Source organism: Ensifer sp. Root142 (assembly GCF_001426785.1).
GTDB classification, from domain to species: domain Bacteria; phylum Pseudomonadota; class Alphaproteobacteria; order Rhizobiales; family Rhizobiaceae; genus Ensifer; species Ensifer canadensis.
This window is the reverse complement of the sequence record NZ_LMFK01000001.1, coordinates 737,956-853,298: the sequence shown is the minus strand read 5'-3', so window position 1 is coordinate 853,298 and position 115,343 is coordinate 737,956. Positions and strand designations below refer to the sequence as shown.

The 115,343-nt window shown below is 61.7% G+C and carries 97 protein-coding genes and 1 pseudogene (1 of these 98 running past the window's edge); 36 read left to right on the top strand and 62 right to left on the bottom strand.

All coding sequences use genetic code 11. From position 1 onward, the window contains the following. Positions 1-225: the final stretch of a 3-hydroxyacyl-CoA dehydrogenase gene (locus tag ASD52_RS04025; protein WP_057223002.1), read on the top strand. The gene continues 543 nt to the left of window position 1, outside the view; the window shows 225 of its 768 coding nt (coding positions 544-768); the start codon falls outside the window, past its left edge; the stop codon is at positions 223-225. Between the two features lie 147 nt (positions 226-372). On the opposite strand, the gene ASD52_RS04020 is transcribed toward ASD52_RS04025, so the two are convergent. Next, positions 373-1,071, bottom strand: a complete 699-nt coding sequence (locus ASD52_RS04020) for a metalloregulator ArsR/SmtB family transcription factor (RefSeq protein ID WP_057223001.1) — start codon at positions 1,069-1,071, stop codon at positions 373-375. A 105-nt stretch (positions 1,072-1,176) separates the two neighbouring features. Between ASD52_RS04020 and ASD52_RS04015 the strand changes: the two genes are divergently transcribed. The 6 genes from ASD52_RS04015 to ASD52_RS03995 all read left to right on the top strand — a co-directional run bounded on the left by ASD52_RS04015 (position 1,177) and on the right by ASD52_RS03995 (position 5,715). Next, a complete protein-coding gene (locus ASD52_RS04015; RefSeq protein ID WP_057223000.1) occupies positions 1,177-1,785 on the top strand; it encodes a superoxide dismutase in 609 nt (202 codons plus the stop codon). A 61-nt stretch (positions 1,786-1,846) separates the two neighbouring features. Then, entirely contained in the window at positions 1,847-2,437 is a 591-nt protein-coding gene (locus ASD52_RS04010) for a flavin reductase family protein (protein ID WP_063991800.1), read from the top strand. A 33-nt stretch (positions 2,438-2,470) separates the two neighbouring features. Continuing rightward, the gene (locus tag ASD52_RS04005; RefSeq protein ID WP_057222999.1) at positions 2,471-2,806 is read left to right on the top strand and encodes a tetratricopeptide repeat protein; all 336 of its coding nucleotides are present in this window, start codon (positions 2,471-2,473) and stop codon (positions 2,804-2,806) included. 420 nt (positions 2,807-3,226) lie between these two features. Continuing rightward, positions 3,227-3,553, top strand: a complete 327-nt coding sequence (locus tag ASD52_RS36800) for a hypothetical protein (protein ID WP_082571707.1) — start codon at positions 3,227-3,229, stop codon at positions 3,551-3,553. A gap of 123 nt (positions 3,554-3,676) precedes the next feature. After that, a complete protein-coding gene (locus ASD52_RS04000; RefSeq protein WP_057222997.1) occupies positions 3,677-4,597 on the top strand; it encodes an NAD(P)-dependent oxidoreductase in 921 nt (306 codons plus the stop codon). After that, positions 4,555-5,715 carry a class I SAM-dependent methyltransferase gene (locus ASD52_RS03995; RefSeq protein WP_162254146.1) on the top strand — a complete coding sequence of 387 codons (1,161 nt, stop codon included), beginning with the start codon at positions 4,555-4,557 and terminating at the stop codon, positions 5,713-5,715. The genes ASD52_RS04000 and ASD52_RS03995 overlap by 43 nt, the downstream gene beginning before the upstream one ends. Positions 5,716-6,112: 397 nt before the next feature. On the opposite strand, the gene ASD52_RS03990 is transcribed toward ASD52_RS03995, so the two are convergent. The 5 genes from ASD52_RS03990 to pcaD all read right to left on the bottom strand — a co-directional run bounded on the left by ASD52_RS03990 (position 6,113) and on the right by pcaD (position 9,872). Continuing rightward, positions 6,113-7,168: a 3-carboxy-cis,cis-muconate cycloisomerase gene (locus tag ASD52_RS03990; protein WP_057222994.1), complete on the bottom strand. Its 1,056-nt coding sequence runs from the start codon at positions 7,166-7,168 to the stop codon at positions 6,113-6,115. 117 nt (positions 7,169-7,285) lie between these two features. After that, the gene (pcaG, locus tag ASD52_RS03985; RefSeq protein ID WP_057222989.1) at positions 7,286-7,900 is read right to left on the bottom strand and encodes a protocatechuate 3,4-dioxygenase subunit alpha; all 615 of its coding nucleotides are present in this window, start codon (positions 7,898-7,900) and stop codon (positions 7,286-7,288) included. Further along, positions 7,900-8,649, bottom strand: coding sequence for a protocatechuate 3,4-dioxygenase subunit beta (pcaH, locus tag ASD52_RS03980; protein ID WP_057222987.1), 750 nt, complete (start codon positions 8,647-8,649; stop codon positions 7,900-7,902). The genes pcaG and pcaH overlap by 1 nt, the downstream gene beginning before the upstream one ends. A gap of 13 nt (positions 8,650-8,662) precedes the next feature. Then, positions 8,663-9,067: a 4-carboxymuconolactone decarboxylase gene (gene pcaC, locus ASD52_RS03975; protein WP_025429133.1), complete on the bottom strand. Its 405-nt coding sequence runs from the start codon at positions 9,065-9,067 to the stop codon at positions 8,663-8,665. Continuing rightward, a complete protein-coding gene (gene pcaD / locus ASD52_RS03970) occupies positions 9,060-9,872 on the bottom strand; it encodes a 3-oxoadipate enol-lactonase (protein WP_057222985.1) in 813 nt (270 codons plus the stop codon). Before pcaD ends, pcaC begins: the two co-directional genes overlap by 8 nt. 93 nt (positions 9,873-9,965) lie before the next feature. Between pcaD and pcaQ the strand changes: the two genes are divergently transcribed. Further along, a complete protein-coding gene (pcaQ, locus tag ASD52_RS03965) occupies positions 9,966-10,892 on the top strand; it encodes a pca operon transcription factor PcaQ (RefSeq protein WP_057223413.1) in 927 nt (308 codons plus the stop codon). Between the two features lie 102 nt (positions 10,893-10,994). Continuing rightward, complete coding sequence (locus ASD52_RS03960) at positions 10,995-11,516, top strand: GNAT family protein (RefSeq protein WP_057222983.1); 522 nt, start codon at positions 10,995-10,997, stop codon at positions 11,514-11,516. Here the strand turns inward: ASD52_RS03960 and pobA are convergent, their stop codons facing one another. Beyond that, on the bottom strand, positions 11,517-12,689 hold the full coding sequence (pobA, locus tag ASD52_RS03955; RefSeq protein ID WP_057222979.1) for a 4-hydroxybenzoate 3-monooxygenase: 1,173 nt from the start codon (positions 12,687-12,689) through the stop codon (positions 11,517-11,519). Positions 12,690-12,803: 114 nt separating this feature from the next. On the opposite strand from pobA, the gene ASD52_RS03950 reads away from it, so the two are divergent. Further along, a complete protein-coding gene (locus ASD52_RS03950; protein WP_057223411.1) occupies positions 12,804-13,691 on the top strand; it encodes a helix-turn-helix domain-containing protein in 888 nt (295 codons plus the stop codon). Between the two features lie 163 nt (positions 13,692-13,854). Here the strand turns inward: ASD52_RS03950 and ASD52_RS03945 are convergent, their stop codons facing one another. The 5 genes from ASD52_RS03945 to ASD52_RS03925 all read right to left on the bottom strand — a co-directional run bounded on the left by ASD52_RS03945 (position 13,855) and on the right by ASD52_RS03925 (position 24,368). After that, on the bottom strand, positions 13,855-18,846 hold the full coding sequence (locus tag ASD52_RS03945) for an autotransporter domain-containing protein (RefSeq protein WP_156612870.1): 4,992 nt from the start codon (positions 18,844-18,846) through the stop codon (positions 13,855-13,857). Positions 18,847-19,100: 254 nt separating this feature from the next. Next, complete coding sequence (locus ASD52_RS03940; RefSeq protein WP_057222974.1) at positions 19,101-20,084, bottom strand: GAF domain-containing DNA-binding protein; 984 nt, start codon at positions 20,082-20,084, stop codon at positions 19,101-19,103. A 407-nt stretch (positions 20,085-20,491) separates the two neighbouring features. Further along, positions 20,492-22,060, bottom strand: coding sequence for a DHA2 family efflux MFS transporter permease subunit (locus ASD52_RS03935; protein WP_057222971.1), 1,569 nt, complete (start codon positions 22,058-22,060; stop codon positions 20,492-20,494). An 18-nt stretch (positions 22,061-22,078) separates the two neighbouring features. Further along, positions 22,079-23,248 carry an HlyD family secretion protein gene (locus ASD52_RS03930; RefSeq protein ID WP_244497410.1) on the bottom strand — a complete coding sequence of 390 codons (1,170 nt, stop codon included), beginning with the start codon at positions 23,246-23,248 and terminating at the stop codon, positions 22,079-22,081. A 130-nt stretch (positions 23,249-23,378) separates the two neighbouring features. Further along, a complete protein-coding gene (locus ASD52_RS03925) occupies positions 23,379-24,368 on the bottom strand; it encodes a LysR family transcriptional regulator (protein WP_057222970.1) in 990 nt (329 codons plus the stop codon). 480 nt (positions 24,369-24,848) lie between these two features. On the opposite strand from ASD52_RS03925, the gene ASD52_RS03920 reads away from it, so the two are divergent. Further along, the gene (locus ASD52_RS03920; RefSeq protein WP_057222966.1) at positions 24,849-25,520 is read left to right on the top strand and encodes a protein-L-isoaspartate(D-aspartate) O-methyltransferase; all 672 of its coding nucleotides are present in this window, start codon (positions 24,849-24,851) and stop codon (positions 25,518-25,520) included. Between the two features lie 511 nt (positions 25,521-26,031). Here ASD52_RS03920 and ASD52_RS03915 read toward each other — a convergent pair. Further along, entirely contained in the window at positions 26,032-32,562 is a 6,531-nt protein-coding gene (locus tag ASD52_RS03915) for a putative Ig domain-containing protein (protein ID WP_057222963.1), read from the bottom strand. 241 nt (positions 32,563-32,803) lie between these two features. Between ASD52_RS03915 and ASD52_RS03910 the strand changes: the two genes are divergently transcribed. The 4 genes from ASD52_RS03910 to ASD52_RS03895 are packed head-to-tail and all read left to right on the top strand — an operon-like array spanning position 32,804 to position 35,019. After that, entirely contained in the window at positions 32,804-33,334 is a 531-nt protein-coding gene (locus ASD52_RS03910) for a tail fiber protein (RefSeq protein WP_057222961.1), read from the top strand. Between the two features lie 22 nt (positions 33,335-33,356). Continuing rightward, positions 33,357-33,887: a tail fiber protein gene (locus tag ASD52_RS03905; protein ID WP_057222960.1), complete on the top strand. Its 531-nt coding sequence runs from the start codon at positions 33,357-33,359 to the stop codon at positions 33,885-33,887. A 50-nt stretch (positions 33,888-33,937) separates the two neighbouring features. Next, complete coding sequence (locus tag ASD52_RS03900; protein WP_244497409.1) at positions 33,938-34,456, top strand: tail fiber protein; 519 nt, start codon at positions 33,938-33,940, stop codon at positions 34,454-34,456. Continuing rightward, the gene (locus ASD52_RS03895) at positions 34,456-35,019 is read left to right on the top strand and encodes a GNAT family N-acetyltransferase (RefSeq protein ID WP_057222955.1); all 564 of its coding nucleotides are present in this window, start codon (positions 34,456-34,458) and stop codon (positions 35,017-35,019) included. Before ASD52_RS03900 ends, ASD52_RS03895 begins: the two co-directional genes overlap by 1 nt. A gap of 15 nt (positions 35,020-35,034) precedes the next feature. Here ASD52_RS03895 and ASD52_RS03890 read toward each other — a convergent pair whose 3' ends face one another. Next, on the bottom strand, positions 35,035-35,328 hold the full coding sequence (locus ASD52_RS03890; RefSeq protein ID WP_057218995.1) for a hypothetical protein: 294 nt from the start codon (positions 35,326-35,328) through the stop codon (positions 35,035-35,037). A 317-nt stretch (positions 35,329-35,645) separates the two neighbouring features. On the opposite strand from ASD52_RS03890, the gene ASD52_RS03885 reads away from it, so the two are divergent. Then, positions 35,646-36,788, top strand: a complete 1,143-nt coding sequence (locus ASD52_RS03885) for a Xaa-Pro peptidase family protein (protein ID WP_057222954.1) — start codon at positions 35,646-35,648, stop codon at positions 36,786-36,788. A gap of 117 nt (positions 36,789-36,905) precedes the next feature. On the opposite strand, the gene ASD52_RS03880 is transcribed toward ASD52_RS03885, so the two are convergent. The 10 genes from ASD52_RS03880 to ASD52_RS03835 form a co-directional block, all read right to left on the bottom strand. Further along, a complete protein-coding gene (locus tag ASD52_RS03880) occupies positions 36,906-37,250 on the bottom strand; it encodes a hypothetical protein (RefSeq protein WP_038577932.1) in 345 nt (114 codons plus the stop codon). Between the two features lie 317 nt (positions 37,251-37,567). Next, positions 37,568-38,566, bottom strand: a complete 999-nt coding sequence (locus tag ASD52_RS03875) for a ScyD/ScyE family protein (protein WP_057222951.1) — start codon at positions 38,564-38,566, stop codon at positions 37,568-37,570. After that, positions 38,545-39,321, bottom strand: a complete 777-nt coding sequence (locus tag ASD52_RS03870) for an SUMF1/EgtB/PvdO family nonheme iron enzyme (RefSeq protein ID WP_244497408.1) — start codon at positions 39,319-39,321, stop codon at positions 38,545-38,547. The genes ASD52_RS03875 and ASD52_RS03870 overlap by 22 nt, the downstream gene beginning before the upstream one ends. After that, positions 39,308-40,369, bottom strand: a complete 1,062-nt coding sequence (ugpC, locus tag ASD52_RS03865) for a sn-glycerol-3-phosphate ABC transporter ATP-binding protein UgpC (RefSeq protein WP_057222949.1) — start codon at positions 40,367-40,369, stop codon at positions 39,308-39,310. Before ugpC (ASD52_RS03865) ends, ASD52_RS03870 begins: the two co-directional genes overlap by 14 nt. Before the next feature lie 4 nt (positions 40,370-40,373). Continuing rightward, positions 40,374-41,234 carry a carbohydrate ABC transporter permease gene (locus ASD52_RS03860; protein WP_057222942.1) on the bottom strand — a complete coding sequence of 287 codons (861 nt, stop codon included), beginning with the start codon at positions 41,232-41,234 and terminating at the stop codon, positions 40,374-40,376. Between the two features lie 7 nt (positions 41,235-41,241). Continuing rightward, entirely contained in the window at positions 41,242-42,165 is a 924-nt protein-coding gene (locus ASD52_RS03855) for a sugar ABC transporter permease (RefSeq protein WP_057222936.1), read from the bottom strand. 121 nt (positions 42,166-42,286) lie between these two features. After that, positions 42,287-43,546, bottom strand: coding sequence for an ABC transporter substrate-binding protein (locus ASD52_RS03850; protein WP_057222932.1), 1,260 nt, complete (start codon positions 43,544-43,546; stop codon positions 42,287-42,289). Positions 43,547-43,972: 426 nt separating this feature from the next. Then, a complete protein-coding gene (locus ASD52_RS39705; RefSeq protein WP_244497407.1) occupies positions 43,973-44,485 on the bottom strand; it encodes a DUF6438 domain-containing protein in 513 nt (170 codons plus the stop codon). Positions 44,486-45,139: 654 nt separating this feature from the next. Next, on the bottom strand, positions 45,140-47,608 hold the full coding sequence (locus ASD52_RS03840) for an adenylate/guanylate cyclase domain-containing protein (RefSeq protein ID WP_057223400.1): 2,469 nt from the start codon (positions 47,606-47,608) through the stop codon (positions 45,140-45,142). 83 nt (positions 47,609-47,691) lie between these two features. Further along, a complete protein-coding gene (locus ASD52_RS03835; RefSeq protein ID WP_057222924.1) occupies positions 47,692-48,789 on the bottom strand; it encodes a branched-chain amino acid ABC transporter substrate-binding protein in 1,098 nt (365 codons plus the stop codon). Positions 48,790-48,882: 93 nt separating this feature from the next. Between ASD52_RS03835 and ASD52_RS39700 the strand changes: the two are divergent. Both ASD52_RS39700 and ASD52_RS03830 read left to right on the top strand, forming a co-directional pair. Then, positions 48,883-49,074, top strand: a pseudogene (locus tag ASD52_RS39700) (integrase); the annotation flags it as partial. A 67-nt stretch (positions 49,075-49,141) separates the two neighbouring features. Beyond that, positions 49,142-49,420, top strand: coding sequence for a GNAT family N-acetyltransferase (locus ASD52_RS03830; RefSeq protein WP_057222916.1), 279 nt, complete (start codon positions 49,142-49,144; stop codon positions 49,418-49,420). Positions 49,421-49,575: 155 nt separating this feature from the next. Here the strand turns inward: ASD52_RS03830 and ASD52_RS03825 are convergent, their stop codons facing one another. Genes ASD52_RS03825 through ASD52_RS03815 form a run of 3 tightly spaced genes read right to left on the bottom strand, consistent with a single transcriptional unit; the run spans position 49,576 to position 52,478 of the window. Then, positions 49,576-50,571 carry a TRAP transporter substrate-binding protein gene (locus ASD52_RS03825; protein ID WP_057222914.1) on the bottom strand — a complete coding sequence of 332 codons (996 nt, stop codon included), beginning with the start codon at positions 50,569-50,571 and terminating at the stop codon, positions 49,576-49,578. Positions 50,572-50,601: 30 nt separating this feature from the next. After that, positions 50,602-51,864, bottom strand: coding sequence for a TRAP transporter large permease (locus tag ASD52_RS03820; protein ID WP_057222912.1), 1,263 nt, complete (start codon positions 51,862-51,864; stop codon positions 50,602-50,604). Next, positions 51,864-52,478, bottom strand: coding sequence for a TRAP transporter small permease subunit (locus tag ASD52_RS03815; RefSeq protein WP_057222910.1), 615 nt, complete (start codon positions 52,476-52,478; stop codon positions 51,864-51,866). Before ASD52_RS03815 ends, ASD52_RS03820 begins: the two co-directional genes overlap by 1 nt. A 248-nt stretch (positions 52,479-52,726) precedes the next feature. Between ASD52_RS03815 and gfa the strand changes: the two genes are divergently transcribed. The 6 genes from gfa to ASD52_RS03785 all read left to right on the top strand — a co-directional run bounded on the left by gfa (position 52,727) and on the right by ASD52_RS03785 (position 59,749). Then, positions 52,727-53,308, top strand: coding sequence for an S-(hydroxymethyl)glutathione synthase (gene gfa, locus ASD52_RS03810; protein ID WP_057222909.1), 582 nt, complete (start codon positions 52,727-52,729; stop codon positions 53,306-53,308). A gap of 482 nt (positions 53,309-53,790) precedes the next feature. Further along, positions 53,791-54,816: a BMP family protein gene (locus ASD52_RS03805; RefSeq protein WP_057222907.1), complete on the top strand. Its 1,026-nt coding sequence runs from the start codon at positions 53,791-53,793 to the stop codon at positions 54,814-54,816. A 132-nt stretch (positions 54,817-54,948) separates the two neighbouring features. Beyond that, a complete protein-coding gene (locus ASD52_RS03800) occupies positions 54,949-56,478 on the top strand; it encodes an ABC transporter ATP-binding protein (RefSeq protein WP_057222904.1) in 1,530 nt (509 codons plus the stop codon). Next, on the top strand, positions 56,468-57,517 hold the full coding sequence (locus ASD52_RS03795) for an ABC transporter permease (RefSeq protein WP_057222902.1): 1,050 nt from the start codon (positions 56,468-56,470) through the stop codon (positions 57,515-57,517). The genes ASD52_RS03800 and ASD52_RS03795 overlap by 11 nt, the downstream gene beginning before the upstream one ends. Position 57,518: 1 nt before the next feature. Continuing rightward, the gene (locus ASD52_RS03790; RefSeq protein ID WP_057222899.1) at positions 57,519-58,460 is read left to right on the top strand and encodes an ABC transporter permease; all 942 of its coding nucleotides are present in this window, start codon (positions 57,519-57,521) and stop codon (positions 58,458-58,460) included. After that, positions 58,457-59,749, top strand: a complete 1,293-nt coding sequence (locus tag ASD52_RS03785) for an amidohydrolase family protein (protein WP_057222895.1) — start codon at positions 58,457-58,459, stop codon at positions 59,747-59,749. The genes ASD52_RS03790 and ASD52_RS03785 overlap by 4 nt, the downstream gene beginning before the upstream one ends. 281 nt (positions 59,750-60,030) lie before the next feature. Here the strand turns inward: ASD52_RS03785 and ASD52_RS03775 are convergent, their stop codons facing one another. The 6 genes from ASD52_RS03775 to ASD52_RS03750 form a co-directional block, all read right to left on the bottom strand. Next, entirely contained in the window at positions 60,031-60,813 is a 783-nt protein-coding gene (locus tag ASD52_RS03775; protein ID WP_057222891.1) for an ABC transporter permease, read from the bottom strand. A gap of 3 nt (positions 60,814-60,816) precedes the next feature. Then, on the bottom strand, positions 60,817-61,995 hold the full coding sequence (locus ASD52_RS03770) for an ABC transporter permease (protein ID WP_057222889.1): 1,179 nt from the start codon (positions 61,993-61,995) through the stop codon (positions 60,817-60,819). Beyond that, positions 61,992-63,059: an ABC transporter ATP-binding protein gene (locus ASD52_RS03765; protein ID WP_200953996.1), complete on the bottom strand. Its 1,068-nt coding sequence runs from the start codon at positions 63,057-63,059 to the stop codon at positions 61,992-61,994. The genes ASD52_RS03770 and ASD52_RS03765 overlap by 4 nt, the downstream gene beginning before the upstream one ends. A 110-nt stretch (positions 63,060-63,169) precedes the next feature. Next, positions 63,170-64,222: an ABC transporter substrate-binding protein gene (locus tag ASD52_RS03760; RefSeq protein ID WP_057222885.1), complete on the bottom strand. Its 1,053-nt coding sequence runs from the start codon at positions 64,220-64,222 to the stop codon at positions 63,170-63,172. A gap of 215 nt (positions 64,223-64,437) precedes the next feature. Then, on the bottom strand, positions 64,438-65,178 hold the full coding sequence (locus tag ASD52_RS03755; RefSeq protein WP_057223397.1) for an SDR family oxidoreductase: 741 nt from the start codon (positions 65,176-65,178) through the stop codon (positions 64,438-64,440). A gap of 76 nt (positions 65,179-65,254) precedes the next feature. Next, positions 65,255-65,935 carry a GntR family transcriptional regulator gene (locus ASD52_RS03750; RefSeq protein WP_025429179.1) on the bottom strand — a complete coding sequence of 227 codons (681 nt, stop codon included), beginning with the start codon at positions 65,933-65,935 and terminating at the stop codon, positions 65,255-65,257. Positions 65,936-66,118: 183 nt separating this feature from the next. Here ASD52_RS03750 and ASD52_RS03745 point away from each other — a divergent pair, with 183 nt between their 5' ends. From ASD52_RS03745 to ASD52_RS03725, 5 genes are all read left to right on the top strand, one after another. Beyond that, the gene (locus ASD52_RS03745) at positions 66,119-67,168 is read left to right on the top strand and encodes a phosphotransferase enzyme family protein (protein ID WP_057222883.1); all 1,050 of its coding nucleotides are present in this window, start codon (positions 66,119-66,121) and stop codon (positions 67,166-67,168) included. Between the two features lie 2 nt (positions 67,169-67,170). Beyond that, positions 67,171-68,487, top strand: a complete 1,317-nt coding sequence (locus ASD52_RS03740) for an aspartate aminotransferase family protein (protein WP_057222881.1) — start codon at positions 67,171-67,173, stop codon at positions 68,485-68,487. 211 nt (positions 68,488-68,698) lie between these two features. Continuing rightward, a complete protein-coding gene (locus tag ASD52_RS03735) occupies positions 68,699-69,778 on the top strand; it encodes a GSU2403 family nucleotidyltransferase fold protein (RefSeq protein WP_057222879.1) in 1,080 nt (359 codons plus the stop codon). A gap of 301 nt (positions 69,779-70,079) precedes the next feature. Beyond that, positions 70,080-70,541, top strand: coding sequence for an acyl-CoA thioesterase (locus tag ASD52_RS03730; protein WP_038578389.1), 462 nt, complete (start codon positions 70,080-70,082; stop codon positions 70,539-70,541). Positions 70,542-70,970: 429 nt separating this feature from the next. Then, positions 70,971-71,174, top strand: coding sequence for a hypothetical protein (locus ASD52_RS03725; protein ID WP_025429185.1), 204 nt, complete (start codon positions 70,971-70,973; stop codon positions 71,172-71,174). Positions 71,175-71,258: 84 nt separating this feature from the next. On the opposite strand, the gene ASD52_RS03720 is transcribed toward ASD52_RS03725, so the two are convergent. Together ASD52_RS03720 and ASD52_RS03715 are read right to left on the bottom strand one after the other, a co-directional pair. Further along, a complete protein-coding gene (locus ASD52_RS03720) occupies positions 71,259-71,921 on the bottom strand; it encodes a sulfite oxidase-like oxidoreductase (RefSeq protein WP_057219044.1) in 663 nt (220 codons plus the stop codon). A gap of 75 nt (positions 71,922-71,996) precedes the next feature. Beyond that, on the bottom strand, positions 71,997-72,752 hold the full coding sequence (locus ASD52_RS03715; RefSeq protein WP_025429187.1) for an IclR family transcriptional regulator: 756 nt from the start codon (positions 72,750-72,752) through the stop codon (positions 71,997-71,999). 240 nt (positions 72,753-72,992) lie between these two features. Between ASD52_RS03715 and ASD52_RS03710 the strand changes: the two genes are divergently transcribed. From ASD52_RS03710 to pcaF, 3 genes are read left to right on the top strand one after another with little or no spacing between them, the layout of a single operon-like run. Next, positions 72,993-73,853 (top strand): CoA transferase subunit A, encoded by an 861-nt coding sequence (locus ASD52_RS03710; RefSeq protein ID WP_057222877.1) that lies wholly within the window; start codon positions 72,993-72,995, stop codon positions 73,851-73,853. Positions 73,854-73,863: 10 nt separating this feature from the next. Then, positions 73,864-74,646 carry a CoA-transferase subunit beta gene (locus ASD52_RS03705; protein WP_057222876.1) on the top strand — a complete coding sequence of 261 codons (783 nt, stop codon included), beginning with the start codon at positions 73,864-73,866 and terminating at the stop codon, positions 74,644-74,646. Next, positions 74,647-75,852 carry a 3-oxoadipyl-CoA thiolase gene (gene pcaF / locus ASD52_RS03700; protein WP_057222875.1) on the top strand — a complete coding sequence of 402 codons (1,206 nt, stop codon included), beginning with the start codon at positions 74,647-74,649 and terminating at the stop codon, positions 75,850-75,852. A gap of 90 nt (positions 75,853-75,942) precedes the next feature. Here pcaF and ASD52_RS03695 read toward each other — a convergent pair whose 3' ends face one another. Further along, entirely contained in the window at positions 75,943-76,440 is a 498-nt protein-coding gene (locus ASD52_RS03695) for a DUF2165 domain-containing protein (protein WP_025429191.1), read from the bottom strand. Positions 76,441-76,694: 254 nt separating this feature from the next. Here ASD52_RS03695 and ASD52_RS03690 point away from each other — a divergent pair, with 254 nt between their 5' ends. Further along, the gene (locus ASD52_RS03690; protein WP_057222874.1) at positions 76,695-77,078 is read left to right on the top strand and encodes a metalloregulator ArsR/SmtB family transcription factor; all 384 of its coding nucleotides are present in this window, start codon (positions 76,695-76,697) and stop codon (positions 77,076-77,078) included. Between the two features lies 1 nt (position 77,079). Continuing rightward, positions 77,080-77,574 (top strand): SRPBCC family protein, encoded by a 495-nt coding sequence (locus ASD52_RS03685; RefSeq protein ID WP_025429193.1) that lies wholly within the window; start codon positions 77,080-77,082, stop codon positions 77,572-77,574. 45 nt (positions 77,575-77,619) lie between these two features. Here the strand turns inward: ASD52_RS03685 and ASD52_RS03680 are convergent, their stop codons facing one another. From ASD52_RS03680 to ASD52_RS03555, 26 genes are all read right to left on the bottom strand, one after another. Next, positions 77,620-79,632: a beta-galactosidase gene (locus tag ASD52_RS03680; protein ID WP_057223395.1), complete on the bottom strand. Its 2,013-nt coding sequence runs from the start codon at positions 79,630-79,632 to the stop codon at positions 77,620-77,622. 128 nt (positions 79,633-79,760) lie between these two features. Then, entirely contained in the window at positions 79,761-80,795 is a 1,035-nt protein-coding gene (locus tag ASD52_RS03675) for a LacI family DNA-binding transcriptional regulator (protein ID WP_057222873.1), read from the bottom strand. A gap of 14 nt (positions 80,796-80,809) precedes the next feature. Next, positions 80,810-82,513 (bottom strand): trehalase family glycosidase, encoded by a 1,704-nt coding sequence (locus ASD52_RS03670; RefSeq protein WP_057222872.1) that lies wholly within the window; start codon positions 82,511-82,513, stop codon positions 80,810-80,812. A gap of 3 nt (positions 82,514-82,516) precedes the next feature. Continuing rightward, complete coding sequence (locus ASD52_RS03665) at positions 82,517-83,329, bottom strand: carbohydrate ABC transporter permease (protein ID WP_025429197.1); 813 nt, start codon at positions 83,327-83,329, stop codon at positions 82,517-82,519. Continuing rightward, positions 83,322-84,278: a sugar ABC transporter permease gene (locus tag ASD52_RS03660; protein ID WP_057209759.1), complete on the bottom strand. Its 957-nt coding sequence runs from the start codon at positions 84,276-84,278 to the stop codon at positions 83,322-83,324. Before ASD52_RS03660 ends, ASD52_RS03665 begins: the two co-directional genes overlap by 8 nt. 18 nt (positions 84,279-84,296) lie before the next feature. Then, a complete protein-coding gene (locus tag ASD52_RS03655) occupies positions 84,297-85,529 on the bottom strand; it encodes a sugar ABC transporter substrate-binding protein (protein ID WP_057222871.1) in 1,233 nt (410 codons plus the stop codon). 20 nt (positions 85,530-85,549) lie between these two features. Continuing rightward, a complete protein-coding gene (gene ugpC, locus ASD52_RS03650) occupies positions 85,550-86,698 on the bottom strand; it encodes a sn-glycerol-3-phosphate ABC transporter ATP-binding protein UgpC (protein WP_057222870.1) in 1,149 nt (382 codons plus the stop codon). Positions 86,699-86,900: 202 nt separating this feature from the next. Next, a complete protein-coding gene (locus tag ASD52_RS03645; protein WP_057222869.1) occupies positions 86,901-89,933 on the bottom strand; it encodes an aminotransferase class III-fold pyridoxal phosphate-dependent enzyme in 3,033 nt (1,010 codons plus the stop codon). A 17-nt stretch (positions 89,934-89,950) separates the two neighbouring features. Continuing rightward, positions 89,951-90,613: an SDR family oxidoreductase gene (locus tag ASD52_RS03640; protein ID WP_025429202.1), complete on the bottom strand. Its 663-nt coding sequence runs from the start codon at positions 90,611-90,613 to the stop codon at positions 89,951-89,953. Positions 90,614-90,632: 19 nt separating this feature from the next. Beyond that, positions 90,633-92,288: an amino acid ABC transporter permease gene (locus tag ASD52_RS03635; protein ID WP_057222868.1), complete on the bottom strand. Its 1,656-nt coding sequence runs from the start codon at positions 92,286-92,288 to the stop codon at positions 90,633-90,635. A gap of 80 nt (positions 92,289-92,368) precedes the next feature. Then, positions 92,369-93,115: a transporter substrate-binding domain-containing protein gene (locus ASD52_RS03630; protein ID WP_025429204.1), complete on the bottom strand. Its 747-nt coding sequence runs from the start codon at positions 93,113-93,115 to the stop codon at positions 92,369-92,371. A 26-nt stretch (positions 93,116-93,141) separates the two neighbouring features. Then, positions 93,142-94,197: a LacI family transcriptional regulator gene (locus tag ASD52_RS03625; protein WP_082571726.1), complete on the bottom strand. Its 1,056-nt coding sequence runs from the start codon at positions 94,195-94,197 to the stop codon at positions 93,142-93,144. A 451-nt stretch (positions 94,198-94,648) separates the two neighbouring features. Next, positions 94,649-97,573, bottom strand: coding sequence for a DNA translocase FtsK (locus ASD52_RS03620; RefSeq protein WP_057222866.1), 2,925 nt, complete (start codon positions 97,571-97,573; stop codon positions 94,649-94,651). A gap of 350 nt (positions 97,574-97,923) precedes the next feature. After that, on the bottom strand, positions 97,924-98,979 hold the full coding sequence (repB, locus tag ASD52_RS03615) for a plasmid partitioning protein RepB (RefSeq protein WP_057222865.1): 1,056 nt from the start codon (positions 98,977-98,979) through the stop codon (positions 97,924-97,926). 5 nt (positions 98,980-98,984) lie between these two features. Next, positions 98,985-100,238 (bottom strand): plasmid partitioning protein RepA, encoded by a 1,254-nt coding sequence (gene repA, locus ASD52_RS03610; RefSeq protein ID WP_107027553.1) that lies wholly within the window; start codon positions 100,236-100,238, stop codon positions 98,985-98,987. A 277-nt stretch (positions 100,239-100,515) separates the two neighbouring features. Next, entirely contained in the window at positions 100,516-101,955 is a 1,440-nt protein-coding gene (locus ASD52_RS03605; protein WP_057222864.1) for a M20 family metallopeptidase, read from the bottom strand. A gap of 114 nt (positions 101,956-102,069) precedes the next feature. Continuing rightward, a complete protein-coding gene (locus tag ASD52_RS03600; protein WP_057222863.1) occupies positions 102,070-103,614 on the bottom strand; it encodes an ABC transporter substrate-binding protein in 1,545 nt (514 codons plus the stop codon). Positions 103,615-103,667: 53 nt separating this feature from the next. Further along, positions 103,668-104,525: a serine hydrolase gene (locus ASD52_RS03595; protein ID WP_057222862.1), complete on the bottom strand. Its 858-nt coding sequence runs from the start codon at positions 104,523-104,525 to the stop codon at positions 103,668-103,670. Between the two features lies 1 nt (position 104,526). Further along, complete coding sequence (locus ASD52_RS03590; protein ID WP_057222861.1) at positions 104,527-106,155, bottom strand: ABC transporter ATP-binding protein; 1,629 nt, start codon at positions 106,153-106,155, stop codon at positions 104,527-104,529. Beyond that, on the bottom strand, positions 106,152-106,970 hold the full coding sequence (locus tag ASD52_RS03585; RefSeq protein WP_025429213.1) for an ABC transporter permease: 819 nt from the start codon (positions 106,968-106,970) through the stop codon (positions 106,152-106,154). Before ASD52_RS03585 ends, ASD52_RS03590 begins: the two co-directional genes overlap by 4 nt. Continuing rightward, positions 106,967-107,911: an ABC transporter permease gene (locus ASD52_RS03580; RefSeq protein WP_057222860.1), complete on the bottom strand. Its 945-nt coding sequence runs from the start codon at positions 107,909-107,911 to the stop codon at positions 106,967-106,969. The genes ASD52_RS03585 and ASD52_RS03580 overlap by 4 nt, the downstream gene beginning before the upstream one ends. Positions 107,912-108,175: 264 nt before the next feature. Continuing rightward, on the bottom strand, positions 108,176-108,355 hold the full coding sequence (locus ASD52_RS03575) for a hypothetical protein (RefSeq protein WP_057221051.1): 180 nt from the start codon (positions 108,353-108,355) through the stop codon (positions 108,176-108,178). 345 nt (positions 108,356-108,700) lie between these two features. After that, a complete protein-coding gene (locus tag ASD52_RS03570; RefSeq protein WP_156612909.1) occupies positions 108,701-109,828 on the bottom strand; it encodes an NAD(P)-binding domain-containing protein in 1,128 nt (375 codons plus the stop codon). A gap of 61 nt (positions 109,829-109,889) precedes the next feature. Then, a complete protein-coding gene (locus ASD52_RS03565) occupies positions 109,890-110,378 on the bottom strand; it encodes a GAF domain-containing protein (RefSeq protein WP_057222859.1) in 489 nt (162 codons plus the stop codon). A 153-nt stretch (positions 110,379-110,531) separates the two neighbouring features. Beyond that, positions 110,532-111,434, bottom strand: a complete 903-nt coding sequence (locus tag ASD52_RS03560; RefSeq protein ID WP_025429218.1) for a LysR family transcriptional regulator — start codon at positions 111,432-111,434, stop codon at positions 110,532-110,534. 218 nt (positions 111,435-111,652) lie between these two features. After that, positions 111,653-112,039 carry a hypothetical protein gene (locus tag ASD52_RS03555; protein ID WP_025429219.1) on the bottom strand — a complete coding sequence of 129 codons (387 nt, stop codon included), beginning with the start codon at positions 112,037-112,039 and terminating at the stop codon, positions 111,653-111,655. A 392-nt stretch (positions 112,040-112,431) separates the two neighbouring features. On the opposite strand from ASD52_RS03555, the gene ASD52_RS03550 reads away from it, so the two are divergent. Both ASD52_RS03550 and ASD52_RS03545 read left to right on the top strand, forming a co-directional pair. Beyond that, on the top strand, positions 112,432-113,649 hold the full coding sequence (locus tag ASD52_RS03550) for an SfnB family sulfur acquisition oxidoreductase (protein WP_057222858.1): 1,218 nt from the start codon (positions 112,432-112,434) through the stop codon (positions 113,647-113,649). An 81-nt stretch (positions 113,650-113,730) separates the two neighbouring features. After that, positions 113,731-115,128, top strand: coding sequence for an LLM class flavin-dependent oxidoreductase (locus ASD52_RS03545; protein ID WP_057222857.1), 1,398 nt, complete (start codon positions 113,731-113,733; stop codon positions 115,126-115,128). Positions 115,129-115,343: the final 215 nt, after the last annotated feature.

Genomic DNA, 115,343 nt, shown 5'->3' with positions numbered 1-115,343 from the left:
CACGGCATCCGTGTCGTGGCGATCGCGCCGGGCATCTTCGAAACGCCGATGATGGCCGGCATGCCCCAGGAAGTACAGGACTCGCTCGGCAAGAGCGTTCCCTTCCCGCAGCGCCTCGGCAAGCCGGAGGAATTCGCAGCCCTTGTCCAGCATATCTGCGAAAACCGGATGCTGAACGGCGAAGTCATCCGCCTCGACGGCGCGCTTCGCATGGGCGCACGCTGAGACTGATATCTGACAGGCCGGATGCGCGTTGCGTCCGGCCAAATGTGCTACTGTCTGAACAGGCAGCGTGTTTCGAGTGGTACGGTATCCCTTGGACGCCGTGTTTGTCGCGCGGCGCTACAATCATTTCCGTACAGCATCTGAAAATCAGGCGTCGGAACGCTCACCGTGCACCGCCCGCGGTTGAACCGGGGCAATGACATAGGCGCAACGACGCGCGCCGGCGAGAATATGTTCGGTGCGCTCAACCGCCACGTCGCGGCCGAGAATATCGCGGAAGATGTTGATCTCCGCCCGGCAAAAGCCCTGGCAACTGGCAGCGGCGGCGCAGATCGGACAATGGTTCTCAACGAAGAGAAAAGTGCCGTCGTCCGCCTCCTCGTAGCCGGCCATGTAACCTTCGGCGGTTCGCAGGCGCACGAGCTTCTCCACCCGATCACGCAGGCTCCTGGCGCCGTCGAGCGCTGCGCGATAGCCGGTTCGTGTCTCCTCCTCGCGCGCCGCGATCACGCGATCGACGGCGGCGTCGCCGAGCGTCTGGCGGATCGTGCGCAGCAGCTGGACAGTCAACTCCGCATGGGTATCGGGAAATTCCGCATGGCCCGACGCGGTCAGCCCCCAGAACTGCGAGGGACGGCCGACGCCCCGCGCCTCCGACCAGGAATTTACAAGCCCCTCCTCGGCAAGGCGCACGAGTTGCTGGCGCGCCGCCTCACCTGATATCGACAGGCGCTTGCCAAGTGCAGCCGCCGTTTGCGGACCATGCAGCTTCAGCGCCAGCAGGATGCGTTCGGCTGGCGAACGTCCCTGGCTTTGATCCGGATTTAACAAGTGATCGCTTGACATATTATTGCCCGGAGATTTACAAAGAATTGTCTTGTTAAATACACGCCGGATGGATCTCGCACAAGACATTCGCTGCGTTCCATCCGGCCGAAGAGGATTTCAACCATGGCTTTCGAACTCCCCTCCCTACCCTTTTCCATCGGCGCTCTGGCCGAAGCTGGAATGAGCGCCGAGACGCTGGAATTCCACCACGGCAAGCACCACCAGGCTTATGTCACGGCACTCAACGGCTTCGTCGAAAAGGATCAGGCTCTCGCCGGCCTTTCGCTGGAAGACATCATTCGCCATGCAAACGGTAGGACCGAACTGGCGCCGGTCTTCAACAATGCCGGGCAACACTGGAACCATATCCTGTTCTGGAACAATCTCTCGCCCAAGGGCGGGCGCATTCCGGACAGTCTCGAAAAGAAGATCGTGGAGGACTTCGGCAGCGTTACGGCCTTCAAGGACGCGTTCAAGACCGCGGCCMCCAGCCAGTTCGGTTCCGGCTGGGCCTGGCTCGTGCTCGACGCCGGTGGCAAGCTCAAGGTGACGAAGACCGCCAATGGCTCGAACCCGATCGCCACCAATGAGGGCAAGGCCCTGCTCGGTCTCGATGTGTGGGAACACAGCTACTACATCGATTACCGCAGTCGCCGCCCCGACTATGTCAGCAATTTCCTCGATCGGTTGGCGAACTACGAGTTCGCCGAGGCTGAGCTTAAGTCCGCCTGATCACCTCTGCCGTGGCGCCGCGCCGGCGGCGCCACGCCCATGCCTCAGCCGGATTGCGCCCATGACCCAGACCACCTCTGTCGATATCACCGCTCACGCCGAACGTGCCGTCACCAGACCTCAGTTCGCCGACACGATGGCGCGGCTGGCATCAACCGTCTGCGTCGTCAGCTCCGGCAGCGGCTCCGAGTGCCTGGGCCGGACGGCGACCGCCGTCTTCTCGCTTTCCGCAAACCCTCCGTCCATCGTCGTCTCGATCAAGGCGGATAGCGCGCTTGCCGACACCATATTGAAACAGGATGGGTTCTCGCTGGCGATGCTCGCCCAGGGTCAGGAACTGGTTGCCGACGCCTTCGCCGGCCGCGTCGCGGCAGCCAGTCGCTATCTCGTCGGCATCTGGGCGGACTGGCCCTCCGGCCGTCCGCGTCTTCTCGGTGCCGCCGCCGGGCTCGACTGCGTGCTCAGCGCTTCCATCCTCGTCAGCGACCACCGGCTCTTTGTCGGAACGATCATCGCCACCGAAACCGCCGCTTACGCCGACCCCCTGCTCTGGAGCGAGCGGCAATACCAGGCACTGGAGAGACCGACGCCCTTTGCCGCCACGTCCGGCGGACGCCCATTGCCATCAGCCAACTCGTGCCCAACAATCTGAGCGGCGCGAACGGACACCCATTTGGGAGCTGCCATGCGACAGGTGCTTGAAAAAATTCTGGACGAAGGACGTGACGACGCGCTCTTGCGCTTCACCCTCGGCAGCATTTGTCTGCAGGAGGCGGATGCCGAGACCGCCCTTGTCCACCTCAGGCGTGCAATCGAATTCGATCCCAGCTATTCGGCCGCCTGGAAGCTCATCGGCGCGGCGATGCTGAAGCTCAACCGCATCGAGGAAGCGCGGCGCATCTGGACCGAAGGACGGTCCGTGGCCGAAAAGAAGGGCGACCTGCAGGTGGCACGCGAGATCACCGTTTTCCTCAAGCGGCTGGACAAACAGTGTGCGGCCGCGAACAAAGGCTCGCCGTAACGGCTCAAGGCATGGCGCGCAAATGTGTTCAGCGGCTTTTCGGCACCGAACATGTGCGGATACAAGGGCTTAGGCTGAAGTGACGAATTAATCATTTAAGCCAGCGCATGATGCTTGCGAGTTTATGAAGCCGAGGAATTTGGCGGCGAGCTTGTTATAGCGTCTTGCAGCCGATGCAGGCATTGACCGCGCCTATTAGGGCGCGCCGAACCGCCCGATACATAAATCGCAGAAGTCCTAAAGCAAATGGCGCACTTGGATGAAGTCCGTGTTAGCACCACATGGCGATGGATTGCCAATCGCTTCAATGCGCTTCGGTTCGCGTCCGCACCCTGAACTTTTCGTTTCCTGAACAATTGCGTTCTGGCAGCGTTCATAATTCAGGGTGCTTAGTAGGATCGCGGTTTAGGAGGATCATCCATGAGAAAGATCGTTGCAATCAGCGTGCTGCTCGCGTCGTTTTTACCCGGCATTCCACTTGCACAAGACATAGAGCTTTATATCGATCGCGGCGGGCCAAGATATAACGATGGACCACGTTACTACGACGAGGACTATCGCGATTACCGCGCTGAGCGTCGCTATTGTTCCCCTCGACGAGCCTTGGCAATCGCACGGGAGCAAGGCCTACCAGGCGCCCAGATTGGTCGCACCACCAATCGCTGGATTGAAATACGAGGAACCCGCGGACGTTCAATCGTCTTCGGCCTTTCACCTCGCTGCCCGATCCTCGGTTACAATGATTAACGCCTGGCATTTGCCGGATGGGCTTCATTGCGTTCTTCCGCACGATCGGGCTTATAGGTCCGGAAGTCGCCGTGGTTCCCACGTCCTACACAGGTGGCTTGTCGGATATCCGGAGGGAATGTCTTGCAGAGAGTTATTGTTACAGGCGCGAACGGCTTCGTGGGCAAAAGCATGCCGACTTCGCTGATCCGTCGCGGTTGCCAAGTGTATTCGCTTGGCAGGACTGATCCAAAAGTGGACGGCGTGAGCTTCCATCAGATGGATCTGCTTGATTCTGATGCTGATGAATTCCGACGGGTAGCTGCGATTGGCGCTGACACGATGATCCACGTGGCGTGGTGCACTGAGCCCGGCGTTTATTGGACCAGCATTGACAATCTCAGATGGATGGCCGCTTCGCTTCGGCTTCTTGATGCTTTTTTAGCAGGGGGCGGAAAACGCGTCATCATTGCAGGGACCTGTGCAGAATACGACTGGAATTTCCACACTTTGACCGAAAGGGAAACGCCCCTAGCCCCATCGACAATTTACGGGCAGGCCAAAGCCTCTCTTCATGCGACCGTCAACGCATACGCGCAGAAGCACTCAATTTCCTTTGCCTGGGCCCATATCTTCTTTCCCTATGGCCCCGGAGAGAAACGCCGACGCCTGCTCAGCGATTTAGTCTGTAACCTTCTCGATGGCCTGCCGATGGACGTTTCCGATGGCAAACAAATTCGCGACTTCATGCATGTTGATGACGTCGCTGACGCGATCATAGAACTCGCTGCTAGCGATGTGCAGGGTCCCGTAAACATTGCTAGCGGCGAGCCGCGGCAACTGCGCGAGATCATCGAGCTAACCGCGAAAGAAGTTGGCAGACGCGACCTAGTAAGGCTGGGGGCGCGCCCTCCGTTGGCAAACGATCCGCCTTGCCTCGCTGCATCCGTACTGCGCCTTCGGAATGAGGTTGGATTTCGCCCTCGATACACGCTAGAGGACGGCATCAGCGCCACCGTGGCGTGGTGGAGATCAAATTTGACGAACGAAGCGATCAGAAGATGACGTACAGGAATTGCCCGGTCTGCAAAAGCACCGAGTTCGTGACATCTGTTTCACGCAGCCAGATCCCGATCCTCCAGAACAGAGTTTACGACACAAGAGATGAGGCGCTGCAGGCGCCCTCTGGGCGCTTAACTCTATGCACCTGCTCAAGGTGTGGCTTCAGCTACAACGGTGAGTTCGACGAGAAACTCATCACTTACGACGAGCATTACAACAACGACGTGCCCTCGGAGACCTTTGAACGTTACGCCGAAGACATCGCAAAACTCCTGATAACGAAGTACAATCTGACGTCGGGAACCGTTTATGATGTGGGTTGCGGCAAAGGAACTTTCTTAAGGACGCTTTGCCGCTTGGCTCCAGGCATCAAGGGCATCGGCATAGACCCCAGCTGCATTCCTGTAGAACAGGACAACTTCACCCTGATCCAAGATGTCTTCCGGCCAGGATCATTCGGGGCTGATACCAAGCTCGTGATCCTTCGGCACGTCTTGGAGCATATAACGGAACCCGTTCAATTTCTTATGCAACTCGCTGAAGCGGCGCCCAATATCCCGCTCTATGTGGAGGTGCCTGAGGTCAACTGGATCCTCAAAAATGGCGCTTTCTGGGACTTTTGCTACGAGCACTGCAACTACTTCAGTGCGCAGTCCTTACGAACTGCCATGCAACTTGCAGGCTTTTCCGATATAGAGCAGCAGCCCTCCTTTGGAGGGCAGTATCAATGGGCCATTGGCGTGTCCAAGGGGCGAGCCACATCTACCGAATTAACCGGTCTCGATGCCACGGCAGCAGTTCGAGCTTACGCAGCGTCAGAGGATCACTCGATAGGCTCGGTAAAAAGGATGGTGAGTGAGGAGCCTCGCACCGCGGTATGGGGTATGGCAACAAAAGGCGTTATCCTGGCTTGCCTCGTCGATGGAGTGGCGATTGGCATAGATATAAACGACAAAAAGCAAGGGAAATTCGCACCGTTGTCGGGTGTGGAGATCGCAGCACCCCAAATCCTGAAGAGCCGACCTGTCGACACCATAATCATCATGAACAATAACTATGAGATCGAAATCCGAAGGAAATTAGCGGAGATGGGCGTCGGGGCTCGCGTCGTCGTGATGTAGGTCACTGCCGGCCTGATGAACAAAGCGAAAGTCGTTGTTATCTTCCCCGAAATGCTCCAACACAGTCTAGAGTGCATTGCGAAGAAGACGTTTGCAGATTTCAAAGTGATGATGCCCAAGGTGCGCAGCTCAGGTTTGATGGCTGGGCTTATCGTTGTTTTGGTCTTCATAATGCAAATCTTATGATCGTTGCGCGCCTTAATGTATCATAAGATTTGCCTTACCCAAGGCTGCCAGTGTCGTGCGCACACGCTAGGCATGAGAGCTTCCAGCTGCGCTCATCCTACCGTTTTAGTTCTCACGGCACCTGGAATCTTGGGGTATTTGCTGGATAATTCCCCAAAATAAGAACCTGAAGCGCAGGAAGCAGATCCTAGGGATTGAGATGCGCTAGGCGTCAGGCGGACCCAAGCCGCCTGATATTGCCGGCAAGCTCGGCTGCGAGACGCAAGGCCGCCGCCGTTGCTCCTGCCATCTGCGGCATGATCAGCCATTCGAGTGTCCAGGCAGCGCCGGAGCGCTCCTGTTCGTGCACCAGCGCCTGATGCACCCCGGAAAGCTGCGTCGCATTGAAACGGGCAAGCGCCACCAACACCTCGGCGGCAACCGGATTCTGCTTGTGCGGCATCGCCGACGATCCGCCACCACCCGCAAGTTCGATTTCGTCACCTAGCTGCGCCATCAGCGCAATGTCCTGCCCGAACTTACCGAGGCTGCCGGTGACGAGCGACAGCGCGTTGGCGAAGTCGGCAACTTCCGAGCGCTGGCAGTGCCATTGCGGAAAATCGGCAAGCGCCAGTTCCTCAGCCAGCGTGGCGCGAACATCGTCGGCCCTGTCCTTCAGCTTGTCGAGCGTGCCCGCCGCACCGCCGAACTGAACCGCGAAGAGATCTCGATCCATCGCCTGCAGCCGATCCTTGTGATCGAGCAAGGGTTCGATCCAGGTGCGCAGCCGATCGGACACGGTAATCGGTATCGCCGCCTGCATCCGCGTGCGGCCCATCAGCTCTCGCTCGCCCCATTGATCGTCGCATTCCTCCAGCACCGAAACGACATCGCCAAGGCGAGTGCCGAAAAGCTCGGCAACAGCCTTCATGCGCAACATCAAGCTCGTATCGATGACGTCCTGGCTCGTCGCGCCAAAATGCACGTGCGTTGCAGCCTCACCACCCACAGCCGCACGCAACTGTCGAACAAGTTCCGGAACGACGACGCCGTCGACTGCCATGGCCCGCCTGAGTGCAGCCACATCGGGAGAAAACCCGCGACAGGCCTCGGTGATGCGATCGGCAGCACTTTCCGGGATGACCCCGTGGATCGCTTCTGCGCGCGCCAGCGCCGCCTCGAAGGAGAGCATCGCATGAATGTCGGCGGCGGTCGAAAACTCGGCAGCGACCGCCTCATCGCCCAGAAGGCCCGAGAGATAGGGATGATCGAAAGCGGAATAGGTCATGGTCCCCCCGATAGTTGTCGCGATGCCCGCTCGCGCTTGAACGGAATGCCACGGTCTGCCTTGCGCCGTCCATGCACCAAGATGCAAAGGATCGGCCTCTCGCGTGACATTCCAGCTTCAGATGTCGAGGAAGACCGTTTCCTTCTCACCCTGCAGGTGAATGTCGAAGACATAACTAGGGGCGCTGCCGGTCGCGACAAGCGTCGCGACACGATGGCGATGCTCGACGCGCAAAAGCAAGGGATCGGCGGCGTTCGCCTCGGCTTCATCGGGGAAATACATCCGCGTGTGCAGGCCGATATTGATGCCGCGCGCAACGATCCAGAATGTGATGTGCGGCGCCATCGGTCGGCCGTCCTTGAACGGCACGCGACCCGGCTTGATGGTTTCGAAACGGAAGACCCCGTCTTCTGCACCGGTCGGACACCGTCCCCAGCCGGAGAAGCTTGGATCCGCCGCGCCGCGCATTTCCGACGGCGAATTGTAGAGCCCCGCCGCGTCCGCCTGCCAGATTTCCACCAGCGCATCCCGAAGCGGCGTCCCCGTACCATCGAGCACCCGGCCACTGACGGTGATGCGTTCGCCGAGCGTGCGCTCGCTCACCATCGTCGTGCCGAGGTCGGCGTCATAGACGCCGCCGATGCCACAGAAATTCGGCGTGAGACCGATATGCACGTAGGGACCAGCGGTCTGCGACGCCGTTTCCTTGAGATAGCCGAGCGCCTGGACCATCAGTTGCCCTCCATGCGGTTTTCAAACAGCGTCGAGCGGCGACCGCGCAAGACGATATCGAACTTGTAGGCCCGCGCATCCATCGGGATGGTGTTTGCCCAATCGAGCGGTGCGATCAGTTGCTCGATCGCACGGCGATCGGCGATCGTGTTGACGATCGGACACTTCCAGATCATCGGATCGCCCTCGAAATACATCTGGGTGATCAACCGCTGCGCAAAGCCGTGACCGAAAACCGAAAAGTGGATGTGGGCGGGACGCCAATCGTTGACGCCGTTCGGCCAGGGATAGGGTCCGGGCTTGATCGTACGGAAGGAGTAAAAGCCGTCTTCGTCGGTGATCGTGCGGCCGCAGCCGCCAAAATTCGGATCGAGCGCTGCGAGATAGCTTTCCTTCTTGTGACGGTAGCGCCCGCCGGCATTGGCCTGCCAGAATTCAAGAAGAGCGCCGGGAACAGGCCGGCCGCGTTCGTCGAGTACGCGCCCATGAACGATGATGCGCTCGCCGATCGCGCTTTCGCCCGGCTTGGCGAAGTTATGGATGAGATCGTTGTCGAGTTCGCCCAGCATGGAATGACCAAAGACCGGGCCGGTGATTTCGGAAATGGTGCCGTCGAGCGACAAAAGCGCCTTCTGCGGCGAGCGCAGCACCGAGGTCTTGTAGCCTGGCGTCAGCGCCGGCGCATGCCAGTTCCTGTCGCGGGGAAAAAAGGCGCCGGTCTCGGGCTTCCGGTTGGCTCTATCGGACATCTCGTTGCTCCCGTCAGGCCGCCTTGCCGGCGTCCATTTCCGCAAAGACCTGCTTGACGATCTTGATCGCGTGGTTCGCCGCCGGAACGCCGGCATAGATCGCCACATGCAACAGCGCCTCGCAGACATCGTCACGGCTGGCGCCGGTATTGGCGGTCGCACGCACGTGCATGGCAACCTCTTCGTCCTGGCCCAGTGCCGCCAGAAGCGCGATGGTCACGATCGAGCGCTCACGTTTCGTCCAGGTCGGTCGCGACCAGACGTGCCCCCAGGCCGCCTCGGTGATCAACTCCTGGAACGGCCGGTCGAAATCGGTCGAGGCCGATTGCGCACGGTCCACGTGGTTGTCGCCAAGGACGGCCCGCCGCGTCGCCATGCCCTGGCGATAGCGGTCGGAGGGCGCGAAGGCATCACTCATGGCTGTTGTCTCCATGCGTTACAATTTCAAAAAAGGCGCGCAATACCGCAGTCAGTGCCTCCGGCTTTTCAACGCAAGGGATATGCCCGGCATCGCGGATAACCTCGTAGCGGGCGCCGGGAATAAGGCGAGCTGTGCCAAGCACCACATCCGGCGGCGTCGATCCGTCCTGGTCGCCGACGACGCAAAGGACGGGCACGGCGATGCGCCCAGCCGCTTCGGTATAATCGGCATCGCGGATCGCACCACAGGTGGCGGCATAGCCCGTCACCGACTGGCGGATCAGCATGTTGCGGTAGCCTATCAGCGCCGCATTCTCAGGGCGTCGGAACTCAGGCGTGAACCAGCGTTCGAGGATGCCGTCGGCGATCGCCTCAATGCCATGGGCGTCGATGGCCGCGATGCGCTGCGCCCACAGTTCCGGCGTGCCGATCTTGTGCGCGGTATCGCAGAGAACGAGGGCCCGCACGAGATCCGGCCGCCGCTGATAGAGCGACTGGGCGATCAATCCGCCGACCGAGAGGCCGCAGACGATTGCCTGTTTGACCGAGAGCATGTCGAGCAGGCCGGCAAGGTCATTGGCGTGGTCTTCGATCGCGTAAGGGAGCGGACCGATATCGGAGAGACCGTGGCCGCGCTTGTCGTAGAGAACGATCGCATAGTCACCGGCAAGGCGCACGATGACGTCACGCCAGATGCGAAAGTCGGTGCCCAACGAATTGGCAAAGACCAGCACCGGCCGCTCGGCCGTGGCGCCGATGACCTGATAGTGGATTGTGATGTCATTGATGCGGGCAAACTGCACGGCACTTCTCCTCTGCAACCAAATTGTCTGTTTAATCTGGTTAGGTAAAATGATATTTCACGGCATTCCATTAACTCAAGAGTTATGAATTCCATGGTCGACGCCCGGGTCAAGTTTCGTCATCTGCAGACTTTTGTCGAGGTCGCAAGGCAGAAGAGCGTCATGAAGGCCGCCGAACTCCTGCATGTCAGCCAGCCAGCCGTCACCAAGACAATCCGCGAGCTGGAGGCGGTTCTGGGCGTTGCCGTTTTCGAGCGCGAAGGACGCGGTATCAAGATCACCCGCTATGGCGAGGTCTTTCTTCGCCATGCCGGTGCGGCACTGACGGCACTGCGCCAGGGCCTCGATTCGGTCTCGCAGGAGCGCTCCGGTGATGGCGTACCGGTGCGCATCGGAGCATTGCCGACGGTCTCGACACGGATCATGCCGAAGGCGATGTCGCTCTTCCTGAAGGAGGACACCGGCGCACGGATCAAGATCGTCACCGGCGAAAATGCCGTCCTTCTCGAGCAACTGCGGGTTGGCGACCTCGATCTCGTCGTCGGCCGGCTGGCGGCGCCGGAAAAGATGACCGGCTTTTCCTTCGAGCACCTCTATTCCGAACAGGTGGTCTTTGCTGTTCGAGCCGGTCATCCCTTGCTTTCCGACGCGCAATCGGCCTTCGCTCATCTCGGCGACTACCCGGTGTTGATGCCGACGCGTGCCTCCATCATCCGCCCCTTCGTCGAACACTTCCTGATTGCCAACGGCATACCTGGCCTGCGGAACCAGATCGAAACGGTCTCCGACGCCTTCGGCCGCGCCTTCGTGCGCGCCAGTGACGCGATCTGGATCATTTCGGCGGGTGTCGTCGCCAGCGACATTGAGGATGGCACACTTGCGGTCCTGCCGATCGACACCAGCGAGACCAAGGGCCCGGTTGGCCTGACGATGCGCGCGGACTCCATTCCGTCGCTGCCGCTTTCCATCCTGATGCAGACCATCCGCGAGGCGGCAGCGGCTATCGCGCCGAAAGCCTGACGGTAGTCCGGTAACGGACACCGGGCCACCTTTACAAAACCTCCTCGTCAGCCGAGATTGCGGCCCTCATCCGTTCACCGAAACCACCATGCGATCGATCCAATGCAGCTCGAAATCTTCACCGGACACCACATTGCCGACATGCTGGACTGGTTCCCGACCGCCGAAGCGCTCATTCAATGGGGCGGGCCCGGGCTCCGCTTTCCGCTTGATGAGACGCAGCTCGAGGAGATGCAGGCTTCGACATCCGGGGATGCACCGACGCGCTGGATGTTTGCCGGCATTGTCGACGGCAATCTTGCCGGCCACGCCCAGGTCGCGCTCGACTGGGAAAATGGCGTCGGTCGTCTGAGCCGCGTGGCGATCAACCCGCGGTTTCGCGGCCAAGGTCTCGCCCACCCCTTCCTCCAGCGGGTCATCGCGCGCTTCTTCGCAGACGCCCGCTTCGAGCGACTGGAACTCAACGTCTATACCTTCAACACGGCCGCAATCCGCACCTATCTGAAGCTCGGCTTTATCGAGGAAGGCGTTCGGCGGTCTTCGGCCAGGGTTGGCGATATCAGGTGGGACACCGCCATTTATGGCATGCTGCGCAGCGATCTCGCGGCGAAAATCCCGGCGTAATTAGAACGGCAACCCGACGTAGTTTTCGGCAAGCGCCGTCGAGGCGGCGCGCGAATGGGTGAGATAATCGAGTTCCGCCTCCTGGATCTTCTGGTCGAAATCGCCGGTATCCGGAAAACGGTGAAGCATCGTCGTCATCCACCAGGAAAAGCGCACGGCCTTCCACACTCTCGCTAGGGCATGCGCCGAATAGGCGTCCACACCGGCATTCGAGCGGTCCTGATAGTGTTCCAGCAGTCCTTCGAAGAGGTAGTGCACGTCACTTGCCGCAAGGTTCAAACCTTTGGCACCGGTCGGCGGCACAATATGCGCGGCGTCGCCAACCAGGAACAGCCGCCCGAAACGCATCGGCTCGGCGACGAAGGAGCGGAGCGGCGCGATCGATTTTTCAAACGACGCGCCGGTGACCAACGCCTCGGCATGGTGCGCCGGCAATCGCCGCCTGAGTTCGTCCCAGAAGCGCTGATCCGTCCAATCCTCGATCTTCTCGTCGAGCGCGCATTGCAGGTAATAGCGGCTGCGGGTCTGCGAGCGCATCGAGCAAAGGGCAAACCCACGCGGATGGTTGGCGTAGATCAGTTCATGGCTGACCGGCGGGACATCGGCAAGAATGCCGAGCCAGCCGAAGGGGTAGACTTTTTCGAAGGTGCGGATCGCCTTTTCAGGAACCGACTTGCGGCTGATCCCGTGAAAGCCGTCGCAACCGGCGATGAAATCGCAATCGATACGGTGACTTATGCCGTCGAGTTCATAGGTGACGTACGGATTGTGACCATCGAAATCATGCGGTTCGACATTTGCCGCAGCGTAGATCGACGGTGCGCCGGTGAGCGCGCGCTCTTCCATCAGGTCGCGCGTCAGTTCCGTCTGGCCATAGACCATCACGCGCTTGCCGCCGGTCAGGTTGTAGAGGTCGATGCGATGATCCCGGCCATCAAAGGCGAGCGAAAAGCCGTCGTGCGGCAGACCTTCGGCATGCATGCGCTTGCCGGCCTTCGCACGGTCCATCAGGTTGACCGTTCCCTCCTCCAGCACGCCGGCCCGCACCCGGCCAAGAATGTAGTCCTTGCTCACGCGATCGAGGATGACATTGTCGATGCCGGCACCGGTCAACAATTGCCCAAGGAGAAGGCCCGATGGACCTGACCCGATGATGACGATCTGTGTGCGCATGCCTTCCTCCCGAAACTGACTTTTGACAAGACTCTGCTCGGGAGAGCCACCAGGCTCAATGGACATTTCAGTCAGGAAATTGCACTAATCGAACATCACCAACGGATGCGGTCGATGAAAAGGACGGTTCCAACCTACCAGCTTTACGGCGAGCAATCGCTGGAGCGGCCGGATTTCTGGCTGCATTGTGAGACGATCCCGTCGCGCAGCAGCCTGCATCATTGGGAGATCGGGCTGCATCGCCATGAGAGTTTCTTCCAGATCTTGTACATTGCCGGCGGATCGGGAGACGCGGTGTTCGGCGACACCGCGCACCCCATTCGCCCACCGGTGATGATCACCGTGCCGCCGGCGATCAGCCATGGCTTCCGCTTTTCCCGTGATATCGACGGGTTCGTGTTCACGGTCCTCGCCACGCATCTCAGGGTATCGCCCGGCGAGCGCAGCCGCCTCGGCGCCTGGATGGCGACGCCGCGTCTCACTCGCCTCGACGGCAGCGACGACGGCCGCTATGTGGCGCTGACCCTTGCCCGGCTGGGTGCGGAATGGGAAGCCAGCCGGAGCCACCGCACCGATCTGCTCGATTCCTATCTGACGTCGGCGTTGACACTGGGCGCCCGCCTCGATGAAGCGGACCCCGTCGAGGACGACGCCGCCGACACGGAGAACGAGCAACGCGTCGAACTTTTCCTCAGTCTCGTCCAGCAGCATCATCGCGCACACAAGCCCGCAGCGTTCTACGCACGCGAACTCGGCCTATCGCCGACGCATCTCAACCGTATCGCCCGCAGCATCACCGGCCAAAGCGCCCACGAGATCATCGCGCGCAAGCTGACGGACGAAGCACGGCGCGAGCTCGTCTTCACCCGAGGTAGCGTGCAGGAGATCAGCTTCCGGCTCGGCTTCGCCGATCCCGCCTATTTCTCTCGCTTCTTCTTGCGCCAGACCGGCATGACACCCAGGGCCTGGCGGCTTGCCGAGCGCACGAAGCTCGGAGCATAGGCACTCGGATGGCAATCAGTTGCCGAGCCGGCCGCGCGCCCCTGGCGATGTCGCTGCCTATTGCGGCCACCTGTTTTTTCGCCTCCGTTTCCGAAACGAAACAGCCGCCTGCCAAAGTCATACAAGACCTCGGCAAGCAGCTGTCCGCGTCGAATCGGATCCCTCAGAACTTGAGGCTCAGATTTGCCTTGAACGTCTGATCGCTGACGCCGCTGCCGAACTGTCCGGCGTAAATCAGCCCGAGATTGGCATCCGGCGTAAGAGCAAAGTCGAGACCGGCTTCGAGCACCGCCGCATCCTCGGCGATCGGAACGCCAGCGATGGTAAAGGTGCTCGCAGACGAGAACCCATTCGACGACAGCGGCAGCGTATCGCCGAAGGCGTGTTTCCAGCCTATCGTGCCGCGCGCCGTCGCTAGCATACCGCCGAGGTCGAAACTGGATGCTGCGCGCAGACCGAGGGTCGTGAACGTGGTGTCCTGCGATGCGTCGCTGCCAACGAGTGCAGCTGCCCCGCCGCGTTCCGCAAAGCCATCGCGGTTGAGCTGCACATAGGCGAGATTGGCAAACGGCTCCAACTCGACCGAGCCGGTCCTGACGGCATAGGCAAACTCGCCAAAGACCTGGCCAGTGCCGGCATCATAGTCGGCGTCAAGACGATCGGAGAACCCTGGGAACGAAACCGAGCGGCTCGTCTCAATGTCATGCCAGCTATAGGCAGCGCCTGTTCGCAGCGAAGCGTCGCCCCATTGTCCACCGGCATAGAGCCCGAGATGATAGTTGTCGGATGTCGCCGAAGAAAACCGCGCGTCGATGTCCATCGAAGACCGCGAATAGCCCGCAAGCGCGCCGACGGTCCATTCGTCCACCTGCGTATCGGCACCGACGAAGAAGCCGCCGATGGAGCGATCCGCCTTTGCCGCGTTGCCGTCGCCATCCCAACGGCCCCAGGAGCCGAAACCCTGTGCCCAGATGGCAAGCTCGCCCGTATCAGCCGCCGCGCTGTTTCCGGAAGACTGCTTGGCACCCACGGCGCCAAGAACCGAGCGCAAACGATCGTTTGCCGCGTCGCGCAGGAACCGGCTGTCCTCGATCAGGATCGACTGGAAGGAGGCATGCACTTCGCCCGAAAGCAGGTCGAAGGCCGTGCGTGCGGCCTCAGGCGTTGCTGCAAGCGAAAGTGCATTGACGATGGGGCTCGCAACCCCCAGCCCATCGACGCCGGTGCTGGCGGCAATCTGGTTGCGCGTGCGGGCTACGCTGGCAAAGCTGATGTCGTTGCGGGTCAGCTTAAGCGACAGGTCGTTACCGTCGCCGCCGCTATAATCGACGGTCGGATCGAGGAAGACCAGATTGTCGACGATCGAGGCAAAGGTGCCGGTAATGGCGCCTGAACTCTGCTTGTCGATGAGGATGAACGGGCCGTTGACCGGGCTCCAGCTCGCCGCCGTGTTGGGAGAGAGCAGAAGATCGAGCGTCGCACCGGAAATATCGACATTGCCCGAAACGATCAGCTTGTCGGTGCTGGCAGGCGTGCCTTCGATCTGCAGGACGCCGTTGTTGGTATAGTTGCCGGCAATCGTCTGTGTGCCGATCGAATTGCCCGGAGCATGGACGCCGCCACTCAGAACGGTCGTGTTTCCAAGTGTGCCGGTGCCGCCGAGGCGGGCGCCACCGTGGATGGTGGTCAGGCGGGAGGTGGCAAGCGAGCCATTGACGATCAGTGCCCCCGACGTGATGGAGGTGTCGCCGGTGAAGGTGTTCACGCCCGTCAAGGTGAGCTTGCCGGTGCCGGCCTGGGTGAGTGCACCGCTACCGGAGAATGTGCCTGCATAGATGACGTCGTTCGAGCGGTTGTAGATCAAGGCACCATTGTTGGTGATCGAGCCGGCGAAGTTGCCGGTGCCGCCGATCCAGCCGGTCGTCCCGCCATTGCCAAGCTGCAGCGTGCTGCCCGTACCGATCGTTACCGGACCGCGGCTGCTGCTGGTTGCCGTCAAGGTCAGCGTGCCGCTGCCGATCTGCGAGAACGAGCCAGGGCCGCTGATCGAGCCGCCATAGGTCACATTGTCTGACTGGTTGAACGTGAGCGCGCCATAATTGGTGACGTTCGATGCAAGGGATCCGCCCGTGCCGCCGTCGCCGATTTGCAGCGTCGCACCCTGAGCGATGCCGGCGCCGCCGGTAAAGCCATTGGCGCCGGTCAACACCTGTGTGCCACCATTGACCGAAATGCCGCCGGTGCCGGTGATCGCGCCGGAGAAGGTGCCCGCGGCGGCGTTGATCATCAGCGTCCGTCCGCCGAGCACCACCTGGCCGCTGCCGCCAAGCGACTTGATCTGTGCCGATGAAGCCGCCGAGACGTCGAAGACGCCGTTGGCGGTCAATCCACTTGAAGCGCTAATCCGGCCCTGGCCGGACAGCGCAAGCGTGCCACCAGCCGCAATGCTCGTCGCACCCGTATAGGTGTTCATCCCCGTCAGCGTCAGCGTGCCGTTGCCGACCTTGTTGAGCCCGCTGCCGGTTGCACCGTTCTGCAGCACCGTGCCGATCGTCGTTGCGACGCCGCTGCCGACATTGATGGTTGCCGCCGTGCCGCTTGCCGGATTGAAGGCGAGCACGCCGCCATTGATGGTGTAGCCGCTGCCATCGGCCGTCGTGGAGAACTGCAGCGTGTCGAAGCTCTGCGTGCCAACGACATTGACCACACCACCGGTCGCGCCGGCAAACACGCCGACGGATCCGCCAAAGCTACCATTGATGCCGGCGTGCAACGGATCGCCCGTCCAGTTGGTGCCGGCCGACGTCCAGGTGCCGGTGCCGCCATTGACGGCGCCATTGCCGGCCGTATCTGCTCCATCCCAGAAATGCATGGTCTGGCCGGTGCCGAGCACCGACAGGTTGACCTGCTTGGCGATGCCCGTCTGGACCTGATGGCTGGCGACGGTGAAGCCGGGTGCTGTCGACGTCGCGACCGTCGTGGCGAAGCCGCCCGACAGCGAACCGGCATGTTCGAACAGCCGGTAATATCCTGCAGACGCCACCTGAGCATTCAGGGCGCCGCCGAGCGTCAGATTGCCGCCGACTTTTATCAGGTCGTTTCCGCCCGCGCCCACGCCGCCGACGATGCCGGGCGTGTTCAGCTCAAATACGGATGCGGAGCCTCCGTTTAGCGTCAGGTCGCCACCGATCGTCAACGTCCCGGGACTGTTGCCAGCCGAAAGCGTGCCATCGACCGTCACATTGCCGATGATCTTGCCGGCACCGCCGAGTACGGCTCCCGAATCGACATCGACATTGCCGCCGAGCTGACCATTGACGTAGGTCGTCCCCGACGACATCGACGTCGTGCCGGCGAACAACGAACTATCGCCCGTCAGGGTGAGCCGGCCGGTGCCGGCCTGCGAGAGTGTGCCGCTGCCGCTGATCGTGCCGGCATAGCTGACATTGTTCGAGTGGTTGTAGATCAGCGCACCGTTGTTGGTGATCGAGCCGGCGAAGTTGTTGGTGCCGCCGATCCAGCCGGTCGTACCGCCATTGCCGAGCTGCAAAGTGCTGCCCGTTCCGATCGTCACGAGACCGCGCGTGCTGCTGGTCGCGGTCAAGGTCAGCGTGCCGTTGCCGATGTGAGAGAACGTTCCGTTGGCAGTGATCTCACCGCCATAGGTCAAATCGCCCGAGCTGTTGAAGACGAGCGCGCCTAAATTGGTGACATTAGATGCCAGACTTCCGCCTATGCCGCCATCACCGATCTGCAGCGTCGCCCCCGGAGAGATTCCCGCACCGCCGGTGAAGCCGTTGGTGCCGGTCAAGACCTGCGTGCCGGCACTAATCGAGATGCCGCCGCTGCCGTTGATCGCGCCGGAGAACGTGCCCGTAGCGTTGTTGACGATCAGCGTCTTGGTGCCGAGCACCACCTGACCGCTGCCGGCAAGCGACTTGACCTGTGCCGACGCGGCGGCCGAGACGTCGAAGATACCGTTGGCGGTCAAGCCGCTCGACACATTGATCCGTCCCTGGCCGGACAACGCAAGCGTACCGCCGGCCGCGATGCTCGTTGCGCCCGTGTAGGTGTTCATCCCCGTCAGCGTCAGCGTGCCGCTGCCGGATTTGATGAGCGAACCATTGCCGGTAATCGTATTGTTGATCCTGCCGCTACCGGTCTGGTCGATCGTCAGGCTGGCGGAATTGTTGATGGCAATGTTGCCAGCGAGACTTGGGCTCGCCGCAGAAAACCGGAATGTGTTGGCGCCACCATCGAAGGTCATGGCATTGGCGGTCCCGCCATTGCCGCCCACGATCGACCCGGAAGCGCCAAGGGTTACATCCAGGTTTCGGCCAAAAATGCCGGCTCCATGCACGCCGCCCGTCCCGCCGCTTCCTGCCACGCCGCCCGTGACGCTGCCATTGATGATCAGCGTGCCGCCGTTCAACGCGCTAATGCCGATGCCGCCATCACCATTGCGCTTTTCGGTAACGTCGCCGCCGGCGCCGGCGTTGCCGCCGTTGCCACCGGTAAGCTGCGTGTTCACCGTCAATGTGCCGCCACCGATCAGCGCGGCGCCATCACCGCCGTCACCACCGCTGCCACCAATCCCAACGCCTCCCGACGCTCCCCCGCCGGCACCGCCATGTCCGCCCTGCCCGCCTGAGACTGTCGCTCCGGTAATGCTATCGGTGCTGCCAGAGGCGACAATCCGGCCATAACCACCAGCACCGCCACCACCTCCGTCGCCACTTGGCGAAGAACCACCATCGCCACCGCGGCCAGCGGCAACTCCAACGCTGCCGTGCGCGCCACCACCACCACCGCCGCCGCCGCCATAATTGCCGCTGCTGCCGCTGCCATTACCGCCTGACGTTCCATTCGGGCTGCCAACGGTACCGCCTGCGCCACCACTTCCGGCAACCCCGGTACCGAGCTGACTTCCAGCGCCGCCGGCGGCACCCGGCCCGCCACCGCCGCCGCCATTTCCGGAATAGGTCGCATCGGCGCCAGGTGTCCCCTGGAGATTGCCATCGACGCCGCCGCCGGCGCCACCCGAGCTGCCGCCGTTTCCGCCCTTTCCTGCCGCCTGAGCAAGAGGCGCGGTCGCCACCATACCGAGGGCAAGCCCTGAGGCGGCGAACAGCCATAGCGCCGTGCTGCTCAGCAAGAGGCGTTGCCTGCCGCCCACCGGGCGCCGTCTCGGCGACGGCCGATGTCCGCGGTGCTCGCCACCCTCAAGCCCAGAAGCCAAGCCCTGAATTGTACAATTGATCTTTTTCAAAGGCTTGCCCCTCGCCATCATCCAAAATATCCCAGGACGCTGGCTTGCACGGCAACCCTAAAGCGGCAACGGCCAATCGACGAAACAACCTACGGGTTCGACGAAACGACAAAGCGAGAGGTCTGCGACTGTGGACAATCTCAGATCCCCAGCCGGCTGCGCAATTCCTGCCTGTAAGGCCGTGATACGGCCCATGGCGTATCGAACCTGCGCAGGCGCACTGCCCAGGCCTGCCTGGTCGGGCCCGCGTGACGATCCAACTCGGTCACATGCGCTATGTTTATCACCGTCGTACGGTGGATACGCAGGAAGTTCGACTTCGGAAGCAGGCCGATCCAGAACGAAAGCGGCCGTAGATCGAGCACCGCCGCTTCGTCTCTCAACCAGATCTGCGTGTAGTCTTTGGCGGAACGCAATCCGACGATCGCTGCCAGCGGAACGCCGCGCGTGCGCCCCGGCATATGCAGATGCACGAGGGGCTCGGTGCCGGTGAGTGCGCTGACGGTGCTTCCGTCGCGTTGACCGTCCGTCGAGGCTCGCCCATAGCGAGCGATGCCGATCAGTTTTGCACAGCGGGCAAGTTGGTGGATCTCGGGCACCGGCCACCGGCGTTTCGCGCGCGTCGCATCAAAGCCGATACAGGCGCGCAAGGTGCCGTCATGAAAGACCGGCACGCACAGGACGCTCTTGTCGTTCTGACGCAGCATTTCCGCCTGAAGGACGCGAGCGGGACGCGGAAGGTTGGCGACGTCATTGATCATTACCGCCTTCCCGGCGACCAGCCACTGATGCAGCCAACCGATCATCGTCACCGGCGTCTGCTGCAGATCTTCTACATGCGACGACACGCCCTCACGCGCCCATTCCTGGGTATTGCGGAACCGCAGAAGATCGTCGTCGTATTCGAACATCCAGGCGCGATCGGCGCCGGCGAGCCTGCCGGTTTCCTCCAGGATTGCCGAAATCGCGACGTTGGCAGGCAAGCCTATGAGGTGAGTGGCCGCCAGATAGGCCCAGTCATACGAAGGCTGTCCCACGATTGGCTGGAAACACTCGGCAATTTCTATCAACTCGTAGGGCGGCGCTGTATCGGAAAGGTCGGACGGTTGAAACTGTTCGTTCATGGCGACCAATATGTGAATAAGGAATTGGGGAGGCTTCGCAATGTGTCGTTGCCGCCCCAGGAAACCATGGCGTGACAACGACGGACTCGTCCGATGATCGCCGAGGGGCGGCGACAAACGGAGCTCTGAAATCGATAATTACTCAAGCGCGCGCGTTCCGATGGCCCCCTCCATCGTCATGCAGCAGCGTTTCGCAACGCAGCATCCGCCCACGGCCGCCAGTTGAGGTTGAACGTGAGAAAAATGCAAGAGTGATCCGCTTCGCCCAAGCGCCCCTTTTTGGGTTGATGGTTGGCAAAACGAAGCGATATCGGCGGTTGTGCCGCAGGGCCAGAGCGAAAACCCGGGGGGCTTCGCGGGTAGAGAACAGACGCGCCCCGCACGCTGGAGGGGACGAAGCTTTGCCGCTACAGGAACCGCCCCGGCAGCGATGGCCGGCGCATGGCGAGTGATGTCACCGTCGCCAGCAGCATGATGATGCCGAGCAGGAAGAAAGCGTCGGCGTAGCTCATTGTATAGGCTTCCCGTTGAACCACCCTGGCCACCATTGCCGTCGCCTGCCCCATCGCACCCTGTTCGCCTGACGCCCGTGGCCGCAGCGTGCGCGCGAGTGCCTCGACGCGAGAGAGCGCTTCGGGGTTGCCGCTGTGCACGTGAAGGCCGATCAGGTTGGAATGAACCTGCTCCTGCACGCGTACGACCGTTGCAACAAGCGCCATCCCCACGGCCGACCCGACAGTCCTGACGATATGCACGAGGGAGGCGATCCAGGGTATTTCCTGAAACTGAATGTCTTCGGTGATCAACACCATGGTCGGTACCGCCAACAGGGGCGCTCCGAGCGCTTGCAGCATCACCGGCAACAGGAAATCGTCGGCCGCCCAGACACTGGAGATATTGACCGCCATCAGGATGCCGCCGCCGGTCAGGATCCCACCCGCAGCCAAGAGATTTCGCGGGTCGACCCTGTAGCAGAGCCAGGCGACGACGGGCGCCAACAGCAATTGCGGGATCACGGCATTAAGAAACAGCCCACCGCTTTCGAGCGCCCGATAGCCCTGAACGCGGATCAGATATTGCGGAATGAGGAACGCCGATGACATGATGGCGAGCCTGACCGTAAACATCAGCAGCAATCCGAGCCCGACATTGCGCCGCCAAAGCAGCTTTGGACTAACAACCGGGTTCGGATGCAGCAAAGCGTGGACGAGGTAGGCGCCGATCAGGAAAACGCCGGCCAGAAGCAACCCGACGATCAAGCCCGAGTGCAGCCAGTCTAGCCTGTTGCCCTGGTCGAGCGCCGTTACCAACGCCGCTAGGCCAAGCGACAGTGCCAAGAGCCCAAAACCGTCCACCTTGCGGAAACGCATGTATTTGATCGGCTCGTGCGCCAGGCCGTAACCGGCGGCAAAGACTGTCAGCGCGCCGGGGACGGCATTGAGCCAGAAGAGGAACTGCCAGGACAGGCGATCGATTACCCAGGCTTCCAACGAGACCGAAAGGCTAGGTGTGGCAGCCGAAATCAGCGCATAGAGCGACAGACCATACAGGCGCTGCTGCTGCGGCAGGTGGCGCATGATGACGGCGTAGCTCATCGGGATCAGGATGCCGGCGCTCAAGCCCCTCAGCGCCTGCAATGTCAAAAGCACCTGCAGGTTCGGGCTGAGCGGAACGGCGAGCGAAAAGATTGAAAACAACACCGCGCCGATGATGACCCCGCGCGTCGGCGAGAGAATACCGCGCAGCCAGACCGCTACCGGGATCGCCGCGACCTCGGCGACGATATAGGCCGTCGTGATCCACGACGCCTCGTCGAAGCCGAGACCGAGTGCGCCTCTGATATCCGCCAGCCCGATTTCTGTCAGGCGCGAATTGAGGATCGAGGTAAAGGTGCCGAGAAGCACGGCTCCGATCGCCACGATGGTTTTCAGGCCCGGAAACGGTACGCCAGGCTTTGCGATCGCAACGGATGTCATCGTCAGCCCTCCCCGTCCTCAAAGCTTGGCGGATGTATCGGTGTGAATGGTCGATACGACGGACATGCCGGGCCGCAGTTGCCGGCGCAGCCCCTCGGGCACATCGCTCAGCGCTATCTTCACCGCGATGCGCTGAGCGACCTTGGTGAAGTTGCCGGTGGCGTTGTCGGCCGGCAACAGGGCGAATTCCGAACCGCTCGCGGGCGAGATCTGCTCTATGCGGCCGGCAAGGCGTTCGCCCGGAAACATATCGACGGCGATCGTGACGGCCTGGCCGACCCGGACTTTGCCGAGTTGCGTTTCCTTGTAGTTCGCCACCACATAGACATTCGGCAGCGGAACGACGGAGATCACGCGCGTCCCAGCCGACACATACTGGCCGGCACGCACACTGCTCACATTGACGACGCCGTCGGTCGGCGCGATGACCTTGGTATGCCCAAGTTCAATTTCGGCAAGCTGAAGCTCGGCGCGCCGACTGGCAAGCTCGGCCGATGCCTGTTCGCGCTGCGTGCCCAACACGTCCAACTGCTGCCGCTCGGCATCGACTTCGGCCTGCTTCTCGATCATCTGGGCTTCGAAGCGGCGGATGGCGGCAAGCGCCTCTTCTAGTCTCTGGCTGGTCGACCAGCCGTCGCGGGCGAGTGTCTTCTGCCGGTCATGCTCGGCAGCCGCGCGATCGCGGTCTGCCGCCGTCGCCTGAATACTCGCTTGCGCCTGCGCGATGATGCGGTGCTGCAACTGTACACGGCTATCGACATTGCGGATCGCCGCTTCGGCCGCCGATACCGCAGCCCGCGCACGACTGACCTTTGCCAGATATTCGGCAGGATCGATCTCGGCCAGGATATCGCCGGCGTGCACGCGCTCGAAGTCCCTGACGAGAACGGCGCGGACATGTCCGCCTATCTGCGTGCTCACCGGCGTAATGTCGGCGCGCAGATAGGCGTTGTCAGTCGATTGGTCGGTGAAACCGGCCACCCACTGCCCCCAGCCGAGCGGTATCACCGTGGCAAGACCTATGCCCATGACGATGACGGCGGAGCGCGCAAGCGCGAGATAGGTCCGCTTGCGGCGCGGCTTTTTGGTTTGCCTCGGCTCTTCGCTCTGCGACCGGCCGGTTGCTGGGGTCTGCATCGGAGCCGTTCGCTTGTCCTGAACGGGAAGTTCCGTGACGACTGCGTTCATTGCCGTAAATCCTTTGGGTCCGTTGGACCAGATCAAGATTTCGACAATATGAGCCCTGAAGGGTAATGAATGAAATGATCATTGAGCATTTGAAAAATGAATGCCATTCATGCAGATCAAAGATACCGCGTCATTCTTCGACGCCATACCGCCTGGCGCTTTCGATCAGCTCGTTGCGCAGCCATTGCACCGACGGATGTGCGCCCATGGTGCGATGTGACAGCATGGAGATCTGAAACGCCGGCGCCTGGTAGGGCGGCCCCCGCCAGGTCAGGTCGAGTGCCTTGGCTGCGCGCTTGGCAAATTGCAGCGGCGTGAAGGCGAGCATATCGGTCGCGGCCACCAGCGAGGGCACGGCCAAAATGTGAGAAACGGTGGCTCCGACCTTGCGCACCAGGCCTTCGGCACCAAGCAAGGCCTCGATATGACGCGGATTGCTGGTGATATAGGCGCGTTCCAGCCCGCCCTGATCGATTGTCGCGCCGGCACCCGCCTGGATCTGGTCGGAGATCAAAATGTCGATCTGCGGATAGAGCGAAAGTTCGCGCAGGCCGAAGGCGCCCGAAGCGGCGGGATGATCCCGGCGCATCAGCCAGACGCTTTGGTCCGAAAACAGGGGTTCGCTGACGAAGCGCGAGGGCGTCTTGCCGAAAACGCCGATGGCGACATGGATTGTCCCGCGATCGAGTTCCTCGGTGATGTTCATTTCACTGAGAGCGCGCACGCGGCAGCGGGCGTTCGGCGCCGCCTTGCGCATGCGCGACATCAAATCCGGGACAATCGTTGCGGTGATGTAGTCCGAGGTCGAGATCGAAAACTCGACCTCGGACGTTGCCGGATTGAAAACCGGCTCGGACAACGCAGCCTCGATCTGAACGAGGGCCGGCTTGAACGATTGCGCCAATTCGGCCGCCCGGGGCGTCGGGTGCATGCCGTCAGGACCGCGGATGAACAGTTCGTCGCCGATGATCTCGCGCAGTCGCGCCAAGGCATGGCTGACGGCCGATTGCGTCAGATGCAGGCGCTCGGCTGCCCGGGTGACGCCACGCTCGTCCAGCACCGCATTGAAGATCCGCACGAGATTGAGATCGAGATTATGAACGTCACGCATATTCGACATGGCCCTGCTTCATTTGATTAATGTAGCCGGGCTTCGCATATCCCGCCAGTCAGATGCGCGCCGCCGCGGCCAGCGGGCTGGAGCGCGAACCCACGGGAAGGTGTGAAATGATGATGCAGGAAGACGCGCGGCAATGGCCTTGCCGGAATGAAACGGTCGGTGCCACTTTGAAGCCCGGTCAGAGACTGCTTGCAGATACCATCCTGTACCTGGCTTCGGTGAGCCTTTTATGGTGGATGGGAATCCCATTGAATTGAGCGAGACTGCGCCACGCGCGACAGTCCACGCAAGAGAAGGGACCGCGTGAGACAATGGACGACATCACTGCTAGGTCCGCAGTTCCACCCTTCTGAGCCTTTGCCTGTGAGCGCCGGATCGCTGGGACCATTGTTGGCCTTTTCATCTTGCGATCGTTTACCCATGGCCGTTTAATGTGAGAAACGTAACTGGCACCCACCTGGCTGAGGAGAGCCCGCGCTCATGAGGCCAATGAACGAAAAGCACCTCGCGGTCCTGCGCAGGCACATGGTCGAGGTGATTGCAATCTATGCCGACCTTGAAAGCGAAGAACTGGGCAAGGCGGCGTTCGATGAACGGGTGATGGCAGCGATGCTGCGGGTGCCCCGGCATCTCTTCGTGCCCGCACCCGCTGCGCCCTTTGCCCATCAGGACATGCCGCTGCCGATCGGCTTCGATAAAACTGTGTCGCAGCCCTTCATCGTCGCTCTCATGACCGATCTCCTTGCTCCCCAACCGCATGAGGCAGTGCTCGAGATCGGCACCGGCTTGGGCTACCAAACCGCAATCCTCGCGGAGCTCGCCGGGCAAGTTTGGAGCGTCGAAATCATCGAGGAATTTGCAAGCCATGCCGAGGCTCTCCTCCGTAGCCTCGGCATATCAAATGTCGGCATTCGTGTCGGCGATGGGTCTGGCGGTTGGCCTGACCGCGCGCCATTCGACAAGATCCTGGTTACGGCGGCGGCAGAAGAGGCGCCGCCGGCTTTGATTGAACAGCTCAAGCCAATGGGCCGTTTGGTTCTTCCTATGGGCTCTGAACAACAGTTTCTGACTGTTATTGACAAGGATTCGGCGGGACAACTCGAGACGCGGCAATTCATCCCGGTTCGGTTCGGCCGGCTCGAGACGGTCTGATGCCCGTGTGGCCATGTGGCGCAATAGACCCCTCACATACTATTCCGAAGATCGTTTACCACGCCCATGCAGACGCTCGACTGATTGACAAAAATCCTGATGTGAGGGGATTTGAACCGAAAGCCAGCATCATTGCCTGCACGAGGTTTGCCAAGGGTTCCAGGTGGGTGTTGACGTGCATGCGGGTGGAGTTGAAACAGCAGAACCACGGTTACTGGGTATTGTTCTGCCGGTCGGTGAAATCGAGTGCTGCGGCCAAGAATTGATGCGATCGATACATTATGCGACCTGGTATTCAGAACAAGAGCAATCACAGGCTTGAGGAATAAGGCGATGTAACGCGTCGCCTGCGAGGTTGGGGTGGCCCGCCCTTTTGCGATCGTCAGTGCCTCAGGCCCACTCACCACGTGATCGTCTCAGCAATCGCCGCACAATCCGTCACTAGTCAGCGCCGCCTTATTGCCGCCAGCTGACCGCAATCACCGATCATCGCGTGTCATCGCGCGATTTGTCAGAAGCTGACGCGCGCGCCGATTTTGGCACCGGCCGACTGCGAGCCGTCACCTTCGATGTTGAACAGCAGCGAGAAGTCGAGGTCCCAGTTGTCGTTGTTGGAAAGCGCAAGCCCGGCCGAGACCCTTCCGAACAGACCTTCGCCATCGAGCGAGGCAAAGCCGACATCCGCGCCGACCGTTGGCGACAGGGTCAACCCGTTTTCCAATTCCAACGTCCGCTCGACATCGAAGCCGATGCTGAAGCGGGCTTGTTCCTCGATGAAGCCCTTGAGATCGATCGTTTCGCCCAGGGCATTGCTGACGCTGTAATTGTCAGTCTCCTCGTTGAAATAGACGGCTCTGAGTTTCGGCGTCAAAACGGTGATCTCGTCGAGTTGCCATTCGCCGGTGAGCTTCACATCCGCCAGCCAGCGGCTTGTATCGAAGCCGCCACGGAAAATGCCGGTGTCGATGTCGTTCGACGAGCCGCCGTAGAGCAGGTTCGCATCGAGGAAAACATTCTGCCCGATTTCGAACGAGGCATAGGGACCGGCGAGCCAACCGTTGCCGGTCAGTTCAGCGTCCTCGTCGGTCGGATCCGTCATGTAATCGTAGTGGACCGAGAGGCCGACCAGCGCGCGGTCACTGAGGAGATAATCGGCGCCGGCGGAGAACAGGGCGAAATTACCCCATTTGTCGCTCTTGTCGTCTTCGTCCTTGTGGAACAGGAAGCTGCCGTTCACCCAGATGTCGAAAGGGCGATTGGTCATCACGAAGGTTTCGCCGGCTGCGGCCGCATCGGCGGCATCGCGTGCCGCCTGGATCTGGGCGAGGCTGGAGGAGAAGCCGAGACGTGCGCCTCTTTCGGATGGCGTGACGGCCGTTGTGACCGGATCGGTACTCGCGGCCGCCCTGCGCCGATCAATGAGGCCCGGAACCTTGACCGTCGACGACAGCAGGTTCTGCCGTGTGCGCACGAAGTCGCGCACGAGGCTGTTGATCTCCTCCCCGGCCGCCACACGATCGAGCGCGATCTTGTAGGTGACACGCCCGACATTGGAGGAGCCGATCGCGCTCTGTAGCGTGTAACCGACAACGGCAGGGCCGGAATAAGAAGGGTTCGGCGTGAACTTGAGGTAAAAGCCGACCGGCGTGAAGCTGCCGGCAGCGGCGAGTTCACCCTCGATGATCTCGGCCGCGCCGGCGATCGGCGGCGTGACCGAGGCGACCGCGGCGCCGATGAACGGGCCTCCGGTGGCGCCGGCGTTGAGGTACACGTTGTTCGGTGTCGAGCCGGCGGGAACCTCGACGACGATATCCGGCGCGGTGACAGCGCGCGCCTTCAGTTGCAGGCTATAGGCCGCCGATCCGCTGGCACCACGGCTGTCAGCTACCGCGATGGTGAAACGATAGGTATCGGGCGTCGCATCATTGGCGAGCGGCCCGGTCAGTTCGCCGGTGGAGACGTTGAGAACCATGCCTTTCGGCAGGTCGCCGCTCTTGACGCTGTAGACCAGAGCGCCAACCCCGCCGGTCGCCGAAATGCGCGAAGAATAGGCTTCGCCGACCATCGCATCCGGCAGTGCGCCGGCGGACGGGCTAAAGACGAAATTGCTGGAGACGACGGCGATCTGGTAGCTCGCCTGACCTGTCGCGCCGTTGGCGTCCGTCGCCGTCACGGTGAAACGGAAGTCGCCATCGCCGGTCGGCCGTCCGGAAATGGTCCCACTCAACCCGTCCAGCGTCAGCCCCCCCGGCAGAGCACCGGACGCGATCGTGTAGATGTAGGGTGCCGTTCCCGTGCTCGCCGTTATGCTCTGGCTGTAGGAAACGCCGGGGATTGCATTGGCGAGTGTGCCGCCAGGTGGCGAAAACGCCAGGACCGGCGGCGAGACCGTCACTGTGATCGTCGCGGGCGCAGACGTCCCCGTTGCGTTCGTCGCCATATAGGTAAAGCTGTCAGTGCCCGAGTAGCCGGCCGCCGGCGTATAAAGAATCGACGTGCCTGACACCGACGCGGCTCCGTGGACCGGCGCGCTCGCAAGCGCGACGGACACAGCCGCTCCGCCGGAAAGATTGGGCGTAATGGCGTTTGCTGCCGAATTCGCGGCGATGGTGACAGAAACCGCACCGGCAGATGGTGCCTGAACGGCCACGGCCAGACTGTAGGCCGCATCGCCCGTGGCGCCGTGCGCGTCGGTCGCCGTGACGGTGAAGGTCGCCGGTCCGTCAACCGTCGGCGTCCCGGAAAGGCGGCCATCGCCGGCGAGCGTCAAGCCCGCGGGAAGCGCTCCGGCAGTGATCGCGTAGCTATAGGGCGCCGTTCCATTCGCAGCCGTGATCGTCTGATCGTACGATTGCGCGACCGTCGCACCGGCAAGCGCGCCTGGCGCCGGCGTGAAGGCGAGCGTCGGCGGCGACACCGTGACGGTAACCGTCGCCGTCGCCGACGTGCCCGTTGCGTTCGTCGCAGTGTAGGTGAAACTGTCCGCGCCGGAGTAACCGGTCGCCGGCGTATAGCTGATTGTGGTTCCCGTCACGTTAGCTGCACCATGCGATGGCGCCGCGACGATAGCGACAGACGCGGCTGCGCCGCCGGAAAGATTGGGCGTGATAGTATTGGCGGACGAATTGGCCGCAACCGTTGCAGTCGTGGCACCCGCGATCGGTACCTGGATGCGAACGGTCAGGCTATAACTGCTGGTCCCGGCCGCGCCGTAGCTGTCGGTCGCCTGCACCGTGAAATTGAACGCGCCATCAGCCGTCGGGGTACCGGTAAGCGCACCGGTCGAAGTGTCGAGCGTCAAGCCGCCCGGAAGCGCACCGCCGGCGATCGCAAAGCTATAGGGCGCCGTTCCGCCGCTGACACCAAAGCTCTGAGTGTAGGCCGTCGCCACGGTCGCGACCGGCAATGCGCCGGCGGCCGGCGTGAAGGCGAAAATCGGCGCCGAAACCAGGAAGGACTGGCTGACATTCGGGGCAGCCAGATAGGAACCGTTGCCCGGCTGCGATACTTCGATGGTGCAGGTGCCGCCATTGCGGAAGGTCAAGGCGCCGCCTGGCGTGATCACGCAGACGCTTGACGTCAGCGATTGGAAGACTGGGGTGAGCCCGGAGTCGGCGCTCGCGCTCAGCGTCACGGGTGCCGCATAGTCCTGCGGGCCGGGATTGGCGAAGGTGATGGTTTGTGCCGCCTTCGGGATGACCGCGTTGGAGGCAGAGGACGCCGGACCCGTGCCAGCGCTGTTGGTCGCAGTCACCGTGAATGTATAACTGATGCCGTTGGTAAGGCCGCTCACGGCAATCGGGCTCGATGCGCCGGTCCCCGTGATGCCGCCAGGGTTTGACGTGACGGTATAACCGGTAATCGTCGCACCGCCCGTACTCGACGGTGCGGCGAAGGATACTATCGCCTGCGTGTCGCCGGCGGTCGCAGAAGCCGCCGTCGGCGCACCCGGCACGATAGGATTGACGGCGAAGCTTTGTGCGACCGCCGGTGCGGGGAGGTAGGTGCCATCGCCCGACTGAGAGGCTTCAATGGTGCATATACCGGTCTGCTGGAAGGTCAGCGTTCCGTCGGGAGTAACCGTGCACACCCCCGTGGTCGAGGACGCAAAGGCAACGGGCAGACCGGAACTCGCGTTCGCCGTCAAAGTCGGAGCGGTGCCGAAGTTCTGCGCGCCCGGATTGCCGAAGGCAATCGTCTGGGACGACCTCGGCGTGACCGCATTGGATGCGCTGGACGCCGAACCCGGCCCAGCGCTGTTGGTCGCGGTCACGGTGAATGTATAGCTGGTGCCGTTGGAAAGGCCGGGCACCGTGATCGGGCTCGACGGTCCCGTTCCCGTGAAGCCGCCCGGACTTGAGGTGACGGTATAGCTGGCAATCGTCGCACCGCCCGTGTTCGAGGGCGCGGTGAACGAGACAGTGGCGGCCGCGACACCGGCCGTTGCGCTCGCGCCTGTCGGCGCACCGGGGGCGACTGCGTTGACGGTGAAAGTCTGTGTGACCTGCGGCGCGGCCAAGTGGCTGCCGTCGCCCGCCTGGTCGGCATTGATGGAGCAAGGACCGGCGAGGTGGAAGGTCAACTGCCCGCCCGGGCTGACCTCGCACACCGCGGCGGAAGACGACGTAAAGGTAACCGTCAGTCCGGAACTCGATGCTGCCGTCAATGTGGGTGTTGTGCCGAAGTTCTGTGCGCCCGGATTGGCGAAGGTGATGGTTTGCGGCGCCTTCGGTGTAACCGCGTTGGAAGCGCCTGACGAAGGGCCCGTGCCGGTGCTGTTTGTCGCGGTCACAGTGAATGTATAGCTGGTGCCGTTGGAAAGGCCGGGCACCGTGATCGGGCTCGACGTTGCCGTTCCGGTGATGCCGTCCGGATTTGAGGTTACGGTGTAGCTGGTGATCGGCGTGCCGCCGCTAAAAGCGGGTGCAGCAAAGCTCACATCTGCGCTGCTGTCACCGCCTGTCGCCGCAGCGGCGGTCGGTGCGTCAGGAACCGTAGCAGCCACGGTGATGCTGTAGCTCTCAGTGGCGGTCCGGCTATGCGCATCGGTCGCTGTGACCGCAAAATTGAAAGTACCCGCAAGCGATGGCGTGCCGCTGATCGCAGCGGTCGATCCATTCAGTGTCAAGCCCGGCGGAAAGGTTCCGGACGCTACCGAATAGACGACCGTGCCCAGTCCGTCCGTCGCCGTGATCGACGTCTCTGAATAGGCGACACCTGCGGTAGCACCGGTCAACGCGCCCCCCGGCGTCAGCGTCATCGGCGGTGCCGTGATCGTGATCGAGTAACTGGCAGCTGCCGTGCCTGCGGTTGCGGCCGTCGCCTTGATCGTGAAGTTTGCCGTGCCATACCCGGCCGCCGTCGGGGTGCCGGAAATCGTGCCCGTCGAGGGATCCAGAGCAAGGCCATTGGGAAGCGCACCCGCCGTCACCGCATAGGTAATCGTCCCCAAGCCGCCGTTCGCAGACACCGATGCCCCCGGATAGGCCACGTCAACGACGCCCCCCGCCAAGGCACCGCCCGCTGGCGCCAGCACCACCGGCGGCTCTGCGATCGTGATCGAATAGTCCTTCGAATCCGAGCCGACGGTTGCCGCGGTCGCCTTCACCGTGAAGTTTGCGGTTCCGAACGCGCCGGCCAACGGCGTGCCGGTGATGGCGCCGGTCGAGGCATTGATGCTGAGGCCGGCCGGCAACGAACCGGATGTCACGGCGTAGGTGATCGCGCCAACGCCGCCCGTGGCCGAAATCGAACTGTTCGCATAGGCAACGCCGACCGTTCCAGCCGACAGGGCTCCGTTCGCCGGTGTCAGCACCACCGGCGGCGCGGCCACCGTGATGGAGTAATTTGCAGAAGCCGAACCGGCGGTCGCGGCGGTCGCTGTCACCGTGAAGTTCGCCGTGCCGGTCGCCGCGGCGGTCGGCGTCCCGCTGATCGCGCCCGTTGATCCGCTCAGCGCGAGGCCAGCTGGCAATGAACCTGCCGTCACCGCATAGGTGATAGTGCCCGAGCCGCCGCTGGCCGAGATGGACGCGTTTGAATAGGCCGTGCCCACCGTACCGGCGGAAAGCGCCGTACCGCTCGCCGGCGACAGGGTCACGGGTGGGAAGGTATTGATGGTGATCGTTATACTTTGTGTCTTGAAGTGCACGCCGCCGGTCGAGATCGTCGTGCTATCCTGCGTCTTCAAGATGAACGTCGAGCTGCCAGCCGCCGTCGGCGTACCGGACAGCAGCCCGCCGGTCGAAAGGCTCAACCCGGCCGGCAGGGTGCCGCTGTCGCGTGTGTAGGTGTAAGGCGCGGTGCCGCCGGAAGCAGAAAACTGCAGGCTGTAGGGAACGTTGACCCCTCCATCTGGCACGCTGCTCGGAGTGACAACGATCGTCGGCGCTGCAATCGCCGGATTATAGCTCTTGTCGACCGCGTGGGCCGCGGGGGTTGTCGAATCCACCACATGCACAGTGAAACTATAGCCTCCAGAGCCGGTCGGCGTTCCCGAGATAACACCGGCCGCCGAGAGCGTGAGCCCGGGCGGCAATACCGTCCCGCCACCCAGAGAATAGGTATAGGGGCCGGTGCCACCGGTGGTGCTCAGCGTCTGATTGTAGGGTACACCGATCGCGGGCGTCGGCAGACTTGCCGGCGTTACCGTCAACGGCGAACTCGACGGCGCCACCGTCACGTTAAAGGTAACCGGCGACGTGACACTTTCATCGTAGACGACAAAGCTGTCGGACGTCGCCCCATCCCCATTGTTGGTGTAGATGAGAGCATTGGTGTTCGTCGGCATACCGAATGTCAGGCTGCCATGAGCCGGAGGCGTCACCGCGGGCTGAATGAAGCCCCATACCGAGCAGGTAATGATGCTGGTCCCGCCCGATACCACCGAGATGTTCTGGGTTGTCCCGCAGGCCCCCGCTCGCGCGGCGGACACGGGCCACAGCGTCGCCAGGCATAGGAACACGAGGAAACCGAGGAAAAAGGCGAATGGCCCGCGGTCACCGCGCACCAGGCCTGCCCGACCAAACGACTGCTGAAACATATCTCGCCCCCGTGCGCACTGCACGCCACATGGACGGAGTCCATCGTCACGATCAGTCCGTTCACCGCCTCGCCGACTGACTGACATGTAATTTTGAGTCACACAACCCAGAATCGCACCACTTCTACGGGAAGTCTAAAAAAAGTTCCCTGGACCCCCCTTCCTAATATGCCCGTTATAGGAGAGAGTGCCCGCGGGGATAAATCCAGAGTCGTCTAGCTTCGTTGGGATGGGGACAACCATGGCCGAACCATTTGTCGGACAGATCATGATGGGCGGATTCGGCTTCGCGCCGCGATCTTTTGCGCTTTGTAATGGTCAGATCCTGGCGATCAACCAGAACCAGGCCTTGTTCTCCTTGTTGGGGACGGCATACGGCGGCAACGGTACCACCACATTTGCTCTGCCAAATCTGCAGGGCCGTACGCCGGTAGCGTTCGGCGAGTCGGCCGATCCGAGCTGGCGGCCTCCGGCCTATGGGATCGGCGAGGTCGGCGGCACCGAGACCGTGACTCTGAACTCGCAACAAATTCCGGCCCACACGCATATCGGCAACGGCGCGACGGCCGACGGCAAGGAGCGGAACCCGGAAGGCAAACTCTTCGGCACCACTTCCGTGCCGATCTATGCACAGACTGGTGGAGCGCAGGTGCTGCTGTCCCCGCAAAGTGTCGTGCCGACAGGCGGCGGACAGCCGCATTCCAACGTCCAACCATACAACGTCATCAATTTCTTCATTGCGCTTTCGGGCATTTACCCGTCCCGCAATTGAACCCAGCCGCCGGAGATCAAGAATGAGCACTCCCTATGTCGGGGAAATACGGATGTTCGGTTTCCACCGCGTGCCGACCGGGTGGCAGGCCTGCGACGGCTCACTGCTTTCGATAGCGGAATATGAGACACTGTACACGCTGATTGGCACCACCTATGGCGGGGACGGGGTAAGTACCTTCGCCGTGCCGGATCTGCGCGGCCGCGTGCCTCTTCACTGGGGCAACGGACAGGGCCTGACACCGCGCGTTCTCGGCCAAGTTGGCGGTTCCGAGAGCGTGACCCTTCTAAGCACGCAGCTGCCGTCACACAGCCATCCGATGTTCGCGACGACGGCGACGGCCGAGGCCACGAAGGTCGCTTCAACGGTCGAACTCGGGACGGTGGCGAGCGATACGCTATATGCCACCGATACGTCCAACCTTGTCGGTTCCAAGACCTCTTCGAACTCCACCCTGCCTACAGGCAACACCCTGCCCCATGACAATGCAATGCCGACGTTGACGGCGCAGTTCTGCATCGCCACCTACGGCGTTTTTCCGTCACAAGGCTGAGCCGAACCGCCATTTCACGATAAGGGGAATAAAGAATGTCAGAGCCTTTCATGGGTGAAATTCAGCTATTCGGTTTTGGTTTCGCGCCCACTGGTTGGGCATTTTGCAACGGAGCGCTGTTTCCGATCCAGCAGAATCCGGCGCTGTTCTCTCTGCTGGGTGTGACCTATGGAGGCAATGGCACCACCAATTACCAGTTGCCCAACTTTACCGGACGCGCCGCATGCACCCAGGGCGCAGGACCCGGCCTGAGTGGGCGCGAGATTGGGGAAGCATTCGGCGAAAACAATGTCACGCTGAACTCGGCTGAAATGCCGGCACATTCCCACGCGTTCACGATCTACAATCAGCCCGACACTTCAAAAAAGGCGAACACGCCTTCTGCCGGCAATTCGCTGACCCTGCCCACCCAGAGCCAGATTATGGCTATAGACGCCCAGCCGTATGCGCAGTTTGCTCCGACGATGATTGGCTCTGCCGGCAACGGCCAGCCGCATGAAAATCGACAGCCCTATCTCGCGGTGAATTTCTGCATTTCCCTCGCGGGCGCCTTCCCGTCGTTCGGGTGATGCCGCCCGTCGAGATTGCCGAGATTGGCTTTCCGGCGCGGCGCGATCCTTCCCGCCTGTCGGTGGCAAACATCGTCCTGCGCCACGCCACATCCGAGGATTTTCCGTTTCTGCTACGGCTCTACCGGTCGTTTCGAGCGGACGAACTGGCGGCGGTGCCTTGGTCAATCGAACAGAAACACGCCTTTCTCCAACAGCAGTTCCTGTTCCAGCATCGCCACTACATCGCGACGTTTCCCGATGCAGATTTTCTCGTTGTCGAGATCGAAGGCGAGCCAGTCGGCCGCGTCTATCTTGATGCGACGAAGGAGCGCTGGCTCATCGTCGACATCGGACTGCTGACGGAATGGCGCCGTCAAGGCCACGGAACCACGCTGTTGGCGGCCATCCAGCACGAGGCGACGGTGTCCGATTGCGAGGCCGTCGTCCTGCACGTCGAGCAGCATAACTTCCGGGCGCAGGCTCTCTACCATCGTCTTGGTTTTCGAGCCGAGGAGAATGGTGGTTCACACGTCCAGATGGAATGGTCTTGCTGCAACCTCGCCGAGACTGGGCGTCTCTGACCGCCTTTCACCTCATCAATTGAATACGGCCTGGTAGACGATGCCCTGCTTGTCCCTGGCGACCGGTACGAGGAAGATCTCCAGCGCGCCGAGCGACGCATTCCTCAGGCGGTAGATCTGCTGCGGCAGGACGATCGCCGAACTGCTGCGGAACACCAGGGAAAAAGGCGCGCGCCGCATGCCAGGCAGGATCTGTGTTGTGCCCGGAGAAGCTTCCGCCAAGGTCAGCGGCACGGTGCTCTCGCCAAGAGACAAATCAAACGCCTGGCCGACACAACCCGCAAAATTTTGAAGCGTCAGAAGTTCCATGCGCTGTTCTCCCCGATGATTCCCGCTTAGGTCGATGGCTGTACACTTACAGCATTGCGGTTGAGCACAAAAGACTTCGGGCATCTCGAGTTCTTTCGCTCTTATGAAAGCGACCGCTAGCGTTCCCCTTGTACATTCAGCGAAATTTTCAGCACAGAACAAGAACATCGGCTGCACTGTTCCCTTCGCTTCGTTTGGTGGGTGTCGCGCGCCAATTTTGTCGACAAATTGCCTACATATAAAATATATAAAAGAGACAGATGGGTTTTGGCCTCGTACATTGGTAAAGCCTCAAAGATTCTGACACAGGAGCCGACATGCCTCTGCCATCCCGCCCTGCCTCGATCTCCGCTACGGAAAGACATGCGCGACTGGGAAGATTGCGCGAAAACATGGAGGCTGCCGGTTTCTCAGCCGTTCTGATCGGAGCGACAGAAAGCCTTCGCTATTTCACTGGCCTTGTCTGGCATCAAAGCGAACGTCTCCTCGGTGCGCTGGTGACACCCACGACACTTACCTACATCGTTCCGGGTTTCGAGCGCAGTCGCGTGGAAACACTGCCGCACCTGCCTGGCGAAATCGCCACTTGGGAGGAAGAGGAAAGCCCCGCTCAGCTCATTGCTTCACTGCTTGCAGCCACGGACAGGCTCGCGCTCGACGATGCGCTGCCGCTGTTTGCCTATCATGAACTCGTCAGGAAACTCGGCGTTGATCGCATCGGCGATGGTGCTCGTTTGATCCGTGATCTCAGGCTCTGCAAGTCAGCAGCCGAAATTGCGCTGATCCAGTACGCGATGGACCTCACCCTCGAGGTTCACAAACGCACACACGTCATGATGGAGCCGGGTATACGGGCCTCCGATGTCGTGCGCTATATCGATGAACAGCATCGCGCGCTCGGCGCCTCCGGTGGCTCGACCTTTTGTATCGTATCATTCGGAACCGCCACATCCCTGCCGCATGGGGCAGATGGCGACCAGGTGCTTGAGAAGGGACAAGCGATCCTCGTCGATACGGGCACACGCATCGACGGCTATCACTCGGACCTCACCCGCACCTACATGCTGGACGCGGCGGATGCAGAGTTTGAGCGCGTCTGGTCGATCGAGCGCGAGGCACAACAGGCAGTCTTCGAAGCCGCGCAGATCGGCGTGGAAGCCCGCTTGCTGGATGATGCGGCCCGAGCGGTGCTCGTGCGCGATGGCCTTGGTCCGGATTATAGATTACCGGGCCTACCCCATCGGGCCGGTCATGGTCTGGGCCTCGAGATCCACGAGGAACCATACATCGTGCGCGGTAACGGCACGCGCCTTCGTGCCGGAATGTGCTTCTCCAACGAACCGATGATCGTCGTACCAGGTCAGTTCGGTATCCGGCTCGAAGACCACATATTCATGTCTGACACTGGACCGCGCTGGTTCACGCAACCCGCCACCGGCCCAACCCAGCCTTTTGCTTGAACGACCTGACTGGGGCATGATGCCATCAGTTCAGGCGATGAAGCCTGCGACGAAATGGCTGACTGGCCGATGATAGAACACTTGCGGCGGTCCAGCCGGTTCAATGACGCAGCGCGCTTAGCCGAGGCGAGGACAGCCGGGCCGGTTAGCAAATGCGACTGTCACGAACCGCCCGCGCCGTTCGCCATCGATGACGATTTGTCTGCGCGTCACGGCCTGAATTTCCGGATCACGTAGTCCAAGTCTCGATGCACGACGAAGCGCTTGCCGCTCGCTACAGCCCGGCCGCTCGTACTCGTCCTCGTAGTATCGACGGTCTAGATCTCTATCGCGCAGTTCAGGACGTCCGTCCGGGCCGATGTAGAGGTCGAGGGACTGCGCCGACGACGTGGATGAAACGGCTGTGAGAGCGCCGACCGCGAGCAGGCCTGCCGCCAAAAGATTATGAATGGACTTTTGCATGTCCGCCTCCTCAATAGAGTTCAGTTGAGCCTATTGAGAACTGAACGACAAAGGCCAGGTAAGGTTCCCCGGCATCAACGGCGGTTGCCAATCGTGACCAGCAACGCAGTGCACAACCTCGGGCTCAGAAACGCATATCCATCTCTTCGCGACGCCTCCGCCCGGGAGTTCTATTTCGAGAGGTGACGACCCCATTGGATCAGTTCCGATACAACGCGTATGCGCGAGCGATCAGTATTTCGCACTCGTTGCCCATTTGAAGTGCGACCCGACACACTCTTCGCCTCGATAAGTCGTCGCACTGGTGGTCAGTGCGCCTATTCACGTGTCAGAAAATGGAGGTTGCCGCCCAGATCGGAAACGACGAGCCGCCGCTCGTCCCAGACGAGGACGGACACCGGTCGTGTCAAAGCGTCGAGAATGATCTTTCGGCTGCCCGTCATTGTGTCGAGTCTGAGCAAACGACCGCTGCCCTTCCGGAAACCTTCCGGCTGATCGTAGATACCGTGTTCGAGAACAAGCATCACTCCATCACTGTCGAAGGCGATAGCAACAGGCGCATTCAGGCCTTCGACGTCAAGTCGCGGATTTGACGCGCCACCGGTTTCGGGGATCGAAACGATCTTTCCAGCACCAGCAAGGAAGGGAAAGCCGCCGAACAGCGCGACATAAAGGCGCCGGTCGCGCAGCCCGATGCCGGTCGGCACAGCATCGACTTCATAGCTGTTCCCGGTCGCGAACTCTGTCGGCGAAAGATCCTGCAGTGCCGTCGCCGCCTCGGCCATACGGCGGAACGTCATGATCGTGTTCTTCTGCCCGTCCGTTTGCACCCGTTCGACACTGTTTCGCGCGGCATCGATCACATAGTAAACGCCGTTCGCAACGATGAAGTCGAACGGATTCCAAAAATCGCTGCTGATGATGCGGACCGCGCCAGCCCCATCGATCGCAATGAGGGCGTGGTCATACGGGCCTGCGTCGGAGTTGGCCGGCGTCCACCCTTGGGCGACAACAAGGACGTCGCCGGCACGCACGACACGATAGGGACCGGTCGGGTCGCCGATCACGTCGAGACCATGCGAAAAGACCGGACCGAATGCGACGAGCTTACCATCCAAGTCGCGGCTATAAAGCCGGCCGCTGGCCAGATCGGTGACGAGCAGAGCCTCGCCGTCGCGGGACATACCGGCGAACGCGGCACCCGGCAGGTTAACGGTCTCTAGCCGGTAGCCGGGTGCGACTGCCGGCTCTGCGCTGGCGCCGACTGCCAGGAACAGAAGACTAGCAACGATTGTCAAGCCGCGGAGCGAATGCATCGGAAGCCACCATTGGCTGAGAAACGAAATTCCGGATTGTAGGCGAGGCGATAGGTCGTCGTAAGGTGGCGTGCATTGCTGTTCCAGGAGCCACCGCGAAGCACGCGGTATAGCCCCGTACCGTTTGCCGCAGCCCCACCGTCATAGGGCGCGTAAACATCGCTGGTCCACTCCCAGACATTGCCGACAAGATTGAGGATGCCCTCGCTGCTTGCGCCTTCGGCGAAGGACTCTGCTGGCGCGGTCATCGGATAACCGTCGCGCGCGTCGCCGGAGCAGCAGATATCCGCGCCGGAATTTGCCCGCATCAAGTCACCAGGGGCCGAGCCCCACGGAAATGCGCTGCCCGTCGTTCCGCGCGCCGCTCTCTCGTATTGTTGCTCCGACGGCAGCGCCAACCCGTAGTGACGGCAAAAAGCATCGGCGTCTCCCCAACTCACCCCGACGACCGGCCGGTCGTCCAATCCCAGAACCGGGTGATTTGCGTAGAAGGCGGGGCGGTGACCGGTCTGATCGATGAAGCGTCCGTATTGCCGGTTCGTGATCTCGGTGCGGTTGATCGCGAAGGCCCGTCCCCACAGAACGCGGCGCGGGTGTTCATTTTCGGGACCGTCGTCACGACCGAAGACGAACACGCCGGCAGGGATCTCGATCAGCGGATTGCCGTCGATGGGACCGGCATCGGCAGCGGCCGCGGCCGCGGCGAATGCCCCCGTGATTGCAATCGCCGCCGTCCAGATGTCAGAAGTCGACACGGTATTGTGTCCCTCCATCGAACAGAAAGATACGATCTGTCGCAACCTTCACGCCGATCCGCTGATCAATCTGGCCAGCGAAGTTCTTGTCGGCGCGCAAGGTTATCAGTTGGCCGCCTAACTGCAGGCTTACAAGCGTGTTCTCGCCCGTGAGCTCCACCGAATAGATCGGCGCAACCAGGTTGACGTCGGCATCCTCGGCTCCGGCCGCATGGACGTCCTCCGCACGCACACCGAGAACGGCGGAAGAGATGTTTGCCCGGCCGAGACCCGCCACCCTTAGGCCGGCCCTAACGAACACGCCGTTTGTCACCTCCCCGGGGATCAGATTCATCGGCGGCGAACCGATAAAACCGGCAACGAAGAGGGTGCGCGGATCATTGTAGATTTCCCTCGGCGTTCCGAGCTGCTCGATTACGCCCTTGTTCATTACGGCCACGCGGTGGGCGAGTGTCATCGCCTCTATCTGATCGTGGGTGACATAGATCGTCGTGACCTGCAGTTCATGCTGGAGATGCTTCAGCTCGGCGCGCATTTGAGTGCGAAGCTTGGCGTCGAGATTGGAAAGCGGCTCGTCCATCAGAAAGACACGTGGCGTGCGGACGATGGCACGGGCGAGTGCTACGCGCTGGCGCTGGCCGCCGGAGAGTTCCTTCGGCAGACGCGACAACATCGTGTCGAGTTCAACGCGCCGCGCGACCTCGGCTATTCGTCGCTTGTATTCGGCCGGGGGCACTTTGCGGATCTTCAGTGGATAGCCGATATTGTCCTCGACACTGAGGTGCGGATACAAGGCATATGACTGGAAGACCATCGCGACGTCGCGATATTTTGGCAGGACGCCATTGATGCGTTCCGCATCGATGTAGATATCGCCCGATGTCGCCTCCTCGAGACCGGCAACCATGCGCATCGTCGTCGTCTTGCCGCAACCGGAGGGGCCGAGCAGGACGAGAAACTCCTTGTCCCGGACCTCTAGATTGAAGTCGGCGACCGCGATGAATTCGCCGAACTTCTTGGAGACATTGGTGAACGTGACGGACGCCATGGTCTCACCCCTTGACGGCCCCGAGAGACAGCCCCCGGACAAGATGCTTCTGAACGATGAAAGCGAAGATGACGATCGGCACGCAGGCCATGAACCCAGCGGCGCTGATTTCCCCCCAATAGGTCTTGTACTGCGTCACCCGCCCGGCGATGCCGATCGGAAGCGTCTGCGACTGCTCGGTGAGCGTGATGATCAGGGAAAGCAGGAACTCGTTCCACGAGATGATCAGGCAGAAGATGGCCGTCGCCGCGAGCCCTGGACGCGCGAGCGGCAAAGCGACATGCAGGAATGCGCCCCAGCGCGTGTCCCCGTCGACGATCGCGGCCTCTTCCAGTTCGACCGGCAGGTCCTGGAAATAACTCTTCATCATCCACGTCGCGAACGGCAGGTTGAAGGCGGTATAGGCGACGATGAGCGCCGACTTCGTGTTGAGCATGTCGAAGTAGTTGAAAAACAGGTAGAGCGGAATGATGCTGACGATAGGAGGCATCATGCGCGTCGAGAGGATCCAGAACGAAATCTGCTTTCGCCACTGCCACGGATAGCTGAAGCGCGCCAAGGCATAGCCAGCCATCGTGCCAAAGCCTACGGAAATGATCGTGGTTCCGACCGCAACGAGCAAGCTGTTCAATGCGTAGCGCAGGAACGGCCGCTGGATGAACGCTTCGTCATAGTGCTTCAATGTCGGGTTGCGCGGCAGCCATTCGGGCGGTACTGCGAAGATGTCGATGTCGAACTTGAACGAATTCGCCGCGATCCAATAAACGGGAAACAGCGTCAAGATCAGCGCGATAAGGATCGTCAGATAGGCGGATAGTCTGAGAAGCATCTCCCGGACCCGGCTGCGTGTTCTTATCGTCGCCATCGTCGCCTCACTCCGCCAGCCGCATGCGCTTCATGAACCAGGTGCTCAGCACGATCGTCACGAACAGCACGAAGAGCGAGATCGCCGCCGCGTAGCCGGGATCGGCGAAGCGGTAGGCGACCTGATAGATGTATAGACTCAAGACCTTCGTTCGGTCTGCCGGACCTCCCCCCGTCAGGATGAAGACCAGGTCGAAAAGGCGCAGCGCATCCATGACGCGCAGGAGCAAGGCAATGGCGATAACCGGTTTCAGGAAGGGCAGCGTCAGATCCCAGAACTGCCGCCATGACGAGGCGCCGTCGAGCGCTGCGGCCTCGTAGGGTTCGACCGGCAGGCTTGCCAGCCCCGCCAACATCAGAAGGAATATGAAAGGCGTCCACTGCCAAACATCGGCAACGATGATCGAAAACATCGCGAGGTTCACGTCGCCCGCCCAGGCTTGCAGTGGAAGACCGAGACGGAACATGATTTCGTTGAGGACGCCAAACTGTGGCTCGTAGATGATCTTCCAGGTGATGGCGACGGCGACCGGCGGCAGCATCATGGGGATCATCAGGACGGTTTTGAGAAAGGCTAGTCGGCGGATGAATTTGTCGAGGAGCAGCGCCGGGCCGAGACCGAGGAGGAATTCGGTCGTCACTGCCACGACTGTAAAGACAGTCGTGTTCCAGAGTGCGACGTGAAATTGCGTGTCGGAAAGCAGTCGCGCAAAATTGTCGGGGCCGACGAACTCCCACGGCAGATCGGGGTTCGGGCTGATCTTGTGAACCGCGGCATAGAACATATAGAGGCTGGGAAAGATCGTCAGCCCGAGCAATATGATGACCGTTGGCGCAAGCATGAGGAAGCGCAGATGGCGCTCTGCCCACCGCTCCAGATCGCCACCTGGTCGAAGCGGTGCGGTCAATGTGCCTTGATCGGGCGTCAACATCTCCCTCCCGCGAACAGCTTGTCCATACGAACCTCAAACCCCGCGAGCGCTGCGGGTAATTGCCGTCACCACCATAGGAGCGGGGCCTAAAAACCCCACTCCGCGCAGATCGCATCGCCGCCTATTTAAGGCCGGTAATCTCTTCGACTGCTGCCTGTGAGCTCTTCAGCGCCTCCTCTGGTGTGATCGTGCCTGCGACCGCCTTGGAAAGCTCTATACCGAAGGCATTCTCGATCTCCGGCCACTTCGGATGGCGTGGACGAGGCGTCGAGGCCTGGATCGCCTCCATCAACACCGGATAGTGTCGGAACTGTTCCTGCGAGGTCAGTTCCGGATCGGCAAAGACCGAGGCTCGGACAGGCGGATTGCCGCGCGTGGCGGAAATCTTGATTTGCTCCGCCGAGGTCGCCCAGACCATGAAGTCGAAGGCCTCCTGCTTATTCTTGGAGGCCGACATGATGCCCATGGTCCAATGGCCGATTTCGGAGCTGCCCGGTTTCGTGCCCGCCGGAATAGGGGCGTAGGAAATCTTGCCAACCATCTTCGACTGGCCCGGATCCTCAAAGGTCGCAACCCAGTTCGGCCAGTTGATAGACGAGGCGGCGGCACCAGCAGCAAGCGCCGTACCCACTTCGTTGGCATTGTAGCTCTCGATCCCCTTTGGAGAAACGTCGCGGAGCGCCATGAACATCTTCATCGCGGCCGCGCCCTCCGGCGTATCGATCGTCACCTTCGTGCGATCCTCGTTAAACATATTGGCGCCGTAGGACCAGAAGATCGGCATGAAGTCGGCCACGACCGGGTTACCCTGGCCGCCCCGGAAGACATAACCGAAATAGCGACCTCCGCCGTTCTTGGTTAGGGCCTGGCTCGCCTTCAATACCTCATCCCAGGTCTTGGGAGCGTCGACGCCAGCTTCCTTGTACTTGGCGGCGTCATAGAAGAACATCTGGGCGTTTCCCACATAGGGCAGGCACACATAAGGTCCCGTATTGTAGGGGTTGCGACAGATCGCCAGCGACTTCGACAGGAAGTCGTTGTCCGGGCCCTCCATGCCCGCATTCTTGAAGTATGGCGTCAAATCCTCGAGATGTCCGTTCTCGGCGAAAAACGGAATCCACGGGTCATCCATCAAGATGATGTCGAACACGCCGGATTTGGTTGCCCCCGCATTGGCGCCCTGTTCGAACACATTGGCATAAGGCGCCTGCACGATCTCCACCTTCGTGCCCTTCATCTTCGAGTAGTCGTCGGCAGCAGCTCTAAGGCCGTCACCCTCGCTGCTCGATGGCACGAGGACTGTGAAATCGGCCCATGCGACCCCGTTGATCGCCAGCGCGGACGCCGCGGCAGCTAAGACGAGAAACAGTTTGCGAACCATCGTACACCTCCCATTCCGAGTTGATATCCAAAGGCCGCTTTTTCGTGGGGGGGCCCTACCCTATCCGGCGCGGTGGAGATGCGATCTCGACGCCCATGCGAACCGACATGCGACAAGTTGAAACGCCGTCCGGCATCTCCTCGAGCCGGCGCTGCTCCCAAAGCCGATTTTACCACATCAGGAGCATTATCTAGAGAGATTGTATTAGCGATGGCTACTATTGCATCTTGAGTGATCAAGGAGGTTCGGAACTGGCAGGGCAACTTCGCAACTCTCAATTCCCGAACACCGTCGTACGTTCGCCCACGTCGGAATGTGATCTTAATTGATAGGAATGCAGGGACTGTGCCGGCCGAATCCGGATCATAATATCTGACAGAAATGAAGCGGGTGCGATCAGGCTGATTGAAGCAATAACAATTTCAGTTATTTAGGTAGGCCAACAGGTTGACGTTCCCATGCGCCGTCCTCCAGGCGCCGATCTTCGATAAGCTTACCGACCGGTAGCAAATCTGGCGCATCGGCAAGCGCCTGCACCATGGCGTCATTCTGCGGATCCTTGCACCCGAAGTTGAAGGTGAGCCGGTCGGTACGACTGGCGTCGATCCACGTCACCGACACGGATGGGTGATCCGTGACCATCTGGGCGCAACGCGGATGCCCGGTGGTGATGTCTTCGGTTCCTTGGGGTCGGTAGGGCGCGAGCGCTGACTGGAACGCAAGCCATTCCTTGGTCGTGATCGAGAAACTTTGCTCACCGTGCACGTCGGTAAAGCGCCGGCCCTCGAACACACCATCGCCGGCTGCAGTCACCTTGAAACGGTATATTGGACATTCTCCGAGGCACGGCCCGCGTTCCACGATGATGCTCGAGACTTGGGCTTGTTCCACCAACGAGGCGACCAACGCGAATGCGACCCACGCAGTCAACATCACCATGGTGTGTTTCCTTTCAATAACAAAAAAGGCCACCAGCCTGCGACGGACCGATCATGACGGCGCCGATGCCTTCGAAGGCCAGCATGCGCTTCGCGGAGATCAAATCGTTGACCAGAGTGTCGCTACAGTCAACGCGCCCTGTACGCATCTGCTTTGAAAATTGGCTCAGTCGCGGTCGTCGAGCCATCGGAGGCACGAACATTTTTAAAACCAGAACACGAGCCCCAGGATCGGCCCCACTGAACAGTGTCGAACACGAACCCGTCGCTATAGTCCACGACCAGAGTGCGATAGCCGGCAACCGCCGAAATCGTGTCAGCCCCAGGAGACTCGTTATCTGTGCCCACATCGAAGGTGATTCCGCGCACTTCACGCGCGCGTTCAAACGCTAGACGGGAGTTCCCCCATCTCGGTTTCAGATGGACCGGGAATGAAAATCGATCATTAGATCGATCCAGAACAGCGCAGATTGTGCGCATCCCCGAGACCTCGTCTGAGGCCATGGCAGATCCTGCCCGAATTGGAGCCGCCGATGCTGGGGCTCTGGTTGTAGCGGACTCCGCAGTTCAGCTCCCGATGGGGACGATACATCACTACTGGTCGACGAAGTGACCGCGGTAGTAGTCGTCGATCCAGGTGTGAGCGCGAACCACCTTACCCAGGCTTGTGGAAAAGTCGATCGAGCACGTCGCGAAGCGCAGTCGCGGCTTCATCTCGCTCGCCAGCAGACATCAACTCGGGTTCCGCTTCTAGTCTGAGATGCGGCAGCTCGGTTCGAACGGCGCTGCGTGCGGCGACCAGATTGGCCTTCAGATCGAGGACACGATATGTGGCGACCGGATAGGCGATACCCCTGATTTGGACATGCCCCAGCTCGACACAAGCGATTGTGTCCTTCACTTGCGCAAAGGTCTCATAGGAAATGAGCACTGCCCCCGCCGGCGCCTCCTGCTCGAGGCGCGAGGCGAGATTCACGGCGCCGCCGATTATCGTGTAGTCCATCCGATCTTCACTGCCGAAGTTGCCGACCGTGCAGTAGTCGGTATGGATGCCGATGCGGCATCGCAGCGGTGTTTCAATGCCGATGTCGCGCCAGATTTCTGCAAGTTCGCTCATCCGTTTCTGCATGGCGAGAGCCATCTCAACACAGGCGAGCGCGTCCTCCTTGACGCCGCGGGTTTCCGGGTCCCCGAAAAACATCAGGATCGCGTCACCGACATACTTGTCGATGGTGGCGCCGTGTTCCAAAGCAATCTTCGACATTTCCGTCAGGTAGTGATTGAGGAGCTGGGTGAGATCCTCGGACTCCATCTTGTCGGTGGTCTCGGTAAAGCCGGCAATGTCCGAGAAGCATATCGTCAGCTTCTTCCGCTGGCTGGCGATCCTGACGTCCTGACGGCCGGTGAATATCGAGTTGTATACTTGCGGTGCCAGATACTTCGCCAGCTTGCTCGATAGCGCCTCGAGGGCTGCGGATTTCTCCGCGAGGTTCTCCTCCCGCTTTTTCAACTCCGTGATGTCCGAGTAAACGGCCACCGTGCCGCCGCCTGTGATGCGCCGCTCGCCTATCATTATCCATCGCTCGTCACTTCGCCGCTGCACCCACGGTTCACCAGGATTACGGTGCCGGGAGAGCCGCTCGGCGACCCATTCCTCGAGGCGCCCATCGGCATCCTTGATGTAGCCGCGCTCGGCGGATCGGCGGATGATGTGCTCGAATGTAGTGCCGGGCGTTAATTCGATCGCAACATCGCTGTAGAGCAGTTCGCGGTAGCGGCTGTTGCTGAGAACGAGCCGGTCCTCCACGTCATAGAGAGCGAACCCCTCCGAGATGCTTTCGATGGCATCTACGAGCCGTTGGCGTGCTTCAGCAACCTCGCGTAGATTCTTTTCCTCGACCTCGACAGCCGTGTCCCGGAACAGCCTGAGCGCCTCAGCCATGCGGCCGATTTCGTCGTGGCCCGCGGCAGGCAATGGCGCACAAAGATTGCCGTCGGCGATCGCGAGCATGCCCTGGCTCACGCTTCCCAGACGGGCGAGAAGACTGCGGTCGACATAGAGCCAGACAATCAGAATCGAGCTCAACAGGCTGAGAACGGCCGAGCCAAGGACAACGCCGGTTCCGTAGCGCTGGACGACCGCGGCCTCGAGACCGGACGAGGCGATCTCACGGTTTGCCGCAGCGACAAGGCGATCGACAGCAGCGGTGAGACTGCGGGACAGCCGATTGTTTTCGGCCAGAAGTTTTTCGCCCTCGGCCAGGACGGCAAACTCGTCCTGTCTAGCCTTCGGTATGCTGTTGCCACCATCGATCAGCGCCTTGAACTCGCCCACCCGCTGTTGGAAGCGGGACCGTAGCTTCTCGTCGATCTCGGTTGAAACCGTTTCGAGGACGGCGAGCGACCGGCGCAGCGGAAAGAGCATCAATGCAAGATCGCCTGGCGTCGGTGCGCTCGCCAACTTAACCAGCGCGTCGTTGACGGCGGATATCTCCTGGTGTGCCCTCTGCTGGGGGATGTAGCCCGTAATCGCCTCGACCAGGTCGGAAGTCGCCGCCGCGCGTCGGTCTGAGGCGAGCGACGCGTCGGCCGCGACAGTTCTCCATTGCGCAAGCTTGGAATTCATCACCAGGATGCCAGCCGCCAGAAGGCGTTGGCCTGCAATTGTCGTAGCCGATAAGCGGCGTAACAACTCCTCCTTGCGTGCGACTACGGTGAGCCTGACGGCGACAAGGTCGTCGAGTGCGTCGAGGTTGCGCCGCAGACCAAGCACCGCCGCCTCGATCTCGGCCACCGCCGCCGTGCCAAGCGTGCCTCCCTTGAGCGCGGCAAGCAGTTCCTCTAGGCGCGCCATCTCGACCCCAATCGCAGCCGAGACCTCGTTGTGCCGTATCTTGTTCGTTGAATTCAGTACAGACGGAGCAGTTGCCGCGACCCGCTCGGCTTGGCGCGACAGTTGGAGAGACGCCAGCGCCGACGGCACCCGATCCCTGGTTATGCTGTCGACGACCTCGCCTACCTGGAGGAAGGCATAAAGAGCAGCTGCCGTCGCGAGCACCGCGAAGGTGCTGATGCCGAAGAAAGCCAGCAACAGGCGGCCGCGTATGCCTAGGCGTTCAAGCATCGCGGCGACACTTAATCTGAACGATCGCGCTGGCTTGATCTGCATACGATGCCTCAAGTGGCGCGGCGGCGTGTGGCGGGCTGCTATTCAACCGGCACATACTCTCCACCCCGCCAGACGTACCACACCCAGCTTTGGTTCGTGAGGTCGCCCTTGTCGTCGAAATCGACCGGGCCGAGCACAGTGTCGAACTCCTGTCCGCGCAGTGTCGCGATGACCGCCGGCAGTTCGAGCGAGGCTGCCTTCTCGACCGCCTGCGCCCAGAGTTGGACGGCAGCGTAGCTCAACAGTGTGTAACCTGCGGGTTCGAAGTTTTCGGCACGGAAACGCTCCACCACCGGGGCAGCTTCGGGGTTTCGCCGCGGGTCCGCGGAGAACGTAAAGAGGGTCCCCTCGGCTCCTGGGCCGGCGATCAGCGCAAACTCCTCGGTTGCCAGGGCGTCGCCGGAGATGACCTGAAGCGCGTAGGCGCGGTCGCGTGCAGCGCGAACAATCAGCGCAACCTCGGCATGATACCCGCCGACATACAAAGCGGCGATGCCAGCGGCCTGTAACGCAGCGACCTCCGCCGAATAGTCGTTCTTAGCAGGCGTGTATGCGTCGTAGACAGCTTCGGTTACGCCTCGCTTGTTCAACTGCTTTCTTGTCTCACCGGCGAGACCCATGCCATAGGTCGTGCCGTCGTGAAGGATCGCGATTTTCTTTTCGCCCCATTCATCGGCCAGGTAGTTGCCGGCCACGATCCCCTGCTTATCGTCGCGACCTATGACCCGAAAAACGTTGTCACGGCCCTGTTCGGTCAACAGCGGATTGGTCGATCCTGGTGAAATCTGCAGAACCGCAGCCTCCTCGTAGACCTTTGATGCCGGGATCGAGGCCCCGGAGCAGTAATGTCCGACGACGAACACCACTCCGTCAGCCACCAGTTTCTGGGCTGCCGCCACGGCCTGCTCGGGATCGCAGAAATCGTCGACGTTGATGACGCGCACCTGCTGGCCAAGGACGCCGCCCGCCGCATTGATGTAGGCTACGGCCATCTCTGCTCCACGCTGACCCTGCTCGCCGATCCAGGCGAGCCGTCCGGTCATCGCGGCCGAAACCCCGATCACTACCTCCGCCTGCGCGGGGCAGATGTAGATAGCCGCAAGCGCGGCAACAGCTATGGTGACCACGCGGTGCATCACTGTACCCCTAACGTTAGCTTACGCTAATCAAGCCGATGCCGACAGTCCTTTGCGTCGCAGCACTGCAATCCGAGCTCGGCAAGGAAGGACTGGCGCGGCCTCACCGGGTACTTCGACGCACCATTGCTTAAAAGTGCACTCAGATTGGCCGTGAGAGCCAGCAATCGCCCACGTCAGTGAAAGAGCAAAAAGGCCGTTACGGGTGATACTATCGTCCTGTTGCTGGCGACCTGCGCCAGTAACCGCCTGATCGATCTGCGCGATCAGGCAGATGTCTTGGCCGCACGCTGAATTGAGCGAGACCCGCCCCACGCGACAGTCCGCCGAAGAGAACGATTGGAGTGAGACAATGAACGGCACGATCACCGACAATGTCGCGGCATCACGCTTCGAGCTTGCTGTCGGCGATGAGCTTGCCGTTGCCTATTACCGCAACGAAGACGGCCGGGTCGTTCTCACCCACACGGAGGTTCCGCAGGCGCTTTCCGGACAGGGTATCGGCACACGGCTGGCCCGTGGCGTCTTCGAGACGCTTCGCCACCGACAAGATCGCATTATCGCCAAATGCCCGTTCATGGCCGCCTTCGCGGTGAAGCATCCGGAATATAGCGCGATGCTCGATGGATGAGTTCGGAGCGGCAAGTTGCCGACGGTCTCAGGCAAATGGCGCGATTCCCGCCTTCAGCCTCCGGCGTCCCGTGCTCACGGGCGGCGGCATGTTAGACTTTGCCAATACGGCTTCCCCTGAAGGGAAAGCCGTATTGATACGTGAAACTGCTTCCGTCAGAGGCTTGCGCCGACTTCCCGAAGCTCCTTCAGAACCGGCGCCTTCGGCAGCCAGATCTCGTCATAGGCGGCGATGATCTCGGCGGTGTTCTGCAGGTCTATATCGACGATCTTGATACCGGTATTCTTGAAGTTCTGCAGGAGGGTGGCTTCCTTTGCGACGGTCGCATCGATCTGTTTGTCGAGCTCCTCGCGGGTGAGGCGGGCGATAAGTTCGCGATCCGCTTCGGGAACGCCCTTCCATATGCGGCCGGAAGCCAGCGCGACACAGGGCATGAAGATGGCGTTCATGCGCAGCATGGTCTTGGCGACCTTGTCATATCGCTGGTTCCAGGAGAGATCCAGGTCGGCTTCGAGTCCGTCCACCTGCCCGTTGGACATAGCGTCAAAGACCTGCGGCGTCGGGATTGGCGTCGGCGCTGCGCCGAGCAGCTGATAGAAGTCACGGTAGGCCGGCGTCGTGTTGATACGCAGCTTCATACCCTTGATATCTTCAATGCCGCCGGTTTCCTGCCCCGTGAAGACGACGCGCAGGGTGGTGATGCCGTAACCAAGTCCAATCGTGCCGGTTTGGGCAGGCAGTACGTCCAGCAGCTTGATTGCGACCGGGTGACGAACGAGCGCAGCGACCTTGTCGGTGCTTTTGACGAGCCACGGCGCATTGATGGCCGCGATCTGGGGAATGCGCGAGCCGAGTTCCGCGGTCATTATCCAGCCGAGATCCAACGCACCGGACTGCATCTGCTGCAGCATGGCGCCTTCGTTGCCGAGCTGGTTCGACGGGAAGACCTGGATCGCGAGGCGCCCGTTTGTTTCTTCGGCAAGACGCTTGCCGACGGCTTCAGCCGCAAGGTTCCAGGGGTGGCCCGGTGGCGTGGTGATGCCGAGACGATAGATCTTTGCAGTCTGTGCACGCAGAATCGACGGCGCGGACATCGCCATCGCGGCTCCCAGCGAGACGCTCTTCATCAAAGTACGACGCGTAATGTTCATTGTAGGTTCCCTCCGTTGTGAGTTTGTGGGTTAGGAGAAGTAGGTCGACAGTGCCGGGAAGATCGAAAGCAGCACGAGGATGACGCAGCAGATCAGGAAGAACGGCAGCGTTACGATGAACATCTTGCCGGGCTTCGCCCCCGTTACTGCGGCGGCAATGAAGAAATTCAAACCGACCGGCGGGGACAGGAAGCCGAGGACCAGGTTGATCACCGCGACGACGCCGAAATGCACCGGATCGATGCCGTAGACCTCAGTCGCTATCGGCAGCAGGATCGGAACGGTCATAATCAGCCCCGGCGCACCATCGATCACCGTGCCGATGACGAGCAGGATTACATTGACCAGCAGCATAAACGTGACCGGGTCTTTCGCGATGGTCTGGATCCACTCCGCCACGCGCTGGGGAACCATTCCGTAGACGAGAACCCAGGAGAATACGGCAGCCGCAGCGATCAGGAACAGGATGCCCGCCGACAGGACCCCTGCCTTGACAAACATCTCGGGAAGCTGCTTCAGGCGGAGATCGCCGGTCACGAAGCGCCCGACTAGGATCGCTGCAACCACGCCCATTGCCGCAGCTTCGGTTGGATTAGCAATTCCGGTCACGATCGACCCCACGATGATCAGCGGGATGATCAGTGTCGGCGCGGCCTTCAGCGTGATGGTCACACGCTCGCGCATCGGCAGGCTGGTGCCGCGCGGGTAGTTGTAGACGTAACCCATAAGCGCGATCACCACGCAGAAGGCAATGGTAAGAATGATGCCGGGAATGATACCGGCGGCCAGCATGGTCCCGACGGGAACCTGCGCGATGACGCTGTAGACGACGAACATGATGGAAGGGGGAATGATCGGCCCCAGCATGCCGGCATAGGCGGTCAGACCGGCAGCGAAGGTCTTGTCATAGCCCTTCTTCTCCATTTCCGGGACGATCATCTGCGACATCAGCGCAACCTGGGCCGCGGCCGAGCCGAGAATGGACGCCACGAACATGTTGGCGAGCAGGTTCACATAGGCTAGGCCGCCCTTGAGCGCGCCAACGAAAGACATGGCCATGTCGATGATACGCCGCGTGATGCCGCCGCCGTTCATGATCTCGCCTATGAGAATGAACAGCGGAATGGCGATCAAGCCGTAACTGTCAAGACCCATGAACATTTGGGTGGGAAAGGAGACGAAAAGGACCGTATTGTCGCTTTGCCAGATATACGCGGCCGCCGTGAGGCAAAGCACAATGGAGATCGGCAGGCCGACCAGCATGAGGGCAACGAATGCGCCGAAGGTAAACATCAGGCAGCTCCTTCTGCAGTCGTCAGCGAGACCTGTACGCGCTTGCGCGCGATGCCGAGGTCTTCAAGCAGGTTTGCAGCATTGTGGACGATGAGCGTGAGAGCGAAGATCGGCAGAATCAGGTTGACGATCCAGGTCGGCCATTCCAGCGTCTGGGTTCGCTCGGTGTATAGGAAGTTGAACGTTTCGGCGGCAAAAGCCTGAGCGTCGAAACCGTGGGAAGCGATGCCCAGCGGATCCAGCCAGATCCAGCACACCACCGCAAAGCCGGTCGCAAAAGTCAGCGATACTGCGGTGGAAAAAGCGCGCAGCCGCGCGACCCATTTGGGTGACAGTTGATCCGACAGAAGCGTGACGGCGAAGTCGATCCGCAGCCGCGTCATGACCGAAGCCCCGATAAAGCCAAGCCAGATCATCGAGAAGATCGAGGCCTCGTCGATCCAGTAGATTGGCACCTTGGCGAAACGGGTGACGACATTCACCAAAATCAGCGCCAGCAGCACCGTTATGAAAATCCCGGCCAGGAACTTCTCACCGCGCAGGAGCGCCTGGGACAATCCAGTTATTTTCTCCGCCCAGAGCGGGTGGTTTCGTGGCTCCCCGGTCGATGACATGGCACGCCTCCTCTCCTTGCATACTTATTGTATTTATAAAGTATACATGGTCGCGCTTTGTCAACCGCTTTTCAAGCCGGTGTAAGAAAGTGGCATTCCGGCGAAAGCATCCGCAGCGTCGTGGTATACTGAGCGCGGGTTCAAGACCGCATCACGAATGCAATCCGTTCATCACATCGCCAAGCGTCCGCCGGCGATGCCAGTGATCTGCCGGGCATACCGCGCCGGCCATGAAGGAGGAGAAGCCCATGCCAAGCGTTGCAATACATCCATCCCTCGATTCCGGTTTCAAGGCGACCGACGCGGCCTTCTCGGGCGGCACACTTGTGTGCAACTGCACGAGCAACCCTGTAAAGATCCGGGTCAGGGGCGACATTGCCCATAACCATGCCTGCGGCTGCACCAAGTGCTGGAAGCCCGATGGTGCTGTCTTCTCGGTTGTCGCCGTCGCGCCGACGGACAATATCGAGATACTCGAAAACGGCGACAAGCTCGCTGTCGTGGACCCGGCCGCTCTTATTCTGCGCCACGCCTGCAAGGCCTGCGGCGTGCACATGTATGGCCCCGTCGAACGCGACCATCCGTTCAAGGGTCTTTCCTTCTTGCATCCGGAGCGGTTCCAGGAAACGGGCTGGGCGAAGCCGGGGTTTGCGGCTTTCGTGTCTTCGATCATCGAAAGTGGATACGATCCGGCAAAGATGGATGGCGTGCGTGCCCGCCTGCGAGACCTTGGTATCGAGCCCTATGACTGCCTCAACCCCGGCCTGATGGACTTCATCGCCACCTGGACGGCAAAGAAGAGTGGTGTGCTTAAAACGGACGCGGCCTGAACGACCTTGCCGCAACCCGAATTCAAAGCCGACGTCCGTAAAACGGCCGGTGACGGAAACCTCAAGACGGAGAGGCCATTTCCACGATCGACCACGGAGTTGCGCTTGAAAATCTCGGGGCAGGCGCAGTTGTCCTCCCTAAAACCACCGAGGAGGTTGCGCCGTCAAAATGTTGCCTCGCCAACGGGATCTCGCTCGTTACCCATGGAGAGCGAACCGGGCTCGTAGGCGGGGCGATGCCTCGGCCGGGAGGCGTCGGCGCGGCGATTTCGGAGAACAGCGGCAGGCCTTTGCTCTGCGCCGCGATGGGCTCACGCCCGGAATTCACGATCGAGCGGCGTTCGTGATCCCGCGTTTTGCTTCCAGTGCCTGCGATGAACTTTCCGCGGCACCCAATTGCTGCAACCTCCAACTTCACCTACATTGACCAAGTGGTAAAAAAGACGTGTTCCAAAACGCGCAATCAACCAGAGGGGAATTTAATGCATAGCAATTCCTTCAATTCCGCCATTTCCAGAAGAACCCTGATGAAAGTTGCTGGCGCATCCGCCGTGGTGGCCGCGGCGGGTCTGCCGAGCCGTCTGTTCGCTGCGGACCCGATAAAAGTGGCGGCTATCTATACCGTCCCGGTCGAGCAGCAGTGGGTCAGCCGTATCCACAAGGCAGCTAATGCCGCCAAGGAGCGCGGCGATATCGAATATGTCTATTCTGAAAACACCGCGAACAACGATTACGAGCGCGTCATGCGCGAATATTGCGAGGCCGGCCACAAGCTGATCCTGGGCGAGGTCTTCGGCGTCGAGGATGCCGCCCGCGCCGTCGCCAAAGACTATCCTGATGTCGCCTTCCTGATGGGCTCGAGCTTCAAGCCCGATGCCGCCGTACCGAACTTCTCGGTTTTCGACAACTATATCCAGGACGCATCCTATCTGTCCGGCCTCGTCGCCGGCGCGATGACCAAGTCCAAGAACATCGGCATGGTGGGCGGCTATCCGATCCCGGAGGTCAACCGACTGATGAACGCATTCATGACCGGCGTGAAGGAAGTGGCCCCGGACACCAAGTTCCAGGTCGCCTTCATCGGCTCGTGGTTCGATCCGCCCAAGGCCAAGGAGACCGCATTTGCCCAGATCGATGGCGGTGCGGACCTTCTATATGCCGAACGTTTCGGCGTGTCCGACGCCGCCAAGGAGAAGAAGGTCCTGGCCATCGGCAATGTCATCGATACCCAGGCGGACTATCCGGACACCGTTGTCGCCTCTGCGCTGTGGCATTTCGAACCGACGCTAGACAAGGCGATCGCCGAAGTGAAGTCCGGCACTTTCAAGGCCGACGACTACGGCGCCTATTCCTTCATGAAGAACGGCGGCTGTTCGCTCGCGCCCCTAGGCACTTTCGACAGCAAGGTTCCCGACGACATCAAGGCCAAGGTCGCGGAGAAGGAAAAGATGATCAAGGACGGCTCGTTCACCGTTGAGATCAACGACGCCGAGCCGAAGTCGAGCTAGCCCTCTCTTCCTTCCGTTCATGGAAGAGGTGGTCGGCAATGCCGGACGAGGGATTATCCTTCGCCGGCAACGACCATTCTCTTTCTGGACGGAACGAAGGCCTCCTCTACAACGCCACTTCCGGTCACCGATGTGTCAAGCAATCCCACCCTTCGTCTTTTAGGCATCAGCAAGCGTTTCGGCCCGCTCAGAGCCAACGAGGCCATTTCCTTCGATCTGAAGCGGGGCGAAGTCATCGCGCTTCTCGGGGAGAACGGCGCCGGCAAGACGACGCTGATGAACATTCTCTTCGGCCATTACGTCGCCGACGAGGGAACCGTCGAGGCCTTTGGCAAGCCGCTTCCGCCGGGAGATCCGCGCGCGGCCCTCGATGCCGGCATCGGCATGGTCCACCAGCACTTCACCCTCGCCGACAACATGACGGTGCAGGAAAACATCGCGCTTGGCACGCAGAGCCTCTGGCGAATGCGGCTCGACCGGGCCGCAGCGCGGCGGCGCATCGAGCAACTGTCTGCCGATTTCGGCCTCACTGTCGATCCCGCGGCCACCGTCTCCATCCTTTCGGTCGGCGAACGCCAGCGCGTCGAGATCCTGAAGGCCCTTTATCGCGAAGCCCGCATCCTGATCCTGGACGAGCCGACGGCCGTTCTGACCCCCGCCGAGACCGACGCACTGTTCCGGACGCTGAAGCTGCTCGTCGCCAAAGGCCTGTCGATCATCTTCATCTCCCACAAGTTGCACGAAGTGATGGCTGTCAGCGATCGTGTGCTGGTTCTGCGCTCCGGCCAGCTCGTCGGCGAGCGCGAGACAGGCTCGACCGATCGCAAAGAACTGGCCGCCCTCATGGTTGGCCAGGAGGTCAAGCCGGCGGAGGTCAGCCCGGTGAAACTGGGCGCACCGCTGCTGGCGCTCGAGGGCGTCTCAACAGCGCCGTATAACGGGGCCGGCCTCGATAAGGTGTCGCTCACGCTGACAGCTGGTGAAATCACCGGCCTTGCCGGCGTTGCCGGCAATGGTCAGGCTGTCCTTGCTGGCCTCATCGCCGGCATCCGGCGCCGAACCAGCGGCAGCATTTCCATCGCCGGGCAGGAAGTCGCCGACTGGTCGCCGCGCGCTGCGCTCGCCCATGGCGTGGCCCGCATTCCGGAAGACCGCCACGCGATCGGCAGCATTGGCGACATGAGTGTGGCGGAGAACGTCATCGCCGAACGCTACCGGAGCCCGCGGTTCAGTCGCATGGGCTTCCTGAACTGGAAGGCCGCCGGCCGCTTCGCCGAGAAACTCATTGCCGACTACGACGTCAAATGCCCCTCGCCCGAGGCCCGCATACGCCTGCTCTCGGGTGGCAATATGCAGAAGCTCATCCTCGGCCGGGCGCTTGATCCCGACCCGGCGGTCATCCTTGCAAGCCAGCCGACCCGCGGCCTCGATGTCGGCGCCGTCGCCTATGTTCACCGCATGCTGCTTGAAGCACGAGACAGGGGCGCGGCGATATTGCTGATTTCGGAAGACCTCGAGGAAGTCCTGGCGTTGTCCGACCGCATCATCGTCATGTCCAAGGGACGCCTTTCGGCGCCGTCTTTGCGCGGCGAACGAACCATTCGGGAACTGGGAGAGCTGATGGCAGGCCACAGCGGGGAGCGCACCGATCATGCGGCTTGAGCCGAAGCCCGCACCGTCCTTGGCGGTCACCTTGCTGTTTCCGCTGGCAGCCATCGCCACCACGCTGGTGCTGACGTCGATACTGGTTCTCGCCGCTGGCGCTTCGCCACTGTCCGTCTTCTATCTTGTGGCCAAGGGTGCAGCCGGCTCGCAGTTCGCGCTCATGGAAACCTTGACTCGCGCGACGCCACTGATCTTCACGGGCTTGGCGATCGCCGTCGCCTTCCGAGCCAAGCTCTGGAACATCGGCGCAGAAGCCCAACTCTACATCGGTGGCGTCGTCACCGTGGTGCTGGGAACCGGCGCACTGCCGCTACCTTCGGTCATTCTGATCCCGGTGATCATGGCCGCCGTCATGGCCGCAGGCGCGTTGCTTCTGCTCGGCCCGGCTGTGCTGAAGACCCGCTTCGGCGTCGACGAGGTGGTCACTACGCTGCTGCTCAACTTCATCGTCCTGCTGTTCGTGTCGATGCTGCTTGAAGGTGTGCTCAAGGATCCGATGGGGCTCGGCTGGCCGCAATCGCAGAAGGTCATCGCCGAAGCGCAATTGCCACGCCTCATCCAGGGCAAGCGCCTGCACTATGGTTTCGTCATTGCGCTTGCGTCGGCCGTTCTCGTCTGGGTCGTCATGAAAAAGGCGGTTCTCGGCTACGAAATGCGCGCCGTCGGCATCAATCCCGAGGGCGCACGTTTTGTCGGCATTTTGGTCAACCGCACGCTCATGAAGACGGCGGTGCTTTCGGGCGGATTGGCTGCACTTGCTGGCTTTTCCGAAGTCTCAGGGCTCAAGGGTAACCTGACGCTCGATCTGTCGCCGGGCTACGGCTACTCCGGCATCGTCGTCGCCATGCTGGCCATGCTGAATCCGCTCGGCGTCATCGCATCGGCCATCTTCGTCGCCGGCATCTTCGTCGGCGCCGATGCCATGAGCCGTGCGGCCAAGGTGCCGAGTTACATAGCCGACGTCATGGTCGCCACCTCGCTGCTGACGATGGTTGTCGCGATCCTTCTGACGCGATTCCGGATAAGGTGGAGGTGACATGGACGCGCTTGAAATCCTCTTCACCGCCTCCTTCTGGGTTGCCGCCATCCGCATAGCATCCCCGCTGATCTTCGCAACCATGGGCGAGTTGATCTGCGAGCGGGCGGGCGTCCTCAACCTCGGCATCGAGGGGATCATGACGGCAGGCGCCTTCGCCGGCTGGTTCACCGTCTATTCTGGGGGCGATCTTTGGGCCGGCTTGATGGTCGCTGCCCTAGTCGGTGCCATGTTCGGCTTGCTGCACGCCACGCTCACGGTACCGCTCGGCCTGTCGCAACACGTCGTGGGCATCGGCGTTACGCTGCTTGCTACAAGCCTTACCTATTTCACCTATCGTCTTGCGCTGCCCGAGGTGACGTCGCCGCCCAAGATCGAGCCGTTCCAGCCCCTGCCGATCCCGGGCCTATCCAGCATTCCTGTCGTTGGCGAGGCGCTTTTTACTCAGACGCCGCTGACCTATCTCGCATTCGTGTCGGTCGCAGCCGTCGCCTGGATTCTCTACCGCACGCCCATTGGCCTCGCCGTTCGCGCTGCTGGCGAAAACCCGTCGGCGGTCGAGGCGCAGGGCATTTCGGTCACCGGCATCCGCATGGGCGCCGTCGCCGTCGGCAGTGCGCTGATGGCGGTCGGCGGCGCTTTTCTCACCACCTCGGCCTTCAACTCGTTCTTCTTCCAGATGATCAATGGGCGCGGCTGGATTTGCATCGCGCTGGTCGTCTTCGGCTCTTGGCGACCAGGAAAGGCGCTGATCGGCGCCATCCTGTTTGCCGCATTCGATGCCTATCAGGTTCGCCTGCAGCAGATATCGGGCGGCATCGTGCCCTATCAGGTTTTCCTGATGATGCCTTACGCTCTGTCGATCCTGGCGCTGATCCTGGTCGCACGCCGCGCCACCTATCCCAAAGCTTTGATGATCCCATACCAGAAAGGCGAAAGATGAGTTTCGACCTGATCGTAAAGGGCGGCACGCTGCCCGATGGAACCGTCGCCGATATCGGCATCAAGGGCGACAGGATCGCCGCGATCGAGCCGCGCATCGATGCCGGGGCCGGTCGTGTCGTCGATGCCTCGGGCAACCTCGTCAGCCAGCCCTTTGTCGATCCGCATTTCCATATGGACGCAACGCTGTCCTACGGCCTGCCGCGTATCAATGCCTCGGGCACGCTGCTCGAAGGCATCGCGCTGTGGGGCGAACTCAAGCCGCTCCTGACCCACGAGGCCGTCAAGGAACGTGCGCTCGCCTATTGCGACTGGGCGGTCTCGATGGGCCTCCTCGCCATCCGCACCCATGTCGATACCTGCGACGACCGCCTTCTTGCGGTGGAAGCGCTGCTCGAGGTCAAGAAGGAGATCGCGCCCTATATCGATCTCCAGCTCGTCGCCTTCCCACAGGACGGGCTCTATCGCTCGGCGAATGCGCGCGAGAACACCATCCGCGCACTCGACATGGGCGTCGACATCGTCGGCGGCATCCCGCATTTCGAGCGGACCATGTCCGACGGCACACGTTCCGTTACCGAACTTTGCGAGATCGCAGCCAAGCGCGGCCTGATGGTCGACCTGCATTGCGACGAGACCGACGACCCGCTGTCGCGCCATATCGAGCAGCTTGCCTATGAGACCCACAGGCTCGGCCTGCAAGGCCGGGTGGCTGGCTCGCACCTTACCTCGATGCATTCGATGGACAACTACTACGTCTCGAAACTGCTGCCGCTGATTGCGGAAGCCGGTGTCTCGGCGATCCCCAATCCACTGATCAACATCATGCTGCAGGGGCGGCACGACACCTATCCCAAGCGGCGTGGCCTGACGCGAGTGCCCGAGATGCTGAAGGCCGGCATCCGCACCGGCTGGGGTCAGGATTGCGTGCTCGATCCCTGGTACTCCCTCGGCACGGCCGACATGCTCGACGTCGCCTTCATGGGATTGCATGTCGCCCAGATGTCCTCGCCCGCGGACATGCGCACGTGCTTCGACATGGTCACCAAGGTCAATGCCGAGATCATGGGGCTCGATCATCTCGGCCTAGCCGTCGGCAAATCGGCAAGCCTCGTTGTGCTCGATGCGGGCAACCCCATCGAGGCGGTGCGCCTGCGCGCCGAGCGGCTCTGTGTCGTCGCGAAGGGCAAGGTCGTGGCTGAACGCGAGAAGCGCGATACGGCCCTGTCCATCAAGGGCCGTCCGGCGACCATCAACCGCCGCCACGTCGTGCCACCGCAGCCACGTTGAACGGACTGGACGAGAACAGAACGGGAGAGCGTGCGCGAGAACATGGCAGTTTCGTTCAAAAGGCCCGAAACGCTGGGCTTCGCGGTGTCTCGTTCGCCCGTGTGTGGACGTGCGCAGAGGAATGAGTGGGGTGCCACGATTGGGAGACGCCACGGGCGGTTGAGGATGCTGTTCCCATTCTCCTTAGTGCGGGATTTCGTTCAGTCGGCCGGCGTCAGCGCGCATATCTTTTACGTATCCAAAGCCTTCAACGATCTTTCCATCCCGGACGCGCAAATTGTCTAACGCCGCTTCGCCAGCATAGATCGAGACAGCACAACCGCGAGGCCGATCAGAATTGTCGCGACGATGAAGAGGAAGGCCGCTGCCGCAATCGCGGGGCTGATGTTCTCACGGATACTGGAAAACATCTGCCGGGCCAGCGTACGCTGGTTGGGACCGGCGACAAAGAGCGTCAGCACAACCTCGTCCAGCGAGGTGGCGAAGGCCAGCACCGCGCCGGAGAGCACGCCGGGCATGGCGAGCGGCAGGGTCACGCGGCGGAAGACCGTTGCGGGCGAAGCGCCGAGGCTTTGTGCGGCGAGTTCCACGCGTTCGTCGATGCCGGCAAGCGCGCCGATGACGCTGACCACGACGAAGGGCACGGCGACGACAGTGTGGGCGATGATCACGCCGACATAGCTGTTTGTCAGGCCGAAACCCGCAAGCAGCACCTGCATGCCGACACCGAGCACGACAGCGGGCACCACCATGGGCAGTAGGAAGAGCGTGCGTATTGACCCGCGGAAGAAGAGGAGGCGGTTGCGCAGGCCGAGCGAGGCGGCGGTGCCAAGGACGGTGGCGAGCAGCGTCGTGCCCGTCCCGATGATCAGGCTGTTAAAGATCGCCCGACGCCAGGCATCCGCCGTGAACAATTCCTCGAACCAGCGCAGCGACCAGGACGGGATCGGGTAGGTGAGGATGACGCTCGAGGTGAAGGCGAGCGGCAGGATCGCGATGAGCGGCGCGACGAGAAAGAGGATCGTCAGCGAGGCGAAAGCGAACTTGGTGAGCTTCATCGGCATGACCTAGCGCCTCCCCGGCTCGTCAGTGGAGAGCCGCGCATAGACACTATAGAGCAGCAGCGTCGCGACAAGCAGCACGACGCCAAGCGCCCCGGCCATGCCCCAGTTCGCAGAACCTGTGGCGTAGAAGGCGATGATCGAGCTGATCATCTGGTCGCCCGGCCCGCCAATCAGAGCCGGCGTGATGTAGTAGCCGATCGCCGAAATGAAGACGAGCAGGCTGCCGGAGGCGACGCCGCGCAGGCTCAGCGGCAGCAGCACGCGCAGGAACGCGCGCCAGGGCGGCGCTCCGAGCGAGGCGGCCGCCGGCATCAGGTTCTTCGGGATGGTAATAAGCACCGAATAGATCGGCAGCACCATGAAAGGCAGCAGCACATGGGTCATGGCGATGATGACGCCGGTTCGATTGAAGATCAACGGCAGCGGCGCATCGATCAGGCCGAGCGTTTGCAGAAGGTCGTTGATCAGCCCTTGTTCCTGCAACAGGATGAACCAGGCGGCGGTGCGTACCAGAAGCGAAGTCCATAGCGGCAGCAGCACGGCAGCCAGCATCAGGTCGCGCTTCCAGCCGGTAAGCGAAGCCGCGATCATCGCATAGGGGAAGCCGATACCGGCGCAGGCGAAGGTGACGAGTGCGGCGATCCAGAAGGTGCGCACGAGAATAACGCGGTTGACGGACCGGTCGGCTGGCAAGTGCTCGATATCGCCGGCGGCATTGCGGCCGAGATCGACTGCGGCGAGCAGGTTGCGATCGGTGAGCGGCGAGAGCGCATCGGCGATGGCCAGCCAGAATTCCGGTTTCTCCCAACGCTTGTCGATGGAGACGAGGTCGGTGGGCGGGTTGGCCGTGTCGTCGAGCGCGCTGGTCGTCTTGGACATGAGCGTGCGGAAGCCGGAACGGGCGCTGTTGAGGCGGCGGACCATATCGCCGAGCGCCTGGTCGTCATCGACGGCCTTCAGGTCCGCCATCAGCGCCGTCTGCATGGGCATGGTCGGCGGCGATTTTCGATCCCAATCCGTCAGCACTTCGGCGCTGCGCGGAAGCAGGCGCAGTACGGCCGGATCCGACACGGCCTGCGACATCATGCTGAATAGCGGCCAGACGAAGAAGCCGATGAGGAAGAGAAGCAACGGGGCAAGAAGAACGAGCGACCGCCCGGACCGGGACGAGACTGCACTCATGGCGCGATGACCCGGCAATCGCCGGCTGAAAAGGCCGCATAGACCTTGGTGCCCGGCGGGAATTCGCGCGACCGGCGCCCGAGCTTGGCGATCAGCGGTTGCGCGGCGTTCTGCAACTGCACGCGCAGATGATCGCCCTGATAGACGGAATCGGTCACTTCCGTTTCCAGGCAATTGCGCGCTTCACCGCGCGTTTCACTGAGATCGACCCGCTCCGGGCGGATGGAGAGAAAGACGGGCTGGCCGGAGGCGACGCTGCCGGAAACGGCCGAAACGATATGCGCGCCGTTCCGCAGGCGCACGGTCGCCTCCTGCCCCTGCACCGCCTCGACGACACCCTCGACCAGATTGGTCTCGCCGATAAATTCCGCGACGAAGCGCGTCGCCGGTTCGTCATAGACCTGCCGCGGCGTGCCGATCTGCTCAATCTTACCCTTGTTGAAGACGGCGACGCGGTCCGACATGGTCAGCGCCTCCGACTGGTCATGTGTGACGAAGACAATCGTCACGCCAAGGCGGCGGTGCAGGTCGCGAATGTCGAGTTGCATCTGCTCGCGCAACTGCTTGTCGAGCGCGCCGAGCGGCTCGTCCATCAGCACGACGCGCGGCTCGAAGACCAGCGCGCGGGAAAGCGCCACACGCTGTTGCTGCCCACCGGAGAGTTGCGAAGGGCGGCGGTCGGCGAAGGCCGACAGCTGCACCATGTCCAGCGCCCGCGCCACGCGCTCGGCGATCTCCGCCTTGCCGAGCCTACGCATCTGCAACGGGAAGGCCACGTTCTCGCCGACCGACATATGCGGGAACAAAGCATAACTCTGGAAGACGACCCCCATGTCCCGCTTGTGGGTCGGCACGTCGTTGATCGCCGTCCCGTCCAGCATGATATTGCCGGAGGTCGGCTGCTCGAAACCCGCCAGCATCATCAGGAGCGTCGTCTTGCCGGAGCCGGAGGGGCCGAGCAGGCTTACGAACTCGCCCTTCCCAATGCCGAGAGCCAGGTTTTCAACCACGCAGAGCGGGCCGTAGAATTTGGTGATGCGGTCAAATCGAATGAACTCGGCCACGGAAGACTCCATCGCTAGAGGCGAAGGATGCGCCATCTGGAAAACCCGTGAGAACGCATCCGGCCAGGCAGGAAGGGCGCCCGTCGCGGCGCCCTTCGCGGCGGATGTTCTTACTGGGCCAGCCAGGCGTTGAAGCGCTGCGTCAGCGTTTCGGCGTTGTCGATCCAGAAGTCCACATTCAGCGAGATCGACTCCGTCATGTTCGCCGGATCGGTCGGCAAGTCCTTGGCGAATTCCGCCGGAACCTTGGCTGCGGCTTCCTTGTTCGGCAGGCCGTAGGCGACGAATTCCGGCAGCTTCGCCTGATGTTCGGGCAGGCTTGCGAAGGCGATGAAGTCCTGTGCAGCGTCCTTGTTTTCCGCGTCCTTCAGCACCACCCAGCTATCGACGGCGTAGATGCTGCCCGGCCAGACGACCTTGAAGTTCTTGCCTTCCGTGCGGTTGATGCCGGTGATGCGGCCGTTATAGGCCGACGTCATCGCCACTTCGCCGGAGGCGAGGAACTGCAGCGGCTGGGCGCCCGATTCCCACCAAACGATGTGCGGCTTCAACTCGTCGAGCTTCTTGAAAGCGCGCTCGACCCCTTCGTCGGTCCCAAGCACGTCGTACAGTTCGTCCTTAGAGACGCCATCGGCGAGCAGCGCGAATTCGAGCGTATATTTCGGGCCTTTTCGCAGCGCGCGCTTGCCGGGGAATTTTTCGACGTTCCAGAAGTCCGCCCAGGAGGCCGGGCCTTCCTTCAGCTTGTCGCCGTCATAGGCGATCGCCGTCGACCAGACGATGGCGCCGACACCACAGTCATCGACCGCAGAATCGAGGAACTTGTCCTTGCCGCCCATCTTGTCCCAGTCGATCTTTTCATAAAGACCGTCGGCACAGCCGAGCGCCAACTCTTCGGCTTCCACCTGCACGGCATCCCAGTTCGGTGCGCCGGCCTTGACCTTCGACTGGATGACGCCGATGCCGCCGTCCCAGGCTTCGTCGAGCACCGGCTTGCCGGTCTTTTCGGCGAAGGGCTTGAAATAGATGTCGCGCTGCGCGTCCTGATAGTTGCCGCCCCAGGAGACGACGGTCAGGTCCCGTGCGAATGCCGGTGCGGCAAGGCTTGCGGACAGAATGACGACGGCGGACGCCAGCACACCCGCTTTAAAGATAGTCTTCATTGCACTCCCCTTTTCTTCGTTTGTGAAGGAACCGCCGTCAGCCTCCGGCCCCCGTTGACGATTTGATGCGGACTGCTGACCCGTCCCTGTCTTTGGCGTATCGCGATGATTACAGTCTCTCCGGTCGTCGCGCCCTTTCTCCCCGGGCGTTGTCCGACCGAATGATGCATTCCGGTCCTTGTCGGTCAGCGGGGATTTTCCCCGGTTGACCATCGTCAGACGTGTTGACCTCCATTGATGTGAATTTCCGCGCCGTTGATGTAGGACGACGGCTCAGTGCAGAGGAAATAGATGGTCTCCGCGACTTCGCGCGGTTCGCCCAGTCTTCGCATCGGCACTTCCGCCGCCACCAGTTCATCCGTTCCGGGCGACAGGATCGACGTTTCGATCTCGCCCGGCGCAATGGCATTCGCCCTGACCCCGCGTTGGCCGAATTCGTGCGCCATTTCGCGGGTCAGTGAGCCAAGCGCCGCCTTGGACGCCGCATAGGCAACGCCCGCAAAGGGATGGACGCGCGAGCCGGCGATGGACGTAACATTGACGATCGAGCCCTTCGCCGCTTCCAGTTCCGGCATGAGCGCGCGGGCGATCAAAGCGGTCGAGACAAGATTGACATTGAGCACCTGCGTCCAGACATCGGCATCCGTATCCAGCACACCGAGGCGGCTCTTGCCCGGCCCCTTCGGCGAAATGCCGGCATTGTTGACGAGTGCATGCAGCCGGCCGTTCGGCAGGCGCTCGCGCACCGTCGCTGCGAGGCGATCGATCTGCGTGAGATCCGCGAGGTCGGCCTGGATATGGCTTTCGCGGGCGGAGGGCCAGGCGCATTCCTCGGAAAAGGATTGGCGGGAAACGGTGAGAATGCGCCAGCCCTTCGACTGGAAGAGCTTGACCGTCGCATGACCGATCCCGCGGCTCGCACCCGTCAGCAACATGTAGCGGCATTCTTCGGTCATGGGAGCGTTCTCTGTTGATGCTTGATACATCGTAATAGGCCGCCCATGAATTGCAAGCCTCCTCTTCCAAGCGGTATCAGGCCCGGCGCGCCTCCCGCTCCGTGCCCCGTTCGATGCGCTCGAGGATCGGCTTGCCGCCGAGCAGGATATCGTCGACGATCGCCATCGAGGCGGCGGCGGAATCGTGCCGTTTCAGGGCTTCGACGACCGGGTAGTGATGGTCGATCATCGCACGTCCACCCTCTATATAGGCATCGGAAATGTGCGGCCCCATCTGCAGCCAGAGCCGCCGCAGGATGCCGTTCAGTACCGGCAGCCCAGCGATCTGCGGCAACAGGAAGTGGAAGGCTTGGTTGAGTTGCGTGCCCTTCAGCCGGTCGCCAGCCTCGATTGCCTGTTCATTTTCGCGCAAGATGCGTTCCAATGCCTCGATATCCGTGCTCGTCGCCACCTGGGCGGCGGTTTCCGCCGCCAATCCCTCCAGCCGGACACGGATTGCGCGGATCTCGCGGTAGCGGTTTTCGCTCAAACCCGGGATGCGGATGTCGCGCGGCGAGCGGAAGGTGATCGCCTCGTCATTGGCAAGCCGAAGGATGGCGTCGCGGATCGGTGTGACGCTCGTGCCGAATTGTTCCGCCAGATCACGGATCTTCAGCCGGTCGCCGGGCTGGAACCGTCCCTGGATCAGGGCATCGCACAACGCACCATAAACGGCGCTGTTGAGGTTCTCATGATCCAGTGACGTAAATTGAGGCATGGAACTGGTCCGCAAAATCGAATAACAAGATACTTGATGCATCTTTTTCGGCGTGTTTCAAGTATGACATGTCGCGGACATCTTCCGCCAAACGGCTTGCGGCGGCAATTTAGTCGGCACCGTGGTCAGCAGACGGCAGGGACAATCGAAGGAAATGCGGGCAACCCCACCAACGGAGCAAGCATGACGGAGCCATCGCCCACCGCCAAGAAGGCCGATTCCATGTCGGCGACGTGGAGTGCGACATCGCTTGCCGATGCCGAGGCCGCGGTGACGCAGGTCTATGGCATGGGCGGCACGATCAGGCGGTTTTCCAGCGAAAGGGACGAGACCTTTCTTTTCACCCGCTCGGACGAAACGGACTTCATCCTCAAGATTGCCAATCCCGCCGAGGACCCGGCCGCGCTGGAATTCCAGGACGGTGCGCTCCTGCATCTGGAGGCTGCCGCCCCCGCCGTACCGGTGCCGCGGCTCATACTCACGAAAAGCGGAGAGCCTAGCCACACGCTTTCCACCGCCGATGGCCCGCGCATCATGCGCCTGCTCACTTTCCTGCGGGGAGAATTGCAGTACCGCACACCCGCCTCCGAGGCGCAGAGCCGCAACGTCGGCCGGGCGCTTGCGGAACTCGGGCTCGGCCTTGAGAACTATGACGGACGCCCGCCGGCGGGAAAGCTGATGTGGGACATTTCCCACACGCTCGATCTCACTGCCGTCCTCGACCATGTCGCGCCCGAACGCCGGGCGCAGGCGAAGGCCGTGCTGGCGGAGTTCGAGCGGGCGCTTCCCGCCATCACCAATCTCAAGCGGCGGCAGATCATCCACAACGACTTCAACCCGCACAATGTCTTGCTCGATCCGGCCGCACCCACCGCAGTCGTCGGCATCATCGATTTCGGCGACATGGTCCATGCGCCACTCATCAACGATCTTGCCGTCGCGCTTTCCTATCATCTGGCGACGGAAAACTGGGCGGCGCGCACCAGTTCCTTCCTGGAGGGGTTCCTTTCGGCACGTGCGTTGGAGCCTGCCGAAATTGAACTTCTACCAGTGTTGACCCGGTCGCGGCTGGCGATGTCTCTCATCATCGCGGAATGGCGCTCCGCACGCTTCCCGGAAAACCGCGACTACATTTTGCGCAACCACGCCACCGCCTGGCGGGGGCTTCAAAACATATCCGATCTGACGCCGGCCGGGCTGAAAAGGCTCGTGCCCAACCTTTCCGAGGCCTGATCATGTCGATGGTAAATGCCTTCTCGCGCGAAGATTTCGAACGGCTCAACGAAGCCGAACGGGCGCTGATCGCGCGCCGGGAAAAGGTGCTCGGTCCCGCCTACCGCCTCTTCTATGAAAAACCGCTGCATCTCGTGCGCGGCGAAGGCGTCTTTCTCTATGACGCGGCCGGCGAACGATATCTCGATGCCTACAACAACGTCGCCTCGCTCGGCCATTGCCACCCGCGCGTGGTGGAGGCGATCACCAGGCAAACCGCCGTGCTGAACACCCACACGCGCTACCTGCACGAAGGCATCGTCGACTATGCAGAGGCGCTGACGGCCACCTTCCCCGAGGCGCTCAGCCAGGTCATGTTCACCTGTACCGGCAGCGAGGCGAATGACCTTGCGGTGCGCATCGCCCGCTTCGTCACCGGCGGCACAGGCATCATCGCAACGGAGCTTGCCTATCACGGTCTCACGAGCGCCATCGCGGAATTCTCGCCATCCCTCGGCGAAGCCGTGACGCTGGGGCCGCATGTACGCACCGTGCCCGCCCCGGACAGCTACCGTCATTCCGCCGAAGAGATGGTGGAAAAGTTCGGCCGCGACGTGCGCGCGGCGATTGCCGACCTGAAGCGCCACGGCATCAAGCCGGCCATGCTGATCACCGACACGATCTTTTCCAGCGACGGTATTTTCGAGGGACCGAAAGGTTTTCTGAAGCCGGCGGTCGACGCCATCCATGAGGCCGGCGGTCTCTTCGTGGCGGATGAAGTACAGCCCGGCTTCGGCCGCACCGGCGAGGCCATGTGGGGCTTCGAACGCCACGGCGTCGCGCCCGATATGGTGACGATCGGCAAGCCGATGGGCAACGGCTACCCGATGGCCGGCATCGTTCTGCGCCCGGAGGTCATTGCCGAGTTCGGTCCTCGGGCGCGCTATTTCAACACGTTCGGCGGTAATCCAGTCGCTGCCGCCGCCGGCAAGGCCGTGCTGGACACGATCCGCATTGAAGGCCTCCAACAGAATGCGCTGGTGGTTGGTCGCCACCTTATGGACAGGGTGAAGAGCCTCTCAGCTACCCATCCGGCGATCGGCGACGTGCGCGGGTCTGGGCTCTTCATCGGCGTCGAGATCATCGTGGACTCGGCCACAAAGCGTCCTGACGCGGCCCTGTCGACACGCATCGTCAACGGCCTGCGCGAGCGGCGCATCCTGATCAGCGCCTCAGGTCCCAATGCTAACGTTCTGAAGATCCGCCCTCCCCTCGTCTTCTCCCGCGAGAACGCCGACATGCTGGTTGACGCACTCGGCGACGTGCTGAGGACGCTCTGAAAGAATCGAAGCTGTCCTGCAAGGCCGGGTGGCCGGAGCGGCGTGGCCTGACGCGAGTGACCGAGATGCTGATGGCCCGCATCCGCACCGGCTGGGGTCAGATTGCGAGCTGGTGGCGTTATACTAAATTCGCAATATCAGTATAACACCACTCCCATCGGAGTCTCCGACTGTTATACTAACTTTCGCGATTCAGTATAACGGGGCAAATATGCGGCAGATCGACCTGATGTATCGCACGATGACCGCTGAACTCGGTCAACGTTTGCTCGACGCCAGCTTCTCGGCCCATTTCCCGGTCGAAGGCCGCTTCGTGCCGGTCACGGTCAAAGCCCGCAAATACTGGTATTTCGACCAGCCAGGCGAAGGCGAGGGCCACCGGCAGAAACGCCGGTATGTTGGACCGACCGATGATCCCGAAATCAACAGGCGGGTAAAGGACTTCCGCGCGATCAAGGATGACGTCAAGGCCCGCCGTAAGCTGGTCACCACCCTCGTTCGCGAGGCTGGATTACCAGCTCCCGAACCGTTTTCCGGCGATGTCGTCGAGGCGCTGGCCCAGGCTGGCATTTTCCGCTTGCGGGCCTGCTTGGTAGGAACGGTAGCGTTCTCGACCTATGCGGGCCATCTTGGCGTCCGTCTTCCTGCCGCCTCGATGATGACGGGTGTTGCTGATTTCGCCCAGGACTACGCGATCAGCTCCGAAGTAGGGGATTCGTTTCCGCCTATTCTTGAAATCCTACAAGGCGTCGATCCGACCTTCCGGCCGATCCCGCACCGCTCAGGGTCAACCCGATCAACGGCATTCAAGAACCGGGCGAGCTACAATGTGGAATTCTTGACCGGAAATAGGGGTAGTGATGACTATCAAGATCAACCGGCCGACATGCCCGCCCTGGGTGGGGCAAGCGCCGATCCGCTGCGGTTTTTGGATTTCCTCATTTATGAGCCCGTGCGAGCCGTCCTGCTACACAAAAGCGGTATCTCCGTGATCGTCCCGGCTCCGGAGCGCTATGCTGTTCACAAGCTGATTGTGGCCTCCCGCCGCGTAGTCGATACGATTGGGGCTGCAAAGCGCGACAAAGACTTGAGGCAAGCGGTATTGCTCTTCGATGCGCTCGATGCTTCCAACCGTCTCGGCGAGCTGTCGGACGCTCTCAAGGAAGCCTGGGAAAGGGGAGAGGCCTGGCGCCATGCGATCCGGGCCGGAATGGGGTACATGTCCCGAGGGGATAGAGCTGCCACGGCCGCCTTGTTCCATGAACTGGGTGTCGATTACGAAGCGGAGTAGCACTCCGAAACATCATCAAGAGTATGATCGACGATCGTGAAGTCGGCACCCGGTGATGTCAGGGCCGCCAGAGATTCCGGTCCAGGTGCGACCATTTACCTCTGCAGTCGCGGTTTGGCTCTTCTCCCGGCGACCCGCACCCTGGCCAGTCCCACGGTCGCCCACCGAGCCGGACGTCTCACTGACCGCTGGACCATGGCTTGGAATACTGGCATCGTCGGCCGCGTATCGGTACAGAAGAGCTGCGATCATCTTAGAGGGAGTGGCCGTGGAAGCCGGACATGACACCAGCGAGCTTGAAATGGTCGTCTTGATGACGCCCGACATGGCCAACTTCAGCGGCAAGGTCCATGGCGGCGCCCTGCTCAATCTTCTCGACCGCGTCGCGTTTTCCTGCGCCTCGCGCTATTCGCAGGAATATGCGGTGACCTTGTCAGTGGACCAGGTCGTCTTCCGGCAGCCGATCCATGTCGGCGAACTCGTGACCTTTCGCGCCTCGATCAATCAGGCCGGGCGGACCTCGATGGAAGTCGGGATCCGCGTCGAAGCCGAAAACATCCGCACCGGCGAGCGCAGGCACACGAACTCCTGCTATTTCACTATGGTGGCCGTCGATGCCGAGGGGCGTCCGACCGCGGTTCCGACTTACAATCCCGTGACCAGCATCCGAAAGCGACGCCAGCGCGCGGCGGAGGTGCGGAAAAACCTGCGGCGGGAGTTCGAGGCCCGCTTTCAAGCTGCTGGCTCGCCCACCGAAGCCTGATCGCCGCAATCCGTTTGCTCGCATGGTGGCTTCGCCCGGCGCCGGAGCCAAGGTCACTTTTTGCAACAAGGCCTCGCAAGGACCATTCCTGTGTTTGGCCCGGCGGCTTGATAGTGTATCTTTCACCGGCCGGAGCTAAATGGCCAAGGGGAGCGGTTCGCCACCTGCCCGGCGCATGGAGGGCGGCGTTGTTGGCCCTTAAGCCTGTTGAAGCCCATACATGCATTCGGCGCCTCTGCGGCGTGAATCCCGCGCAAATGTGCTGTGAGCATGCCCCCGCGTTCTGAAAAGCCACAATGACGCGTTCAAAACCATCGCGCCGCGTTCTGCATCTGGCGCCATTTTCGTGAACAAGCGAAGCCACCTATCAACGCCTGCTGCCACGGGAACCAACACCGTCGTTGCGGGCTCGGGATAACGGAGATTCAAATGTCCACATCCGAGACGGGACTTCAGTTTACAGAGGGCGTCGCCAACGGCGAGGTCCGGTATGATCTGGAGGATTTCATCCGCGCATCCGGCATTCCGCCGCTCGAAGCCCACGAAATGTTTACGAAATACGGGCCTTACAAGTCGGACCTCGACCCTTTGATCAAGGCGCGGGCCGAACAGCATATGGACCTGATGAAATAGCATCAGCTGCGTTGCCCGCCGGCAGATCGCGGCGGGCAACGCAGAATACATTTTCCCGGCAATATCCAAAGCCACGCCCGGCCGTCAGTCAGCGGAATAACGCTGCTCAAGCCAAGGGTCGCCACGCATGTGGTAGCCATTGCGCTCCCAGAAACCGGCCTCGTCGCCGGCTCGAAAATCGATGCGCGTCAGCCACTTTGCGCTCTTCCAGAAATAGAGATGCGGCACGACAAGCCGCATCGGCCCGCCATGGGTGCGGCTGATCGGCTTGCCCTCCCAATCGGTCGCAAGGATCGCGTGTTCCGAGGCAAAATCGGCGAGCGGCAGATTGGTCGTATAACCATCGTAGCTCGTCAGCATCACATGAGACGCTTCAGGCTTCGGCATGACCAGGTCGAGCAGGTCGTGCGTCAAGACCCCTTGCCAGCGATTGTCGTAGCGCGACCAGGTGGTGACGCAATGGATGTCGGAGAGGCTGTCGCTCTGCGGCAATGCCTTGAACGCTATCCAATCCAGCGACAGGCGTTGTTCGACGAGGCCGGTCACATCCAGCCGCCAGCGCTCCACGCCGATCGCGGGCTGCTGCCCGAGGTCCAGCACCGGCCAATCCCGAACAAGGTGCTGGCCCGGCGGCAATCGTTCGTCCTCAGGTCGGGCTGCGCGCCCGGTGAGGAACTTGCCGGCCGCCGCCCAACGCCGCTTCGTCGTCGTCAGCTTGGTTTCCGTTGGGGGTTCTTCGTCGGTCATCGGGTGCTCCTCCGGTCCGCGCGGATTAGAAGACCCGTCGCGGTTTCCGTCAAGCATCAGAGACGGGAGCTGTCTCTAGCGCAGCACGATCCGCAAGGCAGCCTGCGTCTCCCTCAGGAGCGGCAGATAGCGTTCGACCATTTCAGCAGCCGGCACATGTGCGGCCGGCGCGCCGATGTTGAGTGCCGCGACGATCTGGTTGCGATCGTTTTGAAGCGGAACGGCGATGGAGCAAAGACCGATTTCCAGCTCCTGGTCGATGATCGCATAGCCTTGGTGACGCACGCGGCCGATTTCGGCCATCAGTTCTTCCGTGTCGGTTCTCGTATGAGGTGTGTTTGCCTTCAGATCCGAGCGGGCGAGCACGTCCCTCGCCTGCTGTTCCGGCAAGGCGGCGAGCCACACGCGCCCCATTGATGCGCAATAGGCAGGAAGCCTGGAGCCCGGCATCAGGCTGATCGACATCACCCGCCTTTGCGAGGCGCGCGCGATATAGACAATCTCAGTGCCGTCGAGAACCGAGGCGGAAGCGCTTTGACCTGCCCGCTCCGAGAGCTGGTCGAGATAGGGCTGGACGATCGTCGGCAGAGGTGTCGCCGAGAGGTAGGCGTGGCCGAGCCGCAGGATTTTCGGGGTCAGAGAAAAGAACTTCCCGTCATAGTCGGCGTAGCCGAGCTCCGAGAGCGTCAGCAGCGAGCGGCGCACGGTCGCCCGGTCCAGACCAGTAATCTTCGCCGCCTCGGTGATCGTCAGCTTCTGCTGTGTCTCACCAAAAGCCTCGATGACGGTCAGCCCGCGGGCAAAACCGCTGACAAAATCGGTTTCTCTCATGGCTCATCCTCGTTCTACCGGCAATTAATCTGTGCGATATACGAACAAATGTCAAATATCGCACAAAATGTTTGACGCTCACTGTTTTTGAGAGCCTATTTCGGGCCAATACAGGCAAGGGGAGCTTGTCGGCCCGCACTCCATGGACCGCGAAAGACGACGCGTCAGCTCTTCCCACCGCCTGCAGACAACCATGCGCCCGCCGATTGGCGGCAACGCTCAAATCAGAAGAGAGGAAACATGGCGAAGATCGTTTCGCTCGCCGAGGCCATCGGCGACAATGTCAGGGATGGCGACACCGTTGCCATGGAGGGTTTCACCCATCTGATCCCCTATGCTGCCGGACATGAAGTGATCCGCCAGGGTCGCAAGAACCTGTTTCTCGTGCGCATGACGCCGGACATCCTCTATGATCAGCTGATCGGCGTGGGTGCTGCCCGCGGCATGAAATTCTCCTGGGGCGGCAATCCCGGCGTCGGCTCGCTTCACCGCTTCCGCGATGCAGTCGAAAACCAGTGGCCGCGGCCGCTCGAAATCGAAGAACATTCCCATGCGGCCATGGCCAACGCTTATGAGGCGGGTGCGGCGAACCTGCCGTTTGCGATGCTGCGTGGCTACATCGGCGCCGACCTTCCGAAGGTGAACGCGAGTATCAAGCAGATCACCTGCCCCTTCACGTCCGAAGTCCTGGCCGCCGTTCCGGCGATCCGGCCGGACGTGACGATCATCCACGCCCAACGCGCCGATAGGAAGGGCAACGTGCTCATCGAAGGCATCGTCGGCGTGCAGAAAGAGGCGGTGCTTGCAGCCAAGCGCTCGATCATCACGGTCGAGGAAATCGTCGACGAGCTTGCGCCACCGTCGCCCAACTCGGTCGTATTGCCCACCTGGGCAGTAACGGCGGTCAGCCAGGTGCCGGGCGGCGCCTTCCCCTCCTACGCCCACGGCTACTATCCGCGCTCGAACGCCTTCTACATCGGCTGGGACGAGATCGCCCGCGACCGTGAGAGTTTTACCGCATGGATCAAGGAGAACGTGCTCGACGCAGGGCCTGAAGATTTTGCACGACACGCCGGCAGGAAGCCGGCGAAGGCCGCTTGAGGAGGCGACGATGACGGATTTCACCCCCAACGAGATGATGACCATCGCAGCCTCACGCGAGCTTTCCAACGACGACGTCTGCTTCGTCGGCATCGGTGCGCCATCGGCCGCCTGCAACGTGGCGCGGTTGACCCACGCCCCCGACATTACGCTCATCTACGAAAGCGGAACCGTCGGCACCAAGCCGGATGTTCTCCCCTTGTCGATCGGCGACGGCGAGCTTTGCGATACCGCCCTCTTCACCGTCTCGGTGCCGGAGATGTTTCGCTACTGGCTGCAGGGCGGCCGCATTACCACCGGGTTTCTCGGCGGCGCGCAGATCGACAAGTTCGCCAACCTTAACACCACGGTCGTCGGTCCCTATGACCATCCGAAGGTCCGGCTGCCGGGCGGCGGCGGCGCTCCGGAGATCGCGTCGAATTGCGGCCGCATCTTCATCACCATGGCGCTCTCCAAGCGTGGATTCGTCGAAAAGCTGCCCTTCATCACCTCGATGGGTCATGGCGAAGGTGGCGATCATCGCGAACGGCTCGGCATGAAGACCAAGGGACCCACTCGCATCATCACCGATCTCTGCATTCTGGAGCCCGATCCGGTGACCAAGGAACTAACTGTTGTTTCGATCCATCACGGCGTCACGCGTGACCAGATCGTCGACAATTGCGGCTGGCCGATCAAATTCGCCGGAGAGGTCATCGAGACGCCGGTGCCGACTGAGATCGAACTGGCGACGCTTCGCGACATCAACGCACGCACGAAGAAGGCCCACCAGGGCAACAAGGAGGCCGCGTAAATGGCCGATGCTTATATCTGCGATTACATCCGCACGCCGATCGGCCGCTTCGGCGGCGCGCTCTCATCAGTCAGGGCAGACGACCTCGGCGCGATACCGCTGAAGGCGCTGATCGAGCGCAACCCTTCGCTCGATTGGGAAGCGGTCGATGACGTCATCTTCGGCTGCGCCAATCAGGCAGGTGAAGACAACCGCAACGTCGCGCGCATGTCGCTGCTTCTGGCCGGGTTGCCGGCGAGCGTGACCGGCACCACGATCAACCGGCTCTGCGGTTCGGGCATGGATGCCGTCATCGCTGCCGCACGTGCCATCAAAGCGGGCGAAGCCGAATTGATGATTGCCGGCGGCGTCGAGAGCATGTCGCGGGCTCCCTTCGTGATGCCGAAAGCGGAGAGCGCATTTTCGCGCAATGCCGAGATCTATGACACCACCATCGGCTGGCGGTTCGTCAACCCGCTGATGAAGAAGCAATATGGCGTCGATTCCATGCCGGAGACCGGCGAAAACGTCGCCGAAGATTTCAAGGTAAGTCGAGAAGATCAGGACGCCTTTGCGCTGCGCAGCCAGGCGAAGGCGGCAGCCGCGCAAGCCAACGGTCGCCTGGCGAAGGAAATCGTCGCCGTCACCATCCCGCAGCGCAAGGGCGACCCGACTGTCGTCGAAAGAGACGAACATCCCCGCGCCACGACGATGGAGGCGCTTGCCAAGCTCGGCACACCCTTCAGACGAGAAGGAGGCACGGTCACCGCCGGCAATGCGTCGGGCGTCAATGATGGCGCGGCGGCGTTGATCATTGCCTCCGAGGCGGCGGTCAGGAGATACGGCCTCAGACCTATCGCCCGTATCCTGGGCGGGGCCACCGCCGGCGTTGAACCGCGCATCATGGGTTTCGGCCCGGCCCCGGCCTCGAAGAAATTGATGGCGCGTCTTCGCCTGGCGCAGGAACAGTTCGATGTCATCGAGCTCAACGAAGCCTTTGCCTCTCAGGGACTAGCGACGCTGCGCGATCTCGGCATTGCCGACGACGACGGCCGCGTCAACCGCAATGGCGGCGCCATTGCCCTTGGCCATCCGCTCGGCATGTCCGGCGCCCGCATTACAGGGACGGCCGCGCTTGAGCTCGCGGAAACCGGCGGACGTTATGCACTGTCGACCATGTGCATCGGCGTCGGCCAGGGCATCGCCGTAGCGCTCGAGCGCGTCTAAAGCACTCCGCGGTTTTGCGGTAACGCATGCTCGGTAAGCGCATCTGAAAGCCAGATAGGGAGCCGTTCATTGACGGCTCCCCTTTTTCATTCACACGGTTTCTTCGTCGCGCTGCGCCACGAAGATCAGCACCAGCAGGATGGTGATGAAGAAGCGGAAGGCGTCGGGAACGCCGTTCCATTGTTTCGACATCCACATGCCGAACCATTCACCGCCGACCGACATGAAGCCGACCTGCCAGACGAGGAAGCCGAGCGTCAGGCCGGCGATCGCCACCGTCTTCGCCCGGTTGAATTCGCGGGCGCCACCGTTGAGGTTAGTGGCGAGCCTGTAGGCACCGAGCCAGCAAAGCAGCGCCGTCAACGTTTCCGCCGCGATGATCACGACATAGAACAGGTTGTGAAGCACCGGACTGGTGATGGCGCGATATTTGATCGCCGCGTCGGGAAAGATCGTATCCATCATCATCACATGCTGAACGAAGGCGAAGTTCGTTGCGTAGTCGGTGATGTTGCCGAAGGCGACGAGCGTTGAAAACAAGGCGATTGCAGCAACGGCTGCGGTTTTGGCAATCCGAATGATCTTCATGGTCTGGTACTCCTGTCCACTGCCGGCACGCCCAAGATCCGGGCCGAATCTTACCGGCATCAGTCCAGCCATAGCCCACCGGCAAAGTTGATCGAGGCCGCGAGGCGTCTCTTCCACAACTTGCAGTGTGACGAATATGCACTTCGCAAAAGGTGCCGGCAAACGCGTCGCGCGCTCCCTGCCCATGGGCAGTCTTGACTCTCGCGCCGAGTTGCAACATAACCGAATAGTTCTAAAACTATTTGGTTATACAAATGACCCCATCCGAACGCCTCGACGCTACCTTTTCCGCCCTTGCTGACCCGACACGGCGGGCGATCCTTGCCCGTCTGGCCCTGGGCGAAGCATCCGTCCTCGAACTTGCAGAGCCCTTCGCCATGAGCCAGCCGGCCGTGTCGAAGCACCTGAAGGTGCTGGAGCGCGCCGGGCTGGTTTCGCGCAGCCGCGATGCACAGCGCCGTCCCTGCCGCATCGAGATCGATCCGCTCACTGAGGCAGCCGACTGGCTGGAGGAATATCGCAAGCTTTGGCAAGCGAATTTTGCCCGCCTCGACACCCTGCTTGAGGAGCTGAAAGCCGACGCTGCATCACAGGCGTCGGCCGCACTCCCCACCAATTTCACCACGAAGGAGGAATGACATGAATGCTGCATCCAACAAACTTGTTGTCACGGCGCATGGCGACCGGGAAATCCGCATCGTCCGCAGCTTTGACGCGCCGCGCCGGCTGGTCTTCGACGCCTTCACCAAACCGGCGCTCGTCAAGCGCTGGCTGACCGGCCCGGACGGCTGGTCGCTGCCCGTTTGCGAGATTGATTTGAGACCTGGCGGGACCTTCCGTTACGTCTGGAAAAGCGCCGAAGGTGTCGAGATGGGCATGGGCGGAACCTATCGCGAGATCCAAGCGCCGGACCGGATCGTGCACGAGGAACTCTTTGACGAGGACTGGACCGGCGGCCAAACCCAAGTGACGACCCACTTCGTCGAGGAGGGTGGGCGCACCACGGTGACGACGGCTGTTATCTACTCTTCGACGGAGACCCGCGATGCCGTCCTCAAGTCGCCGATGGAGAGCGGCATTGCCATCGGCTATGACCGCCTCGAAGGAATCCTGGCCTCCGAACCGGCCAAATAGTCATGGAATGACCGTGGGCGGAGCGATCCGCCCACGGTCCAATTCTCATTCCGTCCAGATGGCGACGTCGACGGGACCGAGCTTGCGGGCACCGACATGGAAGGTAGCGCCAGCGCCAGCCGGCACGTCCGCCGCTTCCTTGCCGTAGTTGAAGGCGAAGTTGAGCTTGCCGCGACGGGTGATGCGCAAATCGCCGAGATCGGCGAGCGCTTCGACCGAAGCCCAGCCAAGGGCGTCATTGATCACCTTTTTCAGCAGGTCGCCACGGGCGGCCGCCGCCATGTAACGCGCCTTGTCGTTGCCGACGAGTGCCGGCGCGCCATTGCGGTATTCCCCTTCGAAGGTCGCCAGCACCGCCTCGCTGGTGCGCACGGTCTCGCGCCAGATGCCGGCCGGATAGGTCTCGTTGCCGTAAAGCACGGTCTCGCTATGAAATTCCGGCAGGGATTCAACGCGAGCGACACTGACGTCGACAAGTGCTGCGAGCGGTCCCGGCGGCAATCCCTCGGGAATGTGCATGTCCTCAGTCTTGCTGCCGCTGCGCGGTCCGAACAAGACCCTGGCTTGCGACGCGACCAGCTTCTCGACAAAGGCCTGATTGGCGATGACAAGGTCTGGCGCCAGCACCAGCTGGTAGCCGTCGAGATCGGAATGCTGGCCGATGAAATCGACGTCGACGCCCAGGCGAGAGACGGTCGAATACCAGTCGAGCGCCGTCGCCGAGGCCGAATAGGTCCGACCCTGCGGCAGGGCGCGGGTCGCCCAGCGCGAATTGTAGTCGAGCAGGATCGCGACCTTGGCCTTGCCGCGTGCCTCGCCTTTCGGCAGCCGCTTCATCTCTTCTGCGACCTGAGCCACCTCGAGATAGCCTTGGTCGGGCTCGCTGTTGGGAAGCAAGAGGCCGGCATGGAACTGCTCCTGCGCAAACGGCACCTGCCGCCAGCGGAAATAGGAAACCATGTCGACGCCATGCGCATAGGCAAGCCAGGTCCAGAGCCGAACCATGCCATCGGCCGGCGACTGGTTGTGCGCCGCCCAATTGACCGGACCGGGCTGCTGTTCCATCACCCAGACGCGTCCACGGCCGACGGCCCGGTAGAGATCGTGGTTGAAGGCAGGCTGGTCCGGATCGCCGACACGCAGGTAGCGTCCCTTGTCCTCCGGTGAAAGACGACCGTTCAACAGCCCACCCATCGGGTAAACGTCCCAGGACGCGATATCGATGTCTTCGCCGACCTTGTAGTGGTCGAAGTCGGTGTTCTGCGACATGAAATTGTGCGTCACCGGACGACCCGGCGAGTGCTTGCGGATGATGTCGACTTGCGCCTTGTTGAAGCTCTTCACCTGGTCGGACGAGAAGCGGATGAAGTCGACGATATGGGTCGGGCTCGGCTCCTCGACAAGATTGTTCGGCAGGTCGACTTCGTCGAAGCTGTTATAGTTCATCGCCCAGAACGCCGTGCCCCAGGCGCGGTTCAGTTCGTCGGTCGTGCCGTAGCGCTCGGCGAGCCAAAGCCGAAACGCCCGCTCGGCCTCGCCGGAATAGCTGTAGATCGTGTCATGGTCGCCATATTCGTTGTCCGTCTGCCAGGCATGGACGAAGGCGTTCTTGCCGTAACGTTCGGCCATGGCCTCCGAGATGCGTGCGGCCTCGATGCGGTAGCTGCGACTGGAGAAGCAATAGTGGCGCCGGGCACCGAACTTGCGCACCACGCCGTTCACGTCGACCGGCAGGATATCCGGGTGACGATCGATCAGCCACTTCGGCGGTGCGGCGGTCGGCGTGCCCAAGATGACCTTGAGACCGGCGCGGCCGAGCACGTCGATCGCGTCATCAAGCCACTCCCAATGAAATTCACCCGATCTGGGTTCGATCTTGGCCCAGGCGAATTCGCCGATGCGCACCCAGGCAAGCCCCAGTTCGACCATGCGGCGGGCGTCCTCTTCCCATTTCTCGCGCGGCCATTGCTCCGGATAGTAGCAGACGCCGAGTTCGAGCATGTCGGTCTCCTGCTGGTCGGCGTTGAAACGGTTCGGTCTCGTCAGGGGCATATGCAAGATCGGGTCCTTCGTCATGCTCTCGGCCGGCTTCACCCGGCACTTCGTCTTCGATGCGAGCGCTCTCCGAGATATAAACGTTTATATCATCAGGCGCAGTCGTGTGGTCGTCGGGTCGTTGTTCGTCTTCAGCGGTTTGGGGTCAAACGGTCGTCGCAGCGCTCGATCAGCTTCGGCATCAAAAGCGTCTGCAGCGCCTCCGGCGGCTCGCCCTCCATCCGGCGAAGGATGTAGGCGCCGAGCAGGCTGCTCGGCTCGCTGATCGGCAGGTAATAGGTGGTGATCGGTGGCGCGAAATACTGACTGACGTTCAGGTCGTCAGTGGCATTGATGACGGCGTCGCGGCCATGCACGAGGCCGCGCTCATGGAAACCGGAGAAGGCGCCGAGCGCCGAGGCTTCGTTGGCGCAGATATAGGCGGTCGGCGGATTGGAGAGATCCGCCATCGTCAGCACGTTCTCCCGCCCGAAGGCCGGCGTCAACCGCCCATGTGCGACCAGAGCCGGGTCGAACGGCAAGCCGGCAACCTCGAGCGCGCGCCTGTAGCTTTCAAACCGGGTTATGCCGTAGCTCAGATCCGACAGTGGGTTGAGCAGCGCGATGCGGCGATGGCCGCGGTCGACCAGTCTCGCCATCGAAACCCGGATCATCTGCTCGTTGTCGGCATCGACATAGGCATGCGGCGCGTTGTGCACGCTGGTGCCATAGGTGACGAAGGGAAAGTCGGCCGCCTGCATCGTGCGGATGCGCGGATCGTCGGCGCGCGTGCCCGAGATGATGATGCCGTCGGCCTTCTTCAGCGACACGATCTGCTGGATGACGGCCTGGCTTTCCTCGAAATTCCTGACCGCATAGAGCGAGACCCGGTACGGGCTGTCTTCCAGCGCCCAGGAAATGCCGCTCAAGAGCTGGGCGTATTCCACGCCTTCCCACTCGTTCTGCTTCGGGCCGGGCGCCGTCATGATCGCCGCGACCTGATAGGTCTTGCCAGTGCGCAACTGCACGCCGTGCATGTTCAGTTCGTAGCCGACGCGCTCGGCCGCTTCGATCACGATCGCGCGCGTCTCCGGGCGAACCTGAGGCGAATGCTTCAGGGCCTTCGAAACGGTGGCAATCGACAGCCCCGTTTCCTGCGCAATGGTCTTGATCGTTGGTCTTTGCATGGCGTCTCGGCTCGTCATGGATTGTCGTCGCTGAGCGATGCCGCCAGCAGGAGATAGACTGCGGATGTCCAGGCGAATGCCCGATCGCGAAGGCCCCTCCCCGACCGCGCATCGAAGTTTTCGGCCATACCGCTTTTGCTTGCAAGTGAACAGAACTTTTCCGCGATTTCGCGCGCCAGTTCAATCTCCCCTTGCCGGCGCAGGCCATCCCAGAGGAGCAACGTCGTCGGTGCCCAGATCGGGCCGCGCCAGTAGCCGTCATCCTCATAGAACGAACTTTTGGGGCTTTCGGTTGCCGGCCCCCAGGCGGTGATGAAGCCGCCAGCGACGAGACGGGCAACAAGCTTATCGCGCATTTCCGCGGGCAGACGCGTGCCGAGCAACAGCGGCATGAACTGGATCAGGTTTTCGCCCGGCAAGATGCGGTCCGGTGCGCCCGCAAGCCGGGCGCCAAACGTTGCGCCGGTCCAGAGGCGCGCGAACAGCAACGCCTGCAAGGCATCCGCCTTGGCGTTCCATTCCGCAGCACGCGCAGGATCGCTCTCGAGCAAAGTCGCAAGCGTCTCGCAAGCGAGAATGAGGAATACCGGCAGATCAGGCGAGATGACCGGGCCACCTTCGGCAAAGAAGGTCGCATTGTCCCAGCCACTATCGTTGCCATGGAAATAGCTCGGCAGCGACGTTGCGTCCGTGCGCGCATAGGTCAGCCAGTAGTCGACCTGCCGGCCGATTGCGTCGCGCAGATAGTTCTTGCGCTCCGCCGTCAGGAAATCCGGGTGCCTAGCCGCGATAAGCGACACCGCCCAGCCATGGACCGGCGGCTTGGTGAAGGCGAAGAGCACGTCACGATCATTGATGTAATCGGGCAGGAGACCGGAGCCGTCCTGATGGTCGAAGATCGCTGCGAGCTGGTCAAAGGCGAGGTCCGCATCGACGGCCGCCACACCCAGTGCCGAAAAGGCGTTGTCCCAACTCCAGATGTTGATCATGTGGTTCTTGGACATGTAGATCGCCGGCCGTGTCAGCTGCCCGCCAACCGGCACGCCGTTTGCCCACAGCAGATAGCTTGCCAGCCGATGCGCCGCGTCCTGACCGTGCGCGCCCCTCGGCACCTTGCCGTACCACTTTTCGAACTCGACAGTGACGTCGGAAAGGGCGTCCGCGAAGCTCTCAAGCGGCGCTGTCGGCGGCACGGTGCGGAAGAAGTCGACATTGCCCTCGAAAATGCCTGTGCCCGTGAAGGCGAAGGAAACGTCGGCCGAGTGGTCGCGCTGCCAGGCGCCCGACACGTCAAGGGTGCCAGACATAGCGCGCGGGATGAATTTGACGTTCTCGACGGCTGCCACGAGGCAATCGACGCCACCAGGCGTGCGATAGACGTAATCGTAGCGCGATCCTTCCAGGTGAAAGCGCACGCCAGCATTCTCGCCGCGGACATGTAGCCGCTCGCCCTTGCCGATAACAAAAGTCAGCGATCCGGCATTGATGCGGGCAACCAGCCGCTCCGGCGTCAACTCAAAGGTCGCCTGCGCTGGCTTGCCCATGGCATCGAGGAGCTCGACGCGGCAGAGGCGCCCAAGCGAGGGCCGTTCATCACCGCCGGCAACAAAGCGCAGATAGAGAGCACGCGCGCCGTCGCCACCCGGCACCTTCATCATCGACAGCGTCAGAAACCGTCCTTTTCGGCTGAAGGGGATATGATCGATATCGAACAGCATCGTTTACCCCTTCACCGACGAACCGACCGCACCATCCATGATGTAGCGCTGGGCGACGAAGAACAGTGCCAGCGGCGGCAGGCAGAGGATCACCGTGATCGCGGCAATCGAGGTCACGTCGACTTCATGCAGGCCCTTGAACATCGAGAGCCCGAGCGTCAGCGTGTATTTCGACTGGTCGTTCAAGAAAATCAGCGGGCCGAGATAGTCGTTCCACGCGTTCATGAAGTGGAAGGTACCGACCAGCACCAGGGCCGGCATCATCAGTGGCAAATGGATGCGCCAATAGATGTCGAAGGCATTCGCACCATCCATGCGCGCCGCTTCGTCGATCTCCATAGGCACGGTCATGATGTACTGGCGAAGCAGGAAGACGAAGAAGGCGTCGGCGAAATAGGCCGGCACGATCAGCGGCTTCAGCGTGTTGATCCAGCCCAGCATGTTGAATTCCATGTAGAGCGGAATCATCTTCACGTCCCACGGGATCATCATGGTGGCGAGCAGCACGATGAACAGCGGGTCGCGGCCAGGGAAGCGGAAGCGGGCAAAGCCATAGGCAACCAGCGAGCTCGAGATCAGCTGCCCGATGGTCGAAAACACGACGACGATGACCGAGTTGGTCAGGTAGGTGCCGAAGGGCTGCTTGTTCCAGGCGGCGGCAAAATTCTCCCAGTGCCATTCCGACGGCCAGAAGACCGGCGGGAACTGGTAGAGATCGGCGGTGCTTTTGATCGCCGTCATGAAGGTCCAGTAGAACGGCGCGATAAACAGGGCCGAGAGCAGGATCAGCGCGGAATAGAGCAGCGTCTTACGCATGGCCTTCTCCATCGTTCTGGCGGACTTCGCCTTCGTAGTAGACCCAGGCGGCCGACCAGCGCATCACGCCGAGGCTGAGCGCCAGAACGATGATGAACATCACCCAGGAGCCGGCGGCGGCATAACCCATGTCGAAATATTTGAAGGCGTTGTCGTAGATATACATAGCAAAGAAATAGGTGGAGCCGAGCGGGCCGCCCTTGGTCAGGAGGAGCGCGATGGTCAACTGTTGGAAGGCCGAGATGATCGAGGTGATGAAGGTAAAAAGCAGCATCGGCCCGAGCATCGGCAGGGTGATGAACAGCATCTGTGCCCAGCCGGGAACGCCCGAGACGGTGGCCGCCTCGTAAAGCTCCTTCGGAATGGCTTTGAGGCCGGTCAGGAGGATCAGCATGGTGCCGCCGAGACCCCAGAGGCTGGCGATGATAATCGCGACGATCGCGAGATTCGGATCGCCGAGCCAGTTCGGCCCGTGGATGCCGACGAGCGACAGCATGAAGTTCAAAAGGCCGTATTCCTTGCTGTAGATCCAGCTCCAGATCGTCACCAGCGCGACGCCGGAAATGACGCTCGGCAGATAGAAGGCGGTGCGGAAGAAGCCGCTGGCAAAGGTGATGTTGTGCAGCATCATCGCCAAGAGGAACGACATGACGATGTTGAACGGCACGTAGATCGCCGCGAACTTCACCGTGATCCAGAGGCTCTCCCAGAACTGCGGATCGTCGAACAGCATCGATTTATAGTTGTCGAGACCGACAAAGGCCCGCTCACCGACCACCGGCCAGTCATAGAAGCTCATCGTCAGGGAGAAGACGAGCGGCCCGAGCGTGAAGAACAGGAACCCGAGGATCCACGGGGAGATGAACAGATAGGGCGCTGCGTAGCGCGCGATGGCTGAGCGCTTGCGCCTTGCCACCTTGGGCTCTGCCCCGGCATAGGTCATATCCATCCCCCGTACTCCCTTTGCTTACTTGATCAACCGCTTGGAACGGCTGACGGCATCGTCCAGATGCTGCTTGGCGTTGCCCTGGTCGATCATGGTTGCTTCGATGGCGCGCGCGAGATTGTCCTGCACCTTGCCCCAGTTGGCGTTCTTCAGGAACGCGTGGGTTTCGGTGTTCGAGGTCGCGAGAATGTCGAAGAACGGCTTGTAGATCGGATCGGTGGTCATGCCCTTTTCTTCGGCAACGCTGGTGCGGACCGGCAGGTCGTTGATCCGCATGGCAACGGCTTCCGGCGAGGAGAAGAACTTGACGAACTCCCAGGCGAGGTCAGCGTGTGCTGCGTCCTTGGCGATCGAGATCGCCGAGACGCCGAGCGCCGAATGGGCGGTCTTGTCGCCGAACTTCGGCAACGGCGCCACGCCATACTTGATGCCCGAGGAGTCGATGCCTGCCTTCGACCACATTGCGCTCTGGAACATGGCGATCTTGCCGCCCTTGAACAGCGTGCTGCCCGAGGTGTCGTCGCCGAGGTTGAGCGTGATCGCTTCCTGCGTCTTGGCCATATCGCCGAACATGTCGAGCACCCGGGCCGCCGCATCGCTGTTCATGTAGCCGTCGATCTGCTTGCCATCGTCGGAGATGTACTTGGTGCCGTTCGACCAGAGGAACTGCTCGAAGTCGTAAGGGTCGGGCTTGGCGTCGACGGCAAAGCCGTAGACCTTGTTCTTCTCGTCACGGAACTTGGCGGCCTTGGCGCGCAGATCGTCCCAGGTCCAGCCATCCTTCGGCTCTTCGACGCCGGCCTTGGCGAACATGTCTTTGTTGTAGAAGACGACCTGGGTCGTGAAGCCCGACGGCATGCCGTAGGTCTTGCCTTCGACGCGCGTGGTGTTCATCAGGCCCTTAGGGAAATCGTCCGGCTTCACTTCGGCTGCGTCGCGCGCGATCAGATCGTCGAGCGGCATCAGCGAGGTGTAGTACTGCGGGAAATTCCACATATACATGACGTCGGGTGGGCTGCCGGCGCCGAAGGCGGCGATCAGCTTCTGGTCGTAACCATCGGCATAGGGCTCGACTTGCACCTTCACGCCCGGGTGCTTTTCCTCGAACTTCTTGGCGATCGCCTGCTGGATCGCCAGGCTCTCATCCGTGTCCCAGGTGGCAAAGCGCAAGGTTTCTTCCGCGCGGGCCGTGGCAACTCCAGCCATGGCCAAGACCATGAGCGAGCCGATGAGCGATTTCGTCCTGTTCTGCATGCTTCTCCTCCTCATTCGGGTCACGCGACCCTTTTGCTTTTTTCCTGATTGATCAGCATCTGCGTCTCGGGATCGAGCGCCCGCGCGATCGCCTTGCCGTCGGCATCGAACAGATGGCAATGCTCAGCGGGGATGCGCAGATGGATGCGCTCGCGGTTGGCAACCGGATGCGTGCCGCGCACGACGGCGGTCATGTCGGAGCCATTCTCAAGGCCGATGTGAACATGGCTTTCGGTGCCGAGCCGCTCGACCAGGCGGACGTCGCCGATCAGGTGCGCTTCCTCAGGCGAAACCAGCTCAAGCTTGTCCGGGCGGATGCCGATCGTCACCGGCTTGTCCTTGGCGACGACGGTGGATGACAACGTTCCGAGCGTCAGGTCCTGAACCAGACCACCGCCGGAAAGCGTCAATTCGGAACGGTCCTGGCGGACCAGGTTCGCGGTGACGAAATTCATCCGCGGCGAGCCGATAAAGCCGGCAACGAAGAGGTTCGCCGGCTGATAGAAGAGTTCGAGCGGCGTGCCGAACTGGCTGACCTTGCCTTTGTCGAGCACGACGACGCGATCGGAAAGCGTCATCGCCTCGACCTGATCATGGGTGACATAGATCATCGTGACGCCAAGGCGCTCGTGGAGTGCTGCAAGCTCGACGCGCATGGTCACACGCAGGCCGGCATCAAGGTTCGACAGCGGCTCATCGAGCAGGAACAGCTTCGGCTCGCGAACAATCGCGCGGCCGATGGCAACACGCTGGCGCTGGCCGCCGGAGAGTTGGCGGGGCTTGCGGTGCAACAGTTCGGAGATGCGCAGGATGTCGGCAGCGTTGTTGACGCGGCGATCGATCTCGTCGCGCTTCATGCCGTTCAGCGCCAGGCCGAAGGACAGGTTCTTGCGCACGTTCATGTGTGGATAGAGCGCGTAATTCTGGAAGACCATGGCGATATCGCGCTTGGCCGAGCGCAGATCGGTGATATCGCGATCGCCGAGGCGGATCGAACCGGAATCGAGCTCCTCAAGACCGGCGATCGAACGCAGGAGCGTGCTCTTACCGCAACCGGACGGCCCGAGAAAGCACACGAACTCGCCATCGGCGATATCGAGATTGATGCCCTTCAAGACTTCGAGCGAACCAAAGCCTTTGCGCAGATTTTCAATACGGATAGCTGCCAACGGGCCCTCCCCTGATGGCGAACATTGTGGCAGCCGGCTTAACGCTTACCTTACCACATGTTCGTGTTAAACGTTTATATGCACGATAAAAACGTTTAACTTTGTTGTAAAGCGAAAAAATCGGTGCTTGAGAAATTGCTGTGGGCGATAAAGGGCACAAAACCGATACGGCCGCTTCATGACCGGCCGTATCGTTTCTTGATCAATGGTTTAGGCGTCCGAGCGTCTCGTCGAGCGCATTGAGGAAATGGTCGCAATCCTCGGCGCTGAACGGCGCCGGCGGCTTCACCTTCAGCACGTTGTGGTGCGGCCCCTCGCTGCTGAGCAATATCCGATGCTTGCGTTTCATTTCAGCGATGACGAAGTCGAGCGCGCTTGCGGCCGGTTCCTGGGTCTCGCGGCTGCGCACCAATTCGATGCCGTTGAAGAGACCGTAGCCGCGCACGTCACCGATGATGGCATGGCGCTTGGCCAGCGCACGGGCGCCGTCCATCAACCGGTCGCCGACAACACGGCAGTGGTGCATCAACCGTTCGTCGCGAATGACGTCCAGCACCGCAAGGCCGATCTCGGCCGAAACCGGATTGCCGCCGAAGGTGTTGAAGTACTCCATGCCGTTGGCAAAGGAGGCGGCGATCGCCTCGGTGGTGACGACGGCGGCCATCGGGTGTCCGTTGCCGATCGGCTTGCCCATCGTGGCGATATCCGGGATCACACCTTGCGTCTGGTGCGCCCACATATGGCTGCCAACGCGGCCGAAGCCGACCTGCACTTCGTCGGCCAGGCACAGGCCGCCGGCGGCACGCACATGGGCATAGGCCTCATGCAGATAGCCTTCCGGCAATGTCAGCTGCCCGCCCGTTCCGAGAATACCCTCGCTGAAGAACAGCGCCGGGCGGCGGCCGTTTGCGGCAAGCGCCAGCACCTGGTTGCGCACATCCTCGGCATATTTGCGGCCTGCATCGACGTCGCCATAGCGATAGCGGCCGCGATAGAGATCGGGCATTTCCGCGACCTGGACATGGGCGGGGCGGCCCTCTCCGCCCTTGCCGGCAAACTTGTAGGGGCTGACGTCGATCATGCTCGACAGATGGCCGTGATAGGCATGATCGACGGTGATGACGTCGCGGTTTCCGGTGTAGGCACGAGCCAGCCTGAGCGCCAGGTCGTTGGCCTCGCTGCCGGAATTGACGAAGAAGCAGACGTTGAGTGGGTCGGGGAACTGCGCGGCCAGCCGCCGCGAATATTCGACCAGCGAATCGTGCAGATAGCGCGAATTGGTGTTGAGCTTCTCCATCTGCATCTGCGCCGCCTTGACGACGCGCGGATGGCAATGGCCGACGTGGCAGACATTGTTGACCATATCGAGCCAGCGCGTGCCGTCCTCGTCGATCAGATGAGCGCCCTCGCCGCCGACGATCTTCAGCGGCGCTGTGCTATAGGCGATACTGAGCGAACGCCCGATGCGCCGGTGACGTTCACGCACCAGAAAATCCTTCTCGCGGGCGACGATCACCGAAGCCGGCACAGGCAGCCCAAGCACAACGCTCGGATCGGGGCTGACCTCGTGCCAGACCTGCCATTGATCGCGCACGCCGACGCCGAACATGCGGCCCTCCAGCCCCAGATGGTCGGTCACCAGCTGGAAATGCAGATGCGGCGCCCAGTTGCCGTTTTCTTGGGTGGCACCAAGGCTCGCAAAGCTTTCGCCCGTGGCGATCGGTTGGCCGACCGTCAACTTCGCCATCGTCTCGCGCGACAGATGGCCGTAAAGCGTCCAGAAGATATCCCCGGCATCGGTGACATGTTCCAGCAGGACGGTCGGGCCGAAGCCGAAGGCGACGGCATCGTCATGAAGGAAAGCGACCTTGCCAGCGAACGGTGCATGCACCGGTTCCAATGCCGGCGCGAAGATATCGACGCCAAGATGGACTGAACGGCGCTCACCGGCGGTTGCCGTTTCGTAGGCGTCGCCCTGATAGATCGCGCGATCCTCGCCGTAAAGGCCGATGCCATAGTCGGCATTCTGCTCGCGAATACGCGCGGCGATCAGCGCCTCTGCCGCCGTGGCATCCAGTGCCGCCCACTGTGCCGCTTCGGGACTGGAGGCGGAGAAATCGAAGACGGCGACCTTGGGCTTGGCGACGGACGGCTTGACGATGGCGGAAAAGTCATGGGCGTTCTGCTCCAGCCAGCGCACGACGGACGCCGCATGCGCGATCGGCGCAAAGCCGCAGGCGTCGCGGATGCGGGCGATCGCAATCGCGCGGTTCTCGCGTTCGAGCCGTTGAAGCTCACGCCAGACGTCTTCCTGGCTGACAAGCAGGTAGGTGTTTTCAGGGTTGTCGCGGATCTGTTTGGCCGCCATGCACATGCTGACGGCATAGCGGGTGCGAACGAGATCGAAGATCAAAGCCGTCTCGGCCTCGCTGATCGGGTTCGCTCGGTGATAGGCGCCCGCGAGCGCTGCGATGGTGCCGACCGCATCCGCCGTGCCGATCAGCGCATAGGCGGCAGCGACAGCGATCTCGACGACGCGCCACGTTTCGACCATATCGCCGAAATCCAGCAATCCGCTGACGCGTCCCTCGTCGTCCAAAAGCACATTGTAGTCGTTGGCGTCGTTATGGATGACCTGTCGCAGGCAGCTTTCGAGGCTTGGCCGGACGGACGACGCGAACCGTTCGAAGATGGCGCGAACCGCTTCCCGCTTGTCGTCGCCGTCGATCAGACCCACGTGGTTCAGATGCATATCGGCACGGCCGATATCCCAGGCATAGACGCGTTTCGTGCCGGCATGGGCAAAGCCCTTGAGGCTTTGGTCGAGCTGGCCGAGCAGGTGCCCGAGCGTCTCCGCGCTCGTCAGACCGCGGGACGCGGATTTCGCCCAGATATCGCCGGGTAGCCAAGTCAGGAGCCGCGCGGTGCGCTCGCCGCGCACCATCGCTTTCACGGTTGACGCGCCGGCGCGACCGGGCACTGGCCGCGAGACCGGCAGATCGACTGCCGTTTTTGCGAGGTGGTCGAGCACCGCGACTTGCATGTCGAGTTCATCGGCATCGCCTGGCGCGTGCAGCTTCAGGAGATATTGCTCGCCGTCTTGCGCGCGAACGCGATAGTTGAGGTCGTGCTCGCCCGGCAGCGGCGAGATATCCCCTTCGATGCCATAGGTCTCGATGAGCAGCGCCCGGATTGCCGCCAGTTCCTGCTCAGCCTTCAAGTCTTCCTGTGCCATGCCTGCTGCTTGTCCCGTCACCATGAAATCCGTCGTCCGTCGTAGCTGCAGAAGCTGCCGCTGTCGGCCATGTCCGCTTCGTCGATAATCGCTTTCAGCCCAGCGGCACTTGTTGCCACCGGAACATTTGCCTCGCCGCCACCCATGTCGGTCCTGACCCAGCCGGGATGCAGCGACAGGACGGTGATGCCGTCCTTGCGAAAATCCTGTGCCAGCTTCACCGTCGCCATGTTCAACGCCGCCTTCGAGCAGCGATAGGCATAGTCGCCGTCATCATCGTCCAGCGTGCCTTCGGCAAGCGAGCCGGCACGACTGCTGATGTTGGCGATAACACAGCGTTCACCGGCCAGAAGGTTCGCATGCAGCGCACGTGCCAGGAGCAAAGGTGCGAGCGCGTTGACGCGCATCACCTCGAGGAAATCATCGCTGTCCAGCGTCGCAAGCCCACCCGTGTCGCCGCGGATGCCGGCATTGTTGATCAGAACGTCGATGGCCACACCTTCGAGCGCTCTGCCAAGGGCCATGATCGAAGCGGGGTCGGAGACATCAAGCGATTGCGCTTCAATGGCACCTTCGAAAGACGCTTCCCCTCGGACGCAGGCAATGACCCGCCAGCCGTCGGCCGCATAGAGTGCCGCGAGCTCGCGCCCGAGACCTCGCGAGGCACCGGTGATCAGCACGGTGCGTCGTACCTCCGTTTTATCGATGCTTGATGTCATATTTTCTCTCGACCATGTTCACGAGGCTGGCTGCAGCAAGCGTCAGGAAGATGTAGAAGATCGCGGCGGAGTTATAGGGCGCGAAAGGCAGGAAGCTTGCCGACTGGAACTCGCGCATGCGCTGGGTGATGTCGCGGATCGACAGGATCGACAGCAGCGAGGTGTCTTTGAGGATCGCGATCAGTTCGTTGCCGAGCGGCGGAATGATGATCCTGAAGGCCTGCGGCAGGATGACGAGGCGCGCTGTCTGCCAGCGATTGAGGCCGATGCTGCGCGCCGCCTCGACCTGGCCGACCGGTATGGCGTTGATGCCGGAACGGAAGATTTCCGCGAGGTAGGCCGAATAGGCAAGCGCCATGGCGACGATGCCGCGCACCAGATTGGGTGGGTCGAGCACGCCTTGCGTCGCGTCCTTCAACGCGCCGCTGAGCGGCAACCCGACATAGAGCACGATGACCAGCATCGGAATGCCGCGAATGGTATCGACGATGAATTCGGAGCCGACCGCCAGCGGGTGGCGCTGGTGCAGGTAGCCGCCGAAGGTCAGAAGCCCGAGGATAATCGCCAGCACCGCAACCGTAATGCCGGTTGCGCGATCGCGGTCGTTGAGCGCTTCGGTCTTCCAGAGCACCGGCAGATCGGCAGGCGCCGAGGCGGCCGGCAGCAGGGCGGCGCTGACCCCTTCGTTCTTGGCCATGGAAGCGAGTGCTTCGGTCGGGCCGACAAAGGTGCGAACCGGCGTTTCCGTCTGCGGCGCGCCGTCATACTGGCCGAACCGCACCGCACCGATCAGACCCGCCGGCGTGTTGGTGACGATGCCGACCTTGCCCTCGAGCGAACCGGCAAGCAGGTAGGTGTCGCGCGGCTGCAGCAGGAACCAGGCGGCGACGAGCGCCAGAACCAGGGTCGCGACCGCAAAATAGAGGCTGGTGCGCACCGTCGAGCGCAATTGCAGGAGGCCGACCCAGACGAGACCAAGCACTGCCGCCAGGATGTAGGCGGCAATCGCGGCGCGAATGGTGGTCGCCACCCCCGCCGCAAAGGCGATGTGCGCGAAGAAGAGAACGAAAACCAGCCCGGCGCCGTTGACGACGCCGAGGATCCATCGCCCGACACGTCTGAACGGACTGTCCAGAGGCTCGCCGCCACGTGCGCCTGCAAAAAACAGCCCGAGACCGAGGGTGCTCGACACCAGATATCCCGGGAACAGCCAGGACTCGACACCACGAAGCCAGAGATCGGCGGCCTCTGTCAATTGGCGCGGCGTCACGCCCTTGACGATCAGGTCCGATTTGAACGCATCGACGCCGTTTGCCACGACCGAGGCGATGAAGGGGTGAATGTTATGCCCGAGCAGCAGGACGACGGCGGCGCCGAGGTTCAGTACGGCCGCGGCCACCGCCCACTTCGGACGGCTCGCCTTGGCCCGCGAGAACAGGAGCACGCAAAGGCCCGCCGAAAAAGCGATCGCCAGCGCGAGAAAGCCGGGCACGAAGGCAGACGAGCCGTTCTCGACGCCGAGAATGGCGCGAAGCGACCGCTGGTAGTCTCCGGAGGATACGAAAAGATAGATGATGAAGGGCAGCGCGGTCAGGATGATGAGATTGCTCGGACGCACGCTTCTCAGGAACGACATTCATTCCTCCGGGGTATTGCTGTTGAAAAGGCTAGCCCCCGGAGCGGCCGCCTCGGCGCTCCGGGGAAATTGCGGAAGGCTTATTTCAGGCCCCAGTATTTGTTGACCAGCTGGTCGAGCGTGCCATCGTCCTTGATCATCTTCAGGCCCTCGTTGAAGGCCGCGACATTCTCGTCGCCCTTGCGGAAGACGAGGCCGAGCGGATCGGATTCCAGATCCTTGATCGCCACCACCAGTTCGCCGGCAAATTCGCGCTCGTAAGCCGCCGCATTCGCGCCATTGATGACGACGCCGTCGACGTCCTTGTTCTTGAGCGCGATGATGGCGGCGCTGAAGGTGTCATAGGCGGCAACGTTCTCCTTACCGACCACACCTTCGGCAACCTGAGCGTCGGTGGTATTGGCCTGGGCGGAGAGCTTTCTGCCGGCCTCCTTGAAGCGATCGAGCGTGATGTCCTGGTCTTCAACGCGCATCAGCACCGCCTGGCTGTTGACGATATAGGGGTCGGAGAAGTCCATCGCCTTCTTGCGTTCATCGGTGATCGAGACGCCGGAGGCGACGAGATCGAAATTGCCCTGATCGAGTGCGGCAAAGATGCCGTCCCAACCGGTGGTGATGAACTCGGCCTGGCAGTTGATCTTGGCACAGACCGCATTGACCACATCGACGTCGAAGCCAACGATCTGGCCGCTGGCCGGATCGACGCTTTCCATCGGCGGCGAGGTGGTGTCGGATCCAACCTTGAGCAATTTTCCGCCGAGATCGGCAGCGTGGGACACACTTGCGGAAAGAGCCGCAAATGTCAGGGCAATAATCAGTTTTTTCATGGTTCTCCTCCTTGGATGATGAATGTTCATGCCAGCCTGCCGCCGAGATTGTCCGGCTGCCTTTCGATCAGGGTTGGCCTGAAGACCTGCCGGAGCGCCTTCGGGTCCTCACCCTCCATGCGCTTCAGCAGGAACTGCCCGAGCGTCCGTCCGAGGACCTCGATCGGTTGATAGAAGGTGGTGATCGGCGGCGTGAAATAGGCGCTGACGTTGATGTCGTCATAGGCGATCACGTCGACATCGACGCCAACCTGCCGCCCGAGACTGCCGAGACCGGAAAGGACGCCGAGCGTCGTCGATTCGTTGATGCAGACGAAGGCAGTCGGCGGCTCCGCCACCTGCAAAAGGTCGATCACGCTCTGCCGGCCAAAATGGGTCGAAAGATCGCCTTCGACAACGAGATCGGCAGAGGCGGTAACGCCGGCTTCGCGGAAGGCGCGGGCAAACCCGTCCAGCCTGTCCAACGCATAGGAGAGCCGACGCTCCGGGTTGACGAGCGCGATGCGGCGATGGCCGCCGGCAAGCAAGCGGGCGGTGGCAGCGTGGGCTGCCCACTCGTTGTCGATATCGACATGGGCGTAATCCAGATCCTTGCGGCAACGCCCCATCGAGACAAATGGGAAATTGTGGTCGACCAGCAGATCGATGCGCGGGTCGTCGGCAAGAATGCCGGAAAAGATCAAGCCGTCGGCCAGACCCTGATCGACGATGCGGCGCGCCGTTTCCGCGCCGTCGGCAGCATCGCGGATGACATGCACGGACATGCGGTAGTCCGTACCATCCAGCGCCTGGCTGACGCCGCTCAAAATCTGGGTATATTCGACGCCGTCCCACTCGTAATCGCGTGCCGCGGTAACCGGCATCAGCACTGCCGCCTGAAAGCTCTTTCCGGTGCGAAGCGCCATGCCGCGCGCATTGGCCTGATAGCCGACTTCGCGCGCCGCCTTGAAGATGAGATCGCGGGTAACAGGCGCAACGACGGGCGAATCCCTGAGCGCTTTCGAGATCGTCGCGATGGAATAGCCGGTGATCTCGGCCAGTGTCTTGATCGTCGGCACCGGTGTACGCCGGGTTCTGTGCATATGCGCCGCCATGCACCCTCCCAGGCCGTTGGCTCACTCTGAACATATGCGTAACAGTCAATAAAAACGTTTTCAAGAAAAATAAAAACGTTTTTATTATCATATGGGGAGAAGTTCGACGTCAAAAAAATTACTACCAAGACTGCCTAATGGGCCAGGAAGGTGTGCTTTGCGCCGGAGCGGAACCCAAAGGACTTGCGGATCAACACCCGCCGAAGACTACAGCGCCGCGCGTCTCATTGGACGCGCAAAGGTCGCTGTAGCACTTTGAATGGCTGCATGTTTTGTCCTTAAATCGAATAGGATTTAAGGGAACCGGCAGTAGACCTTTGCAGCCAGGTAAAATCCCACGAATGAAAAATGGCCGCGAAGCATTCCCTTCGCGGCCTTCTTCATCGATATTCAGAGTAGAGACGCACGGCACATCACACTGCGCCGTGCGGGCGCCTTCTCAATCCATGTCGTCGTTATCAGGCGCAATCGCATGGTCACGATTGCCATGGATGATCTCACGCTTGCCGACATGGTTGGCAGCGCCGACAAGGCCCTCCTTCTCCATGCGCTCGACGAGCGAAGCCGCACGATTATAGCCGATACCCAGCCGGCGCTGGATGTAGGAGGTCGAGCACTTCTTGTCGCGCAGCACCACCTTGACGGCCTGGTCGTAGAGTTCGTTGCCGTCCTCCGAGGCCATCGCCGTCTTGTCGAAGACAGCGCCCTGCTCTTCCGCGGGCTCCTCTTCCTCTTCGTCCGCGGTAACGGTCTCGAGGTATTCGGGCCTGCCTTGCGTCTTCAGGTGGGCGACGACGTGCTCCACTTCCTGGTCCGAAACGAACGGTCCGTGGACACGGGCGATCCGCCCGCCGCCCTGCATGTGCAGCATGTCGCCCTGGCCGAGCAGCTGTTCGGCCCCCTGTTCGCCAAGGATGGTGCGGCTGTCGATCTTCGACGTCACCTGGAAGGAGATACGGGTCGGGAAGTTGGCCTTGATCGTGCCGGTGATGACGTCGACCGAGGGGCGCTGCGTCGCCATGATCAGGTGGATACCGGCAGCACGCGCCATCTGCGCAAGCCGCTGGATAGCACCTTCGATCTCCTTGCCGGCGACCATCATCAGGTCGGCCATCTCGTCGACGATGACGACGATATAGGGCATCGGCGCCAGATCCATTTCCTGCTGCTCGAACAGCGCCTCGCCGGTGCCCTTCTCGAAGCCGGCCTGGACCGTGCACATCACCGGCTCGCCCTTTTCGCGGGCAGCGGCAGCACGCTGGTTATAGCCGTCGATATTGCGAACGCCGAGGCGCGACATCTTGCGATAGCGGTCCTCCATCTCGCGCACCGCCCATTTCAGCGCCATGACGGCCTTCTTCGGATCGGTGACGACGGGGGTCAGCAGATGCGGGATGCCGTCATAGACGGAGAGTTCGAGCATCTTCGGATCGACCATGATCAGGCGGCACTCTTCCGGCTTCAACCGATAGAGCAGCGACAGGATCATGGTATTGATCGCCACCGACTTGCCCGAACCGGTGGTGCCGGCAACGAGCAGATGCGGCATCTTGGCCAGTTCGGCGATGACGGGCTCGCCACCGATCGTCTTGCCGAGGCAAAGCGCCAGCTTGCAGTTCGTCTTGCGGAAATCGACGGATTCGATCAGCTCGCGGAAATAGACCGTCTCGCGCGTCGCATTCGGCAGTTCGATGCCGATGACGTTGCGGCCGGGCACAACAGCGACACGGGCTGATAGTGCCGACATCGAGCGGGCGATGTCGTCGGCCAGGTTGATCACCCGCGAGGATTTGACGCCGGGCGCCGGTTCAAATTCGTAAAGCGTGACAACCGGCCCTGGCCGGACATGGATGATCTCGCCACGCACGCCGAAATCTTCGAGCACGCTTTCGAGCAGCCCGGCATTCTGTTCGAGCTGCTCCTGCGACATGAAGAAGCCGCGGCCTTCCGGCGGTTCCTGCAACAGGTCTTCGGCCGGAAATTCATAGCCGTCGGCGTGCGCGAAACGCTCGGTCGCGCCGATCGGCGGCAGAAGCGAAGGTGCGCGCGAGACCTGGGCGGGCATGGTGATAGCCGCCTTTGAGACTGTCGCAACGGTGCGAACAGGCTCTTCCTCGGCCATAAGTGATGTGATCTCGGCCGGTTCGACCGCAACAGGTGGAACGGATGCGATTTCCGACGGCACGATCATCGGCTCCGGCGCATCGCGCGCGGGGTCGATCGATACGGGTTCTGCCAGTGCGGGCACAACGGCGGCAGGCACCGATGGCACCTCAGCTGCCGGGCGGCATTCGACAACGCGGAACAGCGACGTGATCGCCGTCGGCGGCATGCGCTTGATTTCGACTGCCTTGACGGGAATTGGGGCCGGGGCCGGTGCCGGCATCGACACGACAGCGGCGGGCGTGAAGGAAGCGGGCACCGCTGTGTCGACGAATGGCTTCGGCTGCACAATGGCTGCCTCTGCCGGGCCGTCATCCAGGGTGGAGGGGCCAAACTCGAAGAAGGCGAAGTCCGACAGAAACGACAGACGCGTGTCGGCCGGGGCTTCTACTGCCGCCGCTGGCTCGACTATCTGCGTCGGTTCAACGGGTGCAGCCAGCATTGCGATCGCCACAGGCGCCTCGTTCGCGGACTGGGCCGGCAGGCTCGGGCCGATTGCAGAGCCAGCAACGGTAGCGTTGGGCGCCAGGTTGGCCGCGCCTGCCTTTGGCGCCGACGACCAATGCGGCAGCTGGCTCGTGAGAACGCGCAGCAGCTCGGAGGGGCTGTAGGAAGGCAGGGCCTGCTCAGGCACGGGTGCGGGCATACGCACGGGAACGACATCGACCATGTCCGGCGATTCGACGGGGGCGACGGCTTCGATGGCCGCAGACGCTGCTTCCACGGGCTCTGCCGCGGCGACGACATTTTCGCTTGAGGCAATCTGTTCCTCAGATGCGACATCGCTGTCGCTGTCCGAAGGCGCGCGGCGCTTGGTAAACTCCCGTTCCGGCGTGCGGGTGAACCGCACGTTCGGCGCCAGGAAGAAGTGGCTCTCCCACGTTGAATCGCCGTAGTGGCCAGCGATCTCCGACAGGGTCGGCAGCGGCTCGTCGGTCGACGTCGTCACCTGGGCCGGCGCATAGGCCGTGCCCTGGCCATAGAGCCGGGCAGCGCGGCCGACATGCGCCGTCGCGTCCGATTGCTGGTTGGCTGGTTTGCGAGGCGCGGCAGGCGCCTCGTACAACTGGTAGGGATCGACTGGATCCACGTCATGGGTGGGCATATCGCTCAACGCACCGTCCTGCGGATCGTCATAGTAATCCGCCTGGTTTGCATCATGCAAAGCTGCCTGAGAGAAGTTTGTCCTGGGAATACGCATGGGTCCTGGAAGAGCTAGAGACATCGCCGAGGGGCCTGCTAAGCGATAGAAAATGAAGGTTAACAAGTCCCTTCCAAAGGCCGCTTGAAAGACATCAGGCGCGCCGTTCAACCCGGCAAAACGACCGATGAAACGGCCGCAATCCCCATCCCGCTCAAGGGCATCGCGCCATTCTGTCGCTGGCAGAACCTGGCCGAAAATATTTCTTCCGGATTGTCATTTTGGCACGTCGCGGCGCAGCAGGGGCAACCGCTTCGGTCGGAGATACGGACCATAACGAATCGGGCCGCCGTGACCTTGTCACGCCGGCCCGAGAATGACCGCCATAGGCTCGGCAAATTCCCGAGCGATCAGCTCCGGCGCGCAGCGACGAAAGCCGCGTGATGCCTGGCCAGAAGCTCGATCGCTTCATCGACAAACGCCGGGCTGACATTGGCCGAAAACTCGATCCGTGCACTCTTTCCGTCTCGTCTCAGCTTGGCAAAGGCCTGGCCGTTCTCGTCGGTGAGAACCTCGGGTTTGGCCGGATCCTGCCTTTCGGTACGCGACAGACGCGCAAAGACGAACTGGAAGCGCTGGTCGCTGTCAGCCTCGAGGAAACGCCTCAGACCAATCTCTTCCTGCGCCTTCCGCAGCGCCTGCTCGCCCTCAAGCAGGCCGCCGATCGCCATCCAGCGCTCGCGACCGACCTTGGGCGCCGGACCGATTGCCCGTGCGATTGCCATTGGAACGCTTTCGGCGACCTGGATCAGCCGCGACAACTCGCTCTTCTGGACGGCGAGCGCATCGCCGATCACCTTTCGATCAAAGCCGCGCTCGGCCAGGGCCGAGGCAAACAGCGCCCGCTCGATAAAAGACAGGTTGCGGCGTTCGGCGTTTTCCTTGCCCTGCGCCAGTACAAGTTCGTCGTCGGTCAGGGACCGGACGATGGCCTTGACCTTGATGCCGAGGCTGCGGACGGCGTTCAGCCGGCGGTGGCCATAGGCAGTTTGATAGCGGCCCTGCTTTTCCGGGTGCGGGCGCACGAGGATCGGCGACTGCTGGCCGTTTTCGCGGATGCTGTCGCCAAGCGCCAGGAAGTCCGGATCGTCGAGCTCACCATCGGTCAGGCGGTCGCCGACGAACGAGGCGTCGACCAGATCCGGATCAAGTTCGACAACGCGCTCGCCCTGATGCAGCGCCTCGCGCAGCGATCGCGCCTCTTCTGCCTCGCGGGTGATGCTGCCAAGCGAAAGGCCCATGGCCTTGATGGCGCCCGAGGCCGCACGCGGCGTATCGGCAGCAGGTGCGGCAGGCGTCAGCGTCGTTATCTCAGCGGAGCTCGTCGCATTGGGTTCGGCGCCAGGCGCAGGCGCTACGTTTCCGGAAAAGAGTGCGCGCAGTTCGTTCTTGCGGTTGCCAGCCATGTATTTTAGCGCCCCCAGGCCGCATGAATGAGAGCTTCGATCTCGCCGTTGACGGAATTCAAGGATTCGATCGCGCGGTCGTAGGTCGCGCGGGTGAAATTCTCGCGACCCACTTCGTAGAGCGTCTGCTTCGTCAGACCGGCATCGGAAACGGCGGTCGACTTGACCATCGCAGAGGTCAGGACACGGTCTCCGAACAGCGAGCGCATGAAACCGACGATCTGCGCCTGCGGCCCGTCGTTCGGCTCGAAGCGGGTGACGAGATAGCGCAGGAAGTCGAAGTTGAGTTCGCCGCCCGCCTCGCGCACGACGCTCAGGAGGTCCGAGGTCATGTAGAGAAACTGGTTCATCGACGCGACGTCGAGCATCTGCGGATGCACGGTGACGAGAACCGACGTCGAGGCGCAAAGCGCCGACAGCGTGAGATAACCGAGCTGCGGCGGGCAGTCGATGACGACGACATCGTAATCGTCGGCAACGCTTGCCAGTGCCGACTGCACCCGCGCGAAGAACAGCGGGCCGGCATCGGAGCCGCTATGGCGGGCGCTGAGTGCCTGCGGCGTCGTATGCTCGAATTCCTGCAGTTCCAGATTGCCGGGCACCAGGTCGAGCCCGTCAAAATATGTCGGACGGATGATGTCTTTCAGCGGCCGCGCTTCGGCGTCGTAGCGGATGGCGCCGTAGAGCGTGTCGTTGCCGGTGAGGTCCAGCTCTGGCTGGTAGCCGAAGAGCGCCGAAAGCGACGCCTGCGGGTCAAGGTCGACGGCGAGAACCCGGTGGCCGGTCATGGCGAGATATTGCGCGATATGGACCGACGATGTGGTCTTGCCGGAACCGCCCTTGAAGTTGGTGACGGAAATGACCTGCAGGTGCTCGCCGCGCTCGCGGTCGCGCCACTTCAGGTAGCTGCGCGCCTTGGCGGCATTGCCCTTGGCAAGTGCCTGCTCGGCAAGGTGGCGGCGAAGCGCGTTGATGTCGGACAGCGAATAGGAGCGGCGACCGCCGGTGCCGGTATCGGGTTGAGGCCCCTCGCCCGCAAGCGACAGCTGGCGCAGGTAACCGTCGGAAACGCCGATCAGCTTGGCCGCCTCGCCTGAGGTGAAGCTGCGAAGCGTCTTCATCGCCGTTGGCGGAAACAGCCGCTCGCGCATCGCCTTCAGCTGTTCGGAAAGGGCGCGCGCATCGGCCGCGATCGCTTCGTCGGCTGGCTGGCGGGCGTGGGAAGGGTCCGTCCCGGATCGCGTCTGTGTTACCGTCATGTCCATTCCCGCCATGCTCCTTGCGCGCTTTCCCGCACCATTGACACCGGGATGCACTAACAGAGATTTAATTCAGATACGCCTAAACGGCACATATTCACAAAATTCCGTAACAGAGATGCCGCAGACAATGATTCGCGTCAAGGCATCGAGCCGAATTCGAACATCCCGGCCGGCAAGATCCTGCACGCTTGCGAGACGGAAGAGACAAAAAGGCCGCCGGCCCAAGGGCGGCGGCTCGTCGTGACGTCGCGTGAACGCGATTGCCGTCGAAGGATCAGAGCTTGGGACCGATATGATCGGGGATCGGGCACTGGTAGGGCTTGCCTTCGGTCTTTTCCCGCCACTCGGCCTTTGCCTGCGCCAGCAGTTCCGGATCGAGGATGAGATCGAGACCGGTCGCCGCCAACGACTTGGCCGCGTGGGCGAAAGCCTTGTGTGCCGCGGGGCTCTTGCCTTGCGCTACCACCTGCCAGGTGTGCGGCGCGGTGCCGATCGCCCAGGCGGGCGCCCAGCATTGCGCCGTCGGCGTCACCCAGCTGACATCGCCGACATCGGTCGAGCCGGCGCGGAAATGCGATTGGCCCTCGAAATCGCGAAGGCCGAGGTGGAGACCACTCGATCCGTCCATGCGGCTGTTGGAGAAGACGTCGCCCTTGATCTGGTAAAGCCGGATGCTGCTGGCGATCGCCTCCGGCGTCATCGTCTTCTGGATCTCACGGGCAAATTCGAGGTCTGCCTCGTCGAAGGGAACCGGTCCGAGCGCGACCATGTTCTGGTGGATCGCCGTCTCGAGCGTGATGTTCGGCAAAAGATTGGTGGCGGCGCGATCGAAGACGATCTCGACCTCCGTCTCGGTCATCATCGCAGCGCCCCTGGCGACCTTGTCGATGCGGGCAGCCAGCGCAAGCGCCTCAGGCATTTGCGGTGCACGCACAAGGTAGAGCGCTTCGGCGCGGGCCTGGACGACGTTGGCCGCCTTGCCGCCGGCGTCGGTGATCGCATAGTGCACGCGGCAATCCTGCGGCATGTGCTCGCGCAGGAAGTTGACACCGATATTCATCAGCTCCAGCGCATCGAGGGCGCTCCGTCCAAGATGGGCGCCGTTCGAGGCATGGGCGGCGACCCCCTTGAAACGATAGTAGATTTCGAGGACGGCGAGATTGTTGGTCGAGCGCACGCCATTGAAGGGTGCTGGGTGCCAGGTGAGTGCGGTATCGACATCGGCAAAGGCGCAGGCGCGCGCCATGAAAGTCTTGCCCGAGCCGCCCTCTTCGCCGGGGCAACCATAGTAACGAACGGTGCCTGGCAGATCGTTCTCGCGGAGATAACGGGCAAGGGCGACTGCAGCCAGCAGCGAGCCGGTGCCGAGCAGATTATGCCCGCAGCCGTGTCCGGTGCCGCCGTCTTCAAGCGCCTTTGCCTCGACGACGCCGGCGATCTGGCTCAAGCCCGCAAGCGCGTCGAATTCACCGAGAAGGGCAATGACCGGGCCACCCGCGCCGGCTTCACCGGTAAAGGCGGTTTCGATATCGGCCGTTCCCCGCGTGATGCGAAACCCGTGCTTTTCCAGCATCGCTATTTGCGTCGCCGCCGACTGGTGCTCGCGAAAGCTCAGTTCGGCATAGTCCCAGATCGCGTCGCTCATCGCTGCGAATTCAGGCTTCAACTCTTCGACTATATCTGCAAGAGCGGCGACGACGGATGGCTGGGGCATGGGTATTCCTCTTGCGGGCGACATGTGGGCCGGCCGCATTGGCATTTCTGTCTTCAGATGGAAGGTGGCGGCACGGATGCCGCCACCGGATACGATACGCGGTCGGGCCGCGACTTAGTCGTCGAGCGTGACTTCCCAGAGCCGGGTGTTCGACTGCCAGACGGGCTCGCCGTGCAGCTTCTTCGTCGCACCCCAGATGTCGACCATGTCGTACATGAAGATGCCGGGAACTTCCTCAAGCATCAGCTTGTGGAATTCGTCGAAGATCGCCTGACGCTTTGCCTGGTCGGCCTCGACATAGGCGGACTTCATCAAATCGATCGCTTTGGGATTATCCCACATCAGCGAGGCGTTCTTGTCTTTGTTGCCGACGTAGAAGCTGTACATCAGTGCCGGATCGAGGCGCGGTGCCACCGACTGCGAGATCACCTGGTAGTTGCCCGAGCGGCGGCGATCGACCTGGGTCGCATAGTCGAGCACTTCGATCTGCACATTGAGACCGACCTGTTGCATCATCGCCTGGGCGACGACGGCGGCCGGGAAGCTCGGCACATTGCCGCGCTTGTTGGCGATGATGGTGATCGGCTCGCCGTTGTAGCCGGCGTCCGCCAGGTCCTTCTTGGCCTTTTCCAGGTCCATCGGAAACTTCGTCTTCTGCGCGTCCGAATAGAAGATCGAGTCTGCCGACACCATCGAGGCATTGGTTTCGCCCGTACCGTTCGAGACCGCAGCAACCAGTTGGTCGAGATCGAGCGCTTCGGCCATGGCGCGGCGCACGGCAACGTTGCTCAGAACCTTGTCGCGGGTCTGGAAGTAAAGCAGGTTCTTGCCGTTGTTGCGCTTGACGATCAGCTGCATCGTCTCGCTGTCCTTGAACTCCGAAATCAGGTCGGCGGAGACTTCGGCCGTATCCAGTGCGCCCGACAGCAGACCGGTTTTCACCGTCGATGCATCGGGGATGACCATGAACTTGATGCCGTCGACCAGCGGCCGTTTGGAGCCGACCATACCATCCGGCTTGCCGTCATTGGCAGGCGAGACGTAGGCTTCGTTCTTTTCGAGACGGACATACTCGCCCTTCTTCCACTCGGCCCACTTGAACGGCCCGGTACCGATGGGGGCAACGAAGGCGCCGTCGGCGCCGACAGACTCCTTGGCGATGATGCCGGTATAGCCGCATTCTGGACGCGCCATCAGGCCGAGAAAGACCGCCGAAGGCCTTTCGATCGTCATCGTTACCGTGGTCGGATCGACAGCCGTGACGGCCGACACCTTGATCGTTTTGCTGCCGTCGAAATCGCCGGCGCAGGTCCACTTGGTGTCCGCGGCCATGTAGCGGTTCCAGTTCCACACGACGTCGTCGGCCGTGACCGCGTTGCCATTGTGGAATTTCACGTCGTCGCGCAGCTTGAACGTATAGGTCAGGCCATCGGGAGACACTTCGAAGTTCTTGGCGACGAGCGGCTTTACCTCGCCGTTCTCGGCGTACCCGACGAGACCTTCGACGATGTGAAAGATTACGGAATCGGTGTTGCCGTCGCGGTTGACGCCCGGGACGTTGCTGCGGATATCAGAGCTCTGCGCGACCACAAGGTCACGCGCTTCGGCAAAGCCGACGGCGCTCATCAGGATGGTGCCGGCAAGGAAGATTTTTTTCATGGTTCCACTCTTCTCCAGTTGTTTCTTGTTGGTTTGTTGCGGTTGATTTCGGCTCAAAACGCGTCCCAGCAGGCCTGCGACAGCTGGCCGATGGTTTCGAGCGCAATTGTGTAGCCAGGCGTGCCATCGGCCATCACTTGCGGCACGGCGTCGGTGAAGACGGCGATGCCGTAGAGCGGCTGACTGTTGCGATAGACGAGACCTGCGTCCATGCGACCGCGCTTACCGCGCCCGGATTTGCTGGCGACGACGGTCTCGAAAGGCAGGCGCGAGCGGATGCCGTAGCGCAGCACCTGGTTCTTCAGCGTCTGCAGCGCAAAGCGGCAGAGCTCGACCGATGTGCCGAGACGCGCAGCCGCGGCCCCATCGTCCTGTGCCGCCAGGATCAGTTCGAGCAGCAATATCTGGTCACCAGCCGTCGTCGTCGTCACCTCGCCGAGCGAATGGTCCGGCTTCAGGCCAAGCGGCGGGATCAGAAAGCGGTGGTGAGTGCCGGCCATGCCGATCGCCTTGCAGTAGCTGTCGACCTCTTCCAGCGTCACCCGCTCCAGCACCATCTTGGTGCAGACATTGTCGCTCAAGACCATCATCCCGACGATGGCGTCGCGCAGCGGGATGACGATGCCAGGCGTCATGTAGCGGAACATGCCGCTCGCAACCTCATGCTTCAGCCGCTCCTCGTAGGTGATGGGCGTGTCGAGATCGAGCCGGCCCTCGTGCGCTGCCTTCAGCGCCGCCATCATGATCGACGTCTTGCGGGTGCTGGCCGAAGGCGTCTCCTCGTTTTCGCCCCGTCCGATCGTCTCGCCGGTCTGAAGGTTGCGAACGAGGAAGCGGGTGATGAATGGCTGGGCGTCGGCGATGGCATTAAGCCGTTCGGCTGTCGTGGCGGTTTTGATCGCTACGGTCATGTCAGGCCTCCAGGCGCCATTTGAGGGTGACGCCACCCGTGTGATTGAGATCGAGCGCGGGGATCGCCGAAAGCAGTTTGCGCGTATAGGCTTCCTGTGGCTGGTCGAAGATCCGGTCGCGATCGCCCTGCTCGACGATGCGGCCGTCCTGCATGACGATCACCCGGTCGGCGACCTGCTCGACGACGCCGAGGTCATGGCTGATGAACAGGCAGGAAAACCCGTAGCGCTTCTGCAGATCGGAGAAGAGTTCGAGCACCTGCGCACGCACCGTCACGTCGAGCGCCGAGACCGGTTCGTCGGCGATGAGGAACTTCGGCCGCCGGGCAATCGCCCGGGCAATGGCGACGCGCTGGCGCTGACCACCGGAAAGCTCATGCGGATAGCGGCTGGCGAAATCGCCGCTAAGACCAACTTCTTCGAGCGTTTCGAGCGCGCGCTTGCGCTTGGCCGCACCGTCGAGATCGGGCACCAGCCGGAGCGCTTCTTCGACCAGCGCCTGGATGGTCATGCGCGGGTCGAGCGAAGAGTAGGGATCCTGGAAGACCATCTGGCAGTTCAGCCGATAATCACGCCAGTCAGCGCTGCGCTCGCGCCCCTGGAAGAGGATCTCGCCTTCGGTCTGCTGGACGAGACCGGCGATCGTGCGGCCAAGCGTCGTCTTGCCCGAGCCGGAGCCGCCGACAAGGGCGACGACTTCGCCGACATGGATGTCGACGCTGACGCCGTGAAGCGCGCGCTTCGGCGCCTGCTTGCGGAAGAGCCCTTTGCGGCCGGGATATTCCACCACGATATTGCGCGCCGACACCATCGGTGTCCGCGACATGTCGAGTTCGCGCGGTGCCGCCCGAAACGGCAGCGAAGACAGGAGCTTGCGGGTATAGGGATGCTCCGGTGCGCTCAGAATGTCCTTGGTCGTGCCCTGTTCGACGATCACGCCTTTTTCCATGACGACGAAGCGATTGGTGTAGCGCGCCACCATCGGCAGGTCGTGGCTGATCAGGAGAACGGCCGTGCCTTCCGCCTTGGTCAGTTCGACCATCAGCTCCATGACGTCACGTTGCACCACGGCGTCGAGCGCGGTCGTCGGCTCGTCGGCAATCAGCAGGGCCGGCTTCAGCAGCATCACCGAGGCAAGCATGATGCGCTGGCGCATGCCGCCGGAAAATTCGTGCGGATAGGCGGCAAGCGCCCGCTCCGGCTCGCGCAGACCGACGCGCTTCAGCATGTCGAGTATCGCAGCCCGACGCTCGTCGGCACTCTTCTTCGTATGCAGGATCAGGCCTTCTTCAAGCTGCCTGCCGATGGTCATCGACGGGTTGAGCGAGGTCATCGGCTCCTGGAACACGACGCCGATCTCGCCGCCGCGCAACTGCCGGAGGTCGCGATCTTTCATCGACAGGACATCCCGTCCGCGGTAACTGATCGTGCCGCCGGCATGGCGCACGGCAGGCGGGATCAACCCGATGATGGCGCGGGTCGCGAGCGTCTTGCCGGAACCGGATTCGCCGACGATGCCGACGATTTCGCCAGGGCCGACGTCGAAGCTGACATCCTTGACCACCTGGTTGCCATTATGGGTAACGGCCAGCGACAGGTCGCGAACGCTGAGTAGGGAACTGCCGATCATTTCAGGCCTCGCATGCGGGGGTCGAGCTTGTCGCGGAGCGCGTCGCCGAGAAGGTTGATGCCGAGTAGCGTCAGCGCGATGCAAAGGCCGGGGAAGAAACCGAGCCAGACGGCCTGTTCGATGAACGGGCGGCCCGCAGCCAGCATGTTGCCCCAGGTCGGCGCCGGTGGCGGCACGCCAAGGCCGAGAAACGACAACGCGCTCTCCGACAGGATTGCCCAGCCGAACATCGAGGTCGCCAGCACGGTAATCGGTGCCAGGCAGTTCGGCAGGATGTGGCGCAGCATGGTGTAGATTTCGCCATTGCCCATGACACGCGAGGCTTCGATGAATTCGCGTTCGCGCAGCGACAAGACGGCGCCGCGCACCACACGCGCCATCGACGGCGTGTAGGCGATGCCAAGCGCGAAAATGATGCCGTACTGGTTAGCCCCGAAGACCGCGAGCAGCCCGAGCGCCAGCAGGATGCCCGGAAAGGCGAGCAGTGCGTTGTTGACGGCCATGATGACGCCATCGACCCAGCCGCGGGCATAGCCGCTGATGAGGCCGATCAGGGTGCCGCAGACGACCGCGAAGGCGACCGTCAGACATCCGATCCAGACGCTGGCGCGGGCACCGATCATCAACCGGCTGGCAACGTCGCGTCCGAACTCGTCGGTGCCGAGCCAATGGGCGGCACCGGGGGCGGCCAGACGCGAAGTGAAGCCCAGCGCGCTGGGATCGTAGGGCGTCCAGAACACGCCGATCAGCGCGGTGATGACCAGAGCGGCGATCAGTCCGCCGCCGATGACGCCGTTGAAAGTGAGCTTTCTCATTCTGCCACCACCCGCGGATCGAAGAGAGGATAGAGGAGGTCGACCACGAGGTTGACGACGACATAGGAGAAGGCGACGATCAGCAGGCAGCCCTGGATCACCGGGTAGTCGCGCTGGAAGATGCTATCGACCATCAGACGGCCGAGGCCGGGGATGGTAAAGACTGTCTCGATGACCGCGATACCGCCGAGCAGATTGCCGAGGATCAGGCCGATCATCGTCCAGGTTGGGCCGAACGCATTCTTGAACGCATGCTTCCAGAGGACGGCGCTTTCCGACAGTCCCTTGGCCCGTGCATGGGTGATGTAATCAAGCCGGAGAACCTCGAGCGTCGAGGCGCGCGCCATGCGGATGATCACGCCCATTTCGTGGATGACCAGCGTCATGACGGGCAGGACGAGGTAGAGAAGGCCCGCCGTCCAGTTTTCCGAGATCGGCACGTAACCGAGCACCGGCAGCCAGCCGAGCTTCAGGCCGAAGGCAAGCAGCAATAGCAGGCCGAGCCAGAAGGTCGGGATGGACAGAAGCACGGTGGCCGTGCCGACCAGCGCCAGGTCCGTCAGGCTGTTCTGCCGCCAGGCGGCGATGACGCCGGCGGGAACGGCGATCAGGCTCGCGAGGAACACGGCGATGACGACGATCTCGGCGCTCACCATGAAGCGGCTCAGCACCAGATGAAGCACCGGCTCGTCGGTGACGATCGAGCGGCCGAAGTCGCCGGACAGGATGTTGCCGGCCCAGATGACGAACTGCTCGGGAATGCTTCGGTCAAGGCCGAGCACGCTGCGCATTTCGGCAATCTGCTGCGGCTCGGCCATATCGCCGAGCATCAGCGCGGCCGGATCGCCGGGAATGAGACGGATGAGCGTGAAGACGGCAACCGAGACAATGACGATCGTCGGTATCGCCATCACGAGACGATTGAGTATGAACTTGATCATGGGTTCCCCGTACTGAGAACAGCCTGGCGCGACATCGCGATTCGGCCCTCCTGCCGGCTTTTCTTGACACGACTATGATCGAATGGAAAAAACCGCGCAATATTATGAGGAATCGTCATAGCTCTATGACGAAGGGATGACATGGGAGCTGCCAAAGGGGCCGATAACGTGCGGCATCATGCGCTGGGCGGAAGTCGCGCTTGCAGTCGGGGAGCATTGCCCTGCGATGCCGACGCAAAAAGACAGTCAGCGATGGACTTTAAATCACCAACGGATGTTGAAACCGATCTTGAGATCGGGAAACAGGTGGCCGCCGCGCTTGCCCGTGGCGCTGATGGCTGAGGCGATGCCGACCATGAGCACGCCGAAGACGATGCCGGCAAACACAAACCGAACTGTCATGGCGGCCGGTTGGCGCTTCTTCTGCGTTGCCTGCAACATCATCCGCGACCGTATCCTTGCATCACTTTCGAGCACGACCAGACGAAATCACTGGTGTCATTGCCCGATGACGTGAAACGCCACGCGCATCGGCCGGCATTTACGGGAGTAATTCCCGCAAGCTGGGGTCGCTTTGGCTCGACGCTTGGCTCTTCAAAGCGCCTTCGGGAATCACGTTTAAGGTATGACGCAACGTCCGGCTCAAGCGGAGTTTTGGGCTGATATCGAGGGTCGCATCCTTTGGACGCATTGCCCGAGGGTCGGTGCCGTGACGGGCCGATGGATGTGCCGGGCACAATCTCTGCGGGACACCGACGTCAACGCCGAAGAGATCGCGTCGGCCGGCGATTAGAGCAGCTGAAGGTGATCGGCGAGCTCGCGGGCCGCGGCACCGCCTGCCCGGTTCGCACCGATGGTGGAAGCCGACGGGCCGTAACCGACGAGATGGATCCTCGGGTCTTTTGCCACCTGTGTCGCAAGCCGGCCGGTCATCAGGATGCCGCCATCGGCATTGCGCAGTTGCAGCGGCGCCAGGTGATCGAGCGCGCTTCGAAAGCCGGTACTCCAGAGAATGACGTCGACTTGCTGCTCGCGACCATCCGGCCAGCGCACGCCATGCTCGGTGATTTCGGCAAACATTGGCTGGCGCTCGAGTGCGCCGCGTGCGCGTGCGGCAAGGATCGCCGGCGTCACCGGAATACCGGTCACGGAGACGACCGAGCCCGGCGGCAGACCGCGGCGTACGCGTTCCTCGACGATGGCAACGGCAGCGCGTCCGACCTCGGGGGTAAACGGCTCTTCACGGAAGGCCGGCTCCTCGCGCGTGACCCACGTGGTCGATGTCACCTTGGATATTTCATCGAGCAGCTGGATCGCGGAGATGCCGCCGCCGACGACCAGCACGTGCTGCCCGGCAAACTGCCCGGCGGTCTGGTAGTCCTTGGTGTGCAGCTGACGCCCCCTGAAGAGATCCGATCCCGGATAGGGTGGAATGTAGGGAGACTCCCAGGTGCCGGTGGCGTTGATGATGCCGCGGGCGGCATAGACGCCGGCGTCGGTCTCGACCCTGAAACGCTCGCCCCGCTCGCAAACGACCTTGACGGCAACCGGTCGGTGCACGGGAAGGTCGAATGCCTTCTCATAGGCGCCGTAATATTGCGGGACGGCGACGGAAGCGTGGACTTCGCCCATGCTGGTATCGACGGCGTCGGCGAATTTCATGCCGGGAAGATCGTGAATGCCATTGACGGTGCTCAGCGTCAGCGACGGCCAGCGAAACTGCCAGGCGCCGCCCGGCTGTGGCGATCGGTCGACAACGACATATTGCATCTGAGGCGATAGCCCGAACCGGCTCAGATGATAAGCCGAAGACAGACCCGCCTGTCCGGCACCGATGACGACGATGTCGATCTTGCGGGCGACGCGCGCATGCGTCTCGGCCTCGCTGGCGGGGGCAAAGGCGTTCTGGATGTCCATCATCACGCAGCCAAGACCGAAGGCTGATCACTGCTCATCAGATCATCCACGGCGGCGACTTTCAGCCAATCGCCGCGGCAAAGATCGCGGCCAGTTTTTCGATGCCGGCCTGATCGTCCCGGTCGAAACGTGCCGGTTTAGGACTATCGAGGTCGATGACACCGATCACCCGGCCTTGGCGTCGGACGGGAACCACGAGTTCGGAGCGGGACGCCGCATCGCAGGCGATATGACCGGGAAACGCGTGCACGTCTTCGACCAGGATCGACTGCCCTTCCCTTACGGCCGTGCCGCAGACGCCACGGCCGACAGGAATGCGCACGCAGGCGGGCTTGCCCTGAAATGGCCCGAGCACCAATTCGTCATCAGAATCGAGAAAGTAGAAGCCGGCCCAATTCAGGTCGGGCATCGTCTGGTACATCAGCGCCGAGGTGTTTGCGGCGTTCGCGATCATATTGGGCTCGCCATGCAGCAGCGCTTCGAGTTGCTGCGCCAACTCCCGATAGAATTCGGTCTTGTCGCCTGTGTCGATTACCGCCGCCTGGAACATGATCTCTTTCACTCTCTCATCATACGGACTGGCAATGTAGTGCCGCGCCCGACATTTGCCAATTGCAGCGCGTCCGCGCCGGCAGCGAAACGGAGCGCTGGCGGAAAACGGTTCGACAAACGCGACCCGACGCCGATGTCCGGATTCAGACCCTCACGGCTCTTGTGAAGTGGCGACCTGTCGCTTCAGGCAATCGATCATCGCCTGAGCCGCAATCGACAGCGGCACGCCGGCGGCGGTTGCGACGCCGAAATCCTGCGTCAGGTGCGGCGTAAAGCTCCTGATTTCAATCGGGAGATGCCGATGCAGGTTGGCGAAAAAACTGCTGATGATTGCAACGCCAAGATCATGGGCGGCATAGGCGCAGGCCGAGCTGTTGCTGTGCGTCTCGATCTTGACCTTTTGCGGCACGCCCGCCTTTCGAAAGATCTCGTCCAGCATGACCCGGGTCGGCCGCCGGCGACCGATCAGGATCAGCGGTATGCCCCTGAGTTCCTTCGGGGTGACGTGGTCGAGCGCCGTCAGCGGATGGCTCTTCGCCATGACGCAGACGCTGACGCCGCCCGCCACCGGCTGCATTTCGAGGCTGGCGCTCAGTTGCCCCTCGTAGCGCAGGAAGCCGAAATCGATGATGCGCTGTTCGACAAGGCGGGCAATCGCCACGGTCGTATCGAAGAAGGTTTCGACCCGCACACCGGGGAAATCCTTGGCATAATCCGCCAGCATCGCCGGGGCGAAGCTTTCGGACATGCTGTTCGGCAGGCCGATGCGCACGACTTCCGGGCCGACGGCGCCGCTGCGAAGATCCTGGGCGAGATTGGTGAAGCGATCGATCCCGAGCAGAATATGCTCGGCATCCTCGGACAGCTTCAGCGCCTCGGGCGTCGGGATCAGCCGGCCCTTGTCGCGCGCAAACAGCGTCAGCGACAGGTCCTCTTCCAGTTGCTGCAGCAGACGGCTGACACCGGACTGGCTGAGCCCCATGGTTTTCGCCGCCGCGATCGTCGAGCCGGTGGCAAGCAGGGTGCGCAGCACTTCCAATTGTCGAAAATTCATGCCGGCTCCGCATCCATCCCATTGCCATCTTCTCCGTGTTTACGAAAAGGCGGACAATCTAGGAAGCCGTATTCGACGGCAGCGTCAGGCGTGCGATTACTCCGCCTGGGCAGAACAACTGATGCGCAAGGCCAGGATGGACCGTTAGGATATGGAGATGGTGGGTGCCGAAGAGCACGCGTGCGCTCTCCGGCTTGTTCAGGCTGTCTCGTCGTCGATCAGACGTCGACGCGTAGCGATGGTTTGAAGCGCTCGGCAAAGACCTCGATCGAGCCGCTGCCATAACGACGCAACTGACGTTTGGTCAGAACGGACATGACGCGCGCCGCCGTCGAAAACGTCATTTTATCGAGCGGACCGTCGCCAATCCAGGGTTTGCTTAATCGATCGGTGACGATGCCGATCATGTTTGCAGGCATGATATCCGTGCAAGGTTTCATCCAGTCGAAGACGACCCTGATCGGCAGCAATTTGCCTTCAAACGAAACCACGGGTTCAGGCATCCCCTCGCCCCAATCATCATAGGCCTCAAGGGCATCTCGAAAGAGATTTTGCAGGATGATGGAGGCATGCCCTTCATGAAGAGCGGGCAGCAAATTCGTCATTTGTGTCTCCTTCAGTGGTTAAGGCCGGGAAACGCGAATGGCCAATACTGTCAGCATGTATTTGTCATCGTGCCGTGTGGCCGGTACTTTGACGACCACACAATCGGTAGACTGCAGGCCATGGCGAAATGCAGAAGCGCGACAATGGTTCCAAGCGACCGGCAACTTTTTTTGAAATTTTTTGAGGACGGCGGTTTTGGAACTGCACCCGCCACGCCCGGTCGACAGCCAATTCGTGCTCCATATCGCTGTATCGGCTTGAAAGGGCCGACCATTCGTCAGAACATCAGGAACGAAAAACTAATATCCATATATTCCATAGAATATACGATCTTACCTGAAGACGCCAGATAATTCACAGATATGCGCCACTATCGAAATGGAGCGATCATATGGGAACGATCTCGCAGCTTTCCGAGAAGACGAAGCTCCCGGCACACCGGATCGGAAGCGAGGAGGAGGCGCTGGAAATTGCGCGCGAACTCGCGGGCGATTTTGCCAATCGATCAAACGAGCGGGATACCGACCGGATCCTGCCATTCGATGAGCTCGACACCCTTGCCCAATCCGGTCTCCTCGCAATCACCGTGCCCTCCGACTATGACGGCATCGACGTTTCCAACGCGGTGCTGGCGGAAATCACCGCCATCCTGTCCGAAGCCGACAGTTCGATCGGCCAGATCCCCCAGAACCATTTCTATATTCTCGAAGCGCTGCGCACCGACGGCACGGAGGAACAGAAGAAATTCTTCTTCGCACGCGCGCTCGCTGGCGACCGCTTCGGCAATGCGCTTTCCGAAAAGGACACAAAAACCGTCGGCGACTACGCAACGCGCCTGACGCCTGATGGTCTTGGCTACCGCCTCAACGGCCGCAAGTTTTATTCGACCGGCGTGCTCTTTGCCGAATGGATTGTCGTGTTCGCGCTCGATCCGGACGAAAAACTCACCATGTCTTTCCTGCCGCGCGGTGCCGATGGCCTGCAGGTCATCGACGACTGGGACGGCTTCGGGCAGCGCACCACCGGCAGCGGCACGACGGTGCTGCAGAATGTATACGTCACGGCCGACGCGGTGGTGCGCCATCATCGCGGCTTCGAACGTCCGACGACGATCGGCTCGGTCGGCCAGATCATCCACGCCGGCATCGATCTCGGCATCGCGCGCGCCGCCTTCGCCGAGACGCTCGACTTCGTGCGCAACCGGGCACGGCCCTGGATGGATAGCGGCGTCGAACGGGCAGCGGACGATCCACTGACAATCGCCCGCATCGGACAACTCGCGATCCGCCTTGAGGCGGCGACCGCCATCGTCGAGCGTGCCGGCAAGAAGGTCGACATCGCCCAGATCAACGGCACCGAGGAAAGCGTCATCGAGGCGACGCTGGCGGTCGCCGCCGCCAAGGTACTGACAACAGAAATCGCGCTCGAAGCCACCAACACGCTCTTCGAACTCGCCGGCACGTCGTCCACCCGCATCGGCCTCAACCTCGACCGCCACTGGCGCAACGCCCGCACCCACACGCTGCATGATCCGGTGCGCTGGAAGTATCACGTCGTCGGCAACTACCACCTGAACGGCGTCGCGCCACCGAAGAACGGCGCGCTCTGACCCTGCCCTGACGCCGCCTTACCCTGGAAAATCGGCACCGATCTGCCGGGGACGTATGCAGCTTTCTACGAGGAGACGGATATGAGCCGCGAAATCCGGCTGAATGCCTTCGACATGAACTGTGTCGGCCATCAATCGCCAGGGCTTTGGACGCATCCGCGCGACCAGTCGTCGCGTTACAAGGATCTCGACTACTGGGTGCATCTGGCAACGACGCTTGAACGCGGCAAGTTCGACGGGTTGTTCATTGCCGATGTGCTCGGCGTCTATGACGTGCTGAACGGCAATGTAGAGGCGGCGCTCCGGCATTCCGCCCAGGTTCCCGTCAACGACCCGCTGCAGCTGGTGCCGACCATGGCGCACGCGACGCAACATCTGGGTTTCGGGCTGACGGCCTCGCTTTCGTTCGAGCACCCCTACACTTTCGCGCGGCGAATCTCGACGCTCGACCATCTGACGAAGGGCCGCGTCGGCTGGAACATCGTCACCTCCTATCTTAACAGCGGTGCGCTCAATATCGGCCAGGCGCAGCAGACACGGCACGATGATCGCTACGACATCGCGGAAGAATATCTCGAGGTCTGCTACAAGCTCTGGGAAGGCAGTTGGGAAGACGACGCGGTCGTGCGCGACCGGATAGGGGGCATCTTCACCGATCCGGACAAGGTGCATGCGATCAACCACCAAGGGCGGCATTTCACCGTGCCGGGCATCCATCTCAGCGAACCGTCGCCGCAACGCACACCTGTCCTCTACCAGGCAGGCGCCTCCAGCCGCGGCAAGGATTTTGCCGGCACCCATGCCGAGTGCGTCTTCGTCGCAGCCCCCTCGAAAACCGTTCTGAAGCGATACGTCGCGAATGTGCGCGAGGCGGCCGAGCGTGCGGGGCGCAATCCGCGCGACCTCCTCACATTCAATCTCCAAACCGTGATCCTCGGCGAAACCGATGCGGACGCGAAGAGGAAGTTCGATGAGTATCGCAGCCATGTTTCCTATGAAGGCGCGCTGGCGCTGATCTCCGGATGGACCGGCATCGATTTCGGCCAGTTCGCGCCGGACGAACCGTTGCGCCACCGCTATACCAATGCGGTCCAATCTGCGGTCGAGACCTTTACGACGATCGATCCCGATAAGGTCTGGACCGTACGCGAAATGGCCGACTGGGTCGGTATCGGCGGCTTCGGCCCCGTCTTCGTCGGCTCACCGCAAACGGTCGCAGATCTGCTGCAGGAGTGGGTCGAAGACACGGATGTCGATGGCTTCAACCTTGCCTATGCCGTCACACCCGAAACCTTCGAGGATGCGGTCGATCTGCTGGTCCCGGAGTTGCAGAAGCGCGGCGTCTACAAGACCAGCTATCGCGAAGGCACGCTCCGCGAAAAGCTGTTCGGCGCCGGCCCACGGCTCGCAGCACCCCATCCCGGCGCAGGCTATCGGGAACTCGCCGGAAACGCGCAGGCGATCGCGGCTTCCGCATAGGAGCACACTCGGCATTAATTGCTCGATGGCTGGGGGCGCTCGGATCCTCGGGCCGCGCAAGAGTATGACTATGCATACGTGGCAGTCGTATGCCGCGTCGCGATCCACGGGCTTCACCCGAGAATCCAGGCGCGATGCGTCCATCGCGAGAAACGCGGGGATGCTCGGTCAAGCCCGAGCATGGCGGAAAGAACAGAACAGACGCCGATCAAAGC

Excerpts from the sequence above, each read along its gene's own strand:
- ASD52_RS03950 (WP_057223411.1), top strand. The coding sequence starts at position 12,804 with ATGAAAAGGACGGTTCCAACCTACCAGCTTTACGGCGAGCAATCGCTG.
- ASD52_RS03620 (WP_057222866.1), bottom strand. The coding sequence starts at position 97,573 with ATGCGTATTCCCAGGACAAACTTCTCTCAGGCAGCTTTGCATGATGCA.
- ASD52_RS03595 (WP_057222862.1), bottom strand. The coding sequence starts at position 104,525 with ATGACCGTAGCGATCAAAACCGCCACGACAGCCGAACGGCTTAATGCC.
- ASD52_RS03630 (WP_025429204.1), bottom strand. The coding sequence starts at position 93,115 with ATGAAAAAACTGATTATTGCCCTGACATTTGCGGCTCTTTCCGCAAGT.
- pcaQ (WP_057223413.1), top strand. The coding sequence starts at position 9,966 with ATGGTCGACGCCCGGGTCAAGTTTCGTCATCTGCAGACTTTTGTCGAG.
- ASD52_RS03580 (WP_057222860.1), bottom strand. The coding sequence starts at position 107,911 with ATGATCAAGTTCATACTCAATCGTCTCGTGATGGCGATACCGACGATC.
- ASD52_RS03930 (WP_244497410.1), bottom strand. The coding sequence starts at position 23,248 with ATGAACGCAGTCGTCACGGAACTTCCCGTTCAGGACAAGCGAACGGCT.
- ASD52_RS03565 (WP_057222859.1), bottom strand. The coding sequence starts at position 110,378 with ATGTTCCAGGCGGCGGTAATCGACACAGGCGACAAGACCGAATTCTAT.
- ASD52_RS03770 (WP_057222889.1), bottom strand. The coding sequence starts at position 61,995 with ATGAGTGCAGTCTCGTCCCGGTCCGGGCGGTCGCTCGTTCTTCTTGCC.
- repB (WP_057222865.1), bottom strand. The coding sequence starts at position 98,979 with ATGGCTGGCAACCGCAAGAACGAACTGCGCGCACTCTTTTCCGGAAAC.
- ASD52_RS03570 (WP_156612909.1), bottom strand. The coding sequence starts at position 109,828 with ATGGACATCCAGAACGCCTTTGCCCCCGCCAGCGAGGCCGAGACGCAT.
- ASD52_RS04020 (WP_057223001.1), bottom strand. The coding sequence starts at position 1,071 with ATGTCAAGCGATCACTTGTTAAATCCGGATCAAAGCCAGGGACGTTCG.
- ASD52_RS03830 (WP_057222916.1), top strand. The coding sequence starts at position 49,142 with ATGAACGGCACGATCACCGACAATGTCGCGGCATCACGCTTCGAGCTT.
- ASD52_RS03790 (WP_057222899.1), top strand. The coding sequence starts at position 57,519 with ATGGACGCGCTTGAAATCCTCTTCACCGCCTCCTTCTGGGTTGCCGCC.
- ASD52_RS04010 (WP_063991800.1), top strand. The coding sequence starts at position 1,847 with ATGACCCAGACCACCTCTGTCGATATCACCGCTCACGCCGAACGTGCC.
- ASD52_RS36800 (WP_082571707.1), top strand. The coding sequence starts at position 3,227 with ATGAGAAAGATCGTTGCAATCAGCGTGCTGCTCGCGTCGTTTTTACCC.
- ASD52_RS03750 (WP_025429179.1), bottom strand. The coding sequence starts at position 65,935 with ATGCCTCAATTTACGTCACTGGATCATGAGAACCTCAACAGCGCCGTT.
- ASD52_RS03940 (WP_057222974.1), bottom strand. The coding sequence starts at position 20,084 with ATGAACGAACAGTTTCAACCGTCCGACCTTTCCGATACAGCGCCGCCC.
- ASD52_RS03910 (WP_057222961.1), top strand. The coding sequence starts at position 32,804 with ATGGCCGAACCATTTGTCGGACAGATCATGATGGGCGGATTCGGCTTC.
- ASD52_RS03755 (WP_057223397.1), bottom strand. The coding sequence starts at position 65,178 with ATGACCGAAGAATGCCGCTACATGTTGCTGACGGGTGCGAGCCGCGGG.
- ASD52_RS03855 (WP_057222936.1), bottom strand. The coding sequence starts at position 42,165 with ATGTTGACGCCCGATCAAGGCACATTGACCGCACCGCTTCGACCAGGT.
- ASD52_RS03885 (WP_057222954.1), top strand. The coding sequence starts at position 35,646 with ATGCCTCTGCCATCCCGCCCTGCCTCGATCTCCGCTACGGAAAGACAT.
- ASD52_RS03585 (WP_025429213.1), bottom strand. The coding sequence starts at position 106,970 with ATGAGAAAGCTCACTTTCAACGGCGTCATCGGCGGCGGACTGATCGCC.
- ASD52_RS03550 (WP_057222858.1), top strand. The coding sequence starts at position 112,432 with ATGGGAACGATCTCGCAGCTTTCCGAGAAGACGAAGCTCCCGGCACAC.
- ASD52_RS03860 (WP_057222942.1), bottom strand. The coding sequence starts at position 41,234 with ATGGCGACGATAAGAACACGCAGCCGGGTCCGGGAGATGCTTCTCAGA.
- ASD52_RS03555 (WP_025429219.1), bottom strand. The coding sequence starts at position 112,039 with ATGACGAATTTGCTGCCCGCTCTTCATGAAGGGCATGCCTCCATCATC.
- ASD52_RS03685 (WP_025429193.1), top strand. The coding sequence starts at position 77,080 with ATGAATGCTGCATCCAACAAACTTGTTGTCACGGCGCATGGCGACCGG.
- ASD52_RS03890 (WP_057218995.1), bottom strand. The coding sequence starts at position 35,328 with ATGGAACTTCTGACGCTTCAAAATTTTGCGGGTTGTGTCGGCCAGGCG.
- pcaC (WP_025429133.1), bottom strand. The coding sequence starts at position 9,067 with ATGAGTGATGCCTTCGCGCCCTCCGACCGCTATCGCCAGGGCATGGCG.
- ASD52_RS03820 (WP_057222912.1), bottom strand. The coding sequence starts at position 51,864 with ATGTTTACCTTCGGCGCATTCGTTGCCCTCATGCTGGTCGGCCTGCCG.
- ASD52_RS03920 (WP_057222966.1), top strand. The coding sequence starts at position 24,849 with ATGAGGCCAATGAACGAAAAGCACCTCGCGGTCCTGCGCAGGCACATG.
- ASD52_RS03590 (WP_057222861.1), bottom strand. The coding sequence starts at position 106,155 with ATGATCGGCAGTTCCCTACTCAGCGTTCGCGACCTGTCGCTGGCCGTT.
- ASD52_RS03720 (WP_057219044.1), bottom strand. The coding sequence starts at position 71,921 with ATGACCGACGAAGAACCCCCAACGGAAACCAAGCTGACGACGACGAAG.
- ASD52_RS03600 (WP_057222863.1), bottom strand. The coding sequence starts at position 103,614 with ATGAAAAAAATCTTCCTTGCCGGCACCATCCTGATGAGCGCCGTCGGC.
- ASD52_RS03745 (WP_057222883.1), top strand. The coding sequence starts at position 66,119 with ATGACGGAGCCATCGCCCACCGCCAAGAAGGCCGATTCCATGTCGGCG.
- ASD52_RS03785 (WP_057222895.1), top strand. The coding sequence starts at position 58,457 with ATGAGTTTCGACCTGATCGTAAAGGGCGGCACGCTGCCCGATGGAACC.
- ASD52_RS03900 (WP_244497409.1), top strand. The coding sequence starts at position 33,938 with ATGGGTGAAATTCAGCTATTCGGTTTTGGTTTCGCGCCCACTGGTTGG.
- ASD52_RS03760 (WP_057222885.1), bottom strand. The coding sequence starts at position 64,222 with ATGAAGACTATCTTTAAAGCGGGTGTGCTGGCGTCCGCCGTCGTCATT.
- ASD52_RS04005 (WP_057222999.1), top strand. The coding sequence starts at position 2,471 with ATGCGACAGGTGCTTGAAAAAATTCTGGACGAAGGACGTGACGACGCG.
- ASD52_RS03905 (WP_057222960.1), top strand. The coding sequence starts at position 33,357 with ATGAGCACTCCCTATGTCGGGGAAATACGGATGTTCGGTTTCCACCGC.
- ASD52_RS03675 (WP_057222873.1), bottom strand. The coding sequence starts at position 80,795 with ATGCAAAGACCAACGATCAAGACCATTGCGCAGGAAACGGGGCTGTCG.
- pcaG (WP_057222989.1), bottom strand. The coding sequence starts at position 7,900 with ATGGTCCAGGCGCTCGGCTATCTCAAGGAAACGGCGTCGCAGACCGCT.
- repA (WP_107027553.1), bottom strand. The coding sequence starts at position 100,238 with ATGACGGTAACACAGACGCGATCCGGGACGGACCCTTCCCACGCCCGC.
- ASD52_RS03670 (WP_057222872.1), bottom strand. The coding sequence starts at position 82,513 with ATGCTGTTCGATATCGATCATATCCCCTTCAGCCGAAAAGGACGGTTT.
- ASD52_RS03805 (WP_057222907.1), top strand. The coding sequence starts at position 53,791 with ATGCATAGCAATTCCTTCAATTCCGCCATTTCCAGAAGAACCCTGATG.
- ASD52_RS03990 (WP_057222994.1), bottom strand. The coding sequence starts at position 7,168 with ATGACCTATTCCGCTTTCGATCATCCCTATCTCTCGGGCCTTCTGGGC.
- ASD52_RS03795 (WP_057222902.1), top strand. The coding sequence starts at position 56,468 with ATGCGGCTTGAGCCGAAGCCCGCACCGTCCTTGGCGGTCACCTTGCTG.
- ASD52_RS03825 (WP_057222914.1), bottom strand. The coding sequence starts at position 50,571 with ATGAACATTACGCGTCGTACTTTGATGAAGAGCGTCTCGCTGGGAGCC.
- ASD52_RS03895 (WP_057222955.1), top strand. The coding sequence starts at position 34,456 with ATGCCGCCCGTCGAGATTGCCGAGATTGGCTTTCCGGCGCGGCGCGAT.
- ASD52_RS03835 (WP_057222924.1), bottom strand. The coding sequence starts at position 48,789 with ATGCACCGCGTGGTCACCATAGCTGTTGCCGCGCTTGCGGCTATCTAC.
- ASD52_RS03605 (WP_057222864.1), bottom strand. The coding sequence starts at position 101,955 with ATGCCCCAGCCATCCGTCGTCGCCGCTCTTGCAGATATAGTCGAAGAG.
- ASD52_RS03960 (WP_057222983.1), top strand. The coding sequence starts at position 10,995 with ATGCAGCTCGAAATCTTCACCGGACACCACATTGCCGACATGCTGGAC.
- ASD52_RS03645 (WP_057222869.1), bottom strand. The coding sequence starts at position 89,933 with ATGGCACAGGAAGACTTGAAGGCTGAGCAGGAACTGGCGGCAATCCGG.
- ASD52_RS03875 (WP_057222951.1), bottom strand. The coding sequence starts at position 38,566 with ATGCATTCGCTCCGCGGCTTGACAATCGTTGCTAGTCTTCTGTTCCTG.
- pobA (WP_057222979.1), bottom strand. The coding sequence starts at position 12,689 with ATGCGCACACAGATCGTCATCATCGGGTCAGGTCCATCGGGCCTTCTC.
- ASD52_RS03840 (WP_057223400.1), bottom strand. The coding sequence starts at position 47,608 with ATGCTTGAACGCCTAGGCATACGCGGCCGCCTGTTGCTGGCTTTCTTC.
- ASD52_RS03730 (WP_038578389.1), top strand. The coding sequence starts at position 70,080 with ATGGTCGTCTTGATGACGCCCGACATGGCCAACTTCAGCGGCAAGGTC.
- ASD52_RS03665 (WP_025429197.1), bottom strand. The coding sequence starts at position 83,329 with ATGCGTAAGACGCTGCTCTATTCCGCGCTGATCCTGCTCTCGGCCCTG.
- ASD52_RS03695 (WP_025429191.1), bottom strand. The coding sequence starts at position 76,440 with ATGAAGATCATTCGGATTGCCAAAACCGCAGCCGTTGCTGCAATCGCC.
- ASD52_RS03880 (WP_038577932.1), bottom strand. The coding sequence starts at position 37,250 with ATGCAAAAGTCCATTCATAATCTTTTGGCGGCAGGCCTGCTCGCGGTC.
- ASD52_RS03710 (WP_057222877.1), top strand. The coding sequence starts at position 72,993 with ATGGCGAAGATCGTTTCGCTCGCCGAGGCCATCGGCGACAATGTCAGG.
- ASD52_RS03575 (WP_057221051.1), bottom strand. The coding sequence starts at position 108,355 with ATGATGTTGCAGGCAACGCAGAAGAAGCGCCAACCGGCCGCCATGACA.
- ASD52_RS03690 (WP_057222874.1), top strand. The coding sequence starts at position 76,695 with ATGACCCCATCCGAACGCCTCGACGCTACCTTTTCCGCCCTTGCTGAC.
- ASD52_RS03635 (WP_057222868.1), bottom strand. The coding sequence starts at position 92,288 with ATGTCGTTCCTGAGAAGCGTGCGTCCGAGCAATCTCATCATCCTGACC.
- ASD52_RS03815 (WP_057222910.1), bottom strand. The coding sequence starts at position 52,478 with ATGTCATCGACCGGGGAGCCACGAAACCACCCGCTCTGGGCGGAGAAA.
- ASD52_RS03560 (WP_025429218.1), bottom strand. The coding sequence starts at position 111,434 with ATGAATTTTCGACAATTGGAAGTGCTGCGCACCCTGCTTGCCACCGGC.
- ASD52_RS03915 (WP_057222963.1), bottom strand. The coding sequence starts at position 32,562 with ATGTTTCAGCAGTCGTTTGGTCGGGCAGGCCTGGTGCGCGGTGACCGC.
- ASD52_RS03655 (WP_057222871.1), bottom strand. The coding sequence starts at position 85,529 with ATGCAGAACAGGACGAAATCGCTCATCGGCTCGCTCATGGTCTTGGCC.
- pcaH (WP_057222987.1), bottom strand. The coding sequence starts at position 8,649 with ATGTCCGATAGAGCCAACCGGAAGCCCGAGACCGGCGCCTTTTTTCCC.
- gfa (WP_057222909.1), top strand. The coding sequence starts at position 52,727 with ATGCCAAGCGTTGCAATACATCCATCCCTCGATTCCGGTTTCAAGGCG.
- ugpC (WP_057222949.1), bottom strand. The coding sequence starts at position 40,369 with ATGGCGTCCGTCACGTTCACCAATGTCTCCAAGAAGTTCGGCGAATTC.
- ASD52_RS03545 (WP_057222857.1), top strand. The coding sequence starts at position 113,731 with ATGAGCCGCGAAATCCGGCTGAATGCCTTCGACATGAACTGTGTCGGC.
- ASD52_RS03925 (WP_057222970.1), bottom strand. The coding sequence starts at position 24,368 with ATGTCGAATATGCGTGACGTTCATAATCTCGATCTCAATCTCGTGCGG.
- ASD52_RS03725 (WP_025429185.1), top strand. The coding sequence starts at position 70,971 with ATGTCCACATCCGAGACGGGACTTCAGTTTACAGAGGGCGTCGCCAAC.
- ASD52_RS03660 (WP_057209759.1), bottom strand. The coding sequence starts at position 84,278 with ATGGATATGACCTATGCCGGGGCAGAGCCCAAGGTGGCAAGGCGCAAG.
- ASD52_RS03740 (WP_057222881.1), top strand. The coding sequence starts at position 67,171 with ATGTCGATGGTAAATGCCTTCTCGCGCGAAGATTTCGAACGGCTCAAC.
- ASD52_RS03625 (WP_082571726.1), bottom strand. The coding sequence starts at position 94,197 with ATGCACAGAACCCGGCGTACACCGGTGCCGACGATCAAGACACTGGCC.
- ASD52_RS03705 (WP_057222876.1), top strand. The coding sequence starts at position 73,864 with ATGACGGATTTCACCCCCAACGAGATGATGACCATCGCAGCCTCACGC.
- ASD52_RS03715 (WP_025429187.1), bottom strand. The coding sequence starts at position 72,752 with ATGAGAGAAACCGATTTTGTCAGCGGTTTTGCCCGCGGGCTGACCGTC.
- pcaF (WP_057222875.1), top strand. The coding sequence starts at position 74,647 with ATGGCCGATGCTTATATCTGCGATTACATCCGCACGCCGATCGGCCGC.
- ASD52_RS03935 (WP_057222971.1), bottom strand. The coding sequence starts at position 22,060 with ATGACATCCGTTGCGATCGCAAAGCCTGGCGTACCGTTTCCGGGCCTG.
- ASD52_RS03735 (WP_057222879.1), top strand. The coding sequence starts at position 68,699 with ATGCGGCAGATCGACCTGATGTATCGCACGATGACCGCTGAACTCGGT.
- ASD52_RS03850 (WP_057222932.1), bottom strand. The coding sequence starts at position 43,546 with ATGGTTCGCAAACTGTTTCTCGTCTTAGCTGCCGCGGCGTCCGCGCTG.
- ASD52_RS03775 (WP_057222891.1), bottom strand. The coding sequence starts at position 60,813 with ATGCCGATGAAGCTCACCAAGTTCGCTTTCGCCTCGCTGACGATCCTC.
- ASD52_RS39705 (WP_244497407.1), bottom strand. The coding sequence starts at position 44,485 with ATGGTGATGTTGACTGCGTGGGTCGCATTCGCGTTGGTCGCCTCGTTG.